Genomic DNA, 115,343 nt, shown 5'->3' with positions numbered 1-115,343 from the left:
CACGCTGACCCTCACTGCGCAACTGGCAAACCTGCTGCCAGAGTGCTGCATCCGTACTGTCAGGCATCCAGATACCGCCAGACGGTAGCTCGATTTCAGCACGCCCCAGGGTCACCAGGGTTTTCAAATCGGTAGAGAAACCGGTTGCCGGACGAGCGCGACCGAAGTCAGCGCCAATGTCGTCGTAACGACCGCCCTGAGCGATGGACTGACCAACGCCCGGCACGAACACCGCGAACACCACACCGGTGTGGTAGTGATAGCCGCGCAACTCGCCCAGATCGAAATACAGCGGCAGTTCCGGGAAACGCACGGACAAACGCTCGGCAATCGCCAGCAAATCGTCCAGTGCCGCCAAAACCGGCGCCGGTGCATTCGCCAGACGCTCGCGAGCAGCGCTCAACACTTCACGGCCGCCACACAGATCGACCAACGCACGCAGCATGCCCGACAGATCGGCAGGCAAGCCTTCGGTCAAGGTAATGACCTCGTCGATGGCCTTGCGTTGCAACGCATCGAACAACTGTTGTTCAACTTCACCGGACAAACCGGCCGCGCGGGCCAGGCCACGGTAGATGCCGACATGACCGAGGTCCATGTGCACTTCCGGCACGTCGGCCAGTTGCAGCATGGCCAGCATCAGGCTGATGACTTCCACGTCGCTGCTCGGGCTGGCATCGCCGTACAACTCGGCGCCCAGTTGAATCGGGCTGCGCGAGGACGACAAGGCGCGTGGCTGAGCGTGCAGCACGCTGCCGGCATAGCACAGACGGCTCGGACCTTCGCGACGCAGGGTATGCGCATCGATGCGCGCCACTTGCGGCGTGATGTCGGCACGGAAACCCATCTGCCGGCCCGATTGCGGGTCGATGACCTTGAAGGTACGCAGATCGAGGTCCTGGCCCGCGCCGGTCAGCAAGGATTCCAGGTACTCGATATGGGGAGTCACGACAAACTCGTAACCCCAGCTCTGGAACAGATCCAACACCTGACGACGCGCGACTTCAATGCGCGCCGCTTCCGGTGGCAGTACTTCTTCGATGCCATCTGGCAGCAGCCAGCGGTCTACCGTTGCCATTACGCCATTCCCCTATGGTCCGGGCGGCAAGCCTATGGGCGAGCCTTGAGTGAAGCAGAAAATGATCGGCTTTGTTTACAAGCCACCCATAAACAACGCGGCGAAAAGCCTGAAAATAAGCTTCGCCAATCACTTTCCTCGAAAAACCTGTCGAGTCATTCAACTCGGGCGCCTGCATAAACAACAGCAATCAAACGTGCAGACGCAAAAAAGCCGGGAATTTCCCGGCTGCCGCATCATACACACGTTTTCCCAAAGGATCACCCCGCCCGAGGCTTTAGCCGCCAGGCGGGGGATGATTCAGGTCAACGTCGTATCAAGGCTTGGCTTTTTCCAGGTAACGGAAGAAGTCGCTGCTTGGGTCGAGGACCATGACGTCGGATTTGTTCGCGAAGCTTTCACGGTAGGCACGCAGGCTACGGTAGAAACCGTAGAACTCCTGATCCTGGCCGTAGGCCTTGGAGTAGATCGCAGCGGCCTGGGCATCACCATCACCGCGAACCTCTTCAGACTCACGATAGGCTTCAGCCAGCAGCACGCGGCGTTGACGATCGGCGTCAGCACGAATGCCTTCTGCCAGCTCGTTACCCTTGGCGCGGTGCTCGCGAGCTTCACGCTCACGCTCGGAGCTCATACGCTCGAACACGCTGCGGTTTACTTCTTTCGGCAGATCGATGGCCTTGACCCGAACATCGACCACTTCGATGCCCAGCTCTTTTTCCGCCATCTTGTTCAGCGAAGCGGTGATATCGGTCATCAGCGCATCGCGCTCACCCGACACCACTTCGTGCAGCGTGCGTTTACCAAACTGGTCACGCAGGCCCGATTCCAGACGACGGGAAAGACGCTCGTCAGCAATCTGCTTGAGGCCGGAAGTCGCGGTGTAGTAACGCTCAGCGTCCTTCACGCGCCACTTGGCGTAGGCATCGACCATGACTGCTTTCTTTTCCAGCGTCAGGAAGCGTTGTGTCGGTGCATCCAGCGTCATCAGGCGCGAGTCGAACTTGCGCACCTGGTTAACGTAAGGCACTTTCACATGCAGGCCCGGCTGAACATCGGTCTGAACCACGCGACCGAACTGCAGCAACACCGCACGCTCGGTCTGAGCCACGATGTAGAAGCAGTTCCAGGCTGCGATCGCCACGACGACGCCGACAATAAGGGCGATCAGCGATTTATTGCTCATCAGCGACTCTCCCTGGTACGTGCAGGCTGTTGCTGCAGATCAGCTGCCGCACGCGCATTCGCTTCATTGCTGGTGGCTGCCGCACCGGTCACCGAAGTGCTGGTGTTGCGACCACTTTCGACCATCTTGTCCAGCGGCAAGTACAGCAGATTGCTCTGGCCATTCTTGTTGCCGGTCACGAGAACCTTGCTGGTACTGCTGAAGACTTCCTGCATGGTGTCCAGGTACAGACGCTGGCGGGTGACTTCAGGTGCCTTGCGGTACTCGGCGACCAGTTTGGTGAAGCGATCGGCCTCACCCTTGGCGCGCGAGACGGTTTCGTCACGGTAGCCGTTGGCATCTTCGATGATGCGCTGGGCCTGACCACGGGCTTCCGGCACGACGCCGTTGGCATAGGTTTCAGCCTGGTTGCGCGAACGCTGCTCGTCTTCACGGGCGCGGATCACGTCATCGAAGGCTTCCTGCACTTCACGCGGTGCCGCTGCGCTCTGTACGTTGACCTGGGTGACGGTGATGCCGGTGCGATAGGTATCCATGAAGCGTTGCAGACGCTCCTTGATCTCGCTGGCCATCAATTCACGACCTTCGGTCAGCACCTGGTCCATCGCGGTGGAACCCACCACATGGCGCAGGGCACTTTCAGTCGCGTGCTGCAGGCTGATTTCCGGCTGATCGACGCTCAGCACGAAGTCCTGCAGGTTGCTGATCTTGTACTGCACGGTCAGCGGTACTTCGACGATGTTTTCGTCTTCAGTCAGCATTTGACCCTGCTTGGTGTACGCACGCTCACGCGTGACGTTTTCCAGGTACTTGCGATCGATCGGCGGGAAATAGATGTTCAGACCCGGGCCGACGGTTTCGTAGTACTTGCCGAAGCGCAGCACCACGGCTTGCTCCTGCTCGTCGACTACATAGACCGCGCTGTACAGCCACACGGCCGCCAACACGACCAGGCCGATGCCGAGCAGGCCGCCAAAGCCGCCACTCTTGCCCGGACCACCGCCGTCATCACCGCGTTTCTTACCACCACCGAACAACCCATTCAGGCTTTCCTGCAGCTTTCGGAAGGCCTCGTCGAGATCCGGTGGTCCCTTGCGGTCGCCGTTATTGCGACGCTTGCCACCCCAAGGATCCTGATTATTCGAGTTGCCACCCGGCTCATTCCAAGCCATAGCGCTCTCCATCTGATAAAGCAAAGACGCACCCACGGCGCGCCGACCAATGCTACAGAATGCCTGTCACCGCGGCACAACCGCTTTCTCAGGCTTTTATTGCAAAGTGTGTTGTTCGATGAACTCTGTCGGCACAACGCCTTCACGGCTGACCAGCCGATTGAGCTCCGAGCGTGGCAATCGAACGGCCAGCAAGCTGACACCTTCTTCGTCGTGTTCTTCTTTCTGCACCGCTCCGAGTTCGAAGAACTGCGCACGCAGTCGAGCGAATCGTTGCGGCAAGCGCAAGGTACCGATAAACATCTCACTGCCCAGCAACTCGGCAATGGCTTGTTCGAGCAATTCCAGACCACTGCCATCACGCGCCGACAACCAGACCCGTTGAGGCTTGCCGCTTTCGTCGCGCTGGATCTGTGGTTCAACGCCTTCAAGCAAATCGAGTTTGTTATAGACCTCGAGGATCGGCAAGTCCTGGGCACCAATCTCGCCCAGCACCACCATCACCTGCTCGATCTGCAACATGCGATCCGGTTCGGCCGCATCGATCACGTGCAACAGCAGGTCGGAGTTGCTCGACTCTTCGAGCGTAGACCGAAATGCCTCGACCAGCTTGTGGGGCAAGTGACGAATGAAACCCACGGTGTCGGCCAGGACAATCGGCCCCAGGTCGGCCAGTTCCAGACGGCGCAAGGTCGGGTCCAGCGTGGCAAACAATTGGTCAGCCGCGTACACGTCGGATTTCGTCACGTTATTGAAGAGCGTGGATTTGCCGGCGTTGGTATACCCCACCAAAGACACGGTAGGGATATCCGCACGCGTACGGCCACGTCGCGACTGTTCGCGCTGGCTGCGCACTTTTTCCAGTCGGCCCTTGATCTGTCGCAGGCGAACCCGCAGCAAGCGACGGTCGGTCTCCAGCTGGGTTTCACCCGGGCCACGCATGCCGATACCGCCACCTTGACGCTCAAGGTGAGTCCAGCCACGAACCAGCCGGGTGCTCATGTGGTCAAGCTGGGCCAGTTCTACCTGGAGCTTGCCTTCATGGGTACGGGCGCGCTGGGCGAAAATATCGAGAATCAGACCGGTGCGGTCGATCACGCGACACTCGAAAACACGTTCGAGGTTACGTTCCTGACTGGGCGTAAGCGTGTGATTGAAGATCACCAGATCGGCTTCTTCGGAATGGACCAGGTCGCGCAGTTCCTCGACCTTGCCGCTACCGATCAGGAATTTGGCGGTTGGCCGATGACGCGGCACGTTAAAAAACGCAACGGTCTCGGCGCCGGCCGAATTAGCCAATTCCTGAAACTCCTGCGGATCTTCGCGCGCCTCAGGGTCCTGTCCATCCAAGTGAACGAGGATTACTCGCTCACCACCACCGTGGCGCTCAAAGAACAAAGGAGACTCCTATCAGGCGTTACCTGGCTCAGCGTCGCCTGCTTCGGATTCGGTTGCGCTAGGCAGACGAATTGGACGAACCGGCACCACTGTAGAGATAGCGTGTTTGTAAACCATCTGGCTGACGGTGTTCTTCAGCAGGATAACGAACTGGTCGAAAGACTCGATCGTGCCTTGCAGCTTGATCCCGTTGACCAGGTAGATGGACACCCCAACTTTCTCTTTACGTAAAGTATTCAAGTAAGGGTCTTGTAGCGAATGCCCTTTTGACATGTGCCGCACTCCTTTAAGGATTCAATATAAAAAATAGGTAAACAGATGGCTTGTGGCCGTCACACCCCCAAGGATAGACGGCAATTGCAAGGACTCAGCTCAATATGGAGATGGTCCCCAGGTATTTCAAGGCGCGCGGCAGATTGTCGCAATCCAGGCTGTCCAACCAGTGTAAATCAGCCCAACTGCGCAGCCAGGTGAACTGACGTTTTGCCAATTGGCGCGTGGCAATGATTCCACGCTCCTGCATCTCGGCTTGCGTCAGCTTGCCATCCAGGTAGTCCCAGACTTGTCGGTAGCCTACTGCACGTATAGACGGCAACCCGGAATGCAGGTCACTTCGCTTACGCAGGGCTACGACCTCGTCGATGAATCCCTGTTCCAACATTAAAGTGAATCTTTGTTTAATTCGCTCGTGCAGTACCTGACGATTTGCCGGAGCAATGGCCAAGTTCGCGACAGTATAGGGCAATTGTTGCAGTCCCGAAGCGGCTGCTTCAGTACTTTGCGCAGATTGTCTCAGTCTAAGCTCGGTCATGCTCTGACCGCTGACACGATAAACTTCCAGCGCTCGACTGAGTCGTTGCGGATCGTTCGGGTGAATACGCGCTGCCGATTCCGGGTCGATGATCGCCAATTGGTCGTGCAGGGCTTGCCAGCCAAGGCGCGCAGCTTCTTCTTCGATCTGTGCGCGCACTTCAGGATCGGCCGCGGGCATGTCCGCCAGGCCTTCGACCAAAGCCTTGTAATAGAGCATTGTGCCGCCCACCAGCAGCGGAATTTTGCCCCGCGCGGTGATGTCAGCCATCGCTTCGAGGGCGTCACGGCGGAAATCTGCGGCGGAATAGCTCTCTGCCGGGTCGAGAATATCGATCAGACGATGGGGAAATTCGGCCAGAATCTCTTTCGAGGGCTTGGCGGTGCCGATGTCCATGCCGCGATAGACCAGCGCCGAATCGACGCTGATCAGCTCGCAAGGCAGGACTTTGGTCAGCTCGATGGCCAGGTCGGTCTTGCCCGCTGCGGTCGGGCCCATCAGGAAAATCGCAGGAGGGAGCTGGCTCATCAACGACCGCGCAGGAACAGTTTGTCCAGATCGTCCAGGCCCAATTGGGTCCAGGTCGGTCGGCCATGGTTGCATTGACCGCTGCGCTCGGTGTTTTCCATGTCACGCAGCAGACCGTTCATTTCCGGCAGGGCCAGTCGCCGATTCGCCCGGATCGCGCCGTGGCAAGCCATGGTGCCAAGCAATTCGTTCAGGTGCGCCTGAATCCGGTCGCTGGTGCCATATTCCATCAGATCCGCCAGCACGTCGCTAACCAATCGATTGGCCTCCGCCTGCTTGAGCAAGGCCGGAATCTGTCGAATAGCCAGTGTTTCCGGGCCGAGACGCTGCAACTCAAAGCCCAGACGCTGGAACCACGCGACGTTTTCTTCGGCGCAATCGCCTTCGCGCTCGCTCACGGCCAACGATTCCGGAACCAACAGCGGCTGACCGCTCAGGCCTTCGCTGGCCATGGCGACTTTCAGGCGTTCGTACATGATCCGCTCATGAGCGGCGTGCATGTCCACCAATACCAGGCCTTGGGCGTTTTCCGAAAGGATGTAGACGCCCTTGAGTTGCGCCAATGCGTAACCCAACGGTGGAATATCGTCCTGACCGGCCGGCAGCGCGACAGCATTGGCTTCCGGCAGCGGCGCAAAAAACTCACGGTAAGCCGCCTGGGCTTCAGCCGCAGGCACGCCGGACTGAGGACGCGGCGTGTATTGATACTGATAACCGGCACCAGCGCCCGAGCCCGCCGGCGTGTTGAACGATGGTTGCGCCTGGGGCTGCTCCAGCAGCGCATTGGCCGCCAGGCGCATTTCGCCTTGCGGACCGAATTCACCGGCCTCGAGGCCGCTCGGACGAACGATGGCAGTCGCCACCGGTGCCGCCAGATGATCATCCGGTCGCACATCGCCCAAGGCACGGTGCAAGGTGCCGTAGAGGAAATCGTGGACCATGCGCCCGTCACGGAAGCGCACTTCGTGTTTGGTCGGGTGCACGTTGACGTCGACACCGGCCGGATCGACTTCGAAAAACAGCACGAAAGTCGGGTGCCGACCGTTGAACAGCACGTCGCGATAGGCCTGGCGCACCGCGTGGGCCACCAGTTTGTCGCGAACGGCGCGGCCGTTGACGAAGAAATACTGCAAGTCCGCCTGGCTGCGGTTGAAGGTCGGCAAGCCCACCCAGCCCCACAAATGCAGGCCGTTGCGCTCGATTTCGATCGGCAGCGCCTGTTCCAGGAACCCCGAGCCGCAGATCGCCGCCACACGCCGGGCGCGGGCCGCGTCGTCATGGGCTTCATGCAGGCTGAGGATGGTTTTGCCGTTGTGGCGCAAATGGAACGCCACGTCGAAGCGCGCCAGGGCCAGGCGTTTGATCACTTCTTGTAGGTGATCGAATTCGGTTTTTTCGGTTTTGAGAAACTTGCGCCGTGCCGGGGTGTTGAAGAACAGATCCCGCACTTCCACGGAGGTGCCCACCGGATGAGCGGCTGGCTGCACGCGGGGCGCCATGTCCCGGCCTTCGGTTTCGACCTGCCAGGCCTGATCGGCATCGCGGGTGCGGGACGTCAGGGTCAAGCGCGCCACGGAGCTGATCGAGGCGAGTGCCTCACCACGGAACCCGAGGCTCATCACCTGTTCGAGGTCTTCCAGGTTGCGGATCTTGCTGGTGGCGTGACGGGCCAGGGCCAGCGGCAGGTCATCGGCAGAAATGCCGCTGCCATCGTCGCGCACCCGCAGCAGCTTGACGCCGCCCTGCTCGACATCGACGTCAATGCGCTTGGCGCCGGAATCGAGGCTGTTTTCCAGCAATTCCTTGATCACCGAAGCCGGGCGCTCGACCACCTCGCCGGCGGCAATCTGGTTCGCCAGTCGCGGGCTGAGCAGCTCAATGCGAGCGCTGTTGATCACGGCCTGATTCATTCTTTGGATGCCAGTTCGGTGCCGGGAATGGTCAGGGTCTGACCGATTTTCAGCTCGTCGGTTTTCAGGTTGTTGGCGCTGCGCAAGGTGGCCGGGGACACCTGATAACGCACAGCGATCATCGCCAGGGTTTCACCCGGGTTCACCCGGTGATCACGCGGCCCCTGGGCGATTTTCCCGGAATCGCGCAGCCAGGCGATGTACGTGCCCGGTGGCGGATTCTGCTGGAAGAACTGGCGTACGCCGCTGCTGATCGAGCGAGCCAGCGCTTGCTGGTGGCTGGACGCCGCGAGTTTCGAGGCTTCGTTGGCGTTGGAGATGAACCCGGTTTCCACCAGGATCGACGGGATGTCCGGCGACTTCAACACCATGAACCCGGCTTGTTCCACGCGCTGTTTATGCAGAGGTGTAACACGACCGATATTGCTCAGAACCTTCTGGCCGACGTTCAGGCTGGACGTCAGCGAGGCGGTCATCGACAAGTCGAGCAGCACGCCTGCGAGCATGCGGTCCTTGTCGTCGAGGCTGACGTTGCCGGCACCACCGATCAAGTCGGAGCGGTTTTCACTGTCGGCCAGCCAACGGGCGGTTTCCGACGTGGCGCCGCGATCCGACAGGGCGAACACCGAGGCACCGAACGCAGCGGCCGAAGGCGCGGCATCGGCGTGGATCGAAACGAACAGGTCAGCGCCCTTCTTACGGGCGATTTCGGTACGGCCACGCAACGGAATGAAATAGTCGCCGGTGCGGGTCAGTTCGGCGCGGAAGCCTTTCATGCCGTTGACCTGACGCTGCAATTCGCGAGCGATCGCCAGCACCACGTCTTTTTCACGCTGACCGCGAGAGCCCGAGGCGCCCGGGTCTTCGCCGCCGTGACCTGCGTCGATCACGACAATGATGTCGCGCTTGCCGGCCGGTGCGGGCGGCAGCTTGACCGGGGGATCGACCGGGGTGACCGGTACCGGCGCGACGGTCGCGACGTTGGTCGGCGCGGGGATTGGCGCGGCGTCGGCGGCGTTATCGAACAGATCGACCACCAGGCGGTTGCCGTACTGGGCGTTCGGCGCCAGGGTGAAGCTTTTCGGCGTGACGGCTTTTTTCAGGTCGATGACCACCCGCAGGTCGGTCGGCGTGCGTTGGGCCGAGCGCATGGCGGTGATCGGGGTGTTGGCAGTGGACACGTTCAGCGGCGCACCGAGGGTGGCGCCATTGATGTCGATCACCAGTCGGTCCGGGGCTGTCAGGGTAAAAACGCTGTGTTGCACCGGCCCGGTCAGGTCGAACACCAACCGTGTGTTGTCCGGCGCCCGCCACAGACGGACGCTGTTGACCTTCGTTTCGGCCACAGCGTCGACGGTCACCGCCAAAAACAACATCCCTACGGCAGCTACCATCGCGCGAAAGCGCATACCTGACCCCATCATTTAATTGATTTCCAATGCCAAAGCGGCACACCACGACTCGCCACGCGAGCCCTGGGACAAAATTTTCAGCGAACGCCCGCTGTCTTGCGGGCTAATGGTAATGGTCAGGTCGGGCTTTGGCAAAAAGCCTGCACCTTTATCGGGCCACTCGATCAGGCACAAGGCATCGTCTTCGAAATAGTCGCGGATGCCGAGGTACTCCAGTTCTTCAGGGTCAACCAAACGATAGAGATCGAAATGGAAGGCGCGGATGTCGCCAATCTCGTAGGGCTCGACCAGGGTGAACGTCGGACTTTTTACCGCGCCCTCATGCCCCAGCCCCCGGATGATGCCGCGGGACAACGTGGTTTTCCCCGCCCCCAGATCCCCTTCCAGAAAAATCAGACCGTGCCCTTCGGTGGTTTTCGCGATGCGGGCGCCAAACGCGGTCATCGCTTCTTCATCAGCCAGGTACAGGGTTACTTCAGACACGGTGCTTGCTCCTCCAACAACTGACGAATGGCTGGAATCAGATCACTGGCCGCCAGCCCACGGCCCGATTTACCTTGTTGCGCGCCGGCATTGGCGTGCAGCCAGACGCCAAGGCAGGCCGCATCGAACGCGTCCATGCCCTGGGCCAGCAACGCGCCGACCAGACCGGCCAGCACATCGCCCAGACCGGCAGCGGCCATGGCCGGATGGCCCTGATGACACACCGCCAGACGCCCGTCGGGACTGGCGATAAGACTGCCGGCGCCTTTTAGAATCACTACAGCTGTATATTTTTTGCTCAATGCGTGAGCAGCGGACGGACGGTCGGCCTGAACCTCAGCGGTACTGATCCCGAGCAACCGTGCCGCCTCCCCCGGATGCGGCGTGATCACGCAGTCCTTGGGCAGGCTCACGAGTTCGTCAGCCAGCATATTCAACGCATCGGCGTCCCAGACTTGTGGAAGCGGCGCATTGGCCGCCGCCGAAAGCAGACTGCGTCCCCACGAAGCCTGCCCCAAGCCCGGACCGACCACCAGCACGGAAACCTTTTGCAGCAAACCCATCAGCTGATTCGCCGACGAAGTGCCCAGCACCATCGCCTCGGGAATTCTGGCCAGTGCGGCTGGCACGTGCTCGCTGCGAGTGACCACCGACACCATGCCGGCGCCACTGCGCAGCGCACTTTGTGCACTCAGCAAAATGGCACCGCCGAAACCGCGATCACCGCCGATCAGCAAGACATGGCCGAATTTGCCTTTATGGGCGGTCGGCGCACGCCCCGCCAGACGCGGCAAGTTACCGGCCGTCAGACGACGAGCGCTGATGGCGATCCCGCTCAAAGACTCAGGCGAAGCTTGCAGATCATTAAAGACCCACTCGCCCACCACGTCCGCCGCCTCGCCCGTGAACAGGCCCAGTTTCAAACCAATGAAGGTCACGGTCAGGTCCGCCCGGACAGCCGCACCGAGCACGCTTCCTGTATCCGCACAAAGGCCTGAAGGAATATCCACCGCCGCAACCGCCAGGCCGCTGGCATTGATCGCCGCGATGACACTGGCGTAAGGCTCGCGCACCTTGCCTGTCAGGCCGGTGCCGAGCAAGGCGTCCAATACAACGCCACGCAACTCCGACTGCGCACTCCAGGCTTGAACGGCGACGCCTTCGGACAGGGCCTCGGCGTGGGCCAAGGCTGCATCACCCTGCAAACGCCGGGGATCACCGACCGCCAGCACGCGCACATGCCAGCCGGCACGCTTGGCCAACACCGCGACCAGATAACCGTCACCGGCGTTGTTGCCGTGGCCAGCGGCCACCGTCAGTTCGTTGGCCGTCGGCCAGTGCCGGACCAGCGCACGCCAGGTCGCCCGCGCCGCCCGCTGCATCAATTCGAAGCCCGGCGTACCGGCCGCAATCAGGCTCGCATCGAGTGCTCGCACTTGCGCGGCGCTGTACAGCACGTCGGGTAAATCATCTTTAGTGTGCGGCATGCGTCTTCGGGCTCCGATGTCTGGCAGAATTATACGCACCTCAGCTCCGGTTTCTCTCGCCTCATGCCCGCTATTACCACAGACCTGCCCGCCCTCGCCCAATCCATCAAGGACTGGGGCCGCGAGCTGGGCTTTCAGCAAGTCGGCATCAGCGGCCTGGATCTGGCCGAGCATGAGCAGCACCTGGCGCGCTGGCTCGAAGCCGGTTACCACGGCGAAATGGACTACATGGGCGCCCATGGCAGCAAACGCTCACACCCGGAAGAGCTGGTGCCCGGCACGCTTCGGGTAGTGTCCCTGCGCATGGATTACCTGCCGGGCGATACACAAATGGCGCAATTGCTGGCGCAACCGGAAAAAGCCTACGTGTCGCGTTATGCTTTGGGCCGCGATTACCACAAGTTGATCCGTAAACGCGTGCAACAACTGGCAGAAAAGATTCAGGCGGTCATCGGACCGTTCGGCTACCGCGCATTTGTCGACAGCGCACCGGTGCTGGAAAAAGCCATCGCCGAAAAGGCCGGCCTTGGATGGATCGGCAAAAACACGCTGGTCTTGAATCGCAAGGCCGGCAGTTACTTCTTTCTCAGTGAGCTCTTTGTCGATCTGCCGCTGCCGGAAGACCCTCCGCACGCCACCGAACATTGCGGCCGCTGCACCGCATGCCTCGACATCTGCCCGACCAACGCGTTCGTCGGCCCCTATGTGCTGGATGCCCGGCGCTGCATTTCCTACCTGACCATCGAACTGAAAAGCGCGATCCCGGAGGATCTGCGGCCATTGATCGGCAATCGGGTGTTCGGCTGCGATGACTGCCAGATCGTCTGCCCGTGGAACCGTTTTGCCCGTCCGTCCGGCGAAAGCGACTTCAAGCCACGGCACAACCTGGACAACGCGGAACTGGCCGAGCTGTTCATGTGGGATGAAGACCGGTTTCTGAGCAGCACCGAAGGCTCGCCGCTGCGTCGGGCGGGGTATGAGCGCTGGTTGCGGAATCTGGCGGTGGGTTTGGGGAATGCGCCTTCAACGATTCCGGTGCTGGAAGCATTGAAGGCGCGAAGGGAATACCCGTCGGAGTTGGTTAGGGAGCATGTGGAGTGGGCGTTGCGTCAGCATGAACTGCGCGACGCCTGATTTTGCCCCCACCCGGCGTCAACCTCCTTTTTGCGTATGACCAAACTTGAACATGGTCGCTGTCCGAGTGTCTTTGTTCACATAGAAAAACAGACGCATTCCCTGGTTGAGCCTGATCTCGGTGTAGCCGGTTTCATTGAAGTATCCGGGCTCAAGGAGCTGCTTGGGGTTGGGTGATTTGAACGGCACCATTTCGTTGTAGTAGGTTTTTCCACCTAGCAGTTCGGCTGCCTGGCCCGGTGTCATCCCCTCATCCTTGATCGCGTCCTTGAACCGGAAAAACTTTGCCCTGCTCGCATCATCCAGTGACTCAAAACCCGGAATGTTGCGCTGCGCGTTGTAAGTCTTGTAAACCCACTTTGCGGAGGATGCCTCTGCGGACTGAGTAGATGATCCAGCCCTTGCGCTTCTTCCGCTCATCCCGCCGGCCATCGCTTTCGCCGCTCCTCGTGCATCGCCGTTCAAGCCTGACCGGAACGCTCCCGCGACCTTGCCGGCGCCCTGAGCGGCCGCCCCGGCGCCAGCCGCAAAAGACGCCAGCCCCAACCCCAGACTGACGTAGCCGAGGACGTCACCCAGCTCCGATTGCGGCATCACTTCGTGAGCAATCTCACTCGCAATGCCGGCGATCCCGGACGCCAGCGCCAACGTCAGGCTAGCGACCGCCAGCGGCGTGGTTGTGCCAAAGGTCAGGATGCTGGTCGCAATGCTGAACAGCGAAAGGCCAACGCCCAAGGCAGATTGCCAGGAAACATGCCCGGTCGGATCAACCCGATTGATCGGGTCGCCGAGGCAGTAAGCGTATGGGTTCAATCCACCCGCGCCAAACGGGCTCAAGCTGTCCGGACTGAGGAAACGCATCAACGTCGGGCTGTAGGCCCGGTAACCATTGCCCGGCAAATAGAGCCCGGTCAACGGATCAAGCGGCTCACCGCTGAATCCTGCCTGACTGAATATCCCGCCTTCGGCAGGACGATATCCGTAGGGGTTGTAGGCAATTTCGTCGCGTTGAGTGCCGGACTCGGCGATCAAAACGCTTTGCTGCAGGTCTGTGCCAAACAGCGTCAATCCATCGCCCGCGCCCTGTTGCTGCTCCCCCAGCAATAAACCGGACTGGCGCCCACAGGTACGACGGTCAGCACCGCTGATCTCGTTGATCACCCGCCCGTCATGGTAGAAGCGCTGGGCACCCGGCGCGCCGGGTTGTGACAGCTCCACCAGACGATCGCGCGCATCGTAGTGATAGCCGCGCATCACCGCCCCGGATCCCGCAGCGATTTGCGTCAATCGCCCCAGTGCGTCGTAGCTCAGCGCACGAGCCTGATCGTCCTGGATCATCTGGCCGTTGGCGTCATATTGCAGCGTAACCGGCGCCGGATAATCCGCGTGAGAGTGCTGAACCTCGATCAGTTGCGTGGGATCAACAGAGCTGTAGGTAAAAGTCGTGGTGTTGCTGCCACCGGGAAAATCGTTTTGCAGGCTGACGATGTTATCCAGCGCATCGTAAACGTAGGTCTGCTTGATAATGTCTTTGCCAAAGGGATCGCGTGGCCGCAGCGTTCCGCTGCAGGTGTAGTGGCCCAGTCGACCTCGGGCGTCGTAGTCGAAGCGTTCGTCGCGCAGTACGTCTTCACCGATGCCCAGTACCTTCTGCGTCAGCTTGCCAGCGAGGTCGTAACTCGATTTCAGGGTCTGAGTAGCAGCGCCCTTGACCTCAAAGCTGCGCGAAATTTCTCGCCCCTGATCGTCGTAGACCAAGCGAGTCGTCATGGAACGCTTGGCCTGCGTATCCTGCGAGTCGACCCGCTCCAGCAGGCCCACGGCGTTGTAGATGAAATCGGCCTTGAGCGAACTCTCCTCAAACGACTTTGCCCGCCCCCACTCGTCGTACTCCGTCTTGTGTGCCTGACCGAGCACATCGACGCAGGTCAGAGGCCGGCCATTGAACGTGTACGTGTACGACGCCGTCCGGTCCACGCCCGCGTGCGCGGTGGTTTCACTTTTCAGGCGTCCGGAAGGGTGATATTCGAAACGCGTTTCCCCCCCCTGCTCGACACAACTGGCTAATTGCCCGTGCAGTGGGTCGTAAGTGAATCCGGCGTCCAGTCCGGTCGCCTTGCGTTGCATCACGCGCCCGCCGAAATCACGCGCATAAACAAACTCGACTTTTTCACCGCTGGCGCTTTTCTGCCAGATCGGTTGCGTGAATCCTGCCGCGTAGCCCGCAGTGACCGTGCGTCCACCCACGGTGCTTTCGCTCAAGCGGCCCAAGCCATCGAATGTCTGCCGACCAAGACTTTGGTCCGCCACTTTCACTTCAGTGGCAAGCGACGCCTGGCTGTGCAGCGCGTAGTCGGTCTGCACGGTGTTCCCGTCGGGCAAGACGCTGCGCCGCAACCGATTGAACACGTCGTACTCATAGGTGGTGGTGTTGCCGACAGGATCGGTCTGGCTGATGGCTCGGCCGATGCCGTCATAGCCATGAACGATTGCGCCTTGGGTTTCACCCGCAATATTGAACGACTCGATACGATCAGGCTTGCCGAAAACATTGAGGCTGGTGACAGACTTGCCCATGCCCTCAAGCCAGCGGGTTTCAGAGCGGGCCACAGGGTCGATTGTGCAATGCTCCTTGCGCCCGTCAGCGTGAAGCGTGGTCTTGACCTGTCCCCAGCCATCGTAGACAAACCCGGTCTTGACCGGCCGGGCAACCCCGTCCCACCAGTCAGAATGCGTTTGCTCCACTAACTGGCCCAGCGCATCGTGGCGCGCGGCATAGATCACGAACAACTGGGTCCTGGCCACTTCGTCCGGGTTATCGCAATCCTGCTCTTCGACTGCGACGACGCGCCCGAGGCCGTCGTACACAACTTTTTGCTGAACGCCGAGCAGATCTGTCGTGAGCATCGTCGCCGGTGCTTTATTGCTGGCCGCCTGATAAACCATGCGGCGGGTCGCGGCGTTTGCCGTGCCCGGCGAAAACGTTTCGCTCAGGGGCCGGCCAATGGCATCGAACGTGTAGGCAACCGCTCCCTGGTCTTCGCCGCGTTCGCCCAGCTTCATGCCGTTGAGCGATGAGAGTGTCTGAGCCGCGGTTTTGACGGTGCCATCGAAACCCTTGAGGGTGCTCTGAATTTCAAGCCGGTTGTTGTCGAGCACATAGGAAAACTCGGTAACCGTCGCCAAGGCGTTTTGCGTGACGGTTTGTTTTTGCAGCAAGCCATGGCGCAGCGGGTCATCAGGCTGATTGACGTAAACCCGTTGTGTTTTCGAACGCAGAATTTCAACGTCTGCGTTCAGCTCATAAAAGCTCTCCTCGACAGGCAGCACGGCGGTCACCGGCGAACCTTGCAACGAGGCGTGCAAGGCATAGCGATAACGCATCACCGTCGAGGCGGCGTTTGGTTTATCCGATGCTTGCGACGCAGGGATGATGGTTCTCTGCTTCTCGAACCGGACAAATCCCAATGGGTCGGCAGGGCACCCCTCCGCTCCGGCAGCGGGATAAAATTCAGACAGGGTCGTTACCCCATCCGGCCCGACCTGTTTGAGCAGGTTGCCTGCCCCATCGAATTCGGTGTGGGTAAGCTCTTCGCGCGATGTCCCGGCGCTGCGGTTTTCGTAGCGTAACGTCTGGACTTTGGGCAATCGAAACTGCGCAGGCTGCTCAAGAAAGCTCTTGCCCGAATCGATGTGGTACACCGTGGACCGGGTGGTGATCATCTGCTGACAAGTCGTCACCTGCGAAACCAGCAGATGATATTTGTTGTAGGTGCGCACCGTGGAGCTGTGGACCTTTGTGCCCGCCATCAGTTTTTCGGTCGAAGAATACTCATAGCCCGACGAGCTCTTGTAGAGCGTGTCACCGTCCGGGGACCATCGCCTGCCGTCGTCATCGAAGCCCTGGAAATTCTTCTGCGAGAACTCATAATTTTTTGTGATCGCGGGCTGATTCTGCCGTGGGTACACGGTGTGGGAGATCACATAAGGCATGGAGCGAATCGGCGAACCGGGCGGGAATTGATGCCCCGCTTCCTGATACCCGATGATCTCTCGCGCTCCTAGCGGCGAATCGACCTGGGTCAGGCACTGGAGATTGCCGAAAGGCTCATAGGTCAGAAACCAGGACCCGCCTACGGGCAAATCAATGGAGGTCACCGCGTTGTTAGCGAGCGACAACACAAAGCCGGCTTCACATTCGGTGCCGGGGTATTGCGTCAGCGTAACCTTGCCCCTGGTACGGGAAATGCTCAGCAACGTACGCTGTGTGTCCTTCACAGCGACCAGCGCCGGTTGCCCGTTGATGGCGGTGTAGTCGAGCGTGATGGCAGCACCATTGGCGCCAACGATCCTCATCGGTACCGCTACATCGCTGCCCTCAAAGATCTTCAGCTCTTCACGCATGCCATTTTTATGGATGACGTCAAAACGCCCTGGCCCAGACCGTTCGACCTTGAGCGTTTCAAGTTTCAACTCATCGAAGATCAGGTGGGTGGCTGTCTGCTTCGTCTTGAAACTTCCGCCACCGGACAAACCGAGTATTTCATTGCCCGCGTCGTAACGGGTCATTGCCATCGACCAACCGATGCCGAAACCGCTGTCGATACTGTTGAGTGGGCTGTAGGACAAGTTGATTGGTAAAGAAGGACCGTTCAACTCCGCGGACTTTATGTCACTCAGCATCAACGAACAGGTGTAAATACCGGTACGGGGATCGACTCCGCCGGCAAGAAACTCATCAAAATTAAACGCATTGGAATAGACGCTCGCCACTTCAGTGACTGTCATTATCAGATACCCCTAGAACTCATGAATATTGAATCATCACGCAGCACATCAGCTGCGCACATGTCTTGATCAAAGCCTTGACTCAATTGACTCTCAGCCTCTTCTCAATACAAACTCATCATTAGGAATATCGATTTCAATCGATAAATTGTGCGTATTACCGAACTCATCGAAAGCGACAAAGTGAAAAGATTCAACTCTTACTTGATTAGTGTAAACATACTGCGGAGGCACACCCTTTATAACTGTCAACTCCCCCGAACGCTGGTTTACTTCAACCTTGCGCCACTCAGAAACGTAGACATCCAACTCTGTTGCCCGAGAAGGAGCAATGACACCCACGAAGGACCTCGGCGCATCCCGCCCCAGAATCAAGCCTGTATCACAGAATAAAACAGGGTAGGTACCACCGACTTCGTACTGACGACTTTCCCAACGCAGCAGTTTTACTTGCTTGCCGCCTGGATACAGCCCCAAGTTGTATCGAAACAATAGATCGCCCTCAAACGATCCGCGAAGTTCATGCGACTGCCATGTAAATTGCTCCACGCCATAATCAGGGCTTTTTTCCGCATGAATCACAACACTTCTGGAAATCTTCCGGCCATCCGGATTCAGGGTGTTATTACTTCGGTAAACCTTGCCCTGCACCGTCACTTCAGCAGCGATTTGAGCTTGCCCGTCGATTGCCGATGAAACCCAGAACTCTACGGGCGTTCCGCTGCTGCTCCCTGCGCTGCCGGACTGAACGCCTCCGGGCATGTCATGGGTGTACCCGTTTTCGTAACGACTGGCATTCCAACCAGCCAGTGGCAGATTTTGATACGACTCCCCTTCCAATGGCTGGCCATTGTGGAAATGAATCAGCTTTGCGGAGAATTGAAGCGGGGAAAGGTCGATTTCAACTGCATCACCATTTTCATCTACCGCTTCGACGAACACCCAGACGCGAACTTGCATCCGCCCATTGGCATACACTTTTTTTGATTCGACACCGGGGGCTTCGAAGCGGACTTCCAGTTTTGACAATCCTGATATGGAAGGTTTGTTACTTTCTACAGTGGCAGTCAAGCCTTGAATATTACTCATGACGCATTCCTTGCTGGTTATTAATCGACTCAACGGGTCGCATCACCGACTAATAACAAGAAAGAATCAACACCTCAATGCAGTAATTACCACAAACTTAAACATGCAACTTTCCACCCAAGCAATCACTTACAAAGCATTACAACCGACTCAGTCCGAATCCCCCTCATCAACTCCGCTGTCGTCCGAATCAGGCGCTTCCTGCCAATCGATTTCTTCATCCAGCACACCATCAAATTGAATCATTATCTTTTTATCAAAACCGGAGCCCTCAATATAAATTTCAATACGCGACCTGCAGGCTTCACTCAACGGATTACCCAACAAGTTGTAATTGACATCTCGCGCATCAGAAACTTCAAACAGCTCATCCGGCAATGTGGTGATCTGATTGAACCTCAGATCGGCAAACGCCAACTGTTCAAGATCGAACAATCCGACAGGCACATCCATCAAACCTGTGTTCTTCAAGTAGAGACTGTCCAGCCTGCTCATGTAACGAACATCGGGAGTCAACCCAAGCGGGTTGTGGTCCAGGTGTAAAAGCGTCAAACCCTCCATATGCGCGAGGCCTTCGACCGCAGCCTCATTCAGTTCGATAGCACAGTCATCAAGGGTCAGCGTCTCCAGTGCCCTCATCTGATAGATTTCCAAGGGCAAAGTATCCAGCGCGAAGCCTGACAATGTCAGGTACCGCACACCCGGGAAGCTGGCGAGAAAGGAATGCCCGCCCAACCCGGCGCTGCTGCTCAAAGACAACTCACGAACATGGCTGAAGTCTGCCGACAACACCGGTAACTCACCGAGTATCTCCAGATCGTAATCAAGCGTGGTCGGTGTGTAGCGGTTGGCCGTCGTTAGCCTGCGACTCCAATTCGCCTGCAACTCTTGCGCGAACAGTTTTCTGCCCTGGCGCTGAATAGAGAGTTCATTGTCTGCAAGCATCGATCCCGTGGTCGGATGATGGGACGGCACGTCATTGCTCCACATCTCCAACTCATTGACCAACGTCACGTACTCGTTCTCCAGGCGCGCAACGGCCAACACCGGCTCCCCGATCAATCGCTCGCTGCGCAACGTCGTCATTTCTTCCTCGGAGAGCGTCGGGTAAAGCGCTTGAAGCCGCTGCCCTACGGAACGCGCCGGCTCCGGCACAAAATCGCCACCGCCCAACAGATAGCCAGAACGCCCCACAGCCAGCCCCATGGGTGAGCGAGCACCCGCCTCCAATGGCGGCTGTCCCAGCAAGGCCCGGGCTTGCGAGCGAGGCATCAGTGATTGTTGCCTGACCGCCTGCCGGAGCCCCGCGCCCTGCCCGACATGAGGCAAACCCAACGCCCGGCGCTGAGCATCGGGAAGGGCATGCTGGACGGCGCCGTAGAGATCGTCGAATGCGTGCAGCTCCTTGCCGAAGCCATCGTAGGCCTGGTACTGGCCATTCTGTTTGACCAGGACTTTGCGGATCGGGGCCTCGGGACCACCGATACTGTCCACCAACGCACCGTCAACGGTGCCGTCACGCACTTCGATGCGCACCTCTGGCGACCAGCCGTTCAGGCTTTCGAGCCTATGCAGCGCCAACCTGTCGGAATCCGGATTCGCACTTGTCTCCAGATAAAGCCCTTCGTACGCCCTGCTGAGGCGCACTTCCCGCAGATAGAACAGCGCTTCATGCGCCATTCGCCGGGTGATTCCGAGGTTGTGCTGCATGTGCAGACGATCGGCAGCCGCTGCATGGCGCCATAATTCTTCAGCGATGGTTTTGGGCAGTTCAGGAAAAATCCGGCGTATCTGCCGGGTGTTTTCATCACTGCTCAGCTCAAAGTGGCGTTCACTTGCCTCGAACAAACTGGCGCGACTTTCCTGTGCCCAACCCGCGATTCTGAGTCGCAGCCGGGCGGCCCGCACATCGATTCCTGGCAATGAATCGCCAAACGCAGGGCTTTCACCCAGCAGTTTTTTCAGCTGTGCATCCTCAAGCGTTTCAACCACGCTTCGAACCACATCGCCGCTTCGCAGCTGGCTGTCCTGCAGGCTCACGCCCTGAGCTTGCAGCAGTTTCACCTGCATCTGCGGATCGGCTTTCAAATACACCCGCGAATCGGTGCTTTGCATCTGCGCGATGAACGCCTGAATCTGCTGATCGAGTTTGAAACGCCGGATGGTGTCTTCGAGCAAGGCCGGGGGACGCCGGGTATGAACGTGCATGTCGCGCAGCACTGCCTCGTCGATGCCGCTTACCGCCAGAATGCGTCCAGCCGTGACATCCGAAAACTCGGCCACCGAATGCCCCAGGCGACGAAACAGTTGCGCGCGCCGCCACTCCATGGGGCGCTCAACCTCATGCGCCCACGCTCCCGCGCCGTTGTGAGCAAGTTGTGGTTTGTAGGCATACGGCCTGTCCGGATGGCGAATGCGATAGACATCCCCGTCAGTCTCGGGCACCACTTCATAGGCTTTGCCATCCAGAAGCAGCACGCTCGCGCCCTGATGCCGATGCAAACCGAGCGCATCGGCCCGGGAGTCGGCTGGCAAGCGCACCGCACGCTCATACGCACTCAGATCGGGATTCCACAATCGTTGCTGGCCCGCCCCCAAATCAACGACTTTCAAGCGGTTGACGAAAGCGCCGGGGGCAACGGACAGCAGTTTGCCGACGGCCAGGCCGCCCAAGGCAAACGCGCCTAACTGGGCGACCGTTTCAGCAATGGACAGCAAATGCGCCGACGCTTCGATCAACTGCCCTTCGGCCCAATCAAGGATGCCGGTAAACGTGTCGTCCAGCAGTTGGTACAGGGTATAGGCCAACATCAACTCGCCCAGAAACGGCACGAACGGAATCGCCGCCAGCGCCGCGACTTCCAGCACAACGGTGGCGACTTTTTCCAGGCTGTCCCATTGTTCCCAACGCGACTTGCGGTCTTCGTCTGCGGTAGACACGGCCATGACGCGCGCGTCATTGAGGATCTGGTTCAGTCTGGATTGATACAGCCAGGTCCACAATTGCGGCCCCACGCGCTGTGTTTGCATCCTGAGGTTGGGCCGCGCATCGGGGGCTGCGGCGTTGAGCAAACTAAGCAAGGTGGCGAAAAAGGTGCCTCGTTGGTCGTGAGCGACAAATCGGGCAAAAAAACGCTGGTAATCGGTAGAGCGCAATTGCCGGGTCAGTTCGTCCACGAATTCGCGGGCGGAGGCATAGGTTTTCAGCGGGTGCTCTGGGTCATCGGGGATGTAGGCAATCACCGGTTCAACTTCGCGAGAATGTTCTGGATCCGCCGAGAACAGCACGATGCCGGTCAGCACCGTTCCCAAGAGGCTCAGTTGATACAAACGCAGCGCTTTTGCGCCAGGCATCGGTATTTTTTGCTCTGTGAGCAGGCCCGGCAACAGCATCTGTTCAGCGTGCCCAATGTCCCCTTTCATTCGCGCCAGGAGTGTCGCCACCCTGAATCGATCCTGCTGACTGGTTATGACTTTGTGTGCCAGCATCGCTCTGGCCGCAGCATCCGCAGGTAATAACAGCGCCTCAAGTTGCTGGTTATAGCGCCCTCCGATATCAAGTTGTCGGCACAGCGAGGCAAATGCCGCGACAGACAAGCGACTATTAATTTGAAGAATATCGAACTGCCCGGCCGTATCGGGCTCAGTGATAAAACATGAAGCGCTGTCAAAGTAACGCGCTGCCGTCTCCTTCATTTCGAAGTTATGCAAGGCAGCATCCAGAAGTGAAATCGTCGTCACTTCATAGCGGACCGGTAAATCTTTGGGGACATAGAGTCGCAGGTACGTTTTCCTGACATCCAGTTCTATCTCGAACTGACTTTTCAGGGCCTGAGTCAGCAACGGCTCGGCAAATGCGCGAACGTCGGCAAGGCCTTCAAACAGGCGGTCCACCCGGGTTTGCGAAACCCAACTACGTTGAGTCGCCTGCTTCAAGGCCTCATGACTGGCGGCGGATGCCGAGCGGTACCAGTCAGGAAAAACAACCCCGGCGTTTTTCAATGCCAGGCGTCTTTCGGCAGGCGCACGAATCAACCAGTCGGGAATCGACTTTATTATCAACGTTTGATGCGCGTCGGGCGGCGCGTTTGTCGAGTCTGAATCAGACATGCAAGTAACCTTTTTAAACAGTGGAAAACCACAGCTTATTTAATTACTCGCCTGACAAACGCTACATATATACCGCAACTTTATAGGTTATTCGTGCCGTTCTTGACGAATGTAAGCATTGCCGCTCATTGCTCGTCGTTATAAACGAACTTCGGCATTTCCCAGTGAAAACGAATCGCCAACAACCGCAGCAAGAAGCCACCAAACAGCGTGATGAGAATGGCCTGTTCACCGGGCAGTTGCAGATAGATGCACAGCATGTAGCACCACGCCGCCGCGAAGGAGACGCTGGCGTAGAGCTCGCGGCGGAAGATCAGCGGGATGTCGTTGCAGAAGATGTCGCGCAGGATGCCGCCGAACACCCCGGTGATCACGCCGCTGACCGAGGCCACCAGCATGCCGTGGCCCATTTCCAGCGCGGTCATGCAGCCGATCAGGGTGAACGCCACCAGACCCACGGCGTCGAGCACCAGAAACAGTGAGCGCAGGTGGCGCATCCAGCGAGCCGTGAAAACAGTGACCATGGCCGCAACCGAGGTCAGCACCAGGTATTCCGGGTGTTTGACCCAGGTCAGCGGGTAGTGACCGAGCAGCACGTCGCGCACCGAACCGCCGCCCAACGCCGTGATGCAGGCGATCAGCACCACGCCAAACCAGTCCATGCCGCGACGGCCGGCAGACAGTGCGCCGGTCATGGCTTCGGCGGTGATGGCGATCAGGTAAAGCATCAGCAACATGGTGGCGGTCCTTGCAGGAAGGCGCGCAGTCTAGCCATTTAGGTGCAGCACCAAAAGGGGGCGTTAACATGGATAAACCGCGCGACCTTCTTCGCGGGCAAACACCGCTCCCGCAGGTACAACGCAGCCCCTGTAGGAGCCAGCTTGCTGGCGATGGGGCCCTTGAGGACGCCATCGCCAGCAAGCTGGCTCCTACAGGTCCGTATTCCAGATTTAGAATTTGATGAAATGCTTGCGGTAGTGCTGCAGCTCGGCGATGGATTCGCGGATGTCGTCCAGCGCCAGGTGGGTGCTACCCTTTTTGAAGCTGTCGCGCACGTCCGGCGCCCAGCGTGCGGCCAACTCTTTCAGAGTCGAGACGTCGAGGTTGCGGTAGTGGAAGAAGCTTTCCAGGGATTTCATGTGCGTATAAAGGAAGCGGCGATCCTGGCAAATGCTGTTGCCACAGATCGGCGACTTGCCCTTCGGCACCCACTTCTCCAGGAAAGCGATGGTCTCTGCTTCCGCTTCGGCCATGCTGATGCGGCTGTCGCGCACGCGCTGGGTCAGACCCGAGCCGCCGTGTTGACGGGTGTTCCACTCGTCCATGCCGGCGAGGATCTCATCGCTGTGGTGAATCGCGATCACCGGGCCTTCGGCCAGGGTGTTCAGATCACTGTCGGTGACGATGGTGGCCATCTCGATGATGACGTCGGTATCAGGGTTCAGACCGGTCATTTCCAGGTCGATCCAGATCAGATTCTGCGGGTTTTGCATGTGTCGGCTCCTAGGCAATGCTGCGCAGTTTAGCCTAGGGAGGTGGCCGGGCGTGCTAAACTCGCGGCCGTTTTACCTAATCGCTGCATTCTTGATACGGAACACCCATGGCCAAACGCCAACTCAATCGTCGTCAAAACTGGCGCATCGAAAAGATTCAGGGCGAACGCGCTGCCCGCGCCGCCAAACGCGAGTCCTCGGCTGTCGAGGCACTTGAGGGTGGCGACCTGGGTCCGGAACAGACCGGCCTGGTGATCGCACACTTCGGTGTGCAGGTCGAAGTCGAAGCCCTCGATGGCGATTTGGCCGGCCAGGTGTTCCGCTGCCACTTGCGCGCCAACCTGCCGGCGCTGGTGACTGGCGATCAGGTAGTCTGGCGTGCCGGCAACCAGGGCATCGGGGTGATCGTGGCGCAACTGCCGCGCAAAACCGAACTCTGCCGCCCGGACAGTCGTGGCCAGCTCAAGCCGGTGGCGGCCAACGTCGACATGATCGTCATCGTCTTCGCGCCGCTGCCCGAGCCTCACGCCAATTTGATCGACCGCTATCTGGTCGCTGCGGAGCACGCCGGCATTCGGCCGCTGCTGCTGCTGAACAAATTCGACCTGATCGACGAGCAGAACGCCCCGGCGCTGAATGCCTTGCTCGCGGTTTACCGCACGCTGGGTTATCCAGTGCTGGAAGTGTCGGCGCACCACGGCAATGGCATGGAGCAACTTCAGGAGCAACTGGACGGACGCATCAGCGTATTCGTCGGCCAGTCCGGCGTCGGCAAGTCCTCGCTGGTCAACAGCCTGCTACCGGAAGTCGAAACCCGCGTCGGCCCGTTGTCCGAGCTGTCCGGCCAGGGCACTCACACCACCACGACCGCGCGGCTGTTCCACTTCCCCGGTGGCGGTGAGTTGATCGACTCCCCGGGCATCCGCGAATTCGGCCTGGGCCACGTCAGCCGTTCCGACGTCGAAGCCGGTTTCATCGAGTTCAACGACCTGATCGGCACCTGCCGCTTCCGTGACTGCAAGCACGACCGCGAACCGGGTTGCGCCTTGCTCAAGGCACTGGAAGAAGGCCGCGTGCAGCAGCAACGGATGAACAGCTATCGCTCGATTATTGCGAGTTTGCCGGAGAGCAGCTACTAGGCCGCTTCTCGCAGAAACAAAAAAAGCCGCGATCATCTCGCGGCTTTCTCATTTTCGGTGCACAGCCCTGCACATCCAAAGTGTCATGGCTGTCCTGGTGCCTGCAAATTCGACGTAGTTTGGCGACACCGGGACGAGCGCAATACCTGTAGGAGCTGGCTTGCCGGCGATTGCGTCCGTTCAGTCACGTACTTATTGCCTGACCCACCGCTATCGCCGGCAAGCCGGCTCCTACAGGGAATCGCGTTTGCTTTCGCTTCTCACCACTCATCAGGCCGAGCGTTAGCTCGCCTTCCGCTTTTGATCTGAGCGCCCCCTCGAGAGGCCGAGCGCAGGTTCTGCGCAGTGGGCAACCCGGCATGGATGCCGGGTTAGCCGCCCCCGGCCATGGATGGCCGATGGCGGCGGGCCCACGGAGCAGGACCGGAGCGAGGGCATGGCGAGCATTAGCGAGCCACCGAACGAAAGGGGCAAGAGCCTTTTGGTTACTTTGGGGCTTTTCCAAAGTGACTCGCTGTAAGAGCGAAACCATAGGCGGCCGTTACCGCAGGAATGGATATGTACACACCAAAAAACCCACGCCAGCCATAAGGCCGCCATCGCCAGCAAGCCGGCTCCTACAAGGGACCGCGCTCAAACTGAAAATGAAGTGACCTCCAAACCAAAGCAAAAAAAAGCCGACATCGCTGTCGGCTTTTTTGTGGGTCACTGCTTCGGTGGTTCGGCCGGTTTCGGTGCCGGGTCATCGAACAGATTCAAGCGCTCGCGAAGCTCATGCGCCGGCAACGGTTCTTTATCCGCCGGCAGTGCGTTCGGATCGGCCGGAACTTCACCCGGGCCGCCCTGCCCTTGCGTCGGCTCCGGAGTCGGCTCCGCGCCTTGCGAACCTTCGATGGCACGCTGGGCTTTTTTGGTCAGCACGATGATGTCGATACGGCGGTTGACCGGGTTGAGCGGGTTCTCGCGATCGAACAATGCCGAAGAGGCATAACCGACCACGCGTGCGATCTGCTGCTCCGGATAACTGCCCGCCACCAGCGCACGACGTGCAGCGTTGGCACGGTTGGCTGAAAGCTCCCAGTTGCCGAAATCACCCTGGCCACTGTAAGGCTTGGCGTCGGTGTGGCCGCTGATGCTGATCTTGTTCGGCACCGCTTTGATGGTGTCGGCCATGGCCAGCAGGATGTCTTCGAAGTACGGTTTCAGGCGCGCACTGCCGGAGTCGAACATCGGGCGGTTTTCGGCGTCCACGATCTGGATGCGCAAACCGTCCGGCGTGATCTCGAACAGAATCTGGTCCTTGAATTTCTTCAGTTGCGGATTCTCTTCGACCTTGTTCTGCAGTTCTTGCAGCAACAGTTCGAGGCGTTCCTTCTCCACCATCTCGGCCATGCCTTCGACCTGCTCGGCGTCGACGGTCACCTTGTCCGGCTGTGGCTGGGATTTCACCTCGGGGTTGAGGGTGTTTTCCGGCGCCAGGGTCGGCGTGCCGCCCAGATCGATGATGTAAGGCGTGCCACTTTCGGTAAAGCCGACCGGGTCCTTGAAGTAACCGGCGATGGCGAGCTTCTGTTCCGGTGTCGCAGTGGACAGCAGCCACAACACCAGGAAGAACGCCATCATCGCCGTCGCGAAGTCGGCGAAGGCGATTTTCCAGGCGCCCCCGTGATGCCCGCCGGCGATGCGCTTGACGCGCTTGATAATAATCGGCTGATTATTTTCCATAACTTAGCGACCGCGAACCGCTTGTTCCAGCTCAGCGAAGCTAGGACGGTGCGCCGGGTACAGAACCTTGCGTCCGAACTCTACCGCCAGCGATGGCGGCATGCCGGAAGCCGAAGCCACCAGCGAGGCCTTGATGGCTTCGTAGACGTTCAGTTCTTCCTTGGCATCGTGGGCCAGGGAGTGGGCCAGCGGACCGAAGAAACCGTACGCCGCGAGAATACCGAAGAAGGTACCGACCAGTGCCGCACCCACGTGCAGACCGATGGATTTCTGGTCGCCTTCGCCCAGAGACGCCATGGTCACCACGATACCCAATACCGCCGCGACGATACCGAAACCTGGCATGGCGTCGGCGATGCCGTTCACCGCGTGGGACGGGTGCTCGAGGTCTTCCTTGAGGTTGTAGAGTTCCATGTCGAACAGGCCTTCCAGCTCATGGGGAGCCATGTTGCCGGAGGACATGATGCGCAGGTAATCGCAGATGAACGCGGTCATGCGCTCGTCTTTGAGCACTGACGGGTACTTGGCGAAGATCGGGCTCGCGGCGGCATCTTCGATGTCGCCTTCGATGGCCATCATGCCTTCGCGGCGACTCTTGTTGAGGATCTCGTAGATCAGCCCCAACACTTCAAGATAGTAGCCGTGGTTGAAGCGCGATCCGAACATGCTCAAGGACTTCTTGAGCACGTGCAGGGTCATGTAACCGGGGTTGGCCTGGAGGAATGCACCAAGGGCCGCGCCACCGATGATCATCACCTCGAAGGGTTGAATCAGGGCGGCAATCTTGCCGTGGGAAAGCACGTATCCGCCGAGCACGCTCGCGAATACGACGATGATGCCGATTATTTTAGCCATAGGTAGGAGAGCACTTACTGAGTCGGGTTCAAGGTCATATTCGGAAGTTAAAAAATCTCTTCTTCTACTTATCGGCAAAACTGCGCCAGACTATAGCCAGTTCAGGCGAAAAGCCAATTTGGCCCACTTAGGGCATAGGTAATGCAGACGATGATCGCGTCCAACCATGGCTAACGAAACGAACGTTCCAACTCCAAAACCAAACACTCTCCAAGGCTGGGTAAAGCTTCTGGACGGCGTGCACCTGCCCGTTCCGCAAGGCAGTCATGACCGGGTCTGCAAGGCCATCGGCGACAACCGCAGCTCGTTGCGCGATATCGCCGAGCTGATGCAGGACAGCCCCGCCCTGGCCTTGAGCGTGATTCGTGAAGCCAACCGGCACACCCACGGCAGCATGACCGAGCCTGCGGAAAACCTTGAGGTGGCGATCAATCGCCTCGGTTTGAAGCGCACCGAAGAACTGCTCGCACGGCTGCCCGCGATGCCGGAATCGGACATTCCCGTGGCCCTGCGTCAGTTGCAGATGATCAGCCAGCACGCGACGCAACAGGCCAACGGCTTTTTCGCCGCTCGCCTGGCGCGGCTGTGGCAGGACATCCACTGGGGCAGCCTGCTGTTTTTATCGCCGCTGTGGCCATTGGCGTTGACCCATCCGCAATTGCTCGAAGAATGGGAGCTGCGGGTCATCCATAAGGGCGAGTCCGCACGTAAAGTCGAGAAACAATTATTCGGCGTACGCCTGCTGGAAATCGGTCAGGCACTGGTGGAAATCTGGCACCTGCCGAACTGGGTGCAGCAGGGTTACAAGCTGTTACTCAATGAGCAACGGGAACTGGTGAAAGTCCTGTGCATCGCGCGCGACAGCGATCATCCATTGCGCCAGCAGAACCGTCTCGATGACGATCCGACGTTGCGCCGCTGGCTCAATCAGCCGGCCAACACGGTGTTGCTGGCCAACGGTCTGGCGCTGTCGGCACAGCACGCCTGGGACTGTCCGCACAGTGAACGCTGGCAGTACCTGACCAGTCTTTACCTGCAAATGCCGATGGACGAGGTGCAGCAGCAACTTCACCAGCAGGCCGCCAACAGTGCGCGCCAGCACGCCATGCCGGACCTCTGGCACCCCGCCGTCGCGCTGCTCTGGCCGCAGGGCATGAACCGTGTGCACGCTGGTTTGCTGCCGGCCCCGGCGCCGACCGCCGAGGACCTGGCCAAGTGGCGCAAACAATGCGCCGAGCTGCTGGTGGAGCCGAGTCGTTTCACCAATGCCATGCACTTGACCAACTCGGCCCGCGATGCACTGGTTGCATGTGGCATGCGCCGGGTGATGATCCTGATGGCCGACCGCACGCACGCCAATTTGCGCGTGCACCAGATTGCCGGGTTGCCGAAAGAAACGGCTGGCCTGAATTTCGTGGTCAGCCAAAGCACCGTGCTGCAACGCCTGCTCTCGCAGCAAGCCCAGGTACGCCTGACCCCGGCCAACAACGCACAATTTTCGGCGCTGCTGCCGGCCAGCCTGCGCTCGCAGTTCGGCGGCGAACACCTGCTGTTGCGCTCGCTGGTCAACAACGGCCGCGTGATCATGATCGTGGTGGCGGACCAGGGCGGCGGGCCGTTCTCCGAAATTACCGTGCAAGCCTTTGGCAAAACGGCGCAGTGCATCGAGAAAGCCCTGCACACCTTTAGCCATCGCGGCCAATGACCCGCTACAATCCTCCCCTTTGTGCTCTGGAGACCTCACATGTCTGACTTCTCTGGCTTGCCGCTGGTGATCGAACCGAGCGACTTGCTCTCTCGCCTCGACGCCCGCGATCTGATTCTGGTGGACCTGACCAGCAGCGCCCGCTATGCCGAAGGGCATATTCCCGGCGCGCGCTTTGTCGATCCGAAACGCACGCAACTCGGCCAGCCACCGGCGCCGGGCCTGATGCCGCCGCAAGCGGCTCTCGAAGCGTTGTTCGGTGAACTGGGCCACAACCCCGATGCGGTCTACGTCGTGTATGACGACGAAGGCGGCGGTTGGGCCGGGCGTTTTATCTGGCTGCTGGATGTCATCGGCCACCACAAGTATCACTATGTCGACGGCGGTCTGACGGCGTGGCTGGCGGAAGGCTCGCCCATGTCGATCCAGATCCCGCCTGCGGTCGGCGGCCCGGTTGCGTTGACCCTGCACGACGAACCCACCGCCACCCGCGAATACCTGCAAAGCCGTCTCGGCGCCGCCGACCTGGCGATCTGGGATGCGCGCGGGCCGCTGGAGTACTCCGGCGAGAAAGTCCTGGCTGCCAAGGGCGGACACATCCCCGGCGCGGTCAACTTCGAGTGGACCGCAGGCATGGACCGGGCGCGCAACCTGCGCATCCGCACGGACATGCCGCAGATCCTCGAACAACTCGGGATCAGCAAAGACAAAGAAGTGATTACCCACTGCCAGACTCACCACCGTTCTGGCTTCACCTATCTGGTGGCCAAGTCCCTCGGTTATCCGCGGGTCAAAGGCTACGCCGGCTCCTGGGGCGAATGGGGTAACCATCCCGATACGCCTGTAGAGATTTAAGGTTTTTAAGGACAGTTAATGAATAAGCGTTTGTTTATCCTCAGCCAATACCTGCTGCCCCACCACTTGCTCTCGCGACTGGCCGGCTGCATCGCCGAATGCCGTGTGCGCTGGTTCAAGAATGCGTTCACCGCGTGGTTCGCCAAGCGTTATCAGGTGGACATGTCCCAGGCCCTGGTCGAAGACCTGACGGCTTACGAGCATTTCAACGCGTTCTTCACCCGCGCCTTGAAAGACGGCGCTCGTCCGCTGGACGAAACCCCGGGCGCCATCCTCAGCCCGGCCGACGGCGCGGTCAGCCAGCTCGGCCCGATCGAGCACGGTCGCGTGTTCCAGGCCAAGGGCCACAGCTTCAGCGTGCTGGAACTGCTGGGCGGTGACGCAGCCAACGCCGCGCCGTTCATGGGCGGTGATTTCGCGACGATTTACCTGTCGCCGAAGGACTACCACCGCGTGCACATGCCGCTGGCCGGCACGCTGCGCGAGATGGTCTACATTCCGGGGCGGATTTTCTCGGTTAACCAGACCACTGCGGAAAACGTTCCGGAGCTGTTCGCCCGCAACGAGCGTGTGGCGTGCATTTTCGACACCGAGCGCGGGCCGATGGCCGTGGTGCTGGTGGGCGCGATGATCGTGGCGTCGATCGAAACCGTGTGGGCTGGTCTGGTAACTCCACCGAAACGCGAGCTGAAAACCTTCCGCTACGACGAAGCTGCCCGTGCGCCGATCCACCTGGAGAAAGGTGCGGAACTGGGTCGTTTCAAACTGGGTTCGACGGCTGTTGTGCTGTTCGGCCCGGATCAAGTGCAATGGGCTGAAGAACTGGCGGCCGGTTCGCCGGTGCAGATGGGCCAGGGCATGGGCCTGCCGAAAGCCTGATCCCCCTCGATCACCTGTAGGAGCGAGCGTGCTCGCGATGGTCGTCAACGATAACGCGGCAAATCTGACACTCCGCGTCGTTCTCGAGTTTTTCGCGAGCAAGCTCGCTCCTACAGAGGGGCAATTGCAATGCCCGTCCCGGGGGCATCGCTGCTAAAGTCTGGTCATTCACTGCCCATTTCCCGGTTGGAGTTTGTCCACGGCATGAATGAAACCAGTCCCCACCTTCTGCTACGCGCCCCACGGCACCGCCGACGCGTTGCTGCCCTACGAAGAAATCGAATACCCGCAACTGCGCAATGATGACAATCACGAAGCCCGCGACCGCAACCGCCACTTTTCGACGTACGTCCTACCTGTGATCAATCACAGCCCGGGGGGTTATTGCCTGGCCTGGCCTGACGCAGTGCCTGCCGAGCTACAGGCTGGCGAGATGGTCGGCATCGAGGACACCGCGGACGCAGGCTGGAGCATTGCGGTGGTGCGCTGGATCCGTCAGGTTCGCGGCGGCGGCACGCAGATGGGCATCGAGCAAGTCGCGCCATACGCCGAACCTTGTGGCCTGCAACTGGTGCGCACCCGGGACGACCACAGCCACTACCTGCGCGGCTTGTTGCTGCCGGCCATCAGCGCGATAGATTTACCGGCCACCCTGCTCGCTCCGCGCCTGCCGTTCCAGGAAGGCCACAAAGTGCTGATCAACACCAACGGCGAGGAGCGCCGGGCCGGACTGGATCGGCGAGTGTCGAGCACCAACAGCTTCAATCAGTTTGCGTATCGTTCGCTGGAGACCGCCAGAAACGACAACGCCGCGGAGAGCGGCGTGGTTGGTGTCGAGGAAGAGTTTGATTCGTTGTGGCAGACGCTTTGATTGAATCTGTAAGACCGTGTCGCCCCCATCGCGAGCAGGCTCGCTCCCACAGGAGAACGCACTCTTAATGTGGGAGTGAGCCTGCTCGCGATGAGGCCCTATCAGTCAATACAAGACTCAGAGCTGCCCGTCACGATCCCGAAAGCCCAGCAGATACAGCACGCCATCCAGCCCCAACGTGGAGATCGCCTGCTTCGCCGATTGCTTGACCAGCGGCTTGGCGCGGAATGCCACGCCCAACCCGGCAATCGCCAGCATCGGCAAATCGTTGGCGCCGTCTCCGACCGCAATGGTCTGCTCCAGACGCAAGCCTTCCTTGTGCGCCAGCTCCTTCAGCAGATCCGCCTTGCGCTGCGCATCGACAATCGGCTCAACCGCCACGCCGGTGACCTTGCCATCGACCACTTCCAGCTCGTTGGCGAACACGTAGTCAATGCCCAGCTTAGCCTGCAATTGCTTGGCGAAGTAGGTGAAGCCGCCCGACAGAATCGCAGTCTTGTAGCCCAGACGCTTGAGTTCGGCGAACAGGGTTTCGGCGCCTTCGGTCAGGCGCAGCGAGGCACCGATCGAATCCAGCACGCTGACATCCAGCCCTTTGAGCAACGCCAGGCGTTCCTTGAAGCTGGCACGGAAATCCAGCTCGCCGGCCATCGCCCGCTCAGTAATCTCCGAAACCTGATCGCCCACACCGGCCGCCTTGGCCAGTTCGTCGATGACTTCGGCTTCGATCAGCGTCGAGTCCATGTCAAACACCGCCAGACGACGGTTGCGGCGGAACAGCGAATCTTCCTGGAAGGCGATGTCGACGTTCAATTCCTGGGCGACGCTGAGGAACTCGGCCCGCAACGCTTGCGGATCCGCCGCTTCGCCACGCACGGAAAACTCGATGCAGCCCTTGCCTTTATCGGCCGGGGTATCCAGCGGCATGCGCCCGGACAGGCGATCGATGTGGTCGATGTTCAGGCCATATTTGGCGGTGATCGAACTCACGGCCTGCAATTGCCCGGCAGTCACTTTGCGGGTCAATAGCGTCACGATGTGGCGTTTTTTGCCCTGATTACCGACCCATTGCTGGTAATCCTCTTCGGACACAGGCGTGAAACGCACCTGTTGGTCAAGCTCATAGCCCTTGAACAGGATGTCCTTGAGCACCGACTTGCCTTGCTCGGTGTCAGGAATTTCAACCAGGATGCCGAACGACAAGGTGTCGTGGATCACCGCCTGACCAATGTCGAGAATGTTCACACCACCCTGGGCCAGAACGCCGGTAATGGCCGCGGTGAGACCCGGACGGTCCTCACCAGTGATGTTTATCAGGACGATTTCGCGCAAGGCGCACCCCCGCAGGTGGAAAAAAACCGCATTCTACCCACTTTCAGTGACCATCGGGCACCGTGAGCGCTTTGCCGGTCTAGGGCCTGTCGCTATACTGCGCGTCAACTTCACGGACAAAAGAGCCGAGCTCAAGTGAACCGGCCCACGCCAGTTAAAACCGATAACTTCTTTCTGCTGATCTTCCGTGCACTGCGCCACCGCCGTGTACCGATTGCATTGCGCATCGCCAGCCATAACGTGATCCTGGTCGCTCTGGCCCTGGTGATCTACGCCTGCGTGATGGGTTTGCAGTTCAAGCAGGCCATGCACGAGCAGGCAGATGCGCTGGGCGAAAGCCTGACCACGCAGACCGCCACGTCCGCCACTGAGCTGTTGGTGTCCAACGACATCCTCAGCCTCAACGTGCTGCTCAACAACCTGACCAAGAACAAGCTGGTGGCCCACGCCGCCATTTATAGCGTGGATAACCGCATCCTCGCCGAAGCCGGTCAGCGCCCCAAGCACGGCCTGCTGGGCGAAGCCGAGGGCATGTACCAGAGCAAGATCACCTTCCAGGACGTGACCGCCGGGCAACTGCGCATCAGCCTGGACATGGATCAATTCCAGCAGCCGATGACCATCAGCCTGCAAAGCATGGGCATCTTGAGTGCAATTCTGTTGGCACTGTCGCTGGCCTTGAGCCTGCGCCTGGGTCGGCACATCTCCACGCCGCTGCTGCAATTGCGCGTGTGGCTGCGCAACATCGACGAATACACCCCGGCCACCGACCGTCAGGATGAAATCGGCGACCTGGCTCGCCAGCTGCACGCCAACTTCGCGCCGGAACCGTCCGAGCCTGAGCCCGCACCGGAACCTGAGTTCGACGACGTCGATTACGACGATGACGCCGAGCCGTCCTTCGAAGTGCGCAACCTGCGCGACCCGAGTTTCGACGAGACCAAGCCTGTCGCTAGCCTCAAACCTGCGCCACGGCACATCGTCAGCACCGTCGAAGACGAAGATGACGACGATGCGTTTGCCGATTTGCGTGACGAATCGACAGCCGCGAAACCAGTAGTCAGAGCGCCGGTATCGAACGTGCCGCAACACAGCGCAGTGCTGGCCGTGCAACTCGGCGCCCAGGATCAATTGCGCCGCCTGCCACGGGCGCGTCTGGAAGAACTGCTCAAACGTTATCGCGATTGCCTCGATCAGGCGGCCTCGCTCTATGAGGGCGAGCTGCACAGCCTGAACGATGGCAGCACGCTGATGGTGTTCCACACCGAGGACAGCGGCGACGACTACCTGACCAACGCCATCTGCTGCGGCGAGTTGCTGCGAGCCCTGGGCCATCAGTTGCAGATCGAAGTCGCCGACAGCGGCATCACCCTGCAATTGCAGCTGGGCGTGACCTTGGGTGATGAGCTGTTCGGTCTGAGCCAGATCGACCTGTTGCTGACCGAAACCGCCCAGGACGCCCTGGCCCTGTCGCAACACAGCCGCAATCTGCTGCTGGTGGAGCGCAAGATCAGTGACGACGCGCTGATTCGCCAGCGTGCGCGAATCCGCCCGATTGCCAGCCCTGAGGGTGCGTGCTGCGTGGAGCGGTTGATGGAGCCTTATCCGTCGATGCTGGAGCGGCAGTTGGCGCGGATGCATGAGCGTCGGGCGTAAGCCTTAGCCCCGCAGTGAAAAAACCCGCAGACAAGTGATTGTCTGCGGGTTTTTTTGTTGCCTGTTCCGCCGCTTTCGCGGGCAAGCCTCGCTCCTACAGGTTTCGAGTGGTTCGCGCGATTTGTGTACGAAGCAATACCTGTAGGAGCGAGGCTTGCCCGCGAAGAGGTCGGAACAGGCGATGGAGATTCCAACCCGCAAAAACAACAAAGCCCGCATCTCTGCGGGCTCTGTTTGAAATCTATCCAGGCCTTAGAACCTGAACACTTCCATATCCGTACGGATCGGTGCAGCCATCGGGATCTTCGGCTGTTTCTCTTGCTCTGTCGCCGGAGCCACAGGCTTGGCCGCCGGTTTTTTTGGCGCTTCTGCAATCGGTGGCTGATTGGCCAATGGCTTGAGCGCGATAGACAGCTGTTCGGCGAGTTTCTGCAACAACACCCCCTGAGCCTGAACCTGCGCCGCCGTACCGCCCGCGTGCTGTTCTTGCAGATGAACGATGCGGTTATCGCGAACCTGCCCGCGACGGTCGATCAAACGCCATTGAGCATCGAGGATCGCCGGTTGCGACTCGCCCGAGTCCAGGCGCGTGATGGTCAGCAGTACCTGAACATCCGGCGTGAAGCCTACGCTCGCCGGCGCCAGCACCACACGCTGACTGTCCAGATGACCCGCTACCTGACGCAGCAACAGTTGATCGATGTCGGAAGAAAGGCTGCCGGCCCAACGACCATCGGTCGAGGCCTGAAGGCTGCCATCCGGCTGACGCTGCAACAGCGTTTCACGCTGCAGGTAATCGGCAACCGTTACCGGGCCGAGCAATACCGCCATACCCGCGCTTTGCGCAGGCTGAGCCGGACTTCCGCTGTCCAGCTGATACAGCGACACCGGTTGGTGAACGCTGCAACCCGCCAGGCCAAGAACGCCGGCGAGCATCAAAATAAAAGGAAGGCGCAGAGCAGTCATCGTCCCATCCAGGTGGTTGCCACAAGGCACACCACAGTGAAAATACTCAATAAATATGAAGAACGCTCGGCCACGCCGGCGCTTGGAAAGGCCATATCATCCGTGAATATGCGTTCCGACTCCAGCGGCAAAGCGTCGATCTACGCGTTAAATCGTAGATCGAGCGCTCTAGCGCGGTTAATTGAGGTTTTCGACGAGCAGCGCATCTACCCTCTGGAAGCCCCGTGGAAGTTTGTTGCCACGACGTCCACGCTCACCTTTGTAGTGTTCGAGGTCGTCCGCTTTCAGTGACAAAGTACGCTTTCCGGCCTGCAGCACCAAGGTGGCTCCATCCGGCAGCACAGCGATGTCCGTGACATATTCTTCGCGACTGGCCACACGCTCACCGGAAATCCCGATGATCTTGTTGCCTTTGCCCTTACCTAATTGTGGCAGATCGCTGATTTTGAAGATCAGCAAGCGACCTTCGGTGGTCACCGACGCCAGCCAGTTGTTCTCACGATCCGCCACTGGACGCGGCAAAATCACTTTCGAGTTGTTCGGCAAGCTCAGCAGCGCCTTGCCCGCCTTGTTCTTGGCCTGGAAGTCCTCGCCCTTGACCACGAAACCGTAACCGGCATCGGAGGCGATCACGTACAGCGAATCGTCTTCCGGCATCAGCACGCATTCGAACGTCGCGCCTGGCGGCGGTGTCAGACGACCGGTCAACGGTTCGCCCTGACCACGGGCCGAAGGCAAGGTGTGCGAGGCCACCGAATAGCTGCGACCGGTGGAGTCGATGAACACCGCAAACTGGTTGGAGCGCCCGGCCGCCAAGGCCTTGAAACCGTCCCCGGCCTTATAGGAAAGCCCGGTGGCGTCAATTTCGTGCCCTTTGGCGGAGCGGACCCAGCCTTTTTCCGACAGCACGACGGACACTTTCTCGTTCGGCAGCAGATCGTGCTCGGTCAAGGCCTTGGCCTCGGCGCGCTCGACGATTGGCGAACGACGGTCGTCGCCGTAGGTTTCGGCGTCTTTGATCAGCTCGGTGCGCACCAGTTTTTTCAGCTTGGCTTCGCTGCCCAGCAGGGCTTGCAGCTTGGCTTGTTCCTTGAGCAGTTCATCCTGCTCGGAGCGCAGCTTCATTTCTTCCAGTCGCGCCAACTGACGCAAACGGGTGTCGAGAATGTACTCGGCCTGGATTTCGCTCAGGGCGAAACGCGCGATCAGGGCGGCTTTCGGATGCTCCTCGGTGCGGATGATGTGAATCACTTCATCCAGGTTGAGGTAGGCAATCAACAAACCGTCCAACAGGTGCAGGCGACGCTCAACCTTGTCGAGGCGGAATTGCAGGCGACGACGCACGGTTTGAACGCGGAACTCCAGCCATTCAACCAGCAACGCACGCAGGTTCTTCAGCTGCGGCTTGCCATCCAGGCCGATGATGTTGATGTTGACCCGGTAGCTCGACTCCAGCTCGGTGCTGGCGAACAGGTGCTGCATCAGCGCGTCGTGGTCGAAGTTTTTCCGTGCGCCGGGAATGATCACGATCCGGCACGGGTTCTCGTGGTCGGATTCGTCACGCAGGTCAGCGATCTGCGGGGCCTTGGACGGTTTGGCCTGCATCATCGCCGCGATCTGTTCCAGCACCTTGGCGCCAGACACCTGATGCGGCAGCGCGGTGACGATGATGTCGCCGTCTTCGATGTGGTACACAGCGCGCATGCGCACCGAGCCCTTGCCGGTTTCGTACATTTTCAGCAGGTCGGCGCGCGGGGTGATGATTTCCGCTTCGGTCGGGTAATCCGGGCCCTGAATGTGTTCGCAGAGCTGTTCGACCGTGGCTTTTGGCTCATCGAGCAAACGCACGCAGGCGGTCGCGACTTCGCGCAGGTTGTGCGGCGGGACGTCGGTGGCCATGCCCACGGCGATGCCGGTGGTGCCGTTGAGCAGGATGTTCGGCAAACGTGCCGGCAACACCAATGGCTCGTCGAGTGTGCCGTCGAAGTTCGGGCCCCAGTCCGCAGTGCCCTGGCCCAGTTCGCTGAGCAGCACTTCGGAATAACGCGACAACCGCGCTTCGGTGTATCGCATGGCGGCGAAGGACTTGGGATCATCCGGCGCACCCCAGTTACCCTGGCCGTCGACCAGCGTATAGCGGTAGCTGAACGGCTGGGCCATCAAGACCATGGCTTCATAGCAGGCCGAATCGCCGTGCGGGTGGAATTTACCGAGCACGTCACCGACGGTACGCGCCGACTTCTTGTGCTTGGAATCGGCGTCCAGCCCCAACTCGCTCATCGCGTAGACGATGCGGCGCTGTACCGGTTTCAGGCCGTCGCCGATATGCGGCAAGGCACGGTCCATGATCACGTACATGGAGTAGTTGAGGTAGGCATTTTCGGTGAAGTCAGCCAGTGACCGGCGCTCTACACCGTCCAGGCTGAGATCAAGGGAGTCGCTCATGCGGGCCTCATCGGTTCGTTGTCTGGCGCAGCAGCATGGTGCCACCGCGCTGGGTAAATTCAAGTTTGTTCAGCGCGCTCATACCGAGCAGCACTTGCTTGCCATCCAGGCCTGGCACGACGATGGCGCGCACATCACGCAGCACAATGTCGCCCAGTTTCAGCCGGTCGACACGGGTTCGATAACCCTCGGTGCGACCGTTGGCGGTGCTCAGGGTCACCCCGAAGCCTTGTTCAAGTTTCAGCCGTTCGGCCATTTCTGCCGGGATCGCCACATCGGTCGCCCCGGTATCCAGCATGAAATCCACCGACTGACCGTTGATCTGGCCGCTGGCGACGAAGTGCCCCTGGGTGTTGCTGGCCAGTTTCACTTCGATAAAACCTTCGCCCTGTTCCGAGCTGACGACGACGTTGGGATTTTGCTGGCGCTCCTCCCATTGGCCGAAAAACCGTGTCGCCAGAAATAGCGCTGCGCACCAGGCCAGCACCATGAACACCCGACCGGCGCGTTTGCCTGGTGTTTGCGGCGTCATGGCTTGGCACTCCAGCCACCTTCCGGCGCGGCAAAGCGCCAGACGATCGGGCGATACTCGCCATCAGCACGGGCACCGTCGTTGTTATCAATGCCGACCCAGGCGCCATCGGCGTCGACGATCAGTGCTTCCGTCAGGCCATAGCCCTGTGGATAACGACGGTTCTCCTGCAATGCCTCGTCGGCAAACGACCAGCAACGCTCGACTTTGGCCGTCACCGCGTCACGGCGGCAAATCTCGAACGCGTTGCGCTCAAGAGTGAACAGTTTGCCGTTGAACAACGACAGATCGGCAAAATCCCGCGACACCGCTCTGGCCTTGGGAAATTTCGCCGGCTGCATTTCCATCCCGGCTTCGCTCAGCAGCACGCAGCCGCCGTCGCAATCCCAGACCGTTTGCTGACGCTTGATCAACAGCAGTCCTCGGCGCTCACGCTCGGCGGCCAACCATAACTGGTCGCCCTCCGGATTGATCGCCAGACCCTCGAACAATGCATTGAAGTGCAACAACATACCGCTGGCCCGCGCCTCGCGAACCAGCATCGGCGAAATCTTCAGCCAGGACGTCGGCCCAACGGGCGGGACTTGCAGAATCGCCGCATGGGACTCGCTGACGATGTAGCGATTGCCGGCGCTGTCGCAGGTGATGCCTTCGAAATCCAGGTCCCCGCCGCGCGCGAAGGACGCCACCCAGGTCCGCGAACGCAAACCCCAGGGTAAATCGCTGTCCGGCACTGGCGGTACACCGATGCGCACGGTTTCAGCCTGCCAGACCGTGTCGCCGGTTTCGAGTCGGTAGATCTGATCGTCGTCACGATCGGAAACGGCCCACAGATTCTTGCCACACTGGGCCAGCCCCGACAGGTTGCCGCCGCGCATGCCCTCGACGGGATGCTCGGACAACAGGCGCAACTCCGGTGCCGGCTCGGCAAACGCCGAAGCCGAGGTCAGAAGTAACGCACACGCCAGGGCAAAGCCAACCCGCATCAGCCAAGAACCTCGGCCAGGTTGCCTTTGGATTCCAGCCAGGATTTACGATCACCGGCGCGTTTCTTCGCCAGCAACATGTCCATCATTTCCGAGGTCGCTTCGAAATCTTCCAGGGTCAGCTGCACCAAACGCCGGGTGTTCGGGTCCATGGTGGTTTCGCGCAGTTGCGGCGGGTTCATTTCACCCAGGCCTTTGAATCGGGTGACCTGTGGTTTGCCGCGCTTCTTCTCGGCCACCAGACGGTCGAGAATGCCGTCACGCTCAGCTTCGTCGAGGGCGTAGTAGATTTCTTTGCCCAAATCGATTCGGTACAGCGGCGGCATCGCGACGTAGACGTGACCGGCATCCACCAACGGGCGGAAATGCTGGACGAACAGCGCGCACAGCAACGTGGCGATGTGCAGACCGTCGGAGTCGGCGTCGGCGAGGATGCAGATCTTGCCGTAACGCAGCTGGCTCATGTCCGCCGCGCCCGGATCGACACCAATGGCCACGGCGATGTTGTGCACTTCCTGGCTGGCCAGCACTTCACTGCCGTCGACTTCCCAGGTGTTCAGGATCTTGCCGCGCAACGGCAGGATCGCTTGAAACTCTTTGTCCCGCGCTTGCTTGGCGGAACCGCCGGCGGAGTCACCTTCCACCAGGAACAGCTCGGAACGCATCGGGTCCTGCCCGGCGCAGTCGGCGAGCTTGCCTGGCAGTGCCGGGCCTTGGGTGATGCGCTTGCGCTCGACCTTTTTGCTGGCCTTCAGACGACGGCCGGCGTTGTTGATCGCCAGCTCCGCCAGGAGCATGCCGGTTTCCGGGTGAGCGTTGAGCCACAGGCTGAACGCGTCCTTGACCACGCCGGACACGAACGCCGCCGCCTCGCGGGACGACAGACGTTCCTTGGTCTGGCCGGAGAATTGCGGCTCCTGCATTTTCATCGACAGAACGAAGGCGATGCGCTCCCAGACGTCTTCCGGCGCCAGCTTCACGCCGCGTGGAAGCAGGCTGCGGAATTCGCAGAACTCGCGCATCGCATCGAGCAAGCCCTGACGCAAACCGTTGACGTGCGTACCGCCCTGGGCCGTCGGGATCAGGTTGACGTAGCTTTCCTGCACGCTGTCGCCACCTTCCGGCAACCACAGCAGCGCCCAGTCGACCGCTTCTTTGTTACCGGCCAGGCTGCCGCAGAACGGCTCGTCCGGCAGGCGTTCGAATTCGCTGACCGCGTCCACCAGGTAGGAGCGCAGGCCGTCTTCGTAATGCCATTCGACTTTCTCGCCGGTGGCCTTGTCTTCAAAACTGACCAGCAGCCCCGGGCACAGAACGGCCTTGGCCTTGAGCACGTGCTTGAGGCGGCTGATGGAGAATTTCGGTGAGTCGAAGTACTTCGGGTCTGGCGCGAAGAATACGCTGGTGCCGGTGTTGCGCTTGCCAACGGTGCCGACCACTTCCAGCTCGGTCTTCTTGTAACCGTCGGCGAAGGTCATCTGGTATTCGTTGCCGTCGCGCTTCACGCGCACCCGGACCTCGGTCGACAAGGCGTTGACCACCGAAATACCCACCCCGTGCAAACCGCCGGAGAACTGGTAGTTCTTGTTGGAAAACTTGCCACCCGCATGAAGCTTGGTGAGGATCAGTTCGACGCCCGACACACCTTCTTCCGGGTGAATGTCCACCGGCATGCCACGGCCGTCATCGCTGACTTCCAGGGAGTGATCGGCGTGCAGGATGACCTGCACCGACGTCGCATGCCCGGCCAAGGCTTCGTCGACGCTGTTGTCGATGACTTCCTGGGCGAGGTGGTTCGGCCGACTGGTGTCGGTGTACATGCCGGGGCGTTTGCGCACCGGGTCGAGGCCCGAGAGGACTTCGATGGCGTCTGCGTTATAAGAGCTAGCGCTGGGAGTGGCCATGGGGTCTCGTCGTCAAATGTTCTATTAAATAGAGGCGATGACTCACAGTGCTGTGAAATCAATCGCCTGATACAAATCTGCGCCGATGCCGGCAAAACTCAGCATTGCCGGCAATTGCCCGGCAAAACCCTGGAAACTATGGTCGCCGCCGGCCTGGATGCGCAAGGCACAGGCCCGGTAATACTGCTGGGCGAGACGATAATCCAGCGTTTCGTCGCCCGTCTGCAACCATACCTGATACCGCTGCGGGTCCTGGGGTGCCGGCACTTCCAGTTCGGCCAGGGCCGTCACATGGTCGTGGGTCAATTCCCAGGCCTCATCGGTATACAGGTTTTTCTGCGTCCCCAGATACCCGTCGAACATCCGGTGCGGACTGACGGCGGGGTTGATCAACAGGGCTTTCAAGCCATGGCGCTCGGCCAGGTGAGTCGCATAGTAGCCGCCGAGTGAGCTGCCGACCAGCAGTGGCCGGCCAAGCTCTGAAATTGCCTGCTCGAGCTGACCGATGGCCTCGCGCGGATGGTGATGCAGGGCCGGAACGCGCAGGTGATCGCTCAAACCCAGACGCTCCATCACTTCGATCAACTGAGTGGCCTTTTTTGACGAAGGCGCACTGTTGAAACCGTGGATATAAAGGATCGAACCGGACATTTGAACTCCCTGTGCGTCGGGTAAAGAAGGCGGAGTTTACAGGGTGTCGGGGGAATCGGGGATATCCGTGGAATTCATGTCGTCTGAGTGGACGCCATCGCCAGCAGGCTGGCTCCCACAGGGATTTGTGCACGACGCGGATTCATTGTGGGAGCCAGCCTGCTGGCGATGGCAGCTCCGCAGATATTCAGTAGCCGTTGGAACCGTAGTCGACCTGAAAGTCGAACCCGGTCACGCGCTCTACGCCGGTTTCGAGCCGACCATCGGGCAACAACCGCAACCACCGATACCCTGGCGCCTGCTCGCCAACCTTGAAATCCTCACTGCCCGGCTCGAACTGAATGCAGGTCGAGGGCGAGGCAATCAGGCGCACGTCGTTACGCACTTGATCGATTTCCTGATGCACATGCCCCCAAAGCACCGCACGTACTTGCGGGAACCGGTCCAGCACGGCAAACAGTGCTTCAGGATTGCGCAACCCAATCGGCTCCATCCACGCACACCCGATCGACACCGGATGATGGTGGAAGCACACCAGATGATGGCGCTCCGGCGCCTCGCTCAGCGAGCGCGCCAGCAACTGCAATTGTTCATCCTGCAAATACCCCGGCACCGACCCCGGCACCGCCGAGTCGAGCAACGTGACGCGCCAGTTGCCGACATCCACCACCGGCTCCAGCAGCGCGCTGTGCACAGCGGCTGCGGCCATAATCTGCGGTTCGTCGTGATTGCCGGGAATCCAGCGCGCCGGCGCATCGAGTTGCCGGGTCAGGTCGCGAAACTGCTGATACGACTCCAGCGTCCCGTCCTGGGAAAGATCGCCGCTGGCAATGATCAGATCGATCTGCGGCTGTTGCTGCCTGACCAGCTCGATGACCTTTTGCAGGCTGTCACGTGTATTCATGCCCAGCAACGTGCCGTCCGCTTCGGCAAACAGATGGCTGTCGGACAGTTGCACCAGCAACGCCGAATCGGCGGGGGTCAAAGTGGATACGCTCGGCAAGGCGTTCTCCCAGGGCTAAACACGGGATAAGTGGAATGCCGCGATTATGCTGGGGGACGAACGAAAGAGGAAATCCGAGAAGCTGACGCAGTTCACATCTAGCGAGCTCAACGCACAACAGCGTATTCGTGCCCACACGCCAGGCAATGGCTCAGCCATTCACCCAGGAACATGTTCAGCTGCGCCTTTTCGTCCGGCTGGTGCATCGAGGCGTTCGGGTAAGGATAGATCCCGCGAAAGCGTCGCGCATGTTCGGCGCTGACCACTTCGGCCATGCAGGCGTCGTGATAGACCTGCACTTCCAGTTGTGGCACCGGCAGCCACGGCAGGCTGTGTTCCTGACGCACTTGCAGGGTCGTTGTGTATGGACAGACCTGCAGCACTTCAAGGGCCAGCACGCCGAGCATCTGCTCGCCGTGGGTCACGGCAATGCGCCGCGCCGCCGGTTCGTTGCGCATGTCCGGCAGCAGTCGCATCAGGCGCGCGTAGTTGGCCTCGCAAGAGGCTTGCAGCCCCACGAGGTCCACCCGGTAGCGATCGCGCAACTTGTTTACGACCATAACCCCCTCACTTCAGCGCGGTTCAAAGCTAACCATTGCAAGGCAATGATGCTGGCCGCGTTGGCAATTCGTCCGTCGCGTACGGCTTGCAGGGCATCTTCGAACGCCCAGACCGTGACGCGGATATCTTCTGCTTCTTCCTCCAGCCCATGCAGGCCGCCGACCCCGGTTGTCTCGCAACGCCCCAGGAACAAATGCACGAATTCATTGCTGCCACCCGGCGATGGAAAATACTTGGTCATCGGCCAGAGCGCCCCGAATACAAGCCCAGCTTCCTCCTGCGCTTCGCGGTGAGCAACTTCTTCCGGCACTTCATCCTTGTCGATCAGACCAGCGACCAGTTCAATCAGCCAGGGATTGTCAGTCTTGCCCATGGCGCCGACGCGAAACTGCTCGATCAACACCACTTCATCGCGCTGCGGATCGTAGGGCAACACGCAGACCGCATCGTGGCGAACAAACACTTCACGATTGATTTCGCGGCTCATGCCACCGACGAACAACTCGTGGCGCAAGTGCACGCGATCGAGCTTGTAAAAGCCCTCGTAGCACTTTTCGCGCCGAACGATATCAACGGCGGTCGGAATGGCGTTGGCAAAATCAGTCATGACAATCCTCGTTTACTGCTAGTCCGATCCGAGGCTCCTTTTGGTTACTTGCAACCTCGACTTCGCGCCATCCTAACGCGCCCGCGCCGTTTGATGCAGCCCCTTTCCAGTCAGCGGGATAGACGGTGAGGGCGAAACCAACTCTAATTAGCTTAGTGGCGAACTGACTGCTTCGTTGAGAGTCGAAGCGGATAACTTTTTGCCTTTCCCTGTTTTACGAAGGACGCCCATGTCGCTTTTTAAAATCGCCTCCGTGGCCGCAATCGCCCTGACCCTAGGCGCTTGCCAAAGCCTGTTCCAGCCCAACTACCGGGCGCCGCTGGAGACTACCCGCGATGCTTCCGAACAGCTGAAACCGGGTTGCACGACACCTGAATGCCCACTGGTGAACATCGATACGCTGCGCTTCCCTGCCGAGCCGCAGTTGGACGGCATTGTCGAAAAACGTCTGCTGCAAATGACCCGCACCTCGCCCGATGCCCCGGTGGCACCGACGCTGGCGGCCTATCGCGATGAGTTTTTGCGTACCGCCGGCCCGCGCTACAGCAGCTACTTGCAAGCCAAAGTACGTGAGCAGCATGACGGCTTGGTGATCGTCGAATTTTCCAGCTACCTGGACACCGGCGGTGCACATGGCACGCCGGGCCGCAGCTTCATCAACTATTCGCGCCAGCAGCATAAAGTGCTGACCTTGTCCGACATGTTGGTGCCAGGTCAGGAAGAGGCGTTCTGGAAAGCGGCGCAGGTTGCGCACAACAGCTGGTTGATCAGCACCAAGCTCGATCAGGAACCGGAGTTCGTGAAGAGCTGGCCGTTCCAGAAAACCCAGAACATAGCGCTGACCTACGGCGGGGTGATCCTCAAGTACGACGTGAGCACCATCGCGCCTTACGCGCTGGGCCACGTCGAACTGAAGATCCCCTACCCTCGCCTCAACGGCATCATCAAGCCCGAGCTGTTTCCCGGCCGTAACTGAAGGCCCGACCCAGCACGAGTTGCAGCAGCCCTGCCAGAATCAACGACGGCAGGGTTGCGCCGATGTCCGGATACAGATTGGCCAGCAAGTGATAGGTGCTGACCCCGCCCAGCCAGGCGAGCAGCGCCGGCCAGCGCAATGCGGCTGAAGCCACTTGAGCCGAACGCTTGCGCAGGATGAAGTGATCCACCAGCACCACGCCGAACAGCGGCGCAAACACCGAACCGATCAACAGCAGGAAGTTCTGGTACTGGGCCAATGGCGCCAGCAAGGCGATCAGGGTGCAGACCACACCGATGGCCAACGCCAGGTGTTCGACTTTCAAGCGCAACAAAATCCCGCTGGATACGGCCGCCGAGTGAATGTCGGCAAACGCGTTTTCCGACTCATCCAGCAGAATCAGCAGCAGCGGAATCCCCAGGCCGGCACCGGCCAGCGCCAACAGCAAGGCATTCACTTCACCGCTCGGCGCGAACGCCAGGGTGTAAGCCACGCCCAGGCTCATCAGCCAGAAATTACCGATAAAGAAGCCAATCGCCGTCCCGCCGAACACGTTTTTCGCACGCTTGCCGAAACGCGAGTAGTCAGCGATCAGCGGCAGCCACGACAGCGGCATCGCGATGGCAATGTCGAAGCCCACGGCGAATGGCATCGAACCGTCACCGGCCTGCGCCCACAACGCCGCCAGATCGGCTTTGGCGAACAGGTTCCAGGTCAGCCAGATGCACGCGGCCAGCAGCAGCCAGATGCCCCATTTGCGCAGGATCTGGCGCACGAAGGTCAACGGACCGCTGACGGCCAGCAAGGTCGCCAAGGCACCGAAGAACAACGTCCAGAGCAGCGGACTGGAGAACAGACTGCCTTCGCTGAACGCACGCGCGCCGAGCAGGCTGGCAGCGTCGCGCATGACGATGATTTCGAACGAGCCCCAACCGATCAGTTGCAGCAGGTTCAGCACCGCTGGCAGGCTCGCGCCTTTCGCACCGAGGCTGAGTTTGAGCGCGGCCATCGACGACAGGCCGGTGTCACTGCCGATCACACCGACAGCGGCCAGCAGCAGAACGCCGACCAGCGTGCCGAGGAAGATCGCCAGCAGCGAACCGGACAGGCCAAGACCTGGCGCGAGCAATGCGCCGGTCTGCAAAACCATCAGGCCGATGCCGAGGGAGAACCACAGGGAAAACAGATCACGACCGCCGAAGACACGTTTGTCGGTCGGCACCGCGATATCGGGTGAATAAGTGCTGGGTTGAATGCTCAAGGGTGTTATCTCAGAGGAACATTTGTTGTTGTGTGGATCGCTATCGCCAGCAGGCTGGCTCCCACAGGGGACATGTGAACGCCACAGATCCAATGTGGGAGCCAGCCTGCTGGCGATGGGGCCTGTGCAGGCCCCACCCTTTCAGGTCAGATCAAACCTTCTTGTACAGCTGACTGCCTTCCTGCTTGAACCGCTCTGCCTGTTCCGCCAATCCCCGGGCGACTTCGGCGTCGACGGTCTCGATGCGCTGGTTGGCCGCGTATTCGCGGACTTCCTGGGTGATTTTCATCGAGCAGAATTTCGGCCCGCACATCGAACAGAAATGCGCGACCTTGGCCGAATCCTTCGGCAACGTCTCATCGTGATACGAACGTGCGGTGTCCGGATCGAGGCCCAGGTTGAACTGGTCTTCCCAACGGAATTCGAATCGCGCCTTGCTCAAGGCATTGTCGCGAATCTGCGCGCCCGGGTGTCCCTTCGCCAGATCGGCGGCATGCGCGGCGATCTTGTAAGTGATGATCCCGGTCTTCACGTCATCCTTGTTCGGCAGGCCCAAGTGTTCCTTCGGCGTCACGTAGCAGAGCATTGCGCAACCGAACCAGCCGATCATCGCCGCACCGATACCCGAGGTGATGTGGTCGTAACCTGGCGCGATGTCAGTGGTCAGTGGGCCGAGGGTATAGAACGGCGCCTCGTCGCAGCACTCGAGCTGCTTGTCCATGTTCTCTTTGATCAACTGCATCGGCACGTGGCCCGGGCCTTCGATCATGGTTTGCACGTCGTGCTTCCACGCGATCTTGGTCAGCTCGCCGAGGGTTTCCAGCTCACCGAACTGCGCGGCGTCGTTGGCGTCGGCAATCGAGCCCGGACGCAGGCCGTCGCCCAGCGAGAAGCTGACGTCGTAGGCCTTCATGATTTCGCAGATCTCTTCGAAATGCGTGTAAGCGAAGTTTTCTTTGTGGTGCGCCAGGCACCACTTGGCCATGATCGAACCGCCACGGGAAACGATGCCGGTTACACGCTTGGCGGTCAGCGGCACGTAGCGCAGCAGCACGCCGGCGTGGATGGTGAAGTAATCGACGCCCTGCTCGGCCTGTTCGATCAGCGTGTCGCGGAACAGCTCCCAGGTCAGGTCTTCGGCAGCGCCGCCGACTTTTTCCAGCGCCTGATAAATCGGCACGGTGCCGATCGGCACTGGCGAGTTGCGGATGATCCACTCGCGGGTTTCATGAATGTGCTTGCCGGTGGACAAGTCCATGATGTTGTCCGCGCCCCAGCGGATGCCCCAGGTCAGTTTCGCCACTTCTTCTTCGATGGACGAACCCAGTGCGCTGTTGCCGATGTTGCCGTTGATCTTCACCAGGAAGTTACGGCCGATGATCATCGGTTCCAGTTCGGTGTGGTTGATGTTGGCCGGGATGATCGCGCGACCGCGAGCGATCTCTTCACGAACGAATTCGGGGGTGATGATTTTCGGCACGCTGGCGCCGAAGCTATGGCCAGCGTGTTGCTGATCCAGCAGGCCAGCGGCACGGGCGACTTCAAGTTTCATGTTTTCGCGGATGGCGACGAATTCCATCTCGGGCGTGATGATGCCCTGACGCGCGTAGTGCATTTGCGTGACGTTGCCACCGGCCTTGGCGCGGCGCGGGTTGTTCACGTGAGCGAATCGCAGCTTGGTCAGCTCCGGATCGGCGAGGCGCTCCTTGCCGAAGTTCGAGCTGAGGCCGGGCAGACGCTCGGTGTCGCCACGGGCTTCGATCCATGGCGAACGCACATCGGCCAGGCCTTTGCGCACGTCGATGATCACGTTGGGGTCGGTGTACGGACCCGAGGTGTCGTACACGACAACCGGCGCGTTGATCTCACCGCCGAAGTCGGTCGGGGTCACATCAAGGCTGATTTCGCGCATCGGCACGAGGATGTCCGGGCGAGAGCCCTGGACGTAGATTTTTTGCGAGCGGGTAAACGGTTGAACCGATTGTTGATCGACTTGGGCCGAGTCACTCAGGTTCGTTATGTTTTTTGGTTTTATCGTCATCACGGGCTCTCCGAACACATCCAGGCAGTGGATTTTTGTCGGAGCGAACCTGTAATCGAATGGACGCACGGGCGCTGGGAAAACCAGCAGTGCTGTGCTCAGTGCTCGAGGGGTGTTCGATTGTCGAACAACATCCCGGACGAAGCACAAGAGGACTCGCCGGGTGACGAGAAATCTTGTTCCCTACGCAGGCGCTAACCTGATCAGGTTCAACGGGATCCGAAATTATTCGATCTCAGCCTCATAGCAAGGCACCCCGACAAGAACCCGGCCAGTCTAGACACAACTGACAAAGAACGCCAACACCGCAGTAAACACCATGATGAATGGCGCAATCAGACGATTGTTGCCGCACGTATGCCCAACTACACTCGCAACGGCCATGTCGCGCATTGACGCTGAGTGGGCTGCGCCGTACCTTTGGCGCTCAAATTATCAGTGTAATTTTTAGGGATGGCCTCATGCTGCGCAAACTCTCACTGGCCCTTGCCGTGTCTTGTGCTTCCAATGGAATGGCCTGGGCAGCAGAAGCGCCCTTATCGACCAAGACCGATCTGGTCAGCGTCTACCAGGAAGCGGTGGACAACAACGCCGACCTGGCCGCCGCCCGCGCTCAATACGGCGCGCAGAAAGAAGTCGTGCCCCAGGCGCGCGCCGGCTTGCTGCCGAATATTTCCGGTGGCGCCCAGTTGGCCAACGTGCGCACCGATATCGATCAACCGTCGTCCGTTGCCAACCGTAGCGCCAATTCCTATCAGGCAACGTTGGCTCAGCCTTTGTTTCGTGCCGATCGCTGGTTTCAGTACCAGGCCGCCAAGGACGTCAATGAGCAAGCCGCCCTGCAACTCTCGGCGACCGAGCAGAACCTGATCCTGCAAACCGCCGAGGACTACTTCAACGTGCTGCGCAGCCAGGACAACCTGGCCTCGACCAAGGCTGAGGAAGCGGCGTTCAAGCGTCAGCTCGACCAGTCCAACGAACGCTTCGATGTCGGCCTGTCGGACAAGACCGACGTGCTGCAATCGCAAGCCAGTTACGACACCGCACGGGCCAACCGGATCGTTGCGCAGCGTCAGGTGGATGATGCGTTTGAAGCGTTGATCACTCTGACCAACCGTCAGTACAACTCGATTCAGGGCATCGTTCACACCTTGCCGATCCTGCCGCCGGCACCGAACGACGCCAAGGCCTGGGTCGACACCGCCGCCAAACAGAACCTGAATCTGCTGGCCAGCAACTACGCGGTCAGCGCCGCCGAAGAAACCCTGAAGCAGCGCAAGGCCGGCCACGCACCGACGGTGGATGCGGTGGCCAAGTATGAGAAAGGCGACAACGATGCCTTGGGCTTCAGCAACCCGAACGGCTTCGGCCAGCCATATGGTGGCCCCGTCGAGCAACGCACGCTGGCGCTGCAATTGAACATCCCGATCTACAGCGGCGGGCTGACCAGTTCGCAGGTTCGCGAGTCGTACTCACGCCTGGATCAGACCGAACAACAGCGTGAAGGCCTGCGTCGGCAAGTGGTGGAAAACACCCGCAACCTGCACCGCGCGGTGAACACCGATGTCGAGCAGGTACAGGCGCGCAAGCAGTCGATCATCTCCAACCAGAGCGCGGTGGAAGCGACCGAAATCGGTTATCAGGTGGGCACACGCAACATCGTCGATGTACTCGACGCGCAGCGTCAGCTGTACACCTCGGTGCGCAATTACAACAACACCCGCTACGACTACATCCTCGACAACCTGCGCCTGAAGCAGGCCGCCGGCACGCTGAACCCGGGGGATTTGCAGGACCTGAAACGCTATCTCAAGGCTGACTACAACCCGGACAAGGACTTCCTGCCACCGGACCTGGCCAAGGCTGCGGCTGAGCAGTTAAAGGCAAAACCGGGGCAGTAATAATCCGGCTCCTACAGTATCGGGGGGTGACGGAGTTTCTGGGTTCACGCAAAACCCGTAGGAGCCAGGCTTGCCGGCGAAAGCGATTTCAAGGAAGCCTTCGCCGGCAAGCCTGGCTCCTACAGGTCAGCGGTTGATCAATCGATCCAACCCATCCAGCAACCGCTGCAACGCGCCCTGATTGGTGCGCATCACTTTCAGCCCCGCGTCTGCCATTCGCTGCGCATCGCGCGGCAATTCGAACAACCGCTGCACCGCCAGCGCCAAACCCTCGGCATCTTCCACTTCCTGCAACGCCCCGGCGCTGCGCAACTGCGCGGCGATTTCGAGGAAGTTGAACAGGTGCGGCCCACTGAGCACCGGTTTCGCCAGCGCGGCGGGTTCCAGCAAGTTATGGCCACCGTTCGGCACCAGACTGCCGCCGACAAAAGCGCTGTCGGCCAGGGCATACAAAAACAGCAACTCGCCCATGGTGTCGCCGAGCAACACCGACGTATCGGCGGTGACCGGTTCGCCGGAGGAACGACGCACCGTGGCGAAACCCTGTTGTTTGCAAAGCTCGAACACCGAATTGAAACGCTCCGGATGACGCGGCACCAGAATCAGCAACGCATCAGGATGACTGTCGAGCAGTTGACGATGCGCCGCCAGCACCACTTCGTCTTCACCGTCGTGAGTACTGGCGGCGATCCACACCGGACGCTCCTGCGCCCGCCATTGCCCACGCAACTCGGTCGCACGTTGAAGCAGTTGCGGGTCGATGGTCAGGTCGAACTTAATCGAACCGGTCACTTCAACCGTTTCCGCACGGGCGCCCAAATCGCGGAAGCGCTGAGCCTCGGCTTCGGTCTGCACGGCGAACAGGCTCATTTCAGCGAGCATCGGCTGAGTCAATTTACCGAAGCGGCCATAGCCTTTGGCGGAACGCTCGGACAGTCGTGCGTTGGCCAGCGCCACAGGAATCCCGCGTTTGGCGCATTGGTGAATGTGGTTGGGCCAGAGTTCGGTTTCCATGATCACCGCCAGTGTTGGCCGGACCCGATCAAGAAACCGCGCCGCCGCGCATGGCAAGTCGTAAGGCAAATAGCAGTGCTGGATGCGTGGCTCGTTGGCGAACAAGGCGTGGATGCGTTCGGAGCCCGTCGGCGTCATGCAGGTCACGGTGATCGGCAGTGCTGGATAACGCAGCAGCAATGCGCGAATCATCGGCGCTGCAGCAATGCTTTCGCCCACGGACACCGCGTGCACCCAGATGCCGCCAGGCTTCATCGCCGGCAGCCCGAGCGAGAACCGCTCGCCGATGCGATTGGCATACGCCGGTGCCTTGCGCGAGCGCAGCCACAGCCGAATCGCTACCAGTGGCAGCCCCAGATAAAACAGCGCGGTGTAGAGAGTTCTATTCATGGCGGCGGAGTTTATCGGTTTTTTCGCCGATCGCCTGCAAGTGCACGGCAAAACGTTCCGCCAACCAACGGGCTGCCGGGCCGAGCGGTTCATCGCGGCGCCAGACCAGTTCCACCACCAGCGCCGGCGGCGTCCATTCGCTGGCCAGTTCGACCATCAGCCCCTGATACGCCGGATACTGCACGACGTGCCGAGGCAACCAGGCCCAGCCGAGGCCACGCACCAGCCATTCGGCCATCACGTAGAAACTGTCGGCCCGCCAGACCTGGGGGCTGGCCGGCTCGCTGCCGGGATACACACTGGACTGGGTCGACATCAGCAACTGCCGATGCTGCGCCAGTTGCTGGCAATCGACCGGAGCCTGCGTTGCCAATGGATGCCCGACGCCGCACACCGTGACCATTTCGACGCTGCCCAGCACTCGCCGTTCGAGCGCCTCGGGAATCTGATCGTGGTAAAACAACAGACCAAGATCGGCCCGGCGCTCCACCAGCTTGCGCGCCACATCGCCCTGGGCAGCGCTGGTCAATTGCACTTCAAGGCTGGGAAACTGTTCCGCCAGGGCTTCGAAACTTTCGATGATCGGCTGATACGGCATCGCCTCATCCTGAGCCACGCGCAGGCGAGCTTCCTGCCCGCGCGTCATTGCCAGCGCACGGCCATTGAGGCGCTCGCATTGACGCAGCACTTCCCGCGCCTCATCCAGCAACGCATTGCCGGCCTCAGTGAGTTTGGGCTGCCGGCCGCTGCTGCGGTCGAACAGGCTCACACCCAGGTCTTCTTCCAACAGCGCTATCGAACTGCTGACCGCCGACTGCGCCTTGCGCTGGTCCCGCGCCACAGCGGAAAACGATCGCTGTTCGGCAACGCTGACGAACAAACGCAGCTGCTCCAGATTCCATTGAATGTTCATGACCAACCCATCTCCCGCACAGATAGGTAATGACTTTACCCCATCTGAGCAACCTCTAAAATGCCGACCTCATAAAGCAACACTTCACACGAGGATGCACCCATGACCGCTTACTACTACCTGGCCATCGCCATCTGCGCCGAAGTGATCGCCACTGTTTCGATGAAAGCGGTCAAAGGCTTCAGCACACCGCTGCCGCTGATTCTGGTGATCGTCGGTTATGGCATTGCCTTCTGGATGCTGACGCTGGTGGTGCGCAGCGTGCCGGTGGGTGTGGCGTACGCGGTGTGGGCCGGCATGGGGATCGTGATGGTCAGCGTCGCGGCGCTGTTTATCTACGGGCAGAAGCTCGATGTGCCGGCGATGCTCGGGATGGCGCTCATCGTGCTCGGCGTTGTGGTTATCCAGCTCTTCTCCAAAACCGCCGGGCACTAAAACCTGAAACACAATCCATTGTAGGAGCGAGCCTGCTCGCGATTGCGGTATGTCAGTCAACATCACTGCTGAATGTACCGCCCTCATCGCGAGCAGGCTCACTCCCACAGGATTTGTGTCTGGCTATGGATTGATTGCCAGCAAAACCTCCATTCTTCGAGTCTGTATACTGCGCCCTCGTCTTGAACACTGAGGTCGCTGCATGCCATCCGTAATTTCCACCGACGTTTTGATTGTCGGCGCTGGTGTCGCCGGCCTCTGGCTGAACGCGCGCCTGCGCCGCCAGGGTTTTTCGACCGTGTTGGTGGAAAGCGCCACCCTCGGTGGCGGGCAGAGCCTGAAGTCCCAAGGCATCATCCACGGCGGCGCCAAGTACGCGCTGCATGGAGCCCTGACCGGCGCCTCGGAAGCCATCGCCGACATGCCGCGCCGCTGGCGTGAAGCCCTGGCCGGTGACGGTGAACTGGATTTGTCCGGTGTGCGCCTGTTGTCCGAAGCCCATTACCTCTGGTCCCCCGGCACGATCGCCGGCAACCTCACCAGCTTCTTCGCCAGCAAAGCCGTGCGCGGTCGCGTCGATCAGGTCAAGGGCGACCAATTGCCGCCGGCCCTGCAAGACAAGCGCTTCAAGGGCAAGGTCTATCGCCTGGCAGAACTGGTGATCGACGTGCCAAGCCTGATTCAGCGCCTCGCCGACCTGGCCGGTGACGGCTTGCTCGCCGGGAAGACGATCGAGCCGTTGCTGGAAGCTGGCGTTCTGGTCGGCCTGAAGGTCGACGAGCGTGAAATCCGCGCCCAACGCATCATCTTGAGCGCCGGTGCCGGGACGGCAGCGCTACTCGAAGCCCTGGGGCTGACCAAGCCCGCCATGCAACGTCGACCGCTGCACATGATCATCGCCAAAGGGCCCGGCCTCAAACCGCTGTACGCCCATTGCCTGGGGGGCGGCACCAAGCCGCGCATCACCGTGACTACCCATCCGGCCGCCGATGGCCAATGGGTCTGGTACCTGGGTGGCGATATCGCCGAGGCCGAAGGAGTTGCCCGCGAACCGGCCGAGCAAATCGCCACCGCGCAAAAAGAACTCGGCCAGTTGCTGCCATGGATCGACTTGAGCACCGCGCAATGGGCGACCTTGCGCGTGGACCGCGCCGAGCCTCTGCAATCGGGCCTGACGCGACCGGACAACGCCTTCCTGGCCGAAGAAGGCCGTTTGCTGGTCGGCTGGCCGACCAAACTGGCGCTGGCGCCGGACTTTGCCGACCGTGTCATCAGCTCATTGCAACGTGACGGCATCCAGCCAAGCCATCCCGCGCCGCTGCCCGAGTTGCCGAAGCCGCCGATGGGCGTCCCGGCCTGGGAGCAACTGCTGCCATGAGCCAGCCAACCCTGCACGACCTGCATCGCCCGCTGGGCAGCACCGGCCTGATGGTTTCGCCCCTGGGTTTGGGCACCGTCAAACTCGGCCGCGATCAAGGCGTGAAATACCCCAACGGTTTCCAGATCCCCGACGATGACGAAGCGCGCATGCTGCTCAAACTCACGCGCGACCTGGGCATCAACCTGATCGACACCGCCCCGGCCTATGGCCGCAGCGAAGAACGACTCGGCCCGTTGTTGCGCGGTCAACGCCAGGACTGGGTGATCGTCAGCAAGGTCGGCGAAGAATTTGCCGACGGCCAGTCCCGCCACGATTTCAGCGCCGCGCATACCCGGCTCTCGGTGGAACGCAGCCTGCAACGCCTGGAAACCGATTTTATCGATCTGGTGCTGGTGCACTCCGACGGCAACGACCTGGCGATCCTCAACGACAGCGAAGTCTACGCGACCCTCGCCGCGCTCAAGGCCGAAGGCAAGATTCGTGGCTATGGTTTCTCCGGCAAAACCGTCGAAGGCGGTTTGAAGGCTCTGGAACAAGGTGATTGCGCGATGGTCACCTACAATCTGAACGAACGGAACGAGAAGCCGGTCATTGACTATGCTGCTGATCACGGCAAAGCCATCCTGGTCAAAAAAGCCCTCGCCAGCGGTCACGTCTGCCTGAGTCCAGGCGTGGATCCGGTGCGCGCCAGTTTCGAGTTGTTGTTTGAACATCCGGGTGTGGCCAGTGCTATTGTCGGGACCATCAATCCGCTGCACCTCGCCCACAACGTCGCGACCGTTGCCCAGGTCCTACGTAGCAACTGATGCCGCCCCACGCGGCCTTAAGCAGGAGCCGACATGCCGCGTACGCTCATTAGAAAGAACCCGAGCAACTTCAAGACCCTGCCGTTATTCGTCGAAGCAACTCCCGAAGGCCTGAGTTATCAAAGCGTCGGGATGCCGCTGAATTTTTCCCAGACGTTGCAACGTCGCCGCCCGGTGACAGTGGCTGACAGCGAACGGTTCGCCGTGGAGCTGGCCAATCTCGGGGTTTCGGTGCGCCTGACCCTGCATTGGCAGAATCGCGATTACTGGGTGTTGGTACGTCAGCGTCGGCAAGACCGTGGCGATGTGGTGCTCAAGCTGATCTCCGGTTACGTGCCGGCCCACGAACTGAACCTGCCGCTGCACACCGCCATCCAGGAGATTGCCGAAGAGTGCCTGCTGGAAACGCCGGAAGGCTGGCTCGGCGGGCGTTTCAACGACACCTGGCTGCCGGCGCCCTACTCCGCCGCGCTGCACTATCGCGAGGCGTTGCCGTTTCGGCTGACGCCGCTATCCGGCTCGGCGCGGCCGGTGCGCTGCGCCAACCTGCAGTTGATCGAACGCCCGCGCGCCTATGTGCACCTGCCGACCGCGTCGCTGCAACTGATCTATGACTTGCGCCTGGACGTGCCCAAGGAAGCCAAATCCCTGAGCCTGTTTCATGTCGACGAACGACTGGAGGGCGATCAACTGGTGGCCCGCCTCGACCGCAAGCGTCCCGACTTGTACCTGATGCCGTTGCAGGACGGCCAGCCGATGGCCGAGTTGTATACCCTGAAAAAGGATCACCTTTACCCGGCGAGCACGCGCGGGTTGTATCTGGCAGAGAGTTTTGCCCAGCAGCAAGGCTGGCTGGTGCGCGATGAGCGGATTCGCTGGAAGGATTGGGTGCGCCAGCAAGGCCTGAACCCGCCGGGGAAAGATTCCGGTTTGGCGCGGTTGCGCGGGAAGGCGAAGCAATTGCTGAAAAAGATCGTACCGCGCAAGAAGGTTAGTTCTTAAACCCCAGCAGGTGTACACCTGCCCCTGTAGGAGCTGGCTTGCCAGCGATGGTCGTTAATGATGACGCGTATCTACTGGGTAAACGCGGCGCCCTTGAGTCCATCGCTGGCAAGCCAGCTCCTACAAAAGCCTGGTATCACTCGGACTTGCGGATTTTTTCGACTATCGCGGTCGTGGAACTGTTTTCCACCAGCCCCAGCACTTTTACCGTTCCGCCATACGCCGTCACGATGTCCGCACCGACGACCTGGTCGATCCCGTAGTCCCCACCCTTGACCAGCACGTCCGGCTTGACCTCGCGCAGCAGGTTTTCCGGGGTGCCTTCAGGGAAGCTGATCACCCAATCCACCGCACCCAGACCAGCCAGTACCGCCATGCGACGGTCGACGCTGTTGATCGGACGACCTGGCCCTTTCAGGCGGCTGACCGAAGCATCGTCGTTGACCGCAACGATCAGACGATCGCCTTGAGCGCGCGCCTGTTCGAGGTACGTCACGTGGCCGGCGTGCAGGATGTCGAAGCAGCCATTGGTGAAGACGATCTTCTCTTTATGCGCACGCGCATCGTCGACCGCCAGCAACAACTGCTCAAGACCCAGCACACCGCGCTCGGAACCTTCTTCACGCTGGATGGCGCGACGCAGTTCCGGGGCACTGATGGCCGCCGTACCGAGCTTGCCGACAACGATGCCTGCCGCCAGGTTGGCCAGGGCCACGGCGTGAGGCAATTCCTCGCCCGCGGCAATCGCCGCCGCCAGGGTGGAAATCACCGTATCGCCGGCACCGGTCACGTCGAACACTTCACGTGCACGAGCCGGCAGGTGCAACGCCGGATGATCCGGGCGCAACAGGGTCATGCCGTGTTCGCCACGGGTCACCAGCAACGCGCCGAGGTCGAGGTCGTGCATCAGCTGCGCGCCCTTGCTCACGAGTTCATGCTCATCGGCGCAACCGCCGACGATGGTCTCGAACTCGCTGAGGTTCGGAGTGATCAGGCTCGCACCCCGGTAGATCGAGAAATCCTTGCCCTTGGGATCGGCCAGCACCGGAATGCCACGGGCACGGGCGGCCTGGATCAGCACTTGATGATTTCTCAACGCGCCTTTGCCGTAGTCGGACAGCACCAGCACCTTGATGCCTTCGAGCAGTTCATCGACTTGCTCGCCGAGCGCCAACGCGTCGGTGGCGAAGGGTTCTTCAAAGTCGATACGCAGCAGTTGCTGGTGACGGCTCATGACCCGCAGCTTGACGATGGTCGGCTGGTGCGCGATGCGCTGGAACAACGCCCGTACGCCAGCGCCCTTGAGGCTGTTGGCCAGGCTGTCGGCGGCTTCATCGTCGCCGGTCACGCCGACCAGCGAGGCTGGCGCACCGAGGGCGGCAATGTTCAGGGCAACGTTCGCGGCACCGCCCGGGCGGTCCTCGATTTGCTCGACTTTGACGACGGGTACCGGCGCCTCAGGGGAAATCCGTGAGGTACCACCATGCCAGTAACGGTCGAGCATGACATCGCCGACCACCAAGACAGGGGCTTGATCGAATCGCGGCATGGACAACTTCATGGAGCAACCCACATACAGAATGAACAGGGGCGGGATATTAACACAGGGTTGGCGTGGGCTTGTGTGGCGGCTGCAACGGGATGATTTTGCAGGGTTTATTGCTCATTTATTGAGCAATAAACCCGATAACCGCCTGCAAGCGTCTGCCATCTCCAGCGTTTGCGTGTCGATTTCACACTCGGCGCACAACGGTGCCTCGTAGGGACTGTCGATCCCCGTGAAATCCTTGATCCGTCCTTGCCGGGCCGCCCGGTACAAGCCTTTGGGGTCGCGCTGTGCGCACACCGCGAACGAGGTGCTCACATACACCTCGATAAAATCGCCCTCGGCGAACAGGCGCCGCGCCGCTTCACGCTCGGCCCGAAACGGCGAAATCGCCGCAACAATCACGATCAGGCCGGCATCGACCATCAGCCGCGCCACTTCGGCCATGCGCCGGATATTTTCCCGACGACACTCAGCCCCCATCCCCAGGTCACGGCACAGACCGGCGCGCAGATTGTCACCATCGAGCACAAAGGTGTGCCGCCCGAGCTCGTTGAGTTGCAGCTCAAGGGCATTGGCCAGCGTTGACTTGCCCGCGCCGGACAACCCCGTCAGCCAGAGGCAGCGCGGCCGCTGCGATTTGATCGCGGCACGGTCGTTGATCGACAGCGACAACGCATAGGGCCTGATCCCGGGGACTGACATCGACAGCGCCTCATTCATAACCGAGCATCTCGTAATCGCGCTGGTACACCCGCCGTACCAGCCGACGGGTGCGTACCGAGCAAAAGTCACGGGCAGGCGCCGTGCGCCGCTGCTGCGAGCTGTTGATGTGCGGCAGCGGCACCGCGTCGCCTACCTGCTCGCACACGCGCTGAAAGTCACGCTCCAGATGCTCCTGATAGCCAATGAAATCCAGCGCCAGATGCCCGAAGGAATCGGTGAGAAAATCCGTTTGCGCAGCAAAATGCAGCTGCCGGTGGATCGTTTCCGGGTGCAGCCAGCGAGCGACGAAATCGTCGAAATCGCGGTAGTGGCTGACCAGCTTTTGCGCAGGTTGATCGCGCAGGCTCAGCTCGTTGCCCCGCAGAAAAGCGTAGGCCGAATACGCCCTTTCCAGCGGATCGCGAACAAAAGCAAACTTGAAGCTGCCGGCAAACTGCTCGGGAAATTGCTGTTCGTACCAGTACAAGGGCAAGTGCCCCGGGCTCCAGCCATCGAACAGCGCCGCACAGACACTGCTCCCGGCGCATTTGGGGACGTGAATGAACAGACAGGAACGCTGTGTGAAAGGCTGGGGGTAGGACAGGTTGGCCGACATCGACCGATTGACCACCTGACGGTCCACGACCGACAGACGACCCAGCAAGAATTGCCGTTGCGCCTTGGGCAACAGCTTCCAGAGATAACGTTGCAACATTACAGCACCCGCGCGAAGGGGATGGCCCCCTCGATTGAAGTCAAAGTTCGTTCAGGAACCTTAACAAGCGCGTTGCCGAGATTTATTCAGGTTTGGTCAAGAAAGGTAAAGGTCTGGATACAATTCACCGGACGCATTGCACGTCGGTGAGCGCGAGGGTGAGCCAGGCTCACCCTCGCGTCGGATCAGGCGATGTTTTCTGCCGGTGCGTCGAGCCCCATCGCATGCAGGCGCGAGTAGTAGCCGTTTTGCGCCAGAAGCTGGGCATGGGTGCCGCGTTCGACAATTTCCCCATGGTCCATGACCAGGATCATGTCGGCCTTCTCGATGGTCGACAAGCGGTGAGCGATCACCAGCGTAGTGCGACCTTTCATGACCTGATCCAGCGCCGCCTGAATGTGCCGCTCGGATTCGGTATCGAGCGCCGAGGTCGCCTCGTCGAGAATCAGCAACGGTGCGTTCTTCAACAAAGCCCGGGCAATCGCCAGACGCTGACGCTGACCACCGGACAGCAACACGCCGTTTTCGCCGACCTGAGTGTCCAGGCCTTGCGGCATTTGCGAGATGAAGTCCATCGCATAAGCGTCCGTGGCGGCCTTTTCGATGTCTTCACGCGGCGCACCGGCAAGGTCGCCGTAGGCAATGTTGTTGGCAATGGAGTCGTTGAACAGGGTCACATGCTGCGTCACTTGCGCCACATGCCGACGCAGATTACGCAGACGGTAATCTTCGATTTCTACGTCATCGAGCAGGATCTCGCCGGTTTCATGGTGATAGAAACGCGGAATCAGACTGGCCAGGGTCGACTTGCCGCTGCCGGAACGCCCCACCAGCGCAATCATTTGCCCCGGCGCCGCGCTGAAGCTGATGTTCTTCAGCACTTCACGGTCGGTACCCGGGTAAGTGAAGCTCAGGTTACGCACTTCAAGGTGACCGCTGACGCGATCGCGCTCGACGGTGCCGTTGTCGATCTCAGGCTCGACGTCCAGTTGCTCGAAAATGCTTTCGGCACCGGCGACGCCTTTCTGGATGGTCGAACTGACTTCCGACAGCTGGCGAATCGGTTTCGGCAGCAAGCCGGCTGCGGTGATGTAGGCCACCAGGTCACCTGCGGTGGCGTCGCCGCGCAGGAACAACACGAGGAACATCAGTACCGCCATGGCGGTGTAGATCACCAACTGCAGCATCGGCGTGTAGACCGCGCCGGTCTTGGTCATGCGCAATTGCTTGTCGGTGTTGCCCTGACTGGCTTCGGCAAAGCGCCGCTCTTCATAGCTTTCGCCGCCGAAGCTGCGCACCACGCGATAGCCCTGAATGGTTTCGGAGGCCACGTGTGTCACGTCGCCCATCGCCACCTGGATTTTCTTGCTTTGCTTGCGGAATTTCTTGCTGGCGCTGCTGACCATGATCGCGATGACAGGCAGGATCGCCACCATCACCAGAGTCAATTGCCAGTTCATCCACAACAGGTAGCCAAACAGGAACACCACGGTCAGGCCTTCGCGAATGACCACTTTGATGGCATCCGTGGCAGCACCGGTGACCATGGTCACGTTGAAGGTGATGCGCGAAATCAGGTGCCCGGAGTTATGGGTGTCGAAATAACGGTTGGGCAACACCAGCAATTTGTTGAACAGCTCGACGCGCAGATCGTGAACCAGCCCGAGGGAGACCTTGGCCAGGTAATAGTTGCCCAGGAACGACCCCAGGCCTTGCCATGCCGCGATCAGGATGATCAGCAGCGGCACGGCCATCAGCAACTGCAAGTCTTGCAGGTAGGGAACATTCGGGAAGAGCACCGCTTCCGGGTTGCTCAAGCCGTCGACGAAGTATTTGAGAATCCCGGCCAGCATCGGCTGTGTCGAGGCAAAAATCACGAAGCCAATGATACTGATGGCAAACAGGCCCCAGTACGGGCGCACATACGACAGCAGGCGCAGGTAAATCTTCAAGCTCGACGGCGCAGGCGAATCAGGGCTAGTCATGAGAACCCGTTGTATGAGAAAAGAGCCCGCGAGTGTAACACAGGCCATTTTAGTCGCTGAGCTGCGGTAATATGGCCGGCTATCCATGCCTCACGGCGTCGACCCCGGAGTATTGATGCAAGCGCTTGACCACACCCGATACCTCGCCCTGCGCGAGGGTGCACAAGTCCTTGAAGCGGATGGTTCGGGAGACAAGGTGCTGCGGTTGACGGACGGCTCGATCCTCAAGCTGTTCCGCCGCAAGCGTCTGTTGTCGTCGGCCGCTTGGTATCCGTACGCCAAACGTTTTGCCGACAATTGCGATGCATTGCGTGAACGGCACATTCCCTGCCCGTCGATTCGTCAGGTCTATCGCATCGCGAGTATCGCGCGCGATGCCGTGCACTACGATCCGTTACCGGGTCAGACCCTGCGTCAGTTGCTGGACGACGAAGGCGACGCTGATCCGCTGCGCGGCCAGTTGGGGGCGTTCATGGCGACCCTGCATGAGCGCGGGATCTATTTCCGCTCGGCGCACCTGGGCAACATCGTGCTGACGCCCGAGCATCAATTGGGTTTGATCGACATTGCCGATATGCGGGTCTATCGCCGTCCGCTGCGCAAGACCCTGCGGCTGCGCAACTTCAAGCATATGGTGCGTTACCCGCAGGATCGCCAGTGGTTGCTCGACGATCGCGGTGAGGTGTTCATGCAGAATTATGGCCAGACCCAAAGCGTTTGCTCTGCGGAAGAACTGAGCATCGCCCTGCAAAAATGATCTGGACGCCTTCGCCTCCGGGGAGGAGGCGAAGGTCAGGCATTACGCCAGAGCCTGGCGCTGCGCTTTCAATGCACGCGAGAGAATCATCGCCGAAGGCAGCAACACTAGTGGCCATAACTCGTCAGGGTTGCCGATCAGCAGGCTGCCATCGAAGTTCAGCATCACCAGCGCACACGCCAGGTACATGCCCCAGGCATCACGCAGTCGCCAGGCCTGCCAAAGCGAAGCCACCATCAGCGCGACAAACAGCACCAGCGCCACCGCGCCACCATAAAGCCCCATGGCCACGAAAATGTTATGCGGATGCTGGATCGGCATCGTGCCATTGAGCAACTGATCGGTATGGAAACCGACGCCACAGCCCAACGTCCAGCCACAACGTTCCCACTCGCCGACCATGATGTGGAAAATCTCGATACGGTACGAATCACCCCGCGTCCAGAGGCTCAGGTACCAGGGTTCGTTGTGTACCGCCAGGAACAGCAGGCCCAGGATTACCAGGCAGATCGCCAGGGCGCTGCCAACCAGTCGCGGCTTCTGGTAAACGCCATAAAGCACCCAGCAGCCCAACAGAAACACGGCACCCACCAACGCAGTACGCGTCTGCAGGACGAACACCACTGCGAACACCGACAAGACGATGGCAACGGCAGCTTCAATCAGCTTTCGCTCTCTGAGCCAGACCGGCAATGCCAGCGCCAACGAACAGAACAGCCAGATGCTGGCATAAATGACGTTCTGCAAACGTGCCGGCAGCAGCGCAACACGACTGCCGAACGCGAACTCACCAGTCGCCCAGCTATGGAACGCGCAAATGAAAATGTACAGCGTCAAGATCCAGAACTGCGCGCGAACAAACGCAAGACTGCGGAAAAACTGCGGATCGGTGAACGCACCGGCCACCATGACAAACATCAGCACATAAACGATGTGTTTGAAGAACTGTGGCTCACCGGCATTCATCGCAGGCACCAAAAACCACAGAAGCAAAGCCAGCCATCCCCACGCCAGCGATTGCTTGAGCAGGCCCGCGCCTTTCTCCTTGATCAGGAACACCAGACCCGGCAAGACCATCAGGCCGTAAAACAGATTATTGGTCCACTTCGATGACCAACCCACCACAAAGCTCAAGAGAAACAGGCAGAGCGCCAATCCAAAATACGACGTGAGGGTAATTCTTTCTGGCTTCATGCCACTAAATCCCATTGACTGCCCAACCTATTGCCACTCCGAGAATAAGAGCCACGATCAACTTGATCCGATCGAGACGCTTGCGCCGTAACTTGTTTTTGCGTTCCTGCGGAACCACCACATGCTCGCCGAAACCGGTATGCAAGACCGCATCGTTTTCCAGAATCAACGCATAGCGGTTTTCCCCGGCATACAGACGCGACAGGTCTTTCTCCCCGGAGTACGCAGCATACGGCGCATGAATGAGGTAATCCGCGCGACGGCGCAGCCCTGGATTCAGGGAAAAACCCTGCCAGTCCGCCTTGTGCGAGCCCAATACGTAGAAAGGAATGCCGTGGCTGACTTTGCGCTCGTTCAAAAACACATAAGGGCTGTGAACCTTGAGGTCATGATTGAAGCTGCGCAGCCACACCTGCAAGGCTTGCGGATCTTCTTCCAGCAAGCATTGGGACTCTTCGATAAAGCCTTCGCGGTAGAAGTCCCAGTCGTCTTCGCAGTGGAAAATCCACGAGGTCTGCACCTCGGCATAGGCCGCATCGATGGATCGTAGCTGCCCCAGTCGCGGATTGTTGATGAAGAACCGGGTATGCGCCCGCCAGTGCTCCGGAATGCAGGCCTCGACGGCGCTGTCGCCGGAGTCCTCGGTAATGAATACCCTGCGGATGGGAGCCGTATTGAACCGGTCAAACGTCTCCAGGGTTCGCTTCAACAGATCGAAGCGACCGCAACTGGTGATGACGACCGAAATGTCGCTAGTCTCGCTGAACAGCATTTATTTACACCGCTCCATTAGTGGTTTTACCGCCGGCTTCACAGCCCGAGCGTTAAGCGTATTTTTTCTTTCCAGCCCAGCGGAACGTGCTCGCGTAGCGGCGCGCGCAAGGCGTCGACAATCGCATGCCCAACGGCGCGGAAGGTGTAACGCTGCTCTACCAGAGCCTGCCCGGCCAATGAAATGGACTCGGTCAGCTGCGGGGACTCACGCAACACCGCGAGTTTTTCCCTCAATTCATCGCGCGTTCGATAAAGCACAATGTTGTGCATATCGACAAAGCCCAGTGCGCGATTCTCTTCTTCGCCCTGATCGTAAGCAAACAACACACAACCACAGGCCATAGCCTCGAAATTCTTGATCATGTATTCGCCCATGCCGACATCGGCACTCACGAAATAACGGATCCGGCTCAACGTCTCGCAGTATTCCTCACCCGACTTGGTGCGCGTGATCAGCAGGTTTTCGACTTCGGCCACGGACTCTAGCATCGCCCTGCGCCCGGCATAGGCAACACTGTTCAGGCTGCCGACGAAACCCAGCTCGATATCACGTTCACGCTGACGGTTCTGCAACAGCGCCTGATCGTAGCCCTTGGGCACGAAATGCGCGTCGAAGCCTTCATCGCACAGGCGCTGGCTGACCATGTAACCCGAGCTGATCACCCGTGCCCAGGGCAACTTGCGGTAATGGGCGCTGAACTTTCCGGTGTACTTGCACGGAATGTAATTCTGGTAAGCATCGTGTTCCAGAATAACCAGATTGGGCAGGGTCTGTATGAACCTCACCTGTCTGATTTCTTTTTTGAAGCGCAGGAAGAACACGATCCGGTCATAGCGGGAGACATCTACGTGCTTGCGAAAGTAGCCACGCAAGTCGTCCTGTTCCTCACTGGTCAATTCGCGTTTGTCACACTCGCACTGCTCGGCGATACCGTCATACAGTCGATCGAGGATCGCTCGCTGCTCTTTCTGCACCAGAAACAGAACTTTCAATTGGTCTCTCTCTTTCCCGACAGCTCATGGACCCAGAACAACTCATGGCGTCGCACCGCTTTACGGAAGAACTCGTTTTCGCCAAAAGCCGGCCAGTGTCTGCCCGCCAGACAACGCTGTATCGCCCGGCGAAGTAAACGCTTGAGGGGAAGTCGCGGCTGAAGGTCGTGCATCATGCCCAACGACATGGCCTTATGCCACTGTTTTTCGGTCGACAGGCAAAGCGACCAAGGGCGCAACGGCTCTTCGGCACTGATCTGCGGAGGCATCGCCACACCCGCGCCAGCATCACCCATTGGCCAGCGATCGTTATCGTGCAGGTGATTAGCGTAATGCAACAAGGTTTCGGGCTGCCAGGCTGTACCGCCCAGCGCCTGCATCACCGCCTGCTGCGAGCACTGATGATCCGGGTGCGGGTCAAAGCGCGGATGCGGCAAGACAATGACCTGAGGCTGAATGCGCTCGATCAGTTCTTTCAGGTCGGCCAGCAGGTTGTTCCAGGACGGCACGCCATCCACGTCACTGCCCAGGGCGAACGGATTGAATCGGCGAAAATAGCGGGTATCGTCCAGTTGCGCCTCGCGGGACAGCACGGCCTCGGCCGGCGCGTTTTGCATGGCAGGCAACTGCAGACAGAAGTAGCCCAGCTGGACACAGCGTTCCTGGGGTACGCCGCCCCACAATGGCACGCTGATGCTGTCCCAGGCGCGAAGCGAACCTTTCAACCGGGATGCTTCGACGCCTTTGAGCCCCATCTGCTGATAGTGTTCGGCCTCGATTTCACCGGCGGTCAAGGTCACGATCCAGCTTTCGCTGGCACTGCTGTACAAGCCGAACGCGGCCAATTCGGCATCGTCGGCATGGGGCGCGATCACCATCACCCGCCGATTGCTGTAATCCGGATGTTCGAACGCCCAAAGTACCGGTTCCCCGAGCAATCGGCAGAAACGCCCGCGCAGACGCAGCTCGCCTTTGGACAGAACCTGCGCCTGACCACTGAGGTTGAGGTAACGCAGACCATTCACACCACGCTCAAAGACTTGCCGGTCCGGACTGTCGCCACCCGACAATTCCACTATCGGGTCGAGAAAGCGCCCCAGCCAGGTGCTTTTGATCCGTAACGCCAGCACCAGGGTCGCGTCGTCCACCAGCATGACGCCGTCATCCAGCCGCAAATGCTCACCGTCCAGGTGAACCTTGGGTTGTTGGGTATAGGGCGGGAAGCTGTACTCGTAATCGTCTTTGGGCGAATAAAACAAATGGTCGGCAAACCATGCTTCGTGAGCGATCCAGCCCAGGACCGCCAGAATCAGCGGCAACCACCAGGCCACCAGCACGCCGATGGCAATCAACAGCACCAGCGCGACCAGCAGGCCGATGCGTTTCTGGCGCCGATGGCGCTTGAGCAATTGCTGTTTACGGCTCATGGATTGGCTCATACGGTGAAGACTGGCACAGGATTGCACCAGCGATCCTTGTATTCACGATCGGCGCGACCGAAGGAGAAGCGCAGGGGCTTGTCCAGCGCCCGTGCATGCTCCCAGGCACTTTGCGTATTGAGAAAGCTCAGCACGCTGCCAGGGCTGAACTCGCGGGTTTGCGGATCCACGCCACCATTGATGTACTCGACACTGATCCATTGCGGCGCTTCGACGCGGTAAACCAGTTGAATCGCGATCGGCGCGTCGTTGAGGAAAATCACCGAGCCGATCAACAAATCACGCAACAACTCGATCACTTCGCCCATGCGCTCGGCGCCGGTGGCCGCAAAGCCCCAGCGACGCTGGAACAGGTCGCAATAAATCGCGGCCAGTTCTCGGCTGGAAAACTCGCTGACTGGCCGCACCACACCGCCCGCCTCCTCCAGCAAGCGCAATTCGCGGCGCTGGTTGTAGCGAAACTTTTTCGACAACTCTTCCGGAGTGCGGGCCATGGCCAATTGTTCAGACTGCAACCTGATGCCGGCGAACCGGCCTTCATTCAGTGCTGACAGATAACGGGCGCGATGGCGCAGGGGCGCTTGCGTATCAGCAGCGGCCGGCAGGATGAGCTCGGCATTGCCGAGGTCGAACAGGCCTTTTTTACCGTTGCGCTTGAGCACGTCCTTGGACAAGGCAAGGTCGCGCCCCCAGGTCGGGATGGCCGCCTGGACGTCACCGTTTTGCGCCCAGGCCAGATAGCGCACGGGAATGCCGGCCAAATGAGCCAGTCGCTCGACGACCATCGGATGCGTCGCGACGCTGCCGCCATAACGGTGCCAGGCCTCGGCGTAAGTCGAGGCATCGACCACCGCCCAGCCACGCTCGCGCCAGCCTTGTAGTCGGTTGAGCATCAGCCCCTCGGTGCCAGTTCGGTAACGTGTGGCAAACGCCAGAAAGCATCGCGTACGGCACGGTCGGAGAAGCGTTCACGCAAGCGGTCGAGCATCAGCTCGGCGCACTGGCGACGTTGTTGCTCATCCATTGCGGCCAGATGGTGCAGCCCTTGAGCCAGGTGCCCGGCATCGCCCAACGGGAACAGAATGCCAACGCCTTCCACCACTTCCTTCGCGCCGCCACACGCCGTTGCGAGCAACGGCACGCCGGCAGCCATGGCCTCCAGCAGCACCATGCCGAACGGCTCGTGATCGGAACTCAGGGCAAACACATCGAAGGCACGGAAATAACGCCGAGCCTCGGGCACCTGCCCAAGGAACAGTACGCGATCGCCAATGCCCAACTCACGGGCCTGGGCCTTAAGGTCCTGCTCCAGCCGACCGGTACCCAAAACGACCAGTTGGCTGTTAGCCGGCAAACCCGGCAGAGCCGTCGCAAAACCTTCCAGCAACGTGGCCTGATCCTTGTCCGGATGCAGCCGCCCGACGTTGCCGACAACCCAGGCATCCATCGACAACCCCAAGGTTTCCCGGGCTTCACGAACGGACACCTGGCTGTCTTGCAAGGTTTGCACATCGATGCGGTTATAGAGTGTCTGAATCCGCCCGGCCGGCCATTTCGGCAAGCAACTGCGCATGTCATCGCGCACCGCGTCGGAAACCCCGAGCAGGCTCAGGCGCTTGCGGAAAATATGGGCGAAGAGTTTGCGTGTGCCGCGCTTGTAGTCATCAAACGCGTGATGCACACCGATGACCGGCAACGCAGTGCCCAACAAGGCGATGTAGATCGGCTTGAAACGATGAGCAATGCAGAAGCTGAAGTTGCGCGAAGCGGCGATCTTGCGCAGATCGCCAATGGCCCCCAGCTTCAGGCCACGAATGGCCTTGGAGCTGTACTCCATGAACAACACTTCATCGGAAGCACAGCCCGCGGCAACCTCGCTGTCTGCAACCCCGGTCAGAAACACCGTGGTCACTCGATAACCGGTCCCCGCGAACAGGCTGGCGTACTGCCGGGCGCAGTCCAGAAACGGCCCGTCATAGCCGTGACAGAACTGCAGCACATGGCGTTCAGCCGAGCGTGTCATATGCGTCCGCGCCCTCTTTGACCACCAGGATGTCTTCCATGATCAGATACTGCAGGTCGGAGCCGAAGAACATGTTCAGGGCATCCGTAGGCGAGCAGATCATCGGCTCGCCACGACGGTTGAGCGAAGTGTTCAGCGACACGCCGTTGCCGGTCAGCACTTCCAGCGCCTTCATCATGTCGTAGTAGCGCGGGTTGTATTCGCGCTTGAGCACCTGGGCCCGGGATGTGCCGTCTTCGTGGACGACTTCCGGCACGCGGGTTTTCCACTCTTCAGCCACTTCGAAGGTGAAGGTCATGAACGGCGCCGGGTGATCGATCTTGATCATCTGCGGTGCGACGGTGTCGAGCATCGACGGGCAGAAAGGCCTCCAGCGCTCGCGGAACTTGATCTGGTGGTTGATGCGGTCAGCCACGCCGGTCGCGCTCGGGCAACCGATGATCGAACGACCACCCAAGGCACGCGGACCGAACTCCATGCGACCCTGGAACCACGCGACCGGGTTGCCGTCGACCATGATCTTGGCAATGTTTTCCGGCATGTTCTCGAGCTTGCGCCATACCGGCTTGCTCGGGTGACGGGCGCATGCTGCCAGCACGTCTTCGTTGCTGTACGACGGGCCGAGGTAGACGTGTTCCATCTTCTCGACCGGCACACCACGGGCGTGAGACACGTAAGCCGCCGCGCCGACCGCAGTGCCGGCATCGCCGGACGCAGGCTGGACGAACAGCTCTTTGACGTCGTCACGGGCGATGATTTTCTGGTTGAGCTTGACGTTCAACGCACAGCCGCCGGCGAAGGCCAGCTTGCCGGTTTCCTTGAGTACGTCGCCCAGGTAATGGTCGATCATCTGCAACGCCAGTTTCTCGAACAGCGCTTGCATGCTCGCGGCGTAGTGGATGTACGGCTCGTCGGCGATGTCGCCTTCGCGCTTGGGACCCAGCCACTCGATCAGCTTCGGCGAGAAGTAGAAACCCTTGCCCTTCTCTTTATAACGGCGCAGGCCGATGACGTTGGCGTAGTCGGTGTTGATCACCAGCTCGCCGTTCTCAAACGAGGCCAGACGCGAGAAGTCGTACTTGCTGGCGTCGCCGTACGGCGCCATGCCCATGACCTTGAACTCGCCGTCGAGCATTTCGAAACCGAGGAACTCGGTGATCGCACCGTACAGGCCGCCCAGGGAGTCCGGATCGAAGAATTCCTTGATCTTGTGGATCTTGCCGTTTTCGCCGTAACCGAAGAAGGTCGTGGCGTACTCACCCTTGCCGTCGATGCCGAGGATCGCGGTTTTCTCTTTGAAACCGGAGCAGTGGTAAGCGCTGGAAGCGTGAGCCAGGTGATGCTCGACGGGCTCGATCTTGATTTTCTTCGGATCGAAGCCCAGTTGCTCCAGGCACCAGACGATCTTGTTGCGATAGCGCTTGTAGCGACGGTTGCCCATCAGGATCGCGTCGAGGGCGCGGTCCGGGGCGTACCAGTAACGCTTGGCGTAGTGCCAGCGCGCCTTGCCGAACAGGCTGATAGGTGCGAACGGAATCGCAACCACGTCAACGTCGGACGGCTTGATGCCCGCCTGCTCGAGGCAGAACTTCGCCGATTCGTAAGGCATGCGGTTCTTTGCATGTTTATCGCGCACAAAGCGCTCTTCTTCAGCCGCCGCGACCAGCTTGCCGTCGATGTACAAGGCTGCGGAAGGATCATGGCTAAGGGCGCCGGACAGGCCAAGAATCGTCAATGCCACAGGGGTCTAGCCTCTTTAGTCTGCATGCAGGCGCAACGCGCCTCAAAAATTAATGTGCCCTCGCAAGGGGCGAGAGACAGCTAAAGGGCGGGATTATAGCGTAAACATGCCGGGAATGACCCTACGGTTATCAGCGGCGTAAACATGACCCAAGGCCAGGACGCACGGCCAGGATCATCCGCGACCCGGCCGCCAGTAAATCCTGAGATTGCCATCGGCCCCCTGCCGGTAAATCGTGTACGGCAAGGCAACAGTGTCCAGCGCACCGGACAACGCCAGGTCCAGCAAAACCAGTGGTACAAGAAAACCCGTTGGGTCCGGCGGTGCATTCAGCACACAAAAATCGTAGGCCATCCCGCTGTAGATACGCGGGATGGACTGGCAGTAGGTTTTTTGTTTGCGCAGGTCACGCGCCGCATCTTCGTCATTTTGCAGGACGGTGACGGCGGTGCCGCAGCCAGATAGCGCCAGTGAGAATGTGCCGAGCAGAACAGCCGTTTTGATCGTCAAGATTTGCCCTCCATGAACGTCAGGCAAACTAGCATTGCGGCTATTCAGGGCACAGTTCATGGGGTCTGGGGATCATGTAGGACATTTCATAAGAACTTGTCCCCCTGATCTCCGGTGGCTGTGCCGGACCCATCGCGAGCAGGCTCGCTCCCACAATTGAAGTACTGTGAACACAGATCCATTGTGGGAGTGAGCCTGCTCGCGATAGGACCGCAGGTCCGATTCAGGCAGCGCTGGAAATCTCTTTGGGCAGACGCTGATCAATGACCTGATACAGCGCGCTGCTCTCAGGCCAATTGCGCATGAACCGCGCCCGGTCCCGCGCATACGCCGGGGCGAAGCTGGCGAGCGAGCCGTGCTGTCGCATCGCGTCCAGATCGATCAGTGCCCAGCGATCTTCCTGCCAGAACAGGTTGTGGCCCTTGAAGTCGCCATGACTGATCCGCTCGCGAATCAGCTCTGCAAACAACTGATCCAGTGCCACCAGCTCTACCTCGGGCGCTTCACCGCTTTCAACATACGGCGCAAACCGCTCGATGATGTCCGGCCCCGGCAAATGCTCGGTCACCAGATACGCCCGACTGCGCAACCAGAGAAAACGTTTTTCCAGCACGGCCAGCGGTTTCGGCGTGGCGATACCGAGGAATGCCAGCCGATTGCCTTCGCGCCATGAGTGCCAGGCACGGCTCGGGCGCCAGAAGCGCTTGAGCCAGTGGGCAAAGCCTTTGATGTTGTAGCGCTTGATTACCAGCGTCCGACCGTCCACCGCGACTTTTCCGACACTCGCCGCGCCGCCGGTCTTGTACAGATGGCCCTGATCGAGCAATGCATCGGCCTGCTCCAGCACCGGCAACATCGCCGCTTCTTCCTCGCGACGAATCGCCCGCAACCCGAAGGCCCCGCGCTGCACGCTGAACAGCGTGCATTCGCGTCCGACCTTGATCAGGAAGTCCTTGAGGCGCCAGCTGCGGACCTTATCGATCTGTTTCTGCAATGCTTCCATGGGCAAGGCATGCTCGCCATTGCTCAGCAGGTAATACACCAGCAATTCTTCGGTGAAAGGCTCCAATGCCTTGGGCAACTGGGCGAAAAACACCCCGAGGTTTTCCAGGACTTTCTGCCGCGACAATGGCTGGCCGGGGGTTTCGCTGCAGATCCCGGCGCCGTCGATCAGATACAGTCGACCGCCCTGGCGCAGCAGGTTGTCCAGGTGCAGGTCTTCCTGCCACAGCCCTTTGCGGTGCATCTGGCCGATCGCGCCCAACGCCTCGGCCAACACGGCCCCTTGCCCATCCGCGAGCACCGGCAAGTGCTCGACCTGTTTCCAGGTATCCCCTAGGCTCTCGGCGCCTTCAAGGAAATCGAACAGCAGCCAGCCGCCCTCGCCGTCCTTCAAGCCGTCGGCCAGCAGCTGCGGCGTGGTCAGACCTTGAGCGGCGAGCAAGCGCACACCGTCCAGTTCTCGCTGAAAATGCCGGGCCGCCTTGGTGCCGACCAACAGCTTGGCCAGCACCGGACGGCCACGCCAGACACCGGCGCCGACATAACGCTGGCCCGGCAACACCCGCAACAGACTCAACAATTGCAACTCGGCAGGGCCGGCGGCATCGGCCAGTGAAACGCTCAGCGGCAGAGCCGGGCTACGGCCGGCGTTTTTCAGTTCGGACAAACGCATCAGCGCGCCTCCTTGTGGCTGCGCCGCGCGGTCAGTCGCGCCAGCCAGCTATCGATCAGCGAACTGTCCTGCGATTGATCCAGGTAAGCGGCCAGCAATTCACGCACCTGCGCATCGCTCCACTCGGGCGCCCGCCGCGTCAACGGCTCCAGATCCTTGACCCGGTCACGCCGGCCCCACAGCAGCGGCCGGGTTTTCTCCAGATCGATCAATTGGGCCTGGTAACCATCGCCGGTGGCCCGCAGAAAAATGTGTTTGGGATAGAAGCAGCCATGAACCTGACGCGCCGCGTGCAGGCGCCGAGCCAGCTCGCCACACGCCTGCAAAATCGCCGAGTGCTGCGCGCCACTTAGCTCCGACCAGCGCTGCAACAGCGAATCCAGGTCATCCCAACCGTCAAGCGCACGGGTCAGCAGAATCGCCCGGACTTCGCCTTCGACTTTGCGCTCACCGAAGAACGCCGCTTTCAGCGCCGGAATGCCAAGCTTTTCATAACGACTGATGTTGCGAAATTCCCGGGCAAAACTGGGTTCGCCAAACGGCGCATGCAACGTGCGCATCTGGTAGTTGCTTTGCCGTTTGAGGTAGAAGCCGTGACCTTCAAGATCCAGCCGAAACACGCTGCTCCAGCCACCGCGCACGGTGTTGGGCTCATCCACAGCATCAAGCTGCCTGGCCCAAAGCGCATCGAAGTTGCCGAGGCCGTGGCGCTCCAGTAGCGCACGGTCTTCAGCAGCCAGAAAATCAGTCATTCGCGTCCCTCGAAAAATCTAACCACGTGCCGGATCCGTTTTTTGTCGGCGGCATTGAGTCGTGTCCGTTGGCTGTATTGCAGGTAAAAGCGCAGGCGTTGAGTCGCCGACAGCTGATACTTGGCGACCTTGTCCAGGCACGCCAGATCCTTGGTGATACGGTACTTGAGCCAGAAGCCGCGCCAGAAATTACCGTTGGGGCAATCGATCAGGAACAGCCGGGCCTGGTCGTCGATCAACAGGTTGCGCCACTTCAGATCGTTATGGGTAAAGCGGTGGTCGTGCATGGTCCGGGTATAACCGGCCAATTGCCGACTGACATGATCGACCCAGGCGCGGTCCGCCAGTTTTGGATCATGCCGCTCAGCCAGAATGGACAGGTCTACGGTATGCGGCAGTTCAAGGGTAATCATCGCCCCGCGAGCGTACGCCGCACCACGCCGCTCCAGCCCCCAGGCCACCACTTCAGCAGTGGGAATGCCCCATTTGGCGAAGCGCTTGAGGTTCTGCCACTCCATTTTCACCCGCGGCTTGCCCAGATAACGGCGCAAGCCCTTGCCCGCGCCGACGTAACGCTTGACGTAATAGTTGACGCCATTGCGATTGACGCGAATGACTTCGGACAACGGGTCGTGAGTCAGTCGCTCGCCCTTAAGCGCAAACACCGCTTCAAGGCTGCCGAAATCTTCTGCCAGCTCGCTATAAGCAGGTTCCAGTTTCCAGCCCGACATCAGAGCGCATCCCCGTATCGCTGTTTACGGTCGTAGAGTTTGTTGGCCTTGCCTTCCAGCCAGGCGAGCAGCCCCGCTTCTTCCGACAGAACCTGGCGCAGCGGTTGCTGGAAGTAGCCCTTGAGAAAACGCAATTTGTCGCGCTGGGTCAAGCCGATGTCCAGGGCCGAGAAGTACAGCGCCGCCAGATCCTTGTTACGCCAGCGCTGGGTAATCGTCGGGCGGGTCTGGGCGCGGTGCAGGTCGATCACCGAAAGCTTGAAATCGTCGGCGGTCACCGGTTTATCGGTGTGCAACAGGAAGTGGCAGATGTAGCAGTCGCGATGGTTGACCCCGGCGCGGTGCATCATGCCGGTCATGCGCGCGACTTCGGCGATCAGCGCGCGCTTGAGTTTGGGCTCCGGCGGTTGCTTGACCCAGTCGATGCTGAAATCTTCGAGGCTGACGGTCGGCGCCAGCTCTTCGGTAACGATGAACGAATGCTGGTCCGCCGGGTTGCTGCCCTTTTCACCGTAGGCGACGGCGGTCATGGTCGGCACGCCGACTTCTTGCAGGCGCTGAATGGCTTTCCACTCCTGGCCCGCACCGAGCACCGGCAGTTTGGCGGTCAGCAGGTTCTTGAAGATCTCGCCCCAGCCAATGCCACGGTGGATCTTCACGAAAAAACCATGGCCGTTCACTTCGGTGCGCAAGGTCCGACGCGCTTCCAGCTCGCGATAAACCTCGCCCTGCAAGCCTTCGACTTCGGCGAACGGGTCGCGCCCGGCCCAAAGGCTCTTGAACGGTTCAGCCAGCATCAACTTCATTTAGCGTGCTCCGCCAGAATCACATCGGCCGCGTGTTGCGGCATGCTGTAGAGGTCGGCCGTTTCGGCGAAGGCCAGACCGTTGCGGCTCCAGGCCGCCCGTGCTTGAGCGTCGTTCAACATGCTGGTCAGGTATTGCGTCAGTTGCGCCTGATCAAAGGGTTCGTCCAGCACCAGGCCGGCGTCGGCCTCAGCGATGTAATGAGCGTAACCGCACACGGCGCTGACCAGTACCGGCAACCCGGCCACCAGGGCTTCGAGCAACACGGTCCCGGTGTTTTCGTTGTACGCCGGGTGAATCAAAAGGTCGGCACCCAGCAGAAAACGCGGGATATCGCTGCGACCCTTGAGGAACGTCACGTTGTCGCCGAGCCCCAAGGTGGCACTCTGCACCTGGAATAACTTGGGGTCATCCTGGCCAATTACAAACAGCCGGGTGCGTTTCTTCAGGTCAGCGGGCAATGCGGCCAGCGCCTTGAGACTGCGATCCACGCCCTTGGTCTTGAACCCGGAGCCGATCTGCACCAGCAACAACTCGTCGTCCTGCAGGTTGAATTCACGACGGAACCCGGCACGAATCTCAGCCGCATTCGGTGGCGCGCGACGGTCCTGAGAAATACCCGGCGGCAGCAAATGGAAGCGTTCCAGCGGCGTGTCGTAATGCTTGATGAACAGCGGCTGCTGGACTTCGGAGATCATCAGCACTTCCGTCTTGGCGTCCTTGGCGAACACCGCGCGCTCGTACTCGGCGAAGTGCCGGTAGCGGCCCCAACGACGGTACAGCGAGTTGCGCAGGTTCTGCGCCTTGTCTTCGAAGCAGCCGTCGGCGGCGTAGTAGACGTCCAGGCCTGGCATTTTGTTGAAACCGATCAGACGGTCCACCGGACGCTTGGCCAGATCGGCCTCCATCCACTCGCTGAGTTTCTCGTTGCGACGATGATTGAAGAACGCCTTGACCGGCGCCACCAGCACTTCGAAACCCGGCGGGATATCGCCCTCCCAGATCAGCGTGTAGACACGAATCTGATGACCGCGCTGCTGGCATTCCAGGGCAATGCGCATGAAATCGCGCTGCAAACCCCCGAACGGAAAGTACTTGTACAAGACGAATGCCAATTGCATCAGCGCAGCTCCTCAGCCAGTAACAACGTGCTCAGTCGGGTCGCGACACGCTCGGGATTCAAACGCGTGAAGCACAGCGGCGACTCGCGTTTCAGGTCAAACCGGCGGGCATCTTCGGCCGTCGGTTGATAGGTGCATTTCTTTTGCAGGCAGGGTGCGCAGGGGAAATCGCTGGCCATGTGAATCTGTGCCTTGCCATACGCGCCGGTCAGGCCAGGGTTGGTCGGACCGAACAGCGACAGCGTTGGCACATCGAGTGCGGCCGCGAGGTGACCGAGACCGGTGTCCACCGCCACGCACGCTTGCGCACCGGCCAGCACTTTGCCGATGCCCGCCAGGTTCAACTTGGGCAGCACTTCAACGTGACGCATGTCTTTGGCGATGCGTTCGGCCCGGGCCTTCTCGGCCGGATTGCCCCACGCCAGCTTCACGCCGACGCCCAGATAGCCAACGCGCTCGGCCAGTTCGCGCCAATAGGCTTCAGGCCAGTGTTTGGTATCCCAGGTGGTGCCGTGCAGGAACAGCACGTAAGGATTCTTGCGCGGCAATTCCACCAGGCGCTCGACGTTCAGGCCGTAATCGCCCAGCCCTTTTGGCAAGTCGTAACCCAGGGCGATGGCGAACAGCTGACGCACTCGCTCCACCGCGTGTTGACCACGGGCGACCGCCAGGCGCCGATCATAGAAACGCGCAGCGATCGGCTCTCGCGCAGATCCTTTATCCAGGCCCGCCACCGGCGCCTTGACGTAGCGGGTCAACAACGCGCTTTTCAACAGGCCTTGCGCGTCAATGACCAGATCATATTTCGTGGCGCGAACGCTTTGCTTGAAGCACTTCCACTCGCCACTCTTGATGGTTTGCCAGATGTTCTTGCGCCAGCGACGGATCGCCACCGGAATCACCTTGCCCACGGCCGGGTGCCAGGTCGGGATCTCGGCGAAACCTTCTTCCACCACCCAGTCGAACGTGATGCCGGGAATCGCCCGGGATGCGTCGGTCAACGCCGGCAACGCATGAATCACGTCACCCAGCGAAGAAGTCTTGATCAGCAGAACCCGCAAACTATTTGACCTCGACCACAGTGCCCTGCAACCGCTGCAAGGCTTCGTTCACCGCTTGCGGCATTAGCTGGCGCAGGCAGTTGTAATGACCAAAGCGGCACGTGCGATCAAAGCACGGGCTGCATTCGATGCCCAGGCGCACGATCTCGACATGTTCGGCCAGCGGTGGCGTGAAACCCGGCGACGTCGAGCCGTACACCGCCACCAACGGGCGATTGAGGGCCGCGGCGACGTGCATCAGGCCGGAATCGTTGGACACCACCGAGTCCGCGCAGGACATCAGGTCGATAGCCTCGGCCAGGGACGTGCCGCCGCTGAGGTTCACCGACTCTTCACGCAGGCCGGGAATCAGCCGCGCGCGAATGTCTTCGCCCACGGCGTGATCGTTTTTCGAACCGAACAGCCAGACTTGCCAGCCTTCGCGAATCTTCGCCTCGGCAACCTGGGCGTAATGCTCGGACGGCCAGCGCTTGGACTCGCCAAACTCGGCACCGGGGCATAGCGCCAACACCGGACGGTCGAGGCTCAGGCCGAATTTGGCCAGCGCCGCTTCGCGGGTGACCGGATCGATCTGCAAGCTCGGGCGCGGATACGGTTTCGGCAGATCAAGGCCGGACTCGTACGCCAGCGCCATGAAGCGCTCGATCATCAGCGGGTAACGTTCTTTGTCCAGCGTGCGCACGTCATTGAGCAAGCCGTAGCGGAACTCGCCACGCCAGCCGGTGCGTTTCGGGATGCCGGCGAAGAACGGCACCAGCGCTGACTTCAGGGAATTGGGCAGCAGGATCGCCTGGTCGTACTGACCGGCCAGGGATTTGCCGATGCGCCGACGCGTCGCCAGTTCCAGCGCGCCGTGGCCGAGCGGAAAGCTCAAGGCCTGGCGAACTTCGGGCATGCGCTCAAGAATCGGCCGGCTCCACTCGGGGGCCAGCACGTCGATTTCGCATTGCGGGTGGCGTTGCTTGAGACACTGAAACAGTGTCTGCGCCATCACCATGTCACCGACCCAACTGGGCCCAACGATCAAAATTTTCATGTGGTTTCCAAAAACGAACCGGGGAGGCATACGCCTCCCCGCCTCGAGAATTCTACAAAACACTGCAGATCACCTGTAGGAGTGAGCCTGCTCGCGATGAGGCCATCACATCCTGAATTGATGGTGACTGACACTCCGCTATCGCGAGCAGGCTCGCTCCCACAGGGGTTATTGGTGTTTCAAGTAGCCGGTTTCAGCTTAACCCCAACTCTTTCCAGATCCGCAATACCTGCCGCCGCTCGTCCGCGAACTGGTCGCCCGGTATCACCCCGGCGTCCTTCTGCAAGGCCTGCCGGTGTGCGGCGGAGCGGTAGGCTTTATAGGCCTCTCGCAACAGGCTGGCGTCTTCGGCGGGCATCAACCCTTCGTGTTCCAGCTCTTCCAGAATGCGGATATTGTCGGTCCAGCGCAGCAATGGCGGGTGTGTTTCGGACCACGCCAGAGCCGCGTATTGCACCATAAATTCAATATCGACGATACCTCCCGCGTCCTGCTTGAGATCGAACGGCGCCGTGGCTTCGAAGGCATTCGCCCCGGTGCCGGCTGCGGTGCTCTTGCTGCCAAGGTTATCGCGCATCTTCGCGCGCATCTCGCTGACCTCCTGACGCAAGGTCGGCAAATCCCGAACTTTGCCCAATATCGCCGCACGAACCTTCTCGAACGCCTGGCCGACATCCTGACTGCCCACCAGCACCCGCGCCCGTACCAGCGCCTGATGTTCCCAGGTCCAGGCTTCATTTTCCTGATAACGGGCAAACGCCCCGAGCGAACTCACCAGCAGGCCCGAGGCACCGGATGGTCGCAGGCGCATGTCCACCTCATATAGCTGACCGGAGTTGGTCTGGGCGGTGAGCAAGTGAATGATCCGCTGCCCCAGCCGGGTGAAAAATTGCGCACCGTCGATCGGTTTCGGCCCGTCGGTTTCTGCCTGCGGATCGCCATCGTGAATGAATACCAGGTCCAGGTCCGAACCATGCCCGAGTTCCAGACCGCCGACTTTCCCGTAACCGACAATGATGAAGCCGGGATCGCACAAAGTGCCATCGGTGCGTTGCGGCGTGCCGTACTTGGCCACGGTCTGGCGCCAGGCCAGGGCCAGCACTTGTTCGAGGATCGCTTCGGCGAGCCAGGTCAGGTAATCGCTGACTTTCATCAGCGGCAGGCTGCCGGCGATTTCCGACGCGGCGACGCGCAAACGGTGCGCCAGTTTGAAATGGCGCAGGGCTTCCATTTGTTGTTCGAGGTCATCCTCGGGGATTCGTGTCAGGCGCTCGCGCAACTCGGCGGCCAGTTCCGGCGCCAAGGGCGGCTTGAACAACCGGCCTTCGTTGAGCAATTCATCGAGCAGCAGCGGGAAGCGCGTGATCTGTTCAGCGATCCACGGGCTCGCGGCGCACAAGGTCAGCAAACGTCGCAGCGCGCCGGGGTTTTCAGTCAGCAGCACCAGGTACGCGGAGCGTCGGGCCACTGCTTCGACCAGTGGCAGCACGCGCTCCAGCACCAGATCCGGGTTGGCGTGTTCGACCGCCTGGGCCAGCAACCGTGGAATGAACGCATCAAGGCGTTCGCGGCCCAGACGCTGCATCGCGCGCAATTGCGGGCTGCTGCGCAGGCTGGCCAAGGCTTTCAGCGCTTTGGTGGCATCGGCGAAACCGCCCTCCTCCAACTGGCGACAAGCGGCCTCTTCGTCCTGCGCCTCCTCCCACAATGGCAGCCATTCACCGCCGACCACCACTTCGCTTTCGGTGCCTTCCTCTTCATCAGGGTCGGCGATCACCTGGCCAAAGTGCCAGGCCACGCGACCGCGCCAATACATCAGCTGCTCATGGAAGGCGTCCCAATCGGCGAAGCCCAACATAAAGGCAATGCGCGCCTGATCCTGCGCCCCGTCCGGCAACATCTGCGTCTGGCGGTCGGCAATCGCCTGGATCGCGTGCTCGGTGTAACGCAGGAATTCGTAGCCTTCGCGCAGCTCGCTGACCACCGCCGGCGGCAGGTAACCCTGACCTTCCAGCGTGCTCAGTACTTTTAATAGAGGACGTTGTTGCAGGCTCAGGTCGCGGCCACCGTGGATCAGCTGGAACGCCTGGGCGATAAACTCGACTTCGCGGATGCCGCCGGAGCCGAGCTTGATGTTGTCGGCCATGCCTTTGCGCCGGACTTCCTGCTGAATCAGCTGCTTCATCGTGCGCAGCGCTTCGATGGCGGAGAAGTCCAGGTAACGCCGGTAAACGAACGGGCGCAGCATGTCTTGCAGCTGCGCGCCGGCCACCTGGTCGCCGGCCACCACCCGCGACTTGATCATCGCGTAGCGTTCCCAGTCACGGCCCTGATCCTGGTAATACTGCTCCAGCGCGTTGAAGCTCAACACCAGCGCACCCGACGAACCGTAAGGGCGCAGGCGCATGTCGACGCGGAACACAAAGCCGTCGACGGTCATCGGGTCCAGCGCCTTGATCACGCGCTGACCGAGGCGGATGAAGAATTCCTGATTATCCAGCGAGCGTTTCACGCCGACGGTTTCGCCGCCCTCGGGGTAGGCGAAGATCAGGTCGATGTCCGACGACAGGTTCAGCTCGACCGCGCCAAGCTTGCCCATGCCGAGAATGACCATCTGCTGCGGCTCGCCGCTGCGTCGCCCGGTGGGCACGCCAAACTGCTGGCAATGCCGCGAGTACAACCACTGATAGGCCTGATCGATGCTCGCATCGGCCATGTCCGAGAGGTCGCGGCAGGTCTGGACCAGATCGGCCTGACGGGTCAGGTCGCGCCAGATGATCCGCACTTGATGGCGGGTGCGCTGGCGGCGCAGGGCGCGACCGAGCTCGTCTTCGGTTTCAGCCGCGTTCACCGCTGCCGCAATCTGCGCACACAGTTCGCCGGGAGCATAGCCACGGTCCAGCTCACCGGACTGCACCAGCGCCAGCAACATCAAAGGGTCACGTACGCTCTGTTCAATCACAAAGTCGCTGGCGGCGGTGACGCGGGCGAATTGCGCCCAGCGCTCAGGCGTCCAGGCGGACAGGCCATGATCATCAAGAGCCTCGACGGCCGCACGGAACGACTGCTCGGCGCGGGTGACAAACGGCAGGAGAATGCCGGGCAGTTCAGCAAGCGTAGGGAGGCTCATGGTCTATCCTTGATCGGCGTGTAGGAGGCTGCATGTAGTGAATTTTCAAATTGCACTACCTGATCGACTGTCGAACAAAGGTTAGAAATAGCTGAAATTTCTTTATTTTTGGCAGGCAGCATCAAGCTTTCACCTTTTTCGGTTGGCAAAAGACCAACCTTAACGATTATTCTCACAACGTAGCCGGAGGCCACAAGCCGCTCATCTGTAGTTTTACTACTCGTATATACATTCGAATAGCTGAAATGCCCGATGATTTGTAGTAAAACTACACGCCGCCGAATCCTACCTCTCGGCAATCCAAGAATTTATATCGTCTGCCCACAAGGCCAGTCGCAAACTCAGGCAACCGATTCTGGAAGCCTTTCCGCCCTGGAGCAAGCCATGCAAGACCTCGATCCCGTCGAAACCCAGGAATGGCTGGACGCCCTGGAATCGGTTCTCGACAAAGAAGGCGAAGACCGTGCTCACTATCTGATGACCCGTATGGGCGAACTCGCAACCCGCAGCGGTTCGCAATTGCCTTACGCCATCACCACGCCATACCGCAACACCATTCCCGTTACCCACGAAGCACGCATGCCTGGCGACCTGTTCATGGAACGCCGCATTCGCTCGCTGGTACGCTGGAACGCGATGGCCATGGTGATGCGCACGAACCTGAAAGATTCTGACCTGGGCGGTCACATCTCCAGCTTCGCTTCCAGCGCAACCCTGTACGACATCGGCTTCAACTATTTCTTCCAGGCCCCGACCGACGAACACGGCGGCGACCTGATCTACTTCCAGGGCCACACCTCGCCAGGCGTTTACGCCCGTGCGTTCATGGAAGGCCGCATCACCGAAGACCAGATGAACAACTTCCGCCAGGAAGTGGACGGTCAGGGCCTGTCGTCCTACCCGCACCCTTGGCTGATGCCTGATTTCTGGCAGTTCCCGACTGTATCCATGGGTCTGGGCCCGATCCAGGCGATCTACCAGGCGCGCTTCATGAAGTACCTGGAAGCCCGTGGCTTCATTCCGGAAGGCAAGCAGAAAGTCTGGTGCTTCCTGGGCGACGGCGAGTGCGACGAGCCGGAATCCCTGGGCGCGATCTCGCTGGCTGGCCGCGAGAAGCTCGACAACCTGATCTTCGTCATCAACTGCAACCTGCAGCGCCTCGACGGCCCGGTTCGCGGCAACGGCAAGATCATCCAGGAACTCGAAGGCGTGTTCCGCGGTGCTCAGTGGAACGTGACCAAAGTCATCTGGGGCCGTTTCTGGGACCCACTGCTGGCCAAAGACGTCGACGGCATCCTGCAACGTCGCATGGACGAAGTCATCGACGGCGAGTACCAGAACTACAAAGCCAAAGACGGCGCGTTCGTGCGTGAACACTTCTTCAACACGCCAGAACTCAAGGCGATGGTTGCAGACCTGTCCGACGACGAGATCTGGAAACTCAACCGTGGCGGCCACGACCCGTACAAGGTCTACGCGGCGTACCACGAAGCGGTCAACCACAAAGAACAACCGACCGTCATCCTGGCCAAGACCATCAAAGGTTATGGCACCGGTGCCGGCGAAGCGAAAAACACTGCGCACAACACCAAGAAAGTCGACGTAGACAGCCTGAAGTTGTTCCGTGATCGTTTCGACATCCCGGTCAAAGACGACGAGCTGGAAAACCTGCCGTTCTTCAAGCCAGAGCCAAACAGCGCCGAAGCCCGCTACCTGAGCGAGCGCCGCACTGCACTGGGCGGCTTCGTGCCACAGCGCCGCGCACAGAGCTTCAGCGTACCGACGCCATCGCTGGATACGCTCAAGGCGATCCTCGACGGCTCCGGCGACCGTGAAATTTCCACCACCATGGCCTTCGTGCGGATCCTCGCGCAGCTGGTCAAGGACAAGGAAATCGGCCCGCGCATCGTTCCGATCATCCCGGACGAAGCCCGTACCTTCGGTATGGAAGGCATGTTCCGTCAGTTGGGCATCTACTCGTCCGTCGGCCAGCTCTACGAGCCAGTCGATAAAGACCAGGTGATGTTCTACAAGGAAGACAAAAAGGGCCAGATCCTCGAAGAAGGCATCAACGAAGCGGGCGCCATGAGCTCCTTCATCGCTGCCGGTACTTCGTACTCCAGCCACAACCAGCCAATGCTGCCGTTCTACATCTTCTACTCGATGTTCGGCTTCCAGCGTATCGGCGACCTGGCCTGGGCTGCCGGCGACAGCCGTACCCGTGGCTTCCTGATCGGCGGCACCGCCGGCCGGACCACGCTGAACGGCGAAGGCCTGCAACACGAAGACGGTCACAGCCACATCCTGGCTGCCACCATCCCGAACTGCCGCACCTATGATCCAACCTACGGCTACGAGCTGGCGGTGATCATTCAGGACGGCATGAAGAAGATGACCGAAGAGCAGCAGGACGTTTTCTACTACATCACCGTGATGAACGAGTCCTACCAGCAGCCAGCCATGCCGGCCGGTGTCGAGGAAGGCATCATCAAGGGCATGTACCTGCTCGAAGAAGACACCCGCGAAGCGGCGCACCACGTTCAGCTGATGGGCTCCGGCACCATCCTGCGTGAAGTCCGTGAAGCGGCGAAGATCCTGCGTGAGCAGTTCAACGTTGGCGCCGACGTGTGGAGCGTTACCAGCTTCAACGAACTGCGTCGCGATGGCCTGGCCGTCGAGCGCACCAACCGTCTGCACCCTGGCCAGAAGCCTAAACTGAGCTACGTCGAAGAGTGCCTGAACGGCCGTCAAGGTCCGGTCATCGCGTCTACCGACTACATGAAGCTGTTCGCTGAGCAAATTCGTCAGTGGGTCCCGTCCAAGGAATTCAAAGTCCTGGGCACCGACGGTTTCGGCCGCAGTGACAGCCGCAAGAAGCTGCGTCACTTCTTCGAAGTCGATCGTCATTTCGTGGTGTTGGCAGCCCTGGAAGCACTGGCTGACCGTGGTGACATCGAACCTAAAGTGGTGGCTGAAGCCATCGCCAAGTTCGGTATCAACCCGGAAAAACGCAACCCACTGGACTGCTGAGGAGAGATTCTGTGAGCGAACTCATTCGCGTACCTGACATCGGCAGCGGTGAAGGTGAAGTAATTGAACTGTTTGTGAAGGTCGGCGACCGTATCGAAGCCGACCAGAGCATCCTGACACTTGAGTCGGACAAGGCGAGCATGGAAGTGCCTGCGCCGAAGGCCGGTATCATCAAGAGCCTGAAAGTGAAGCTGGGCGACCGCCTGAAAGAAGGCGACGAACTGCTGGAGCTGGAAGTCGAAGGTGCCGCTGCTGCGGCTCCTGCGGCTGCCGCGCCTGCAGCCAAAGCCGCAGAGAAACCGGCCGCTGCTCCAGCGCCGGCTGCTGCTGCGCCAGCTGCCGCTTCGGTTCAGCAAGTGCACGTGCCGGACATCGGTTCGGCGGGCAAGGCCCAGATCATCGAGATCCAGGTCAAGGTCGGCGACACCGTCGAGGCTGATCAGTCGCTGATCACCCTGGAATCCGACAAGGCGAGCATGGAAATTCCATCGCCTGCCGCTGGCGTGATCAAAGCCATCAGCGTCAAGCTCAACGACGAAGTTGGCACCGGCGACCTGATTCTGGACCTGGAAGTGGCAGGTGCTGCGGCACCGGCTGCGGCCGCGCCAGCTCAGGCGGCTGCTCCTGCCGCTGCACCTGCGCCAGCCGCTGCCGCCCCGGCTGCACCGGTTGCCGACAGCGTTCAGGACATTCACGTCCCGGACATCGGTTCGGCGGGCAAGGCCAAGATCATCGAAGTACTGGTCAAGGCCGGTGACACCGTCGCCGCCGACCAGTCGCTGATCACCCTGGAATCCGACAAGGCGAGCATGGAAATCCCATCGCCTGCCGCTGGCGTGGTGGAAAGCATTTCCATCAAGCTGGATGACGAAGTCGGTACCGGCGACCTGATCCTGAAGCTGAAAGTCAAAGGCGCTGCGCCTGCTGCTGCCCCGGCTGCGGCATCGGCTCCAGCCGCTGCGGCACCGAGCGCTCCTGCGCCAGCCGCTGCTGCTCCTGCTGCTCCAGCACCTGCGGCGGCTCCGGCCAAGTCGGGCGCCAAGGTTCACGCAGGTCCTGCCGTACGCCAACTGGCCCGCGAATTCGGCGTAGAGCTGAGCGCGGTCAGCCCAAGCGGCCCGCACGGTCGTGTGCTGAAAGAAGACGTGCAGGTTTACGTCAAAGCCATGATGCAGAAGGCCAAGGAAGCACCGGCCGCTGCTGCCGGCGCAACCGGTGGCGCGGGCATCCCGCCGATTCCGGTCGTGGACTTCAGCCGCTTCGGTGAAACCGAAGAAGTGCCGATGACTCGCCTGATGCAAATCGGCGCGTCGAGCCTGCACCGCAGCTGGTTGAACATCCCGCACGTGACTCAGTTCGATTCGGCTGATATCACCGAGCTGGAAGCGTTCCGTATCGCTCAGAAAGCCGTTGCAGAGAAGGCTGGCGTCAAGCTGACCATCCTGCCGCTGCTGCTCAAATCCTGCGCGCACATGCTCAAGGAACTGCCGGACTTCAACAGTTCGCTGGCACCAAGCGGCAAGGCGATCATCCGCAAGAAGTACGTGAACATCGGCTTCGCCGTCGACACCCCTGAAGGCCTGCTGGTACCGGTCATCAAGAACGTCGACCAGAAGAGCCTGTTGCAACTGGCAGCCGAAGCCGCTGCGCTGGCAGCCAAAGCCCGCGACAAGAAGCTCACCGCTGACGACATGCAAGGCGCCTGCTTCACCATTTCCAGCCTCGGCCACATTGGCGGCACCGGCTTCACGCCGATCGTCAACGCGCCGGAAGTGGCGATCCTCGGTGTTTCCAAGGCAACCATCCAGCCAGTCTGGGACGGCAAAGCCTTCCAGCCGAAACTGATGCTGCCGCTGTCGCTGTCCTACGATCACCGTGTGATCAACGGCGCCGCTGCTGCACGCTTCACCCAGCGTCTGAGCAGCCTGCTGGCGGACATCCGCACCATCTTGCTGTAACACCGGCCGGCCCTCCTTCACCGGAGGGCCGTTCGCGTTTCACGTTTTCCGAGCGCCACGCTCGTACCTCAACCCCGCCAATTTGGCGGGGCTTTTTTTGACTTGAAGAAAGTCACTTTCCTACGTTCGTGGTTGAGTTAGCCCACAACTCGAATCCACTTCGGCACGATATTTTTTGCCGGCCTCACACTAGGCTTGTTTATACAAATGACTAACTAAAGGCTTAGTCGGCTTACTCATTTAGTTAATACCCCTTCGAATGGATTCGAATATGTTTAAACCTACCGTCGGCCCGATTATTGGCCACACTACAACTCAACACGCCCGTATCTTTTTACGTGGCGAGTTACAAGAAGACACTTTGGTGTTTGGTGGAATTCGTTATCGACGCAGCGGTGATACACCGTGGTCCAAAGCAATATTCAAACAACTGACAAGCACGCGAGACATGTGCGACGTCTTTGCCCTCAACGATCTCGCCGCCGATACCGAGTACGAATACCAGGCAGGCTGGTTCAGCCCCATGAGCCCCGTGCACACCGTGGAGACGGTTCAGGAACTGCCGCTGCAATGGCCCAGGCATGTCTACCGTTTCAGCACCCAGTCCGGCAATCCCGCAGCGCCACGGGCTTACATCGTCGGGTCATGCCGTTACCTGCGGATGACGGTCGGCGCACCTTCGTTCCCGCACCTGGGCGACCGGATCTTTGCCTCCATCACGAACCTGGCGCAGCGTGCCGAAACGCCCATCAGCGCCCTGTTGATGATTGGCGACCAAGTCTATATCGATGACTTGAACATCATCGCCCATGATCGGGAATACAAGGAAATACTCAGCAAGTACCGCATGGCTTTTTCCCAGCCGCACATTTCAAAGTTAATGTCCGGCACGCCGACTTACATGATCCTCGACGACCATGAAATCGAAGACAACTGGCCCGCCAATAAAAACAAAAACGATGACCTTCTCTATAACAATGCCATCGCCGCCTATGAGTTGTATCAAGCCAGCCATAGCCCGGCCCATGAGTTGCTTGAAGATGGAAACATCCGTTACCCCCTGAAACGCTATTGGTATCAATTCACCAACGGGGATATCGAATGGTTTGTCACCGACAGCCGAACCCGACGCAACCTGTCGGCCGGCGACCGGCGCATTCTCGACGAAGAGCAGGAGCAGGCCCTGTGCGAATGGCTGATCCACAGCCCGGCCCGGGTCAAATTCGTGGTCACCAGCGTGATGTTCTACCCCGACCGAAAACGCCTGGGCGATGACGCCTGGAAAGCCTTTCCGGAGCAACGACTACGGTTGCTGGAGACTATTCGTACACGCCGCATCAAGAACGTGTTCTTCGTTTCCGGTGATGTGCACGGCTCCCTGACCAGTCGATTGACCCACAGCGAAGACCCGGACTTCGAAGTGCACACCATCGTCTCCTCGCCGCTGTGCAACAGCAAATTGCTGCCCTACGCCAAGGCCTCCACCTTCATCCTTGATCAGCCACTAGCCCGAACAGCGGCGGGAGATTATCGGCATGAACTGACCAGCCAGGTCATCAGCCAGGACAATTTCGCGCACCTGATCGTTGAGCCAGAACAAATCCGCATCAGTTATCACGACCGCGACGGCAAACTTTTACAGTCGACGAGCATTACGTTGCGGTGATGCCGAAAACATCGCCAGCAAGCCGGCTCCTACAGAAATTACGCGACCCCCTGTAGGAGCCAGCTTGCTGGCGATAGCGGCCTCAAATTTTGCGCCGCCCTCCAGACCGCCATCGCTGGCAAGCCAGGCTCCTACAGGTCCGGTGTCGCCCCGCAGATCGAGAATTCCTCCACCTCCCCTGTAGGAGCCGGCTTGCTGGCGATAGCGGTCTCAAACTCTGCGCCGCCCTTCAGGCCGCCTTCGCTGGCAAGCCAGGCTCCCACAGGTCCGGTGTCGCCCCGCAGATCGAAAATTACCCCACCTCCCCTGTAGGAGCCAGCTTGCTGGCGATCGCGACCTCAAACTCTGCGCCGCCCTTCAGGCCACCATCGCTGGCAAGCCAGGCTCCCACAGGTCCGGTGTCACCCCGCAGATCGAGAATTCCCCCACCTCCCCTGTAGGAGCCAGCTTGCTGGCGATCAGCCGCAACGCTTTTTCCAGCGAAATACGTTAGTTTTCAGCCATTACTGAAGAAATGCTCACGCCGGCCGACATATTCTTATAGCACTTGGCCTTCATGTCTCTTGTCAGTCGGTGTCGCAATGATGCAACCTTGCCGCAGGCAACAGTAAAGAGGGCGAGAGCCCGGCGCGATCAGCACATTCGAAGCGAGTTACCCTCCATGAAAAGCCAACCCGATGCCGCCAGCCGTATGGTGGCCGAGGTAGTGACGCAGTTGCCGGTGCCCTCGCGGCTCGGCATGCTGCGTTTCGAACGGCTGAATGAACCCAGCTGGGCGCTGCTGTTTCTCGATCCTAACTGCGAGCGACAGTTCGGCCTGCCCGCGGTGGAACTCTGTGCGCTGGTCGGTTCGCCCTATGCCAGCCTGATGGAGCCCGAAGCGCGCTATCAGCTGCATGACGCGGTCCAGCACCAACTCACCGAAAGCCCGCATTACCTGATCCGCTACACCTTGCACACCGCCGCAGGCACCCTGAGCCTGCTGGAACTGGGCGAAGCCTACAAACAACACAATCGACACCTGCTGCGCGGCTACCTGCTGGTGGTCGATGGCATGTTCGAAGGCGATCCGCTGCTGCCGGCGCTGGACCTCGAAACCCAGAACTCGCGCTTGCAGATCGCCCTGGAACTCAATCAGCGCGCCCAACAGGAGCAGCTCCTGCACCTGGACCGCGTGCGCGCCCAGCAAGACTTGATCCTGCTGCTGACCCGCCAGCGCTACAGCACCGGCAATTCCCTGCAAGAAGCCGCCGAGCTGATCACCCGCAGCGCCTGTGACATCTACGAAATCGACTGCGCCAGCCTGTGGAACCTTGACGGTTCGATGTTGGTGCCGATCTCGGCATATCACCGCACCACCCAGGAATACGCCCTACCGGCGCCGATCGACATCAGTGGCTTCCCCGATTACATGGACGCGCTGCACGGCAGCCGTGCAATCGATGCCCACAATGCGATTCGCGATCCGCGCACCCGGGAAATGGCCGAAAGCCTGCGCCCGCGTGATGTGAACGCGATGCTCGATGCCAGCATTCGTGTCGATGGCCAAGTCGTCGGCGTGCTCTGTCTGGAGCAGACCGGTGCGACCCGCGCCTGGCAGTCCGACGAAATCGCCTTCGCCGGCGAGCTGGCCGACCAGTTCGCCCAAGTCATCAACAACCACAACCGTCGCACCGCCACCAGCGCCCTGCACCTGTTCCAGCGTGCGGTCGAGCAAAGTGCCAACGCCTTTTTGCTGGTCAATTGCGACGGCGTGGTGGAATACGTCAACCCGAGTTTCACCGCGATCACCCAATACACCACCGAAGAAGTCCACGGCCAGCGGCTGTCGGAACTGCCGGCCCTGGAAAACCTCAGTGAACTGCTGTTCGACGCGCCTTCGGCGCTGGCCAAGAGCAACAGTTGGCAGGGTGAATTCAAGAGCCGCCGCAAAAACCTCGAACCCTACTGGGGCCAGCTGTCGATTTCCAAGGTGTACGGCGACAACCGCGAGCTGACGCACTACATCGGCATCTACGAAGACATCACCCAGACCAAACTCGCTCAGCAGCGTATCGAGCGCCTGGCCTACACCGACAATCTGACCAACCTCGGTAACCGCCCGGCGTTCATCCGTAATCTCGATGAGCGCTTCGCCCGAGACAGCGATACCCCGATCAGTCTGCTGCTGGTGGACATCGACAACTTCAAGCGAATCAACGACAGCCTCGGCCACCAGACCGGCGACAAACTGCTGATCAGCCTGGCCCGACGCCTGCGCAACAGCCTGATCCCGAGCGGCAGCCTGGCGCGTTTTGCCAGTAACGAATTCGCCGTGCTGCTGGACAACACCGACCTCGCAATGGGCCAGCAAGTCGCCAACCAACTGCTGGCGACCCTCGACAAACCGATGTTCGTCGACAACCAACTGATCAGCGTCACCGGCTCCGTGGGCCTGGCCTGCGCGCCGCTACACGGCCGCGACCCGCAAACCCTGATGCGTAACGCCGGGCTCGCGCTGCACAAGGCCAAGGCCAACGGCAAGCATCAGGTTCAGGTGTTCACCGAAGCGCTGAACGCCGAGGCCAGTTACAAACTGTTCGTCGAGAACAACCTGCGCCGCGCCCTGACACAGAACGAGCTGGACGTGTTCTACCAGCCGAAGCTGTGCCTGCGCAGCGGTCGCCTGCTGGGCATGGAAGCGTTGCTGCGCTGGAACCATCCGGAAAAAGGCATGATCCGCCCGGACCAGTTCATCAGCGTCGCTGAAGAAACCGGGTTGATCATCCCGATCGGCAAATGGATCGCCCGCCAGGCCTGCCGCATGAGCAAAGACCTGACGGCCGCTGGCCTGGGCAATCTGCAAGTGGCGATCAACCTGTCGCCCAAACAGTTCTCCGACCCGGACCTGGTGTCGTCGATTGCCAACATCCTCAAGGAAGAAGCGCTGCCGCCGAGCCTGCTGGAGCTGGAACTGACCGAAGGCCTGCTGCTGGAAGCCACCGAAGACACCCACTTGCAGCTCGACCAGCTCAAGCGCCTTGGCCTGACCCTGGCCATGGACGACTTCGGCACCGGTTACTCGTCGCTTAGTTACTTGAAAAAATTCCCCATCGACATCATTAAGATTGATCGAAGCTTTATTCACGAAATCCCGGACAACCAGGACGACATGGAAATCACCTCCGCGGTGATCGCTATGGCCCACAACCTGAAACTCAAGGTCGTGGCTGAAGGCATCGAGACGGCCGAACAGCTGGCTTTCCTGCGCCGCCACCGCTGCGACGTCGGCCAGGGCTACCTGTTCGACCGACCGATTCCGGGCTCCGAGCTGATCGAAAAGCTCAAGCGCTACCCGCGCGGCCCAATCGCCTGACCGCCCCACCGCAATCCCTTGTAGGAGTGAGCCTGCTCGCGATAGCAGTGTGTCAGTCACTGACATATTGCCTGGCACCCCGCCATCGCTGGCAAGCCGGTCTCGCCCACACATTGGGTAGTGCGTAACCAGGCGGCATTGGGCAAACTGGCGGTCTGACTACCTACATTTCAACCTGACTGAGAGGACTGATCATGGTTCTGCGCTCGGAAATTCTGGTGAACAAAAACGTGCTCCCTACTAAAGAACAAGCTCTGCCTGGCCGCGAAACCCCGATGACCGTGCCGGAAAAACACTTCGTCCACGACGCCCCGCTGCTGGGCCCATTCGCCATGGACGTGGATTTTGCGATCTTCGGTCTGGGTTGCTTCTGGGGTGCAGAGCGCAAGTTCTGGCAGCGCGAAGGTGTGGTGAGTACCGCGGTGGGTTACGCCGGTGGCTTCACGCCGAACCCGACGTATGAAGAAGTCTGCTCAGGCCTGACTGGCCACAGCGAAGTGGTACTGGTGGTCTACGAGCCGGCGAAAGTCAGCTATGAAGAACTACTGAAAATGTTCTGGGAACTGCACAACCCGACCCAGGGTATGCGCCAGGGCAACGACATCGGCACTCAGTACCGCTCGGTGGTCTACGCCACCAACCCGACGCAACTGGAAGCGGCCAAGAACAGCGAAAAAGTGTTCCAGGCCGAACTGACCAAGGCGGGTAAAGGCACCATCACTACCGAAATCGAAGAAGCGCCGACGTTCTACTTCGCCGAGGCGTATCACCAGCAGTACCTGGCCAAAAACCCTGAAGGCTACTGCGGGATTGGCGGCACCGGCGTCACCTGCCCGATCTGACCTGACGCAGAGTCAATTGTAGGAGCCAGCTTGCTGGCGATAGCGTCGGAAAATCCAGCGCGGATCTCTCGGCCGCCATCGCCAGCAAGCCGGCTCCTACAGGTTATGTGTCAGCCACGAGATTGCGCTCGGCACACGACTGATTGGCGTTACCCGCTCAATCTGTTCTGACACAGATCCAATTGTAGGAGCCAGCTTGCTGGCGATAGCGTCAGGAAATCCAGCACGGATCTCCCGGCCGCCATCGCCGGCAAGCCGGCTCCTACAGGGTTTTTCGTTTGCCGTGGTTATTCGGCGATCAACCAATCCATCTGCCACCCACCCTGGGTCTGTCCCAACTTCTTGGACAACCACGGCAGCAGCTCACGCAATTCCTCTTCCAGCCCCCACGGCGGGTTCGCGATCGCCAACCCGGAACCGTTCAGACTGTTCGGCGTGTCCAGCGGATGCACCAGCAACTCCACCCGCAACAACTTCGGCGCGCCTGTGCCGGCCAGATCCTGATAGAAACGACGCAACATGCGCTGGTCCTTCACCGGGTACCAGATCGCCGCCACGGTTTGACGCATCCGGCCAATCGCTTCTTTCAGCGACGCCGCGCAACGCTGCATCTCATCGAGCTGCTCAAACGGCGGATCAATCAACATCACCGCGCGCTTCTCCTGCACCGGCAACATCGCACGCGGCACATGCCAGCCTTCGCCCAAGTGAACCTTCACCCGACGGTCACCGGCCATGTTGTCCTTGAGCAACACACCGTCTTCGGGGTGCTTCTCGTTGAGCATCACCCGATCCTGCGGCCGCGTCAGACGCCGCGCCAACTCCGGCGACCCCGGGTAATAGCGCAATTGGCCATCCGGGTTCATGTCGTGCAGCACCTTCATGTAATCGGCGGTCAGATCCGGCAGATCCGGCTGATCCCACAACCGCGCGATGCCTTCCAGGTACTCACCGGTACGGCTCGCCTGATCGCCTTGCAGGTCATACAGACCAATGCCGGCGTGAGTGTCGAGATAGGCAAACGGCTGCTCCTTGCGCGACATCAGGGCGATGAGGCGGGTCAAGGTCAGGTGTTTGAACACATCGGCGTGATTGCCGGCATGGAAGGCGTGACGATAATTCATGATTGCTCCTGCGAAGGCAGGGAAGTTTACCTTGTACCGAGGCGAACGTCAGGGCTTCGCGGCTGAGCGGGCAGTGATCGTTCCCACGCGGCGCATGGAAACGATCATTCAGCGGCGTTACGCGGAAGGCCGAGCCTTCAACCGCCGCCCCAACACGTCCAGCACATCACACCCGTCCCGCAACGGAATGGCGCAAAGCAGGGCAAAGTCACTGAGGATGAAGGACTCGCACTCCATAGAACCACGCATCGACAGGTTTTCGAGCACCTGGGTGACAGCGCGGATTCGATAGCTGGCGGCGTCGTACAAGACATCGAGCGGTGCGCGGGTATCGACGAACAGCGTGGGCATGTCGTCGCAGTTGCTGGTGAGCGCCATGAAGCGGTTTTCGGGTGGTGGGGTTGGTTTTTCGTAGGGTGGGTCGGGTTTGATTGTTGTCATCAGTCTGATTCCTAACGTATGGATTGGAACCGCCAGCAATCACTTCCACGCAATGGGTGGCGGCTGTACGCAGGTGTGGAAGACCGAGACGTTAGGCACTCGGCGCACTCGAAAGCGCCCCGCGCACAGCCACCATAAAACACAGACGAAAAAACGCCGAACTGGTGGCGCTTGACGCGCCTAACGATAGAAGGGCTTCCACGCCCTGTCACTGAATTTGCAGTGACGGCCTGAAGACTATCGATATGGCCCGAAGCGCACCAGTTCATGGAAACCGCTACAACTTGAAGGAAACTTCCGACGAGCTTGCCCAGAAATTTCGCAGCCTGTAAGACCGCCTTCGCGGGCAAGCCTCGCTCCTACAGGATTGAGGCGTGCCGCAAAAATCAGGAACGACTCCAATCCTGTAGGAGCGAGGCTTGCCCGCGAATTGAGCGCGAAGCGGTCATAAATTCTATCTGTCTCAGAGATAACGAGCCTTACCAGGTTGATTGATCTTCAAGGCTGGCCTTGTGGAGGTCGTCCTTCCACTGAATAGTCGCCAAGCGAAAGATGTCTTCGAAAAATAACCGTGGACAATTCATCTCGTCCCAACCATCGGGGAGAGACGAATACTCTTCAGGATCATGCTCAAGCAATGCCTGGAAGTCATAATTTTTATCCTGAAGACTTTCTCCCAAACACTTATAAAGAAGATACCTGTGGCGATATGATCTCTTTCGAGACAGGCAATACTTGAGTATTAACTCTTCGCGATCAGCTGGATCGTTAGGGTCGTATTTCTCGAGCTCCTCCCCAAGCGTCTCTTCACGATCATAAATATCGAAACACCCCAGAAAATATGAGGGTGTAGGGATGTAAGGCTGTTCAGTGCCAGGGTCAATAAGCATCGCTTTTCCTACTTTATGGGGTACAGCGTGAAAGGCACGCCAGACTCGTCAAATTTCATTTCGAACCCATTCAACTCAACGAGCTTCGGGTTTTGTTTCGACTTTGAGTTTGGTTTATACCCTTCGCCCGCGCCGGGGAGTTGCATCCGGACAATGTCATTATCTTTATCGTCCTTCCCTGTAAAACGGGGCAGTCCCTGTTCCACTCTGGTTGTTCCAAGGATATAAGCCTTATGCATCAGCTCCCAACTGTGAAAACGGGAGCTCGGATTACCAACTCTGTTTCTGGGAGTTCTACCAGTAATTGGATCCGTACCATCAATAGCTCGCTGCTTCCATTTGGCATCTGGTACCGCTGGACTATGTTTCCCCACCATATGCATCCGCTGGCTTTTATCCAACCGTCTAATTTCGTTCTCGGAAAGCTCCGCAGCGCTTAACTTAGGCTTCGGTAACTCAGGCTCGCCCTCATCAACCCTAGCGCCAGCCGTATCATCCGGCGCTCCACACCCAGGCTCCCCCTTACGCGGGCAATTCCCGCTCAACCCCAACGGATCAACCCACCCCGTCGGATTCAGCGCATACCGATACCCGTTCAGCCCACCCGCCAACTTGACCGGATCCGGCGTCAGGTACCGCCCCACCTCCGGATCATAGTACCGATGCCGGTTGTGATGCAGGCCGCTCTCGGCGTCGAAGTACTGCCCTTGAAACCGCAGCGGCTGCTCAAGTTGCTCGCCCCCACCGAACGCTAACCGCGTAACTTTTCCGTAGGCGTTGTACTTCGCCGACCAGACAATCTCGCCACCAAAATCGGTCAGTTCCTGCGGCGTACCAAGGTGATCGAGCTGGTAGTAAAACGGGCAAGCCTTGCGCGGGCCTTTGCCGTCGAGCATGGCCAATGGGCGGAAGGTGCCCGGTTCGTAAACATAGCTGCGGTAGTGCTCGCGACTGCTTTCAGCGACGAGGTTGTCGCCCTGCCAGAAGAACTCGGTGGTTTTACCGTCGACGGTTTTAGCGATGCGTCGGCCAAAGGCGTCGTAGCGGTAACTCGCATAACGTCCGTCCGGGGTCGTGACGCTGACCAAGCGATGCTGGCAGTCGTAGGCATATTCGGTGACAAGTTTTTGCCCGGTGCCGCGACGTTCGCGGATGAGGTTGCCGAAGGCGTCGTAGTCGTAATGGCGGTCGCCTTGCATGAGCAGGCGATTGCCTTTTACGGCAGCCACACCGGGGCGGTTTTGCATCAGCAGGTTGCCGGCCGGGTCGTGGGCGAAGCTTTCCGGTGGGTCGTCGCGGGTGTGTCGCACGCGGGTCAGGCGGTTGAGGGCGTCGTAGTAATAACTGCGCTGGCCGTGGCGGCTGTCGGCGACGGTCGCCAGGTTGCCGTTGACCGCGTAGGTGTAATGGCGCAGGTACAGCGGGCGGGTTTGTTGATTGATCGCGTGTGCTTGCAGGCGGCCCTGTTCGTCGTAGTGGTAGCGGCTGGTGAGCTGGCCTTGTTGGCGCTGCTGTTCGCGGCCAAACGTGAATTGGTGGGAGGTGAGCGGCGCGCCGTTGAGGTCGATGGCGGTCAGCGCGCCACCCTTGGCGTGGTGGTAATCGAGCTTGCTGCCGTCCGGCAGGCGCATGCGGTTGAGTTGGCCACAGGCGTCGTATCCGTAGCGCAAGGTGCCCCAGCCTTGGTGCTCGGTGACCAAACGGTCTTGTCGGTCGTACTCGAATTCCAGCGGATGATCGTGACCGTCGTCGACGCTGATCAGCCGTCCGAGGTTGTCGTAGCGGTATTCGACCTTGATGTCGTCGGGCAGTGTTTTGACCAGCAACCGCCCTGCCGAATCTCGCTCATAAGCGGTAACCCGCTGCGAGCCGTCTTCGCCGAACTCGGTTTTTTCCAGCAGGTTTCCATTGAGGTCGTAGGTGTACGCCGTGCGCTGGCCATCGAATCCGGTTTCCTGTCGGATCAATCCACCGGGCGTGTAGTCCAGGCGATAGTGTTCGCCGGATTCGTTTTCGATTTCTGTGAGCAGCAGCTGCGCGTTGTCGTAGCGATAGTTGAGCTGCGTGCCGTCGGGATTGATCCGGCGGCTGACCAAATGCAAACCATCGACGTATTCGTAGCGGGTAACGAGGCCAAGCTCGTCGCGTTCGGCGGTGATTTTTCCGTAGGCGTTGTAGCTGAAGGCGCGCGTGGCACCCGTAGGAAGTGTCGTCTGAACCAGTCGCCCAACGGCGTCCCACCCGTAGTGAGTGAGCGATCCGTGTTCATCCTGATCGGTAATCCGTCGACCCAGCGCGTCGTAGGAAAACCGCCGCAGCCCACCGTCCGGCAAAGTTTCTTCAACCAGTTGCCCCAAAGCATTGCGGACGAAGAGATGGCGACTGCTATCCGGGTAACGGATCGACAGCAACTGGCCTTTTTCATCGTAGTGATAATGGGTGACATGGCCGTCGGGGTCGGTCGTTTCGGTGATGTCGCCCTGAGCGTTGCGCTGATATTTCCAGACTGCTTTGCCGCGATACCGGGCATGCAAGAAACCGTTGCGATACTCGTAGGACGTGGGCTCGTCTTCCGGCGGAATCAGCGCCACCAAACGTCCGACTTCGTCGTAGTGGTATTCGGTGACGGCGCCGAGCGGATCCTGCTCGGTAATCAATCGACCTTTATCGTCGTAGGCCTTGAGGTGTTCGCCGCCATCCAGCTCGACCTTGCGCACCAGTCGCGCCCGATCGTCGTGCTGGTAAACCTCTTCGCTGCCGTCGATGTTGTGGACGGTGACACTGCCCTCGTCATCCCAGACATAGCGCGCTTCCATCTGCGCAAACGAAGCCCAATGCCGGACGCATCGCGCAGCCTTGCCGGACCTTTCCCACTCCCAGAAGAAACTCGCCCCACCGGCCAGTTGCCGCTGCTGGATGACGTGCTGGTCGTCGTAGTCGTAGCGCTCGCTTTTCCCGGCGGCGTTGGTCGCTTCGATCAGTCGCGCGCGCTCGTCGTAGCGGTAACTGACCAGTGTCTGTTCGGTTATCCAGGCTTCGTCCGACGTGTCTGCCGGGACAAAACGCTGGTAGTCGACGGCAATCAAATGGTGCTGGTCGTAGCGCAACAGCAAGGCGCGGCCGGCGCCGTTGTCGAGGCGCTGGATACGGTCGCGGCGGTCGTGAGTGATGCGCAGCCGGTTGTCGTAACCGTCGCTGATCGCAGTCAATCGACCGTTGATGAAATGGTAGAAGCGCGTGTCGTCGCCGGCCTGGGCGAGGATCAGTTCTTCCGGGGCGTCGCCCAGGTAAATCGCCGCGCGCGAGAGGCTGTTGTGGATCGCCGGACGCTCATTGCCAGGCAGCGGAAAGGTGGTGCGACGGTTTTCGTGGTCGATCCAGACGACGCCATCGCCATCGATTTCCAGTCGGTGCGCAAGGCTGTGACTCCAGCCAAAACCCAGGCCGCAATCAATCTCGACGGCGCTGGTGCGATAGAGCCGCGTGAAGTCGAACGACAGGATTCCATTCAGTGAACCGTCGGTGAGGGTCAGCAGTTCTTCACCGGTGACCATCGACACCGGGCATTTGTTGGTGGCGGTTTTATCGGCGGCATCGGCGCTGTCGCCGTTGGGATTTGTTGCTTGCTTCGAGGCGTCGTCGCGGTGTTCGTTTTGTTTGAGCGTGGTGTTCTTGCGAGCATTCCAGCGCAGGTGCATGGCACCATTTTTCGGTCCGGCCGCGACGCCCCGTGCAGCGACTTTTTTGTAGCGGCTTACATAGTCCATGAAGTTGTTGATGATCGTAACCATCGACTTCACGAATGCCATCGCAGCCTGAAAAATCTGCGCGCTGTACTTGGCCAGGCGCACTGCCAACCAGGCAACACCAACCCCCACCACACTCAGCACCAGACCAATCAGCAGATCGATGACTAACCCGACGACAACTTTGGAAATGGCCTCGGCCGACGACTCGGCCAGTTGCGTCGGTGGCAACATTTCCAGCCATAGCGTCGCGGTGCGCACCAGCAAACAGAGTGCGGCCTCGTCACTGGCCAGCAACATGGCTTTTTCCATCATGTCTGGCGCGCTTTTCGCGAGCTCGGCCAGTTCGCCGGCGCTTTCACCCAGCTTTTCTACGAAGGCATTGGGGTCTTTCAGAATGTCGGTGAGCTCACCAATGCCATCCCAAACCGCCTGAATCGCCGCCCAACCGCCCGCCAATGTTCCGTTACCCGCTGCGGCCAGCGAAGCGGATGCGGATTGCTGCGACCACTCCGGTTTGAAGCCTCGCCACTCATTTCGCAGCCAGTCTTCCAACTGCTGGGTCAGGCCGTCGTAAGAAGAGAAAAGCTCATTAACTTGATCCGGCGTCACTTCACTCTGGACATGCACGCGGTAGAACTTCCCGGCAACGCCCCTGAATTGTCCCTTGCCGTTTTCATCGAGCGTGACGGTGGTTTTTTCGCCGCCATCAACGGCAATCACATCAACATCAATGTTCCCCAGCGGAACGTCATAAACCGATTCGAACTTGCTCTCGATCTGCAGAATTCCGTTTAGCGGACACTGCGCAACACTGGAGAAAAAGTCGTCATCACTGCGGCTGACCGACGTGGTGACATTGCCCAGTTTGATCTGCCGGTTCATGTCCATCAGCGAGGGCAGGTCCATTGCCCGGCTGACCTTGTCGGTGTTACGACTTAAAAAGCCCTTGAGTTGCTGGCGATACACACTCAGCGTGTCCTTGAAACCGTCGAGCTCCTGCTCGATCCGTACGATCTGATCCATCAGTCCAGCTCCATCGACAGGTAATCCACCAAGGCTGATTTCGGGGCTGGCGGCAGGCCCGGTTCTTCCAGAAAGATCGCGACTTTGTGCCGCAAAACGCTTTCGGAAAACGCCTCGAAAAGATCAGGACGGTCCTCGCTCAGCCACGTGAGCAAGTTGTTCAGCCGAGTGGTGTTTGAGTGTTCGCAGAGTTGCTTCAACAGCGTTGTGGAGATTTCCCACCATGGAAAAACCCCGGCGGTTTTCAGTGCAGTTCCACCGATGTCGAGCGGCTGACCATTGATCAGGCACCGCACCACGACCGGTAGCAGTTGAGCAACTTCGACATCCGCAGACTGAAGAATCGGCAGCAAGTAATGCCCGTCCCAAAAGCGGAAAAACACCACGTTGCCATTGGGCAAAAACACTTGCGTGAGGCTGCGCAGATGTTCGATCAACACGTCTTGAGGCGAAGAAGAAACCGCCAGCCAGCCCCAATCGCGAGACTCGGTAGTGGCGACCCAGTCCAGAAACTCACTGCCAGCAGCGACGATTCCGACATAGGGCATGACCGGTTCCCACTCAGCGTAAGGGGTGTCGGCCCAGATCGGGCTTGGCGCATGCAAAGGATTGGAGCGCTGCCAGGCTTTGAACGGCTCAGCGGAACTGGCATTGCCGAACACCGCGAACAACTGCTCGGAAGGCTCGAGTGGTTGGCGCTCCAGCCAAGTGAGGGGTGACAAGCACTCAGGCTGCACAGACACCACCCTTGCAGCGTTCACATTCTTCGCAGAATGGGGCGTCGCTTTTCAGGGTCAGAATCTGTGCTGCGCTGAGTGCCAGAAGTGTTCGTTGATTGGTCGCCGCGCCCATGGCCGGCATCGGCGCACCGCCCAGTTCGATCGGAACGCTGCTGAAGATCCCGGCGGGGCCGATGTTGATCCAGTGCCCACCTGCCTGAATGGTCGCGTTTGCGCCACCGTCGATGACAATTTGCTGGCCCGCGCTGGCGTGAAATTGCCCGCTCGCCTTGAGGGTCTGGCTGCTGACGGTGATGGAGCGGTCACCGTGAACGTGCAGGGTATCGTTGGCACCAATCACCGCACTGCGCTGATTTCCGACCTGGACGTGCAGGTCGTTCAACACGTGTTGAGTCCAGTTTCGCTGTGCCCGCAGGTAGATTTCCTCGGCGCCTTTGCGATCCTCGATGCGTAATTCGCTGTAACCGCCGCCACCGGGACTGCTTTGGCTGCGGAAAATGCTTCGGGTTTTATCGGCGGGCAGATTCAGGGGTATCGAGTTGGTGCCATTGGGCACGCAGCCCATGACCATCGGCTTATCGACGTCGGCATCGAGGAACCCCACCAACACTTCCATGCCGACCCGAGGAATCAGTGCGATGCCGTAGCCGTCATGCGCCCAACCGGTGGCGACGCGCAACCAGCAACTGGAATGTTCATTGCGCTTTGCGTCACGATCCCAGGCGAGCTGAACCTTGACGCGGCCGTACTCGTCGCAGTGGATTTCACTGTCGGTCGGGCCAGTGACTACGGCGGTCTGGTAACCAGTGAAAGTGGGTTTCCCGATCAGGGGTGGCCGAAACGAAACATCCCACGGCGTCGCCAGAAAGGTATTGCGATAGCCCTGGAAATCATCCGCCCCGTCGCTGCTGATTGACTCTTCGAGCACTTGCGGCTGACGGCCATGGTGTTCGATTTGGGTGATCAGCCACAGGTCATTCCAGGCCTGGCGTGGATGTTCCGACAACGCCAGGAAGTGACCTGTCACCAAAGCGGGCTCATCGCTGCGACCTTCAGCCTGACGGTAGTCTGCGTTGTGGCGCTCCAGTGTTCGTTGAGCCTGCGCCCTGCCGGATTCGCGATCCGTGAACTGGCCAGGAAAGTGATAATCCTCAAGCGTCGGCAGTTGCCCGTTGTCGCTTCGGCTTTCAAGTTGCAGCCCGGGTTTGTGGAAGTCGTAGTCGCGACGGGCTACCGAAGTGGTGCGGGTTTCCAGCCGCACGTTGAAGCGATTGATCGCGGGCGCGTCGGCGGCCATTCCGGTGTCAGGCGAGAAAAGTGTCGGTTTGTCGATCCGGGGGAAAACCGTCTGGTCGTCACCAAACACCAGCAAGTGCCCGTCGGGGCTGTGCTGAAAGTGGTAGTGAATGCCGATCTCGGCGCACAACCGCTGGATGAACGCCAGATCGCTTTCCGCGTATTGCACGCAGTACTCGCGATCGGGGTAATCGCTGCCGAGCCGAAAGGCGAACGCATCGCGCTGGATGCCATGATCTTCAAGGATTTGCGCAATGATCACCGGCACGCTTTTGTGCTGGAAAATCCGCTGATTGATGCGCTGGTCGAGGTAGGTCAAACGCGGGACCAGACTGACTTGATAGCGCGTCAGACGCTTACCGGAATCGCCCTGGCCAACCCGAAAAATCTGACCGTGAATACCGCTGCCTTGTGTATCGAAACTCAGAAACGCCTGACGATGCAGAAGGCTTTCGAGCTCAATGTCCGGCCGTTCATTGACCAGTTCCAGGTCAAAGCGGTAAGGCTGGCTGATGGCTTCCTTGCCGGTGAACTCAAGCACCTTGAGGTCGTGCTGGTCACCGTCGACGGTCAGCGTGAAACGCGGTTGATTAGCAAGAGCGAACATCCGATGTGTCTCTGCAGAGTGAAGGCGGGCGATTCTGCATGAGGGACAAGGGTTGTTGACGAAGGGACAGGAAACTCAGATTTGTCGTGTTTTTTTAAAGATTCTTCCTTCAAAAATCGGGATGTTTGGCTACAGACATTCCTTTCAAACCACCACTGCCCTCCTGTAGGAGCGAGCCTGCTCGCGATGGTGTATCAGTCGAAACTTCTTTGGCTGACACACCATCGCGAGCAGGCTCGCTCCTACAGAGGGGCTTTTCTAACGCCCAATAAAAACGGCCCGCCTCCAAAGGAAGCGGGCCGTTTTCATGTTCGGCGAAAGGTTTGAGCCTTAGCTCATCCCGATCACTTGTTCAGGCGGAAATCAGCCTCGGCAGCAGCGAAACGCTGCAGCATGCCGTGAGTCGGCGTGCCCAGTTTGCTGACGATGTAGATCGCCAGGCTGGCGAAGATGAAACCAGGGATGATTTCGTACAGGCCCAGCAGCTCGAAGTGTTTCCACACGATCACGGTGATCGCGCCGACCAGGATGCCGGCCAGTGCGCCGTTACGGGTCATGTCTTTCCAGATCACGGAGATCAGGACCACTGGACCGAACGCAGCACCGAAACCTGCCCAGGCGTAGCTGACCAGACCCAGTACGCGGTTTTCCGGGTTGGCGGCCAATGCGATGGCGATCAGGGCAACCAGCAGCACCATGGCGCGACCGACCCAGACCAGCTCAACCTGGGAAGCCGATTTACGCAGGAAGGTTTTGTAGAAGTCTTCGGTCAGGGCGCTCGAGCACACCAGCAACTGGCAGCTCAGGGTGCTCATGACCGCAGCCAGAATGGCCGACAGCAAAATACCGGCGATCCATGGGTTGAACAGGATTTTGGCCAGTTCGATGAACACACGCTCGTGGTTTTCGCTGACGGGCATCGCCACGGCAGGGTTGGCCGAGAAGTAGGCAATACCGAAAAAGCCTACAGCCACGGTGCCGCCCAGGCACAGGATCATCCAGGTCATGGAAATGCGACGGGCATTGGCGATCGACTTGACCGAATCCGCCGCCATGAAACGCGCCAGGATGTGCGGTTGGCCGAAGTAGCCCAGGCCCCAGCCCATCAGCGAGATGATGCCGATGAAGGTGGTGTTTTTCAGCATGTCGAAGTTGGCTGGATCTTGCGCTTCGATGGCCAGGAACGCGGTATCGACGCCGCCGGTCGCCAGCAACACGATGATCGGCGTGAGGATCAGGGCGAAGATCATCAGCGTGGCTTGTACGGTGTCAGTCCAGCTGACTGCCAGGAAACCACCAACGAAGGTGTAGGCAATCGTCGCCGCAGCACCGGCCCACAGCGCGGTCTCGTAGGACATGCCGAAGGTGCTTTCGAACAGACGGGCGCCGGCGACGATGCCGGACGCGCAGTAGATGGTGAAGAACACCAGGATCACAACCGCCGAGATGATCCGCAGCAGGCCGCTTTTGTCTTCGAAACGGCTGGAGAAGTAGTCCGGCAGCGTCAGCGCATCGCCGTTGTGCTCGGTCTGCACGCGCAGACGGCCGGCGACGAACAGCCAGTTCAGGTAAGCACCGACGATCAGACCGATGGCGATCCAGCTTTCGGACAGACCGGACATGTAGATGGCGCCCGGCAGACCCATCAACAACCAGCCGCTCATGTCGGAGGCGCCAGCGGACAATGCAGTCACGACGCTGCCCAGGCTGCGACCGCCCAGAATGTAGTCAGAAAGGTTGTTGGTGGAGCGATAGGCCATGAAGCCGATCAGCACCATTGCTGCGATGTAGATCACGAACGTGATCAGGGTTGGATTGCTAACGCTCATTAAGTGATGCCCTGGCTTTGTTTTTATGTAGCGGCAGAGTGTGAAAACGCCGACAAACGACAATGTTTGATCAAACGATTTGCGGGTCCGCGCATTTAGGACTGATGTTTCCCCAGGAAAGCCATCAGCCGGTGCACCTGTCTTTTTAACCGGTTGCACCTTGGGCGCGAATCCTATTCAACAACACAAATAAGGTGCAACCCATTTTTTGAGAATAAGTTGCACCCAGTCGGATTTAGCTTGAAAAGGTCTGTTTTTGCTCCCTTTTAGAGCAGTCATGAGCGTTTACTAGAAGCAAAAGCACCAAGCAGGAGCGGTACGTTCGTACCGGAATTTAATTCCTGACGAGCTGCCTATTATTCCGACAAAAAAAGGGTTGCACCCGGTTGCACCTCGGAGAGCGCGCAGCTAATCTTGCCGCCAGCTGATGCCACGCGGTCGTGGCAAACATGAGGATAAAAATATGGCTACCACCACCCTTGGGGTCAAACTTGACGACCCAACCCGCGAACGCCTGAAGGCGGCCGCGACCTCGATTGATCGCACGCCGCACTGGCTGATCAAGCAGGCAATTTTCAATTACCTGGAAAAACTCGAGGGTGGTGCAACCCTGACCGAGCTCAACGGCCTGACGGCCAAAGAAGCCGACGACAGTGGCGACGTCCACGTCGACCACGCGCACCAGTGCTTCCTTGAGTTCGCCGAAAGCATCTTGCCGCAATCGGTGCTGCGCGCCGCCATCACCGCTGCTTACCGTCGCCCTGAGCCGGAAGTGGTGCCGATGCTGATCGAACAGGCTCGCCTGCCGGTTGCCATGGCTGACGCCACCAACAAGTTGGCTGCCTCGATTGCCGAGAAACTGCGCAATCAGAAGAGCGCCGGTGGCCGTGCCGGAATTGTTCAGGGCCTGTTGCAGGAATTTTCCCTGTCGTCCCAGGAAGGCGTGGCACTGATGTGCCTGGCCGAAGCGCTGTTGCGCATCCCGGACAAGGGCACTCGTGACGCACTGATCCGCGACAAAATCAGCACCGGTAACTGGCAGCCGCACTTGGGCAACAGCCCGTCGCTGTTCGTCAACGCCGCCACTTGGGGCTTGCTGCTGACCGGCAAACTGGTCGCCACCCATAATGAAGCGGGTTTGACTTCGTCCCTGAGCCGCATCATCGGCAAGAGCGGCGAGCCGATGATCCGCAAGGGCGTCGACATGGCCATGCGCCTGATGGGCGAGCAGTTCGTCACCGGCGAAACCATCGCCGAAGCCCTGGCCAACGCGAGCAAGTTCGAAGCCAAGGGTTTCCGCTATTCCTACGACATGCTCGGTGAAGCCGCCCTCACCGAGCACGACGCGCAGAAGTACCTCGCGTCGTACGAACAAGCCATCCACTCGATCGGCAAAGCGTCCCACGGTCGTGGGATTTATGAAGGCCCGGGCATTTCCATCAAGCTGTCGGCACTGCACCCGCGTTACAGCCGTGCGCAGTACGAGCGAGTGATGGACGAATTGTACCCGCGCCTGTTGTCGCTGACCCTGCTGGCCAAGCAATACGACATCGGCCTGAACATCGACGCCGAAGAAGCCGACCGCCTTGAGCTGTCGCTGGATCTGCTGGAGCGCCTGTGCTTCGAGCCGCAACTGACCGGCTGGAACGGCATCGGTTTCGTGATCCAGGCGTATCAGAAGCGTTGCCCGTACGTGATCGATTACGTGATCGACCTGGCTCGCCGCAGCCGTCATCGCCTGATGATCCGCCTGGTGAAAGGCGCGTACTGGGACAGCGAAATCAAGCGCGCCCAGGTCGAAGGCCTGGAAGGCTATCCGGTCTACACCCGCAAGGTGTACACCGACGTTTCCTACATCGCTTGCGCCCGCAAATTGTTGTCGGTGCCGGAAGTCATCTACCCGCAATTCGCCACGCACAACGCCCACACTCTGTCGGCCATTTACCACATCGCCGGTCAGAACTATTACCCGGGCCAGTACGAGTTCCAGTGCCTGCACGGCATGGGCGAACCACTGTACGAACAGGTTGTAGGCAAAGTTTCCGAAGGCAAGCTGAACCGTCCATGCCGCGTGTACGCACCGGTCGGGACTCACGAAACCCTGCTGGCGTACCTGGTACGTCGTCTGCTGGAAAACGGCGCGAACACCTCGTTCGTGAACCGTATCGCCGACCAGTCCATTTCGATTCAAGAGCTGGTGGCCGATCCAGTGGCCAGCATCGAGCAGATGGCGACGCTGGAAGGCGGCTTCGGCCTGCCGCACCCGCGTATCCCGCTGCCGCGCGATCTTTATGGTGCCGAGCGCGCCAACTCCAGCGGCATCGACATGGCCAACGAACATCGCCTGGCTTCGCTGTCGTGCGCTCTGCTGGCCACTGCTCACAACCACTGGAAAGCCGCGCCGATGCTCGGCTGCGTCTCCAGCAGCGAAACCCCTGCGCCTGTTCTGAACCCGTCCGATTTGCGTGACGTGGTCGGTCACGTACAGGAAGCGAATGTCGAAGACGTCGACAACGCAATCCAGTGCGCCCTGAACGCAGCGCCGATCTGGCAGGCCACCCCGCCGGCCGAACGTGCTGCGATTCTGGAACGTGCCGCCGATTTGATGGAAGGCGAGATTCAGCCGCTGATGGGCCTGTTGGCTCGTGAAGCCGGCAAGACCTTCGCCAACGCCATCGCCGAAGTGCGTGAGGCCGTGGACTTCCTGCGTTATTACGCGGTGCAGGCTCGCAACGATTTCACCAACGACGCCCACCGCCCATTGGGTCCGGTGGTGTGCATCAGCCCCTGGAACTTCCCGCTGGCAATCTTCAGCGGTCAGGTTGCCGCTGCATTGGCCGCCGGTAACCCGGTACTGGCCAAGCCTGCGGAACAAACCCCGCTGGTCGCCGCCCAGGCCGTGCGCCTGATGCTTGAAGCCGGGATTCCGGAAGGCGTGCTGCAACTGCTGCCGGGCCGTGGCGAAACTGTGGGTGCCCGTCTGGTCGGTGACGATCGGGTCAAAGGCGTGATGTTCACCGGCTCCACCGAAGTCGCTCGTTTGCTGCAACGCAACGTCGCTGGCCGCCTGGATGCACAGGGCCGTCCGATTCCGCTGATCGCTGAAACCGGCGGCCAGAACGCGATGATCGTCGACTCCTCGGCACTGACCGAACAAGTCGTGATCGACGTGGTGTCGTCCGCCTTCGACAGCGCCGGTCAACGTTGCTCGGCTCTGCGTGTACTTTGCTTGCAGGAAGATTCCGCTGACCGTGTCATCGAAATGCTCAAGGGCGCCATGGCTGAATGCCGTCTCGGCAACCCTGAGCGCCTGTCCGTGGACATCGGCCCGGTGATCGACGCCGAAGCCAAGGCGGGCATCGAGAAGCACATCCAGGCCATGCGCGACAAAGGTCGCAACGTGTACCAGGTGGCCATCGCCAACAGCGAAGAAGTCAAACGCGGCACCTTCGTGATGCCGACGCTGATCGAGCTGGAAAGCTTCGATGAGCTGCAACGCGAAATCTTCGGCCCGGTGCTGCACGTGGTGCGCTACAAGCGCAAAGACATCGACCAGTTGATCGGTCAGATCAACGCTTCCGGCTATGGCCTGACGCTGGGCGTGCATACGCGCATCGACGAGACCATCGCCAAGGTGATCGACAACGTCAATGCCGGTAACGTCTACGTGAACCGCAACATCGTTGGTGCTGTGGTTGGCGTGCAACCGTTCGGTGGCGAAGGCCTGTCGGGCACCGGCCCGAAAGCCGGTGGTCCGTTGTACCTGTACCGCCTGCTGTCGACGCGTCCTGCCGATGCAATCGAACAATCCTTCGCTCGTGGCGACGCCGCCACTGCACCGGATGTTCGTCTGCGCGATGCCATGAGCAAACCGCTGACCGCCCTGCAAACCTGGGCCGACAGCAACAAGTTTGCCGACCTGAGCGCCTTGTGCGTGCAGTTCGCGGCGCAATCGCAAAGCGGCATCACCCGCGTGCTGGCGGGCCCGACCGGCGAGCGCAACAGCTACGCGATCCTGCCACGTGAGCACGTGCTGTCCCTGGCCGAATCTGAAGGCGACCTGCTGACGCAACTGGCGGCGGTATTGGCTGTCGGCGGCTCAGCGGTATGGCCGGAAGCTGACCTGACCAAAGCCTTGTTCGCACGCCTGCCGAAGGAAGTTCAGGCGCGCATCAAGCTGGTTGCCGACTGGAACAAGGACGAAGTGGTGTTTGATGCGGTTCTGCATCACGGCCATTCCGATCAGTTGCGTGCGGTGTGCCAGCAAGTGGCCAAGCGTGCCGGGGCGATTGTCGGGGTTCACGGGTTGTCGCTGGGCGAGACCAACATTGCGTTGGAGCGTCTGGTGATCGAGCGAGCGTTGAGCGTTAACACCGCTGCGGCGGGTGGTAATGCGAGCTTGATGACCATCGGCTAAAACCGATAAGCCGGGCTGCCGCAATAGCCACCCGGTACGCAATACCCCCTGTGGGAGCGAGCCTGCTCGCGATAGCGGTGTGTCATCCGACACATGTATTGGATGAAACACCGCTATCGCGAGCAGGCTCGCTCCCACATTTGTTTTGTGGTGCCTGTTAAGTCGTCGCTCTGCCCTACCATCACGCTCATCAATCATCCTGTTCAGCCTCTATCCCCACGCCTAGACTCGGTCCATTCCAAAAAAAGGTAGGCCGCCATGTCCGAGACGTTGCTCAGTTCCCGCAATCTGGCTTTCGAGCTGTATGAAGTCCTCGATGCCGAAGGCCTGACCCAGCGTGAGCGTTTCGCCGAGCACAATCGCGAGACCTTCGACGCCGCCATCGGCACCGCTCGTAGCATTGCCGAGAAGTTTTTCGCCCCGCACAACCGTAAGGGCGACGAGAATGAGCCGCGCTATGAGAACGGTCAGGCGATTCTGATTCCGGAAGTGAAACCAGCGGTGGATGCCTTCCTCGAAGCCGGTTTCCTCAACGCCGCGCGCAGTTTCGACGCCGGCGGCATGCAACTTCCTACGCTGTTGTCCCAGGCTTGTTTTGCGCACTTTCAGTCAGCCAACGCGGCCTCGACTTCGTACCCGTTCCTGACCATGGGTGCGGCGAACCTGATCGAAAGCTTCGGCACCGAGGAGCAGAAGCAGCGCTTCCTGCAACCGATGATCGACGGCCGTTTCTTCGGCACCATGGCCCTGACCGAACCCCACGCGGGGTCGTCGTTGTCGGATATTCGTACCCGCGCCGAGCCTGCTTCTGACGGCACCTATCGACTCAAGGGCAACAAGATCTTCATCTCCGGCGGCGATCACCCGCTGTCGGAAAACATCGTGCACATGGTGCTGGCCAAGTTGCCGGATGCACCGGCCGGGGTGAAGGGTATTTCGCTGTTTATCGTGCCCAAGTTCCTGGTCAACGATGACGGCAGCCTCGGCAAGCGCAACGACGTGTTGCTGGCCGGGCTGTTCCACAAGATGGGCTGGCGCGGCACGACGTCCACCGCGCTGAATTTCGGTGATAACGGTGAGTGCGTCGGTTATCTGGTGGGCAAGCCGCACCACGGTTTGAGCTACATGTTCCAGATGATGAACGAAGCGCGAATCGGCGTCGGCATGGGCGCGGTGATGCTCGGTTACGCCGGTTACCTGTATTCGCTGGAGTACGCCCGCGAGCGCCCACAAGGCCGCGTGCCGGACAGCAAAGACCCGAACACCGCGCCGGTGGCGATCATTCAGCACGCCGACGTCAAACGCATGTTGCTCACGCAAAAGGCCTACGTCGAAGGCTCGTTCGATCTTGGGTTGTACGCGGCGCGACTGTTCGATGACACCACGACGCTTGCGACCGAAGCCGAGCGCAAACAGGCGCATGAGCTGCTGGACTTGCTGACGCCAATCGTCAAATCCTGGCCGTCGGAGTTTTGCCTGAAGGCCAACGAGCTGGCGATCCAGATTCTCGGCGGCCACGGTTATACCCGCGAATACCCGGTTGAGCAGTATTACCGCGACAACCGTCTGAACCCGATTCATGAAGGCACCCACGGCATTCAGTCACTGGACTTGCTGGGCCGCAAACTGGCGCAGAACGGTGGTGCGGGACTGAAACAATTGATCCGCCTGATCGCCGACACTGCCGAACGGGCGCAAGCCTACGAATCGCTGAATGCACTGCGTGAACCGCTGGAGAAACTGGTGGCCCGCCTGCAAACCGTGACCCTCGGCTTGCTGACCGACCTGGCTCAAGGCAAGGTCAACAGCAGCCTGGCGAATTCGGCGCTGTACTTGAAAGTGTTCGGGCACACAGTGATTGGCTGGCGTTGGCTGGAGCAGGCGATTCGTGCCGAAGAAGGGTTGGCCAAGGGGAATGCGGCAGATGTGAGCTTCTATAAGGGCAAGCTGCAGGCGGCGCGGTATTTCCTGACCTGGGAAGTGCCGGGTTGCCACCATGAGCTGGCGATTCTTGAGGCGCGGGATGATGTGTGTTTGAACATGCAGGATGAGTGGTTCTGATCTCAGCCATGTAGTGCTGCTGAAATCCAATCGCTGGCAAGCCAGCTCCTACAGGGGTCAGTGTTGAGCGCAGATTCGTGCTCGACCACAACTTTGTAGGAGCCGGCTTGCCGGCGATAGCGTCCTGCAGGTCAACTCAACTTGAACCCACCCATCTGCCGCGCCAAATCATCCGCCAACCGCTGCAACGTCTGGCAATCCTCCCGACAAGCCCTGACCTCCCCCGCTGTCGCCCGGGCCAGATCGGAAATCCCCTGCACGTTGCGGTTGATCTCTTCGGTCACCGCCGACTGTTCTTCCGTCGCGGTCGCGACTTGGTGGTTCATGTCGCTGATGCGCTCGATCTGCCCGGTAATCGCGGTCAGCGACGTCCCGGTGCGCTGGCTCGATTCGACACCGGTGCCGGTCGCCGCTTGACCGGTGTGCATCGACGACACCGCGTTCTCCGCGCCTTGTTTAAGGCTGCCGATGATTTGCTGAATTTCATCGGTGGACGATTGAGTTCGCCGCGCCAGCGTCCGCACTTCATCTGCCACGACGGCAAATCCACGGCCCATGTCTCCAGCCCGCGCTGCTTCAATAGCCGCATTCAACGCCAACAGGTTGGTCTGCTCGGAAATCCCGCGAATCACCGCCAACACCTGATCGATCGACGCCACCTGATCAGCCAGTTCGCCCACTGCACTGGCGGCGACACCGATTTCATCAGACATGCTTTCAATATGTCGGATCGACCCACCGACCACTTCCCGCGCCTGCATCGCCTCATCGCGAGCATCCTGCGAGGCAACCGCCGCATTACCGGCGTTCTGCGCGATTTCCTGCACGGTCAGGCCCATTTCGTGGACGGCGGTGGCAACCATGTCGGTCATTTCCTGCTGACGCCCGGAGCGTTCGGCTGTGTTATCCACAACCTTCGCCACCTGGCTGACGGCGGTGCGCAAACGCTCACTGGTGGTCAGCACTTCGCCGATCATCTCGCGCTGACTGTCGAGGAATCGATTGAAGCCGCGCGCCAGGTCACCCAGTTCATCGGCGCGGCTGGAATCTAACCTGTGGGTCAAATCTCCACCACCGCTACCGATGGCTACCAGCGCTGCTGTTACCTGACGAATCGGCCGCACCAACCCACGGGCCAGCAACACCACCAGCAACAGGCACACCAACGCCACCGCCAAGCCAATGCCGCTGCTCATCCACATGGCGCGGCGGGCTTCGGCGTAGATCTGCGACTGTGGCACTTCGGCCACCAGGGTCCAGCCCAAGTCCCTCAGCGGCAGGCTCAAGGCCAGGAAGTCTTCGCCATCACGCACGAAGCTGCTGCTGGCAGCTTTTTGACCCATGACTGCCTGCGCGGCCGACGCACCGATTTGCTCGACCAAGGTGCGCTTGCCACTGAATTGCGCTTCGGGGTGAACCTGGATCAAACCGTCGGAACGCACGAGATAGACCTTGCCGCGCTCACCGAAGGTGAAGTTGTGAATCAGCTCCGACAGCTCTTTCATACTCAGGCCAAGCCCGGCAACGCCCACGACTTTGCCGGCCTGCTCGACCTTGAGGTCGATGAACAGTGCCAATTCTCCGGTGGCTGTGTCGTTGTCGATATTGAGGGTGCGCGGCTGGTTGCTGTCGAGGAACGAATAGAACCAGGCGTCTTTGGGATTGGAACGGCTAAGGCTGCGGTCCAGGCCTTTTTCAGTGAAATAGTGGTTTGAAGCCGTACCTACAATTAACGCGGTAAAGGCTTTGTGTTCGGCGCGGATGCCTTCCAGATACTGCACGAACGCGGCGGTCTGATCACTGTTTTCGCCCCCGGCGAGCCAGTCGCGCACCATGCTGTTGCTGGCGATGTCCTTGGCGGCGGTGAGGGGTTGCACGAGGATGCGCTCGATGTCGTTGCGCATCGCTTCGATGCTCGACGGCAGCGCTTGTTCGACCAGGTAGCTCTGGGCGAGACGGTTGACCACGAGGGTATAAACGCCAACCACGATCAGAATACTGACCAGCAGGGCGGTGCCCATACTGAGGATCAACTGCCATTGAATACTGCGACGCCAGAACTGCATGGAGCACCCCCAAAGAATAAGAGGCTGAAACACTGCAACAGCCGTGCCGATTGTATACAACGCAAACGACAATTTATTCTTTGGTTGTGCGCAAAGCCGATCAGGCTTGATTGATCGTCTTGGAGATCACTTCAACCGTGGCGCTGACTTGCTCTTGGTAACGGTCGAGTTCGAGCTTGTGCTGCTTTTTCATTTCGATCTGCTGAGAACACAGATTCATCGCGGCCAGCACCAGCAGTCGGTCACCGATCAGGGTCGGGTACTTTCTTTTGGTGTCAGCCAAAGCAGCCTTCAACATCAATGCGGCGTCCAGCAGGGTTTGCTCTTCCCCGGCCGGCGCCTTGATCGAATAGTCCTCCCCCAGGATCGAGACGACTTTTACCCCTGCGGCGCCGACACTCATGCGCTGACCGGGCCGGCGCTGACGCGTTCAACCAGGGCCTGGATGCGGGCGGCGGTGGCGCCTTGTTTCTCTTCCTGTTCCATCAGGCTCAGTTGCAGGCTTTCGTTTTCATCCTTGGCCTGGGCCAGTTCTGCACTCAGGGTCTGGTTCTGTTGAACAAGGTCACTGACCAGTTGTTCCAATTGGCTTAGGGATGCTTCCAACATTTTGATTTTCCAAGCATTTTCAAGGGGCGCGTACGATAAAGAAAAGTCACCACGGATGCCAGGGTTAATGGGGCGCAAGGCCTTGATTTTCCTGGCGGGCGACCTTCCTCGCGAACTTTAAAGACTGTGATTGGCGGATCTGGTTCCTGCACTTCGTCGCCATAGTTTCTGTAGGAGCGATGCTTGCTCGCGAAGGAGGTCCAGACAACGCGTTCATCCAGACTGCACGCGTTACCGTTAACGCCCTTCGCGAGCAAGCATCGCTCCTACAGGAAACGGTCTGACTGCGACAAATACGCGCAGCCCCTCAAGACTTTAGTCGTATGACCGATAAGTCATCCATACGTCAGTCTCAGCGCCGCACAGGTGCGCTTTTTTCGGTAAACACCATGTCCCTTCGTAACATGAATATCGCTCCGCGGGCGTTCCTCGGTTTCGCTCTGATTGGCGGTCTGATGCTGGTTCTGGGGGTGTTTGCCTTGAACCAGATGAGCAAGATTCGCGGTGCTGCCGAGGAGATCACCTTGAGCAGCGTGCCGAGTATCAAAAGCCTCGACGAGTTCACTCAACTCACCTTGCGCCTGCGAGTGCTGTCCTACCGTTTGCTGGTGAACCGCGAGCCCGATGTTCAGCAGAAAACCATGGAGCTGCTGGACACGCGCAACCAACAGATTCGTGCGGCTCAAGCCACCTACGAAAAACTGATCGCCAGCCCGCAGGAACGTGCAGCCTACGATCAATACGTGCAGTTGCTGGGGCAGTACCGCCAGATCGAAGACCGGATGAAAACCCTGTCGCGCAACAATCAGGTCGATGAACTGCGCACCTTGCTCAACACCGATCTGCTGACCAACTCCGAAGCCGTCAACGCAGTGCTCAATCGCTTGCTGGAGATCAACACCCAGCAGACCGTCGACACCAATCAGCGCGCTGCCGATCAATACGATTCGGCGTTCAATCTGGTGATCACCTTGCTGGTCATCGCCACCGGCCTGACCGTGCTGTTTGCCTGGCTGCTGACCAACAGCATCACCAAGCCAATCGCCAATGCCTTGAGCGCTGCCGAACAAATTGCCGAAGGTAACCTGACTCGCCCGATCACCGTTGATGGCGAAGACGAAGCCGGCCGTTTGCTGCTGGCCATGTCGAAGATGCAAGACAAGCTGCGCGACACCCTGCAGCGGATTTCCGGCTCGGCCACGCAACTGGCCTCCGCCGCTGAAGAGCTCAACAGTGTCACCGACGAAAGCGCCCGTGGCCTGACCCAACAGAACAACGAAATCGAACAGGCCGCCACCGCCGTCAATGAAATGACCAGCGCCGTGGAAGAAGTCGCGCGCAACGCGGTGAGCACCTCGGAAGCGTCGAAAAACGCCACCACGTCGGCCGGTGACGGTCGTGATCTGGTGCAGGAAACCGTCAGCGCCATCGAACGCATGAGCGCCGATGTGCAGAGCACGGCGACACTGATCGGTGATCTGGCCAATGAATCCCGCGACATCGGCAAGGTACTGGACGTGATCCGTGGCCTGGCGGACCAGACCAACCTGCTGGCCTTGAACGCCGCTATCGAAGCGGCCCGTGCCGGTGAAGCCGGGCGCGGTTTTGCGGTGGTGGCGGACGAAGTGCGTGCACTGGCGCACCGCACTCAGCAATCGACCAGCGAAATCGAACGCATGATCGGCAGCATTCAGACCGGCACCGAGCACGCGGTGGATTCGATGCGCAACAGCACCGAGCGCGCCGAGTCGACCTTGAACATCGCTCGCGGCGCAGGGATGTCGCTGGACACGATCAACAGCGCCATCGTCGAAATCAACGAACGCAACCTGGTGATCGCCAGCGCGGCCGAAGAACAGGCCCAAGTGGCCCGTGAAGTGGACCGTAACCTGGTGAACATTCGTGATCTGTCGGTGCAATCCGCCACCGGCGCCAATCAGACCAGCGCGGCGAGCAACGAACTGTCGCGACTGGCAGTGGACCTGAACACGATGGTTGGACGGTTTAGCCTCTGACCCGCTACCTGTAGGAGCCGGCTTGCTGGCGATGGCGTCTGTGAAATCGCCATCGCCAGC

83 protein-coding genes, 2 pseudogenes and 1 riboswitch (1 of these 86 running past the window's edge) are annotated in these 115,343 nt (G+C 59.9%); of the genes and pseudogenes, 23 read left to right on the top strand and 62 right to left on the bottom strand.

The window, feature by feature from the left end; translation table 11 throughout:
- The 10 genes from KGB24_RS11975 to KGB24_RS11930 all read right to left on the bottom strand — a co-directional run.
- Positions 1-1,078 carry the 5' portion of an ATP phosphoribosyltransferase regulatory subunit gene (locus KGB24_RS11975; RefSeq protein WP_008035324.1) on the bottom strand. It extends 110 nt beyond the left edge of the window, so the window shows 1,078 of its 1,188 coding nt (coding positions 1-1,078); its start codon is at positions 1,076-1,078; its stop codon lies beyond the left edge, outside the window.
- Between the two features lie 316 nt (positions 1,079-1,394).
- Positions 1,395-2,264, bottom strand: coding sequence for a protease modulator HflC (gene hflC, locus KGB24_RS11970; RefSeq protein ID WP_008035323.1), 870 nt, complete (start codon positions 2,262-2,264; stop codon positions 1,395-1,397).
- Positions 2,264-3,436 carry an FtsH protease activity modulator HflK gene (gene hflK / locus KGB24_RS11965; protein ID WP_008035322.1) on the bottom strand — a complete coding sequence of 391 codons (1,173 nt, stop codon included), beginning with the start codon at positions 3,434-3,436 and terminating at the stop codon, positions 2,264-2,266. The genes hflC and hflK overlap by 1 nt, the downstream gene beginning before the upstream one ends.
- Before the next feature lie 96 nt (positions 3,437-3,532).
- Positions 3,533-4,834 carry a ribosome rescue GTPase HflX gene (gene hflX, locus KGB24_RS11960; RefSeq protein ID WP_223414869.1) on the bottom strand — a complete coding sequence of 434 codons (1,302 nt, stop codon included), beginning with the start codon at positions 4,832-4,834 and terminating at the stop codon, positions 3,533-3,535.
- Positions 4,835-4,846: 12 nt separating this feature from the next.
- Positions 4,847-5,107, bottom strand: coding sequence for an RNA chaperone Hfq (gene hfq, locus KGB24_RS11955; protein ID WP_007902656.1), 261 nt, complete (start codon positions 5,105-5,107; stop codon positions 4,847-4,849).
- A gap of 94 nt (positions 5,108-5,201) precedes the next feature.
- On the bottom strand, positions 5,202-6,173 hold the full coding sequence (miaA, locus tag KGB24_RS11950) for a tRNA (adenosine(37)-N6)-dimethylallyltransferase MiaA (protein WP_008035319.1): 972 nt from the start codon (positions 6,171-6,173) through the stop codon (positions 5,202-5,204).
- Positions 6,173-8,083, bottom strand: coding sequence for a DNA mismatch repair endonuclease MutL (gene mutL / locus KGB24_RS11945; RefSeq protein WP_263287220.1), 1,911 nt, complete (start codon positions 8,081-8,083; stop codon positions 6,173-6,175). Before mutL ends, miaA begins: the two co-directional genes overlap by 1 nt.
- The gene (locus tag KGB24_RS11940) at positions 8,080-9,459 is read right to left on the bottom strand and encodes an N-acetylmuramoyl-L-alanine amidase (protein ID WP_404943243.1); all 1,380 of its coding nucleotides are present in this window, start codon (positions 9,457-9,459) and stop codon (positions 8,080-8,082) included. The genes mutL and KGB24_RS11940 overlap by 4 nt, the downstream gene beginning before the upstream one ends.
- Positions 9,460-9,507: 48 nt before the next feature.
- A complete protein-coding gene (tsaE, locus tag KGB24_RS11935; RefSeq protein WP_008035315.1) occupies positions 9,508-9,978 on the bottom strand; it encodes a tRNA (adenosine(37)-N6)-threonylcarbamoyltransferase complex ATPase subunit type 1 TsaE in 471 nt (156 codons plus the stop codon).
- Positions 9,966-11,465 (bottom strand): NAD(P)H-hydrate dehydratase, encoded by a 1,500-nt coding sequence (locus tag KGB24_RS11930; RefSeq protein ID WP_223414868.1) that lies wholly within the window; start codon positions 11,463-11,465, stop codon positions 9,966-9,968. Before KGB24_RS11930 ends, tsaE begins: the two co-directional genes overlap by 13 nt.
- A gap of 63 nt (positions 11,466-11,528) precedes the next feature.
- On the opposite strand from KGB24_RS11930, the gene queG reads away from it, so the two are divergent.
- A complete protein-coding gene (gene queG, locus KGB24_RS11925) occupies positions 11,529-12,599 on the top strand; it encodes a tRNA epoxyqueuosine(34) reductase QueG (RefSeq protein ID WP_008035303.1) in 1,071 nt (356 codons plus the stop codon).
- Between the two features lie 18 nt (positions 12,600-12,617).
- On the opposite strand, the gene KGB24_RS11920 is transcribed toward queG, so the two are convergent.
- From KGB24_RS11920 to orn, 5 genes are all read right to left on the bottom strand, one after another.
- Complete coding sequence (locus KGB24_RS11920) at positions 12,618-17,387, bottom strand: RHS repeat domain-containing protein (RefSeq protein WP_223414865.1); 4,770 nt, start codon at positions 17,385-17,387, stop codon at positions 12,618-12,620.
- Positions 17,388-17,480: 93 nt separating this feature from the next.
- Complete coding sequence (locus KGB24_RS11915) at positions 17,481-18,476, bottom strand: hypothetical protein (RefSeq protein WP_008035299.1); 996 nt, start codon at positions 18,474-18,476, stop codon at positions 17,481-17,483.
- A 150-nt stretch (positions 18,477-18,626) separates the two neighbouring features.
- Entirely contained in the window at positions 18,627-22,586 is a 3,960-nt protein-coding gene (locus KGB24_RS11910) for a dermonecrotic toxin domain-containing protein (protein ID WP_223414863.1), read from the bottom strand.
- A 125-nt stretch (positions 22,587-22,711) separates the two neighbouring features.
- Positions 22,712-23,323 carry a trimeric intracellular cation channel family protein gene (locus KGB24_RS11905; RefSeq protein WP_008035291.1) on the bottom strand — a complete coding sequence of 204 codons (612 nt, stop codon included), beginning with the start codon at positions 23,321-23,323 and terminating at the stop codon, positions 22,712-22,714.
- Between the two features lie 213 nt (positions 23,324-23,536).
- Positions 23,537-24,079 carry an oligoribonuclease gene (orn, locus tag KGB24_RS11900; protein ID WP_008035288.1) on the bottom strand — a complete coding sequence of 181 codons (543 nt, stop codon included), beginning with the start codon at positions 24,077-24,079 and terminating at the stop codon, positions 23,537-23,539.
- Between the two features lie 107 nt (positions 24,080-24,186).
- On the opposite strand from orn, the gene rsgA reads away from it, so the two are divergent.
- Positions 24,187-25,218, top strand: coding sequence for a small ribosomal subunit biogenesis GTPase RsgA (rsgA, locus tag KGB24_RS11895; RefSeq protein ID WP_008035286.1), 1,032 nt, complete (start codon positions 24,187-24,189; stop codon positions 25,216-25,218).
- Between the two features lie 705 nt (positions 25,219-25,923).
- On the opposite strand, the gene motB is transcribed toward rsgA, so the two are convergent.
- Together motB and motA are read right to left on the bottom strand one after the other, a co-directional pair.
- Complete coding sequence (motB, locus tag KGB24_RS11890; protein WP_223414861.1) at positions 25,924-26,943, bottom strand: flagellar motor protein MotB; 1,020 nt, start codon at positions 26,941-26,943, stop codon at positions 25,924-25,926.
- 3 nt (positions 26,944-26,946) lie between these two features.
- Complete coding sequence (gene motA, locus KGB24_RS11885) at positions 26,947-27,798, bottom strand: flagellar motor stator protein MotA (protein WP_008027935.1); 852 nt, start codon at positions 27,796-27,798, stop codon at positions 26,947-26,949.
- Positions 27,799-27,964: 166 nt separating this feature from the next.
- On the opposite strand from motA, the gene KGB24_RS11880 reads away from it, so the two are divergent.
- From KGB24_RS11880 to KGB24_RS11865, 4 genes and pseudogenes are all read left to right on the top strand, one after another.
- Complete coding sequence (locus tag KGB24_RS11880; RefSeq protein ID WP_223414859.1) at positions 27,965-29,503, top strand: HDOD domain-containing protein; 1,539 nt, start codon at positions 27,965-27,967, stop codon at positions 29,501-29,503.
- Between the two features lie 39 nt (positions 29,504-29,542).
- Positions 29,543-30,358, top strand: coding sequence for a rhodanese-like domain-containing protein (locus tag KGB24_RS11875; RefSeq protein ID WP_223414856.1), 816 nt, complete (start codon positions 29,543-29,545; stop codon positions 30,356-30,358).
- An 18-nt stretch (positions 30,359-30,376) separates the two neighbouring features.
- The gene (asd, locus tag KGB24_RS11870) at positions 30,377-31,237 is read left to right on the top strand and encodes an archaetidylserine decarboxylase (RefSeq protein WP_008040415.1); all 861 of its coding nucleotides are present in this window, start codon (positions 30,377-30,379) and stop codon (positions 31,235-31,237) included.
- 226 nt (positions 31,238-31,463) lie between these two features.
- Positions 31,464-32,108: pseudogene (locus tag KGB24_RS11865) on the top strand (molecular chaperone); the annotation flags it as partial.
- Between the two features lie 117 nt (positions 32,109-32,225).
- Here the strand turns inward: KGB24_RS11865 and serB are convergent.
- Positions 32,226-33,440 (bottom strand): phosphoserine phosphatase SerB, encoded by a 1,215-nt coding sequence (serB, locus tag KGB24_RS11860; protein ID WP_008027919.1) that lies wholly within the window; start codon positions 33,438-33,440, stop codon positions 32,226-32,228.
- Between the two features lie 135 nt (positions 33,441-33,575).
- Here serB and KGB24_RS11855 point away from each other — a divergent pair, with 135 nt between their 5' ends.
- On the top strand, positions 33,576-35,096 hold the full coding sequence (locus KGB24_RS11855; RefSeq protein ID WP_192226915.1) for an AhpA/YtjB family protein: 1,521 nt from the start codon (positions 33,576-33,578) through the stop codon (positions 35,094-35,096).
- A gap of 252 nt (positions 35,097-35,348) precedes the next feature.
- Here KGB24_RS11855 and KGB24_RS11850 read toward each other — a convergent pair whose 3' ends face one another.
- The 9 genes from KGB24_RS11850 to KGB24_RS11810 form a co-directional block, all read right to left on the bottom strand.
- A complete protein-coding gene (locus KGB24_RS11850; protein WP_008027916.1) occupies positions 35,349-36,062 on the bottom strand; it encodes a membrane integrity-associated transporter subunit PqiC in 714 nt (237 codons plus the stop codon).
- Between the two features lie 177 nt (positions 36,063-36,239).
- The gene (parC, locus tag KGB24_RS11845) at positions 36,240-38,507 is read right to left on the bottom strand and encodes a DNA topoisomerase IV subunit A (protein ID WP_008027914.1); all 2,268 of its coding nucleotides are present in this window, start codon (positions 38,505-38,507) and stop codon (positions 36,240-36,242) included.
- A gap of 7 nt (positions 38,508-38,514) precedes the next feature.
- The gene (locus KGB24_RS11840; RefSeq protein WP_223414853.1) at positions 38,515-39,039 is read right to left on the bottom strand and encodes a TIGR02281 family clan AA aspartic protease; all 525 of its coding nucleotides are present in this window, start codon (positions 39,037-39,039) and stop codon (positions 38,515-38,517) included.
- Positions 39,036-40,025, bottom strand: a complete 990-nt coding sequence (locus KGB24_RS11835) for an esterase-like activity of phytase family protein (RefSeq protein ID WP_223414851.1) — start codon at positions 40,023-40,025, stop codon at positions 39,036-39,038. Before KGB24_RS11835 ends, KGB24_RS11840 begins: the two co-directional genes overlap by 4 nt.
- Complete coding sequence (parE, locus tag KGB24_RS11830) at positions 40,025-41,929, bottom strand: DNA topoisomerase IV subunit B (RefSeq protein WP_008027908.1); 1,905 nt, start codon at positions 41,927-41,929, stop codon at positions 40,025-40,027. The genes KGB24_RS11835 and parE overlap by 1 nt, the downstream gene beginning before the upstream one ends.
- A 42-nt stretch (positions 41,930-41,971) precedes the next feature.
- Positions 41,972-42,580 (bottom strand): YqiA/YcfP family alpha/beta fold hydrolase, encoded by a 609-nt coding sequence (locus KGB24_RS11825; RefSeq protein WP_008040411.1) that lies wholly within the window; start codon positions 42,578-42,580, stop codon positions 41,972-41,974.
- Between the two features lie 187 nt (positions 42,581-42,767).
- A complete protein-coding gene (gene cpdA / locus KGB24_RS11820) occupies positions 42,768-43,583 on the bottom strand; it encodes a 3',5'-cyclic-AMP phosphodiesterase (RefSeq protein ID WP_008040409.1) in 816 nt (271 codons plus the stop codon).
- 107 nt (positions 43,584-43,690) lie between these two features.
- On the bottom strand, positions 43,691-44,143 hold the full coding sequence (locus KGB24_RS11815) for a DUF1249 domain-containing protein (protein WP_008027902.1): 453 nt from the start codon (positions 44,141-44,143) through the stop codon (positions 43,691-43,693).
- Positions 44,134-44,751, bottom strand: coding sequence for an NUDIX domain-containing protein (locus tag KGB24_RS11810; RefSeq protein ID WP_223414848.1), 618 nt, complete (start codon positions 44,749-44,751; stop codon positions 44,134-44,136). Before KGB24_RS11810 ends, KGB24_RS11815 begins: the two co-directional genes overlap by 10 nt.
- Positions 44,752-44,980: 229 nt before the next feature.
- Here KGB24_RS11810 and KGB24_RS11805 point away from each other — a divergent pair, with 229 nt between their 5' ends.
- Positions 44,981-45,727: an RsiV family protein gene (locus KGB24_RS11805; RefSeq protein ID WP_008027898.1), complete on the top strand. Its 747-nt coding sequence runs from the start codon at positions 44,981-44,983 to the stop codon at positions 45,725-45,727.
- Here the strand turns inward: KGB24_RS11805 and cytX are convergent.
- Both cytX and thiC read right to left on the bottom strand, forming a co-directional pair.
- On the bottom strand, positions 45,696-46,988 hold the full coding sequence (gene cytX / locus KGB24_RS11800; protein WP_008027897.1) for a putative hydroxymethylpyrimidine transporter CytX: 1,293 nt from the start codon (positions 46,986-46,988) through the stop codon (positions 45,696-45,698). The two genes, KGB24_RS11805 and cytX, sit on opposite strands and share 32 nt — an antisense overlap.
- Before the next feature lie 151 nt (positions 46,989-47,139).
- Positions 47,140-49,029, bottom strand: coding sequence for a phosphomethylpyrimidine synthase ThiC (gene thiC / locus KGB24_RS11795; protein WP_192418108.1), 1,890 nt, complete (start codon positions 49,027-49,029; stop codon positions 47,140-47,142).
- Between the two features lie 163 nt (positions 49,030-49,192).
- A riboswitch (TPP riboswitch) is annotated at positions 49,193-49,298 on the bottom strand.
- 192 nt (positions 49,299-49,490) lie between these two features.
- Here thiC and KGB24_RS11790 point away from each other — a divergent pair.
- A complete protein-coding gene (locus KGB24_RS11790) occupies positions 49,491-50,930 on the top strand; it encodes a TolC family outer membrane protein (protein WP_008027893.1) in 1,440 nt (479 codons plus the stop codon).
- 126 nt (positions 50,931-51,056) lie between these two features.
- Here the strand turns inward: KGB24_RS11790 and waaA are convergent, their stop codons facing one another.
- Both waaA and KGB24_RS11780 read right to left on the bottom strand, forming a co-directional pair.
- Positions 51,057-52,334, bottom strand: coding sequence for a lipid IV(A) 3-deoxy-D-manno-octulosonic acid transferase (gene waaA / locus KGB24_RS11785; RefSeq protein ID WP_223415404.1), 1,278 nt, complete (start codon positions 52,332-52,334; stop codon positions 51,057-51,059).
- A complete protein-coding gene (locus KGB24_RS11780; protein WP_008040402.1) occupies positions 52,327-53,247 on the bottom strand; it encodes a LysR family transcriptional regulator in 921 nt (306 codons plus the stop codon). The genes waaA and KGB24_RS11780 overlap by 8 nt, the downstream gene beginning before the upstream one ends.
- 102 nt (positions 53,248-53,349) lie before the next feature.
- On the opposite strand from KGB24_RS11780, the gene KGB24_RS11775 reads away from it, so the two are divergent.
- From KGB24_RS11775 to KGB24_RS11760, 4 genes are all read left to right on the top strand, one after another.
- Positions 53,350-53,682 carry a DMT family transporter gene (locus KGB24_RS11775; RefSeq protein ID WP_008027887.1) on the top strand — a complete coding sequence of 111 codons (333 nt, stop codon included), beginning with the start codon at positions 53,350-53,352 and terminating at the stop codon, positions 53,680-53,682.
- A 202-nt stretch (positions 53,683-53,884) separates the two neighbouring features.
- Positions 53,885-55,060, top strand: a complete 1,176-nt coding sequence (locus KGB24_RS11770; RefSeq protein ID WP_192418112.1) for an NAD(P)/FAD-dependent oxidoreductase — start codon at positions 53,885-53,887, stop codon at positions 55,058-55,060.
- On the top strand, positions 55,057-55,869 hold the full coding sequence (locus KGB24_RS11765) for an aldo/keto reductase (RefSeq protein WP_008027882.1): 813 nt from the start codon (positions 55,057-55,059) through the stop codon (positions 55,867-55,869). The genes KGB24_RS11770 and KGB24_RS11765 overlap by 4 nt, the downstream gene beginning before the upstream one ends.
- 33 nt (positions 55,870-55,902) lie before the next feature.
- Positions 55,903-56,871, top strand: coding sequence for a hypothetical protein (locus KGB24_RS11760; RefSeq protein WP_008040396.1), 969 nt, complete (start codon positions 55,903-55,905; stop codon positions 56,869-56,871).
- Between the two features lie 136 nt (positions 56,872-57,007).
- Here the strand turns inward: KGB24_RS11760 and hldE are convergent, their stop codons facing one another.
- The 4 genes from hldE to msbA all read right to left on the bottom strand — a co-directional run bounded on the left by hldE (position 57,008) and on the right by msbA (position 61,822).
- Entirely contained in the window at positions 57,008-58,432 is a 1,425-nt protein-coding gene (gene hldE, locus KGB24_RS11755) for a bifunctional D-glycero-beta-D-manno-heptose-7-phosphate kinase/D-glycero-beta-D-manno-heptose 1-phosphate adenylyltransferase HldE (protein ID WP_008027879.1), read from the bottom strand.
- Between the two features lie 102 nt (positions 58,433-58,534).
- The gene (gene cysC / locus KGB24_RS11750; protein ID WP_192226909.1) at positions 58,535-59,140 is read right to left on the bottom strand and encodes an adenylyl-sulfate kinase; all 606 of its coding nucleotides are present in this window, start codon (positions 59,138-59,140) and stop codon (positions 58,535-58,537) included.
- Positions 59,133-59,837 carry a sulfotransferase family 2 domain-containing protein gene (locus KGB24_RS11745; RefSeq protein ID WP_223415403.1) on the bottom strand — a complete coding sequence of 235 codons (705 nt, stop codon included), beginning with the start codon at positions 59,835-59,837 and terminating at the stop codon, positions 59,133-59,135. Before KGB24_RS11745 ends, cysC begins: the two co-directional genes overlap by 8 nt.
- Before the next feature lie 185 nt (positions 59,838-60,022).
- Positions 60,023-61,822 carry a lipid A export permease/ATP-binding protein MsbA gene (gene msbA, locus KGB24_RS11740; RefSeq protein WP_008027874.1) on the bottom strand — a complete coding sequence of 600 codons (1,800 nt, stop codon included), beginning with the start codon at positions 61,820-61,822 and terminating at the stop codon, positions 60,023-60,025.
- Positions 61,823-61,937: 115 nt separating this feature from the next.
- On the opposite strand from msbA, the gene KGB24_RS11735 reads away from it, so the two are divergent.
- Complete coding sequence (locus KGB24_RS11735; RefSeq protein WP_008027872.1) at positions 61,938-62,579, top strand: hypothetical protein; 642 nt, start codon at positions 61,938-61,940, stop codon at positions 62,577-62,579.
- Between the two features lie 42 nt (positions 62,580-62,621).
- Here the strand turns inward: KGB24_RS11735 and KGB24_RS11730 are convergent, their stop codons facing one another.
- From KGB24_RS11730 to KGB24_RS11650, 17 genes are all read right to left on the bottom strand, one after another.
- Positions 62,622-63,773, bottom strand: coding sequence for an O-antigen ligase family protein (locus KGB24_RS11730; protein ID WP_008027869.1), 1,152 nt, complete (start codon positions 63,771-63,773; stop codon positions 62,622-62,624).
- A 4-nt stretch (positions 63,774-63,777) separates the two neighbouring features.
- Complete coding sequence (locus KGB24_RS11725) at positions 63,778-64,545, bottom strand: glycosyltransferase family 2 protein (protein WP_008027867.1); 768 nt, start codon at positions 64,543-64,545, stop codon at positions 63,778-63,780.
- A 38-nt stretch (positions 64,546-64,583) separates the two neighbouring features.
- Entirely contained in the window at positions 64,584-65,540 is a 957-nt protein-coding gene (locus tag KGB24_RS11720) for a glycosyltransferase (RefSeq protein ID WP_008027864.1), read from the bottom strand.
- Positions 65,537-66,967, bottom strand: coding sequence for a PIG-L deacetylase family protein (locus KGB24_RS11715; protein WP_008027863.1), 1,431 nt, complete (start codon positions 66,965-66,967; stop codon positions 65,537-65,539). Before KGB24_RS11715 ends, KGB24_RS11720 begins: the two co-directional genes overlap by 4 nt.
- 8 nt (positions 66,968-66,975) lie before the next feature.
- Complete coding sequence (locus KGB24_RS11710; protein ID WP_223415402.1) at positions 66,976-67,872, bottom strand: antimicrobial resistance protein Mig-14; 897 nt, start codon at positions 67,870-67,872, stop codon at positions 66,976-66,978.
- Positions 67,872-69,002: a glycosyltransferase gene (locus KGB24_RS11705; protein WP_223415401.1), complete on the bottom strand. Its 1,131-nt coding sequence runs from the start codon at positions 69,000-69,002 to the stop codon at positions 67,872-67,874. The genes KGB24_RS11710 and KGB24_RS11705 overlap by 1 nt, the downstream gene beginning before the upstream one ends.
- Entirely contained in the window at positions 68,986-70,743 is a 1,758-nt protein-coding gene (locus tag KGB24_RS11700) for a carbamoyltransferase (RefSeq protein WP_008027860.1), read from the bottom strand. The genes KGB24_RS11705 and KGB24_RS11700 overlap by 17 nt, the downstream gene beginning before the upstream one ends.
- Before the next feature lie 174 nt (positions 70,744-70,917).
- Positions 70,918-71,253 carry a YceK/YidQ family lipoprotein gene (locus KGB24_RS11695; protein WP_192226902.1) on the bottom strand — a complete coding sequence of 112 codons (336 nt, stop codon included), beginning with the start codon at positions 71,251-71,253 and terminating at the stop codon, positions 70,918-70,920.
- A 223-nt stretch (positions 71,254-71,476) separates the two neighbouring features.
- Positions 71,477-72,928 (bottom strand): lipopolysaccharide kinase InaA family protein, encoded by a 1,452-nt coding sequence (locus KGB24_RS11690; RefSeq protein ID WP_223415400.1) that lies wholly within the window; start codon positions 72,926-72,928, stop codon positions 71,477-71,479.
- Entirely contained in the window at positions 72,928-73,680 is a 753-nt protein-coding gene (locus tag KGB24_RS11685; protein WP_008040359.1) for a lipopolysaccharide kinase InaA family protein, read from the bottom strand. The genes KGB24_RS11690 and KGB24_RS11685 overlap by 1 nt, the downstream gene beginning before the upstream one ends.
- The gene (locus KGB24_RS11680; RefSeq protein ID WP_008027856.1) at positions 73,677-74,411 is read right to left on the bottom strand and encodes a lipopolysaccharide kinase InaA family protein; all 735 of its coding nucleotides are present in this window, start codon (positions 74,409-74,411) and stop codon (positions 73,677-73,679) included. Before KGB24_RS11680 ends, KGB24_RS11685 begins: the two co-directional genes overlap by 4 nt.
- Positions 74,411-75,217, bottom strand: coding sequence for a lipopolysaccharide core heptose(I) kinase RfaP (gene rfaP, locus KGB24_RS11675; protein WP_008040354.1), 807 nt, complete (start codon positions 75,215-75,217; stop codon positions 74,411-74,413). The genes KGB24_RS11680 and rfaP overlap by 1 nt, the downstream gene beginning before the upstream one ends.
- A complete protein-coding gene (locus tag KGB24_RS11670; RefSeq protein ID WP_008027854.1) occupies positions 75,214-76,338 on the bottom strand; it encodes a glycosyltransferase family 4 protein in 1,125 nt (374 codons plus the stop codon). Before KGB24_RS11670 ends, rfaP begins: the two co-directional genes overlap by 4 nt.
- Complete coding sequence (waaC, locus tag KGB24_RS11665; protein ID WP_223415399.1) at positions 76,338-77,399, bottom strand: lipopolysaccharide heptosyltransferase I; 1,062 nt, start codon at positions 77,397-77,399, stop codon at positions 76,338-76,340. Before waaC ends, KGB24_RS11670 begins: the two co-directional genes overlap by 1 nt.
- Before the next feature lies 1 nt (position 77,400).
- Positions 77,401-78,435: a lipopolysaccharide heptosyltransferase II gene (waaF, locus tag KGB24_RS11660; protein WP_223415398.1), complete on the bottom strand. Its 1,035-nt coding sequence runs from the start codon at positions 78,433-78,435 to the stop codon at positions 77,401-77,403.
- Between the two features lie 193 nt (positions 78,436-78,628).
- Positions 78,629-81,565, bottom strand: coding sequence for a bifunctional [glutamate--ammonia ligase]-adenylyl-L-tyrosine phosphorylase/[glutamate--ammonia-ligase] adenylyltransferase (glnE, locus tag KGB24_RS11655; protein ID WP_223415397.1), 2,937 nt, complete (start codon positions 81,563-81,565; stop codon positions 78,629-78,631).
- Positions 81,562-81,759 (bottom strand): hypothetical protein, encoded by a 198-nt coding sequence (locus KGB24_RS11650; RefSeq protein ID WP_157214357.1) that lies wholly within the window; start codon positions 81,757-81,759, stop codon positions 81,562-81,564. Before KGB24_RS11650 ends, glnE begins: the two co-directional genes overlap by 4 nt.
- A 190-nt stretch (positions 81,760-81,949) precedes the next feature.
- Between KGB24_RS11650 and aceE the strand changes: the two genes are divergently transcribed.
- The 5 genes from aceE (at position 81,950) to msrA (ending at position 92,416) form a co-directional block, all read left to right on the top strand.
- A complete protein-coding gene (aceE, locus tag KGB24_RS11645) occupies positions 81,950-84,595 on the top strand; it encodes a pyruvate dehydrogenase (acetyl-transferring), homodimeric type (RefSeq protein ID WP_008027850.1) in 2,646 nt (881 codons plus the stop codon).
- 11 nt (positions 84,596-84,606) lie between these two features.
- A complete protein-coding gene (gene aceF / locus KGB24_RS11640) occupies positions 84,607-86,553 on the top strand; it encodes a dihydrolipoyllysine-residue acetyltransferase (protein WP_223415396.1) in 1,947 nt (648 codons plus the stop codon).
- A gap of 271 nt (positions 86,554-86,824) precedes the next feature.
- Positions 86,825-88,219, top strand: coding sequence for an alkaline phosphatase D family protein (locus KGB24_RS11635; protein WP_223415395.1), 1,395 nt, complete (start codon positions 86,825-86,827; stop codon positions 88,217-88,219).
- Between the two features lie 661 nt (positions 88,220-88,880).
- Positions 88,881-91,574 (top strand): putative bifunctional diguanylate cyclase/phosphodiesterase, encoded by a 2,694-nt coding sequence (locus KGB24_RS11630; RefSeq protein WP_223415394.1) that lies wholly within the window; start codon positions 88,881-88,883, stop codon positions 91,572-91,574.
- 194 nt (positions 91,575-91,768) lie between these two features.
- Positions 91,769-92,416 (top strand): peptide-methionine (S)-S-oxide reductase MsrA, encoded by a 648-nt coding sequence (msrA, locus tag KGB24_RS11625; RefSeq protein WP_008025083.1) that lies wholly within the window; start codon positions 91,769-91,771, stop codon positions 92,414-92,416.
- Positions 92,417-92,703: 287 nt separating this feature from the next.
- Here the strand turns inward: msrA and KGB24_RS11620 are convergent, their stop codons facing one another.
- The 7 genes from KGB24_RS11620 to putP all read right to left on the bottom strand — a co-directional run bounded on the left by KGB24_RS11620 (position 92,704) and on the right by putP (position 104,115).
- Positions 92,704-93,540, bottom strand: coding sequence for a 23S rRNA (adenine(2030)-N(6))-methyltransferase RlmJ (locus KGB24_RS11620; RefSeq protein ID WP_223415393.1), 837 nt, complete (start codon positions 93,538-93,540; stop codon positions 92,704-92,706).
- Positions 93,541-93,657: 117 nt separating this feature from the next.
- Positions 93,658-93,981: a hypothetical protein gene (locus KGB24_RS11615; protein WP_223415392.1), complete on the bottom strand. Its 324-nt coding sequence runs from the start codon at positions 93,979-93,981 to the stop codon at positions 93,658-93,660.
- Between the two features lie 479 nt (positions 93,982-94,460).
- Complete coding sequence (locus KGB24_RS11610; RefSeq protein WP_223415391.1) at positions 94,461-94,871, bottom strand: hypothetical protein; 411 nt, start codon at positions 94,869-94,871, stop codon at positions 94,461-94,463.
- An 8-nt stretch (positions 94,872-94,879) separates the two neighbouring features.
- Positions 94,880-99,643 (bottom strand): RHS repeat-associated core domain-containing protein, encoded by a 4,764-nt coding sequence (locus KGB24_RS11605; RefSeq protein WP_223415390.1) that lies wholly within the window; start codon positions 99,641-99,643, stop codon positions 94,880-94,882.
- A complete protein-coding gene (locus KGB24_RS11600) occupies positions 99,643-100,380 on the bottom strand; it encodes a DUF4123 domain-containing protein (RefSeq protein WP_223415389.1) in 738 nt (245 codons plus the stop codon). The genes KGB24_RS11605 and KGB24_RS11600 overlap by 1 nt, the downstream gene beginning before the upstream one ends.
- A complete protein-coding gene (locus KGB24_RS11595) occupies positions 100,370-102,286 on the bottom strand; it encodes a type VI secretion system tip protein VgrG (protein WP_223415388.1) in 1,917 nt (638 codons plus the stop codon). Before KGB24_RS11595 ends, KGB24_RS11600 begins: the two co-directional genes overlap by 11 nt.
- A gap of 344 nt (positions 102,287-102,630) precedes the next feature.
- Complete coding sequence (putP, locus tag KGB24_RS11590; protein ID WP_008025098.1) at positions 102,631-104,115, bottom strand: sodium/proline symporter PutP; 1,485 nt, start codon at positions 104,113-104,115, stop codon at positions 102,631-102,633.
- A 463-nt stretch (positions 104,116-104,578) separates the two neighbouring features.
- On the opposite strand from putP, the gene putA reads away from it, so the two are divergent.
- Positions 104,579-108,532, top strand: coding sequence for a trifunctional transcriptional regulator/proline dehydrogenase/L-glutamate gamma-semialdehyde dehydrogenase (gene putA / locus KGB24_RS11585; RefSeq protein ID WP_223415387.1), 3,954 nt, complete (start codon positions 104,579-104,581; stop codon positions 108,530-108,532).
- Between the two features lie 258 nt (positions 108,533-108,790).
- Positions 108,791-110,593 (top strand): acyl-CoA dehydrogenase, encoded by a 1,803-nt coding sequence (locus KGB24_RS11580; RefSeq protein ID WP_223413874.1) that lies wholly within the window; start codon positions 108,791-108,793, stop codon positions 110,591-110,593.
- A 131-nt stretch (positions 110,594-110,724) separates the two neighbouring features.
- Here KGB24_RS11580 and KGB24_RS11575 read toward each other — a convergent pair whose 3' ends face one another.
- The 3 genes from KGB24_RS11575 to KGB24_RS11565 form a co-directional block, all read right to left on the bottom strand.
- The gene (locus tag KGB24_RS11575; RefSeq protein WP_223413876.1) at positions 110,725-112,659 is read right to left on the bottom strand and encodes a methyl-accepting chemotaxis protein; all 1,935 of its coding nucleotides are present in this window, start codon (positions 112,657-112,659) and stop codon (positions 110,725-110,727) included.
- Between the two features lie 100 nt (positions 112,660-112,759).
- On the bottom strand, positions 112,760-113,062 hold the full coding sequence (locus tag KGB24_RS11570; RefSeq protein WP_008025105.1) for a cell division protein ZapA: 303 nt from the start codon (positions 113,060-113,062) through the stop codon (positions 112,760-112,762).
- The gene (locus KGB24_RS11565; RefSeq protein ID WP_008025106.1) at positions 113,059-113,268 is read right to left on the bottom strand and encodes a hypothetical protein; all 210 of its coding nucleotides are present in this window, start codon (positions 113,266-113,268) and stop codon (positions 113,059-113,061) included. Before KGB24_RS11565 ends, KGB24_RS11570 begins: the two co-directional genes overlap by 4 nt.
- A 323-nt stretch (positions 113,269-113,591) precedes the next feature.
- Between KGB24_RS11565 and KGB24_RS29400 the strand changes: the two are divergent.
- Together KGB24_RS29400 and KGB24_RS29395 are read left to right on the top strand one after the other, a co-directional pair.
- Positions 113,592-114,428 (top strand): annotated as a pseudogene (locus KGB24_RS29400) (MCP four helix bundle domain-containing protein); the annotation flags it as partial.
- A complete protein-coding gene (locus tag KGB24_RS29395; RefSeq protein WP_404943242.1) occupies positions 114,411-115,283 on the top strand; it encodes a methyl-accepting chemotaxis protein in 873 nt (290 codons plus the stop codon). The pseudogene KGB24_RS29400 and the gene KGB24_RS29395, both read left to right, overlap by 18 nt.
- The last annotated feature ends 60 nt before the right edge of the window (positions 115,284-115,343 follow it).

It is taken from the genome of Pseudomonas sp. BF-RE-25 (genome assembly GCF_019956105.1).
Lineage (GTDB): Bacteria > Pseudomonadota > Gammaproteobacteria > Pseudomonadales > Pseudomonadaceae > Aquipseudomonas > Aquipseudomonas migulae.
This window is presented reverse-complemented; position numbering and strand designations above follow the sequence as displayed.

What these genes read in the sequence shown, in the direction of transcription:
- KGB24_RS11780 (WP_008040402.1), bottom strand. Translation starts at nt 53,247, where the DNA reads ATGAACATTCAATGGAATCTGGAGCAGCTGCGTTTGTTCGTCAGCGTT.
- KGB24_RS11760 (WP_008040396.1), top strand. Translation starts at nt 55,903, where the DNA reads ATGCCGCGTACGCTCATTAGAAAGAACCCGAGCAACTTCAAGACCCTG.
- KGB24_RS11880 (WP_223414859.1), top strand. Translation starts at nt 27,965, where the DNA reads ATGGCTAACGAAACGAACGTTCCAACTCCAAAACCAAACACTCTCCAA.
- mutL (WP_263287220.1), bottom strand. Translation starts at nt 8,083, where the DNA reads ATGAATCAGGCCGTGATCAACAGCGCTCGCATTGAGCTGCTCAGCCCG.
- motB (WP_223414861.1), bottom strand. Translation starts at nt 26,943, where the DNA reads ATGGAAAATAATCAGCCGATTATTATCAAGCGCGTCAAGCGCATCGCC.
- cysC (WP_192226909.1), bottom strand. Translation starts at nt 59,140, where the DNA reads ATGAATGAGGCGCTGTCGATGTCAGTCCCCGGGATCAGGCCCTATGCG.
- KGB24_RS11805 (WP_008027898.1), top strand. Translation starts at nt 44,981, where the DNA reads ATGTCGCTTTTTAAAATCGCCTCCGTGGCCGCAATCGCCCTGACCCTA.
- KGB24_RS11635 (WP_223415395.1), top strand. Translation starts at nt 86,825, where the DNA reads ATGTTTAAACCTACCGTCGGCCCGATTATTGGCCACACTACAACTCAA.
- KGB24_RS11565 (WP_008025106.1), bottom strand. Translation starts at nt 113,268, where the DNA reads ATGTTGGAAGCATCCCTAAGCCAATTGGAACAACTGGTCAGTGACCTT.
- hflC (WP_008035323.1), bottom strand. Translation starts at nt 2,264, where the DNA reads ATGAGCAATAAATCGCTGATCGCCCTTATTGTCGGCGTCGTCGTGGCG.
- KGB24_RS11910 (WP_223414863.1), bottom strand. Translation starts at nt 22,586, where the DNA reads ATGTCTGATTCAGACTCGACAAACGCGCCGCCCGACGCGCATCAAACG.
- putP (WP_008025098.1), bottom strand. Translation starts at nt 104,115, where the DNA reads ATGAGCGTTAGCAATCCAACCCTGATCACGTTCGTGATCTACATCGCA.
- KGB24_RS11605 (WP_223415390.1), bottom strand. Translation starts at nt 99,643, where the DNA reads ATGGATCAGATCGTACGGATCGAGCAGGAGCTCGACGGTTTCAAGGAC.
- KGB24_RS11745 (WP_223415403.1), bottom strand. Translation starts at nt 59,837, where the DNA reads ATGTTGCAACGTTATCTCTGGAAGCTGTTGCCCAAGGCGCAACGGCAA.
- KGB24_RS11575 (WP_223413876.1), bottom strand. Translation starts at nt 112,659, where the DNA reads ATGCAGTTCTGGCGTCGCAGTATTCAATGGCAGTTGATCCTCAGTATG.
- KGB24_RS11630 (WP_223415394.1), top strand. Translation starts at nt 88,881, where the DNA reads ATGAAAAGCCAACCCGATGCCGCCAGCCGTATGGTGGCCGAGGTAGTG.
- KGB24_RS11940 (WP_404943243.1), bottom strand. Translation starts at nt 9,459, where the DNA reads ATGTTGTTTTTGGCGGTGACCGTCGACGCTGTGGCCGAAACGAAGGTC.
- glnE (WP_223415397.1), bottom strand. Translation starts at nt 81,565, where the DNA reads ATGAGCCTCCCTACGCTTGCTGAACTGCCCGGCATTCTCCTGCCGTTT.
- KGB24_RS11690 (WP_223415400.1), bottom strand. Translation starts at nt 72,928, where the DNA reads ATGCGTTTGTCCGAACTGAAAAACGCCGGCCGTAGCCCGGCTCTGCCG.
- KGB24_RS11725 (WP_008027867.1), bottom strand. Translation starts at nt 64,545, where the DNA reads ATGCTGTTCAGCGAGACTAGCGACATTTCGGTCGTCATCACCAGTTGC.
- KGB24_RS11595 (WP_223415388.1), bottom strand. Translation starts at nt 102,286, where the DNA reads ATGTTCGCTCTTGCTAATCAACCGCGTTTCACGCTGACCGTCGACGGT.
- KGB24_RS11810 (WP_223414848.1), bottom strand. Translation starts at nt 44,751, where the DNA reads ATGACTGATTTTGCCAACGCCATTCCGACCGCCGTTGATATCGTTCGG.
- msbA (WP_008027874.1), bottom strand. Translation starts at nt 61,822, where the DNA reads ATGACTAGCCCTGATTCGCCTGCGCCGTCGAGCTTGAAGATTTACCTG.
- rsgA (WP_008035286.1), top strand. Translation starts at nt 24,187, where the DNA reads ATGGCCAAACGCCAACTCAATCGTCGTCAAAACTGGCGCATCGAAAAG.
- KGB24_RS29395 (WP_404943242.1), top strand. Translation starts at nt 114,411, where the DNA reads ATGTCGAAGATGCAAGACAAGCTGCGCGACACCCTGCAGCGGATTTCC.
- msrA (WP_008025083.1), top strand. Translation starts at nt 91,769, where the DNA reads ATGGTTCTGCGCTCGGAAATTCTGGTGAACAAAAACGTGCTCCCTACT.
- KGB24_RS11790 (WP_008027893.1), top strand. Translation starts at nt 49,491, where the DNA reads ATGCTGCGCAAACTCTCACTGGCCCTTGCCGTGTCTTGTGCTTCCAAT.
- KGB24_RS11775 (WP_008027887.1), top strand. Translation starts at nt 53,350, where the DNA reads ATGACCGCTTACTACTACCTGGCCATCGCCATCTGCGCCGAAGTGATC.
- KGB24_RS11920 (WP_223414865.1), bottom strand. Translation starts at nt 17,387, where the DNA reads ATGACAGTCACTGAAGTGGCGAGCGTCTATTCCAATGCGTTTAATTTT.
- KGB24_RS11710 (WP_223415402.1), bottom strand. Translation starts at nt 67,872, where the DNA reads ATGCTCAACCGACTACAAGGCTGGCGCGAGCGTGGCTGGGCGGTGGTC.
- queG (WP_008035303.1), top strand. Translation starts at nt 11,529, where the DNA reads ATGCCCGCTATTACCACAGACCTGCCCGCCCTCGCCCAATCCATCAAG.
- KGB24_RS11835 (WP_223414851.1), bottom strand. Translation starts at nt 40,025, where the DNA reads ATGCGGGTTGGCTTTGCCCTGGCGTGTGCGTTACTTCTGACCTCGGCT.
- KGB24_RS11680 (WP_008027856.1), bottom strand. Translation starts at nt 74,411, where the DNA reads ATGTCGGGCTGGAAACTGGAACCTGCTTATAGCGAGCTGGCAGAAGAT.
- motA (WP_008027935.1), bottom strand. Translation starts at nt 27,798, where the DNA reads ATGGCTAAAATAATCGGCATCATCGTCGTATTCGCGAGCGTGCTCGGC.
- rfaP (WP_008040354.1), bottom strand. Translation starts at nt 75,217, where the DNA reads ATGAAGTTGATGCTGGCTGAACCGTTCAAGAGCCTTTGGGCCGGGCGC.
- KGB24_RS11770 (WP_192418112.1), top strand. Translation starts at nt 53,885, where the DNA reads ATGCCATCCGTAATTTCCACCGACGTTTTGATTGTCGGCGCTGGTGTC.
- orn (WP_008035288.1), bottom strand. Translation starts at nt 24,079, where the DNA reads ATGCAAAACCCGCAGAATCTGATCTGGATCGACCTGGAAATGACCGGT.
- KGB24_RS11685 (WP_008040359.1), bottom strand. Translation starts at nt 73,680, where the DNA reads ATGACTGATTTTCTGGCTGCTGAAGACCGTGCGCTACTGGAGCGCCAC.
- KGB24_RS11825 (WP_008040411.1), bottom strand. Translation starts at nt 42,580, where the DNA reads ATGTCCGGTTCGATCCTTTATATCCACGGTTTCAACAGTGCGCCTTCG.
- KGB24_RS11620 (WP_223415393.1), bottom strand. Translation starts at nt 93,540, where the DNA reads ATGAATTATCGTCACGCCTTCCATGCCGGCAATCACGCCGATGTGTTC.
- miaA (WP_008035319.1), bottom strand. Translation starts at nt 6,173, where the DNA reads ATGAGCCAGCTCCCTCCTGCGATTTTCCTGATGGGCCCGACCGCAGCG.
- KGB24_RS11735 (WP_008027872.1), top strand. Translation starts at nt 61,938, where the DNA reads ATGCAAGCGCTTGACCACACCCGATACCTCGCCCTGCGCGAGGGTGCA.
- asd (WP_008040415.1), top strand. Translation starts at nt 30,377, where the DNA reads ATGAATAAGCGTTTGTTTATCCTCAGCCAATACCTGCTGCCCCACCAC.
- KGB24_RS11580 (WP_223413874.1), top strand. Translation starts at nt 108,791, where the DNA reads ATGTCCGAGACGTTGCTCAGTTCCCGCAATCTGGCTTTCGAGCTGTAT.
- aceE (WP_008027850.1), top strand. Translation starts at nt 81,950, where the DNA reads ATGCAAGACCTCGATCCCGTCGAAACCCAGGAATGGCTGGACGCCCTG.
- KGB24_RS11815 (WP_008027902.1), bottom strand. Translation starts at nt 44,143, where the DNA reads ATGGTCGTAAACAAGTTGCGCGATCGCTACCGGGTGGACCTCGTGGGG.
- hflK (WP_008035322.1), bottom strand. Translation starts at nt 3,436, where the DNA reads ATGGCTTGGAATGAGCCGGGTGGCAACTCGAATAATCAGGATCCTTGG.
- parC (WP_008027914.1), bottom strand. Translation starts at nt 38,507, where the DNA reads ATGAGCGACTCCCTTGATCTCAGCCTGGACGGTGTAGAGCGCCGGTCA.
- KGB24_RS11850 (WP_008027916.1), bottom strand. Translation starts at nt 36,062, where the DNA reads ATGACTGCTCTGCGCCTTCCTTTTATTTTGATGCTCGCCGGCGTTCTT.
- parE (WP_008027908.1), bottom strand. Translation starts at nt 41,929, where the DNA reads ATGGCCACTCCCAGCGCTAGCTCTTATAACGCAGACGCCATCGAAGTC.
- KGB24_RS11610 (WP_223415391.1), bottom strand. Translation starts at nt 94,871, where the DNA reads ATGCTTATTGACCCTGGCACTGAACAGCCTTACATCCCTACACCCTCA.
- KGB24_RS11730 (WP_008027869.1), bottom strand. Translation starts at nt 63,773, where the DNA reads ATGAAGCCAGAAAGAATTACCCTCACGTCGTATTTTGGATTGGCGCTC.
- KGB24_RS11570 (WP_008025105.1), bottom strand. Translation starts at nt 113,062, where the DNA reads ATGAGTGTCGGCGCCGCAGGGGTAAAAGTCGTCTCGATCCTGGGGGAG.
- hfq (WP_007902656.1), bottom strand. Translation starts at nt 5,107, where the DNA reads ATGTCAAAAGGGCATTCGCTACAAGACCCTTACTTGAATACTTTACGT.
- putA (WP_223415387.1), top strand. Translation starts at nt 104,579, where the DNA reads ATGGCTACCACCACCCTTGGGGTCAAACTTGACGACCCAACCCGCGAA.
- KGB24_RS11765 (WP_008027882.1), top strand. Translation starts at nt 55,057, where the DNA reads ATGAGCCAGCCAACCCTGCACGACCTGCATCGCCCGCTGGGCAGCACC.
- KGB24_RS11615 (WP_223415392.1), bottom strand. Translation starts at nt 93,981, where the DNA reads ATGACAACAATCAAACCCGACCCACCCTACGAAAAACCAACCCCACCA.
- hldE (WP_008027879.1), bottom strand. Translation starts at nt 58,432, where the DNA reads ATGAAGTTGTCCATGCCGCGATTCGATCAAGCCCCTGTCTTGGTGGTC.
- KGB24_RS11840 (WP_223414853.1), bottom strand. Translation starts at nt 39,039, where the DNA reads ATGACGCCGCAAACACCAGGCAAACGCGCCGGTCGGGTGTTCATGGTG.
- waaF (WP_223415398.1), bottom strand. Translation starts at nt 78,435, where the DNA reads ATGAAAATTTTGATCGTTGGGCCCAGTTGGGTCGGTGACATGGTGATG.
- KGB24_RS11915 (WP_008035299.1), bottom strand. Translation starts at nt 18,476, where the DNA reads ATGAGTAATATTCAAGGCTTGACTGCCACTGTAGAAAGTAACAAACCT.
- KGB24_RS11875 (WP_223414856.1), top strand. Translation starts at nt 29,543, where the DNA reads ATGTCTGACTTCTCTGGCTTGCCGCTGGTGATCGAACCGAGCGACTTG.
- KGB24_RS11670 (WP_008027854.1), bottom strand. Translation starts at nt 76,338, where the DNA reads ATGCAATTGGCATTCGTCTTGTACAAGTACTTTCCGTTCGGGGGTTTG.
- KGB24_RS11705 (WP_223415401.1), bottom strand. Translation starts at nt 69,002, where the DNA reads ATGACACGCTCGGCTGAACGCCATGTGCTGCAGTTCTGTCACGGCTAT.
- KGB24_RS11715 (WP_008027863.1), bottom strand. Translation starts at nt 66,967, where the DNA reads ATGAGCCGTAAACAGCAATTGCTCAAGCGCCATCGGCGCCAGAAACGC.
- KGB24_RS11930 (WP_223414868.1), bottom strand. Translation starts at nt 11,465, where the DNA reads ATGCCGCACACTAAAGATGATTTACCCGACGTGCTGTACAGCGCCGCG.
- waaA (WP_223415404.1), bottom strand. Translation starts at nt 52,334, where the DNA reads ATGAATAGAACTCTCTACACCGCGCTGTTTTATCTGGGGCTGCCACTG.
- thiC (WP_192418108.1), bottom strand. Translation starts at nt 49,029, where the DNA reads ATGACGATAAAACCAAAAAACATAACGAACCTGAGTGACTCGGCCCAA.
- KGB24_RS11905 (WP_008035291.1), bottom strand. Translation starts at nt 23,323, where the DNA reads ATGTTGCTGATGCTTTACCTGATCGCCATCACCGCCGAAGCCATGACC.